Below are 109,613 nucleotides of genomic sequence, written 5' to 3'. Positions count from 1 at the left end.
CTAAATCTTTGCAGTGCAAGTATTTGGCTTAGCCAGACACTTACACCTATCGGTTATTTGGTCTGTTAAAGAGCGGTGCTGACTGGCTTGTTTCGTTTGCGTCGTCAGCTGAGAAGGCGAACTATACCCAGACAGCCAAAACCCGTCAACACTTACCCCGCAATAAACTGCAAGTATTTGCTTAAGGTGTTGATTTGCAACGGCACCAAAAAGCAAAAAAGTTGGCCGCAGGCGGCCAACTTGCTGAGGTGTAATGTGCCAGCCGATGGATCAGGGCAGCGGAATAAACTCGCTTTCGCCATTTACCATGGCAAAAGGGCCATTGGCCCAGTCGTCACGCGCCTGCTGCAGGCGGCTACGGTCGCTGGCCACGAAGTTCCAGTCCAGATAACGCGGTCCGTCCAGCGGGGCGCCACCAAACAGTACACCGCTGGCGCCTGCTGATGTGCTGATCTGGCTGGCTGTGTCACCGAGCACCACCAGCTCGCCCGCCTGGATGGTTTCGTCCCCGATCTGCACGCTGCCATCAAACAGGTACAGGCCACGCTCTGCTACATGAGTCGGCAGGGTGAGGCTGGCACCGGCGGCCAGCTGCCAGGAGAGATAGAGTGTGGGGGCAAAGGTGCGTACCGGCGACTGATGGTTGGCCGCATGGCCTATCAGCAGCTGTAGCTGGGCACCGCCTTCTTGCCAGACGGGCAGTGCGCTGGCGGCGTAGTGATGAAAGGCGGGCTCGCAGACCTCGTCGGCTTGCGGCAGCGCCAGCCACATTTGCAGGCCTTCAATGGCCTGGCCAGCTTGGCGCACATCGGCTGGCACCCGCTCGGAGTGCACGATGCCGCGCCCGGCCACCATCAGGTTTATGTCACCCGGCGTGATACGCTGCGCGGTACCCAGGCTATCGCGGTGCATCATGGTGCCCTGGCGCAGAAAGGTGACGGTGGCCAAGCCGATGTGCGGGTGCTGGCGGACATCGCCGGCCGTGCCTTCTGCGGCAAAGTGTGCCGGGCCCATATGGTCGAGAAACACAAAAGGCCCGATGCTGCGGGTACCGATGGCCGGCAGCAGGCGGCGTACGATGAAGCCGATGTCTTTGCTGGCGGGCTGTATACGGCGGACGATGTCGTTCATGGTGGATTCCTCAGGCCAAGCGGCCTTGCTGGTAATCGTCAAACGCTTGCTCTAGCTCGGCGCGGGTGTTCATGACAAAGGGGCCGTACTGGGCAATGCTTTCATTGAGCGGCTGGCCGGATAGCACCAGTACGCGGGCCCCCTCGGCTGTGGCGAGCGACACGCCCTCCCCTTGCGCCGACAGGATGGCCATATGGCCGGCGCTCACCGCACGGCCTACCACCTCCAGGCTGCCTTGATACACATAGATGAAGGCATTGTGGCCCGGCTCGATGGCAACATCCAGCTGCTGCCCCGCCGGCAGGCTGATGTCCAGATACAGCGGCTGGGTATCGGGCTGCTGGATGCTGCCTGCCTGCTCACCGTAGTGGCCAGCGATGACCTTGACGCTGATGCCATGCTCCAGCTGCAGCAGCGGAATGTTGGCCGCAGGGATGTCCTGGTAGGCAGCAGGAATCATCTTGCGGGCGCCGGGCAGGTTGATCCACAGCTGAAAGCCGTGCATCAGGCCTTCTTCCTGTTCGGGCATTTCGGAGTGGATGACCCCGCGCCCGGCGGTCATCCATTGCACGCCACCCGGGCCGAGCAGGCCTTCGTTACCGCCGCTGTCGCGATGGCGCATACGGCCGGCCAGCATATAGGTAACGGTTTCGAATCCACGATGCGGGTGCGGCGGGAAGCCGGCGATATAGTCGCCCGGGTTGTCGGAGCGAAACTCGTCCAGCATCAGGAAGGGATCGAGCCGGCGCTGCAGGTCTTGCGTGAGCACGCGCTTGAGTTTGACACCTGCGCCGTCGGCGGTGTCCATGCCGCGCACCAGACGCTCTACCTGACGGGATGCGAAAACGCTGCTCATCACTGACTCCTTGCTTGATTGCTGATAGCGACAATATACAAACATGGCCGTGCTGATAAAAGATTAAAAAACTGCCAAGGCCTTTCAAATATTCCGAGCAAGCCAGCGGCATGGCGGCCAACATGAAAAACACCGCACAAGGCGGTGTTTGGCGTAGCGGGCGGGGCGGGGCAGACTCAGTCTGCGTTTTGCCCCAGGATTTCCTGCGCCCACACCATGGCGTCCAGGTGGATGCGGTTTACGTCTTCCGCGTCCAGCTTCAGCATGCGGGCCAGGGTGGTCATGCGCTCGTGGTTGTCTTGCTCGGCCGAGATGGCCAGCGCCAGGTAAGGCGCAAACAGGCCATGCTGGTTCAGCAGCGCATCAATCACCGTGGGTGGCAGCTCAAGCGGCGACAGCGCATCGGTGAGCTCGACCTGCATCAGCGAATCCAGCAGCGAGAACATGCCGGTGAGGAACAGGTGCTCGCACTCCAGCTTGTGATTACCGCCCTGCTGCCCCAGCGCCTCCATGAAGCGGGCGCGGAACAGCGAGCGCTCCAGCAGCGCCAGCGAGCGACCATCTTCGCTCTTGCGGGAAGTAAACAGCAGCATGGTCAGCCATTTGAACAGCGACTCGCGCCCCAGCAGCATCAGCGACTCTTCAATGGTCATGACTTTGCGCGACAGGCCGTTCATCGGCGAGTTGATAAAGCGCAGCAGTTTGAACAGCAGGACCGAGTCCAGCTTGAACTGCGCGTCGATCTCGCGGCTTTCGGCACCGGCGCGCAAGAGGCGCATGATTTCCAGCACGCGCATCTGGCTGGCATCGGCCTTGGCATTGGGCACCGGGTGGAAGTTGGTGAGGAAGCTACCCTGGTACAGCGCAAAGCGCTTGGCCGCCCCCGGTGTTTTCACACACACGTCAAACTCTTCCGCCGAGCCGATATTGCGTGCGTACCAGCGCGCCGCCGGGTACTTGCCTGGCAGCTGGTCCATAAAGGGTGCCAGTACTTCGTCTGCCGGGGCGGCAAAGTCCATGATCAGCATGTCCATGCGCGACAGCAGCTCGTCCTGCAGCGGCGGGGGCAACACGCTATGGCCAAACAGCGCCGGCTCGATGGCAAAACGGCGGCCGGCGGCGCGATGCGCGTCGATTTTGCTGATGGTGTCGGCGGTCACCGGCTCGTCCATGGCCGGGTTCAGCACAAAAATCACGCGCTCGGCCGGAAAGCCTTCCAGCGCCGGGTCGCCCAGCGAAATGGTAGAGATATGCACCAGCGCACGGCGGAAGGCCAGCAGGCGGAACACATCCATATTGATGAGCGTGCTGATCATCAGGCGGTCGAACTGCGACCACTGGCTGGCGCTGGATTCACGGCGCTTGACCGCATCGCGCACCATGAACTCGTAGGCCACCACACGCAGCTGCATATCGTGCAGCGGCTGGTGCGTGACAAAACCCAGCGTGTGCGGCAGCACCGGCGCCGGGCTAGCCGCAGCCTGGCTGGCGGGCTGTGCCTTGCCTGCCCCCGGCGCGGTGCCGGGCTCGTTGGCCGCCTGCGGCGTGTCGTCTTTGCGGGACAGCTTGTCGAACAGGTTCTTGAACATGGTCAGGCATCCATCAGGGTGCGATAGGTTAATGTCAATTTAGCCGATGCTGCCGGGGATGCGCGGGGTGTCTACACGCACGTCGCCGCACTGCGCGCGGTGGCGTAGCGCATGGTCGATCAGCACCAGGGCCAGCATCGCCTCGGCGATGGGGGTAGCGCGAATGCCCACGCACGGGTCGTGGCGGCCGTGGGTTTCTACCAGGATGGCTTCACCGGCCTTGTTGATACTGCGGCGCGGCTGGGCGATGGACGAGGTCGGCTTGATGGCCATGGATACTTCGATCTGCTGGCCGGTAGAGATACCGCCCAGAATGCCGCCGGCGTGGTTGCTGGCAAAGCCTTCGGGCGTGAGCTCGTCGCCGTGCTCGCTGCCACGCTGGGTAACGCAGCCAAAGCCGGCGCCAATTTCCACGCCTTTCACCGCATTGATATTCATCATGGCGTAGGCGATGTCGGCGTCCAGGCGGTCGTAAACCGGCTCGCCCCAGCCTACCGGCACATTATCGGCTACCACGCGCAAGCGGGCGCCCACCGAGTCCAGGCTCTTGCGGATACTGTCCATATAGCTTTCCAGCTGCGGCACCACGCAGTCGTCGGCGGCGAAGAAGGGGTTGGTGTCTACGTGATCCCAGCTCTTGAACGGGATGGCCACGTCGCCGATCTGCGTCATGTGGCCGCGAATCACAATGCCGAACTGCTCGCTCAGCCACTTCTTGGCAATAGCACCGGCCGCCACGCGCACGGCGGTTTCACGGGCCGAGGAGCGGCCGCCGCCACGCGGGTCGCGGATGCCGTACTTGTGCCAGTAGGTATAGTCGGCGTGGCCGGGGCGGAAGGTGTCGGCGATATTGCCGTAGTCTTTGCTGCGCTGGTCGGTGTTGCGGATCAGCAAGGCGATGGGCGTGCCGGTGGTTTTGCCCTCGTACACGCCGGACAGGATCTCGACAGCGTCCGGCTCGCGGCGCTGGGTAACGTGGCGGCTGGTGCCGGGTTTGCGGCGGTCCAGTTCCAGCTGGATATCGGCTTCGGTCAGCGCCAGCCCCGGGGGGCAGCCATCCACAATGCAGCCGATTCCCGGGCCGTGGCTCTCGCCAAAAGAGGTAACAGTAAACAGCAAACCCATGCTATTGCCAGACATCGCTTTATCCCTGAATTCTTGTGTGATCTCACCCGATTCTAGCATGGCTGGCTAGCGTTCGAGCGCCCGCCCTGCCGCTGGCCGGCAGAAGGTTGGCCGCAGCATGCTGATAAAACAAAACCCGGCCGTAGCCGGGTTCGATAAGCCATGCACGAGGTTTCGTGCCCGTGCTTACTGCCAGTCCAGAATCACCTTGCCGCTCTGGCCAGACAGCATGGCGGCAAAGCCGGCTTCGAAGTCGTCCACCTTGAAGTGGTGGGTCACAATCGGGGTGATATCCAGACCAGACTGGATCAGCGCCACCATCTTGTACCAGGTTTCGAACATCTCGCGGCCGTAGATACCCTTGATCTCCAGGCCCTTGAAGATGACCTGGTTCCAGTCGATGGAGGTGTTGGCCGGCGGGATACCCAGCAGCGCTACCTTGCCGCCGTGGTTCATCACGTCCAGCATCTGGCGGAAGGCGTGCGGGTTGCCGGACATTTCCAGGCCCACGTCGAAGCCTTCGGTCATGTGCAGTTCCTGCATCACGGTTTTCAGGTCTTCGCGGCCAACGTTCACGGCGCGGGTGGCGCCCATCTGGCGTGCCAGCTCCAGGCGGTAATCGTTCACGTCGGTAATCACCACGTGGCGTGCACCCACGTGCTTGGCGATGGCTACCGCCATGATGCCGATGGGGCCGGCACCGGTAATCAGCACGTCTTCGCCTACCAGGTTGAAGCTGAGCGCAGTGTGCACGGCGTTGCCGAACGGGTCGAAGATAGACGCCAGGTCGTCGGAAATGTCGTCCGGAATCGGGAAGGCATTGAACGCCGGGATCACCAGGTATTCGGCAAACGCGCCTTCGCGGTTCACGCCCACGCCGGTGGTATTGCGGCACAGGTGGCGGCGGCCGGCGCGGCAGTTACGGCAGTAGCCGCAGGTGATGTGGCCTTCGCCGGAAACGCGCTGGCCAATGGTGAAGCCCTGTACTTCCGAGCCCATGCCGGCCACCACGCCCACGTACTCGTGGCCCACGTGCATGGGTACCGGAATGGTTTTTTGCGCCCAGTCGTCCCAGTTCCAGATATGGATATCGGTACCGCAGATGGCGGTTTTGGTGATCTTGATCAGCAGGTCGTTATGGCCCACTGCCGGCATTGGTACATCGGTCATGCTCAGGCCGGGGGCGGCCTGCAGTTTGGCGAGTGCTTTCATGTCAGTATCTCTTCAGGTCGCCACAAGCTCCGGCAAACCCCTGGCCACGAACCCCACGAAAAACACGAACTGCCGCTTTGTCATGCGCTTTGCGCAGAATGGCAGGCTTTGTCTGTGTTTGTAGCGGGGGCGGTAGCTAGGCGTTCGTGTCCTTTCGTGGAACTCGTGGCCAATCAATAATCAAATCACGCCCAGTTTGCGGCCAACCTTGATGAAGGCGGCAACCGTGTGCTGCACCTGGTCCAGCGTGTGGCCGGCAGACATCTGCGTGCGGATGCGCGCCTTGCCCTTGGGTACCACCGGGTAGGAAAAGCCGGTGACAAATACGCCTTCGTCCAGCAGGGCGGCGGCCATATCGCCGGCCAGTTTGGCATCGCCCAGCATCACCGGAATGATGGGGTGCTGGCCCGGCACCAGCGTAAAGCCGGCCTCGCTCATGGCGCTGCGGAAGTAATCGGCATTGCGCTTGAGCTGGGCGCGCAGCGTGTCGCCTTCTGCGGTTTGCAGGATCTGCAGCACTTTCAGGCTGGCGGCGGTAATGGCCGGGGCCAAGGTGTTGGAAAACAGATAGGGGCGCGAACGCTGGCGCAGCAGATCCACGATAGGCTGACGCGCCGACACATAACCGCCGGATGCGCCGCCCAGCGCCTTGCCCAGCGTGCCGGTGTAGATATCCACCCGGTCGGCCACGCCGCACAGCTCGGGGGTGCCGGCGCCGCTGTCACCGATAAAACCTACCGCGTGCGAATCGTCCACCATCACGATGGCACCGTAGCGCTCGGCCACGTCGCACAGGGTTTTCAGGTCGGCGATGATGCCGTCCATGGAAAACACGCCGTCGGTGACCACCAGCTTGAAGCGCGCGCCAGCGGCGTCGGCGGCTTGCAGCTGGGTTTCCAGGTCGGCCATATCGTTATTCTTGTAGCGGAAGCGCTTGGCCTTGCACAGGCGCACGCCGTCGATGATGGAGGCGTGGTTCAGCTCGTCCGAGATCACCGCGTCTTCTTCGGAAAGCAGGGTTTCGAATACGCCGCCGTTGGCGTCAAAGCAGCTGGAATACAAGATGGTGTCGTCGGTGCCCAGAAAGCCGGAAATCGCCGCTTCCAGGTCTTTGTGTACCTGCTGGGTACCGCAGATAAAGCGTACCGAGGCACAGCCGTAGCCGTAGTCGTCCAGGCCTTGCTTGGCCGCTGCAATCAGGCGGGCGTCGTCGGCCAGGCCCAGGTAGTTGTTGGCGCAGAAGTTCAGCACGTCACGGCCACCACTCAGGGTGATACCGGCGCGCTGCGGGGTAGCAATCACACGCTCGGGCTTTTCAAAACCGTCGGCACGGATTTGCGCCAGCGTGGTTTGCAGATGGGCGAGGTAGGTCGGGTTCATGGGCGATTCCTGGTGTGTGGCCGCTGCGCTGGAAGCACATGTCAGCAATGTTTCTGTCACCATTCTAGACCCCTGCCCGCCATATTATCAGGGACAGTTTCGCGCGATTTTCCGGGGGTGAGTGTTACCGTGCCGTGCGACAATAGCCGGCTGTTGATCGCCCTGCCCGTTCTACCGTGAGCCAGCCCGCCCCTACCCCGCAGTGCCGCCACTGCCAGCACTACTACATTACGCACGATGTGCGCTTTCCCTACGGCTGCCGTGCCATGCAGATCAAAAGCAAGCGCACGCCGACGCTGGATGTACTGGAAGCTACCGGCCGCCAGTGCGTGATGTTTGCCGCCAAAGCGGCGCGCCAGCCATAAAAAATGCGGCCAGGGTTGGCCGCATTGCATGTCAGGGCGTGCGATAGCTTAAGCGCGGCGAATCACCCGCGCGGCGTCCAGTGCGTAATAGGTAAGAATGCCGTCGGCACCGGCGCGCTTGAACGCCAGCAGGCTTTCCATCATGCATTTTTCTTCATTGAGCCAGCCGTTTTGCACGGCGGCTTTCAGCATGGCGTACTCGCCGGACACCTGATAGGCGTAGGTGGGCACCTTGAAGGTGTCCTTGATGCGGCGAATCACGTCCAGGTAGGGCATGCCGGGCTTGATCATCACCATGTCGGCGCCTTCTTCCAGATCCATCGCCACTTCGTACAGCGCTTCGTCCAGGTTGGCCGGGTCCATCTGGTAGGTGTATTTGTCAGCACTGCCCAGGTTGGCCGCCGAGCCGACTGCGTCGCGGAACGGGCCATAAAAGGCAGACGCGTATTTGGCGCTGTACGCCAGAATCTTGGTGTGGATAAAGCCTTCGTCTTCCAGCGCGCTGCGGATGGCACCGATGCGGCCGTCCATCATGTCGGACGGGCCCAGCACGTCGGCACCGGCGGCGGCGTGGCACAGCGCCTGCTGCACCAGAATTTCGGTGGTTTCATCGTTCAGCACGTAGCCGCTATCGTCCAGCAGACCATCCTGGCCGTGTACGGTATACGGGTCCAGCGCCAGGTCGGTCATGATGCCCAGCTGCGGGAAGCGCGCTTTCAGTGCACGCACCACGGTGGGAACCAGGCCGTCGGGGTTGTAGGCTTCTTCGCCGGAGTTATCTTTGCCGGTTTCGATGACCGGAAACAGCGACAGCATGGGAATGCCCAGCGCCACGGCTTCGGCGGCGGTGTCCAGCAGTTTGTCCAGGCTCTGGCGCTTGACGCCGGGCATGGAGGCTACCTCTTCCTCGCGGCCCTCGCCTTCCAGTACAAATACCGGGTAGATCAGGTCGTTGGTGGTCAGCACGTTTTCACGCATCAGGCGGCGGGAAAAGTCATCACGGCGCATGCGACGCAGGCGGGTAGCGGGAAAGTAGCGATTGGCAAACATGAAGGTCTTTCAGCAAGAGGTGTCAGGACGGGCATGAAGATAGCAAAGCTAAGACCAGGCTGACAGCACTAGTTCAATACGATTTGCGGCAGCACAAGTTGGCCGCACTGCGGCCAACCCTGCACCTAGCGCTGTTCGGGCGGCGTGTCTTCTGCGGCGGGGGCCGCTTCGCCGGGGCGGCGATACAGGCTGCCATCCTTGCTGGACGGCGCATAGGTACCGGGCAGCACGCCGGGCGGCAGCTTGCCATCGCCGGTCTTGCGCGACATGCGCGCCAGCGTGGCAATCACGGTGCCCACCGGGGCAACAATCATCAATACCCAGAACCAGGTGGAATGCAGCAGATCCATACAGGCCTCAAATAAAAAAACGCCGGGTTTCCCCGGCGTGATGGTGTAGCGGATTGCGGCAAGGATATCAAACCTTGTCGTATACCGGTTGGCCGCCATGCTTGCGCTCGGCTGCCAGATTGTCTTCTGCCTGGTTGCCGGTCCAGTAGTCGGCATTCTTGATACCCAGTTTTTCCGGGTGGAACACCGGGTCCAGGCCCTGTGCTTTTTGTGCTTCGTAGTCGCGCAGCGCAATAAAGGCCGGCTTTTGCAGCATCAGGATGGCGGCAATGTTCATCCATGCCATGATGCCCACACCGATATCGCCCAGGCCCCAGGCCAGGTCGGCGGTTTTCACGGTGCCGTATACCACGGTAGCCATGATGCCCACTTTCAGCACCAGGGTCAGCCAAGGGCGGTTTACCTTGCGGTTCAGGTAGGCAATATTGGTTTCGGCGATGTAGTAGTAGGCAATGATGGTGGTGAAGGCAAAAAAGAACAGTGCCACAGCCACAAACACGCTACCAAAACCCGGCATGATGTTTTCCATGGCGGTTTGCACGTAGCCCGGGCCCGCAGCCACACCGGCAATACCGGTAAACATGGCCTGGCCATCCGGGCCTTGTACGTTGTACTGGCCGGTAATCAGCAGCATGAAAGCGGTAGCCGAGCACACGAACAGGGTATCCACATACACCGAGAATGCCTGCACCAGACCTTGCTTGGCCGGGTGCGATACCGCAGCGGCAGACGAGGCGTGCGGGCCAGTACCCTGGCCGGCTTCGTTAGAGTACACGCCACGCTTCACGCCCCACTGGATCGCCAGACCCAGGATGGCGCCAAAGCCGGCGTCCATACCGAAGGCACTCTTGATGATCAATGCCAGTACGCTTGGCAGCTGGTCGATATGCAGGGCAACAACCACGCAGGCCACAATGATGTAAGCCAGCGCCATGAACGGCACCACGATCTCGGCAAACTTGGCAATGCGTTTTACACCGCCAAAGATAATGAAGCCCAGCATCAGCGCCAGAATCGCAGCGGTGACATTCGGGTCAATACCCAGTGCTTTTTCCAGGCCGGCACCAATGGAGTTGGATTGCGTACCCGGCAGCAGCACGCCGCAAGCAAAGATGGTGGCAATGGCAAAGACGATAGCGAAGGGCTTCATGCCCAGGCCTTTTTCAATGTAGAAAGCCGGGCCACCACGGTACTCGCCATTGATCTTTTCTTTGTAGATCTGGCCCAGGGTCGATTCGACAAAGGCCGAGCTGGCACCCAGGAAGGCTACCATCCACATCCAGAAAATGGCACCAGGGCCGCCGAAGGTGATAGCCGTAGCCACACCGGCAATGTTACCGGTACCCACACGGCCAGCCAGCGTCATGGCCAGAGCCTGGAATGGCGAGATACCACTACTATCGCTCTTGCCGTCAAACATCAGGCGGATCATCTCGCCAAAGTGGCGTACCTGTGCAAAGCGGCTACGGATAGAAAAGTACAGGCCCACACCCAGGCAAAGGAAAATCAGCCCTTTGCTCCAGATCCAGCCGTTCAGAAAATCTACGAGTTCCTGCATGTTTGCTCCTTTGATGTCAGGTATTTGCTTTCCCACAAAGCCGGCAGCCTGGTCAGTGGCTACCGCATCGCGCAGGTCGTAACCGCCTGCTTTGCGAAGCCGCAACCATACTGAAACAAAACCTGTAGAGCTAGATGCCTGGATACATTAACCATTATTTGTCAGACAATCGCCGCTGCACGCACGATGATTGCCCAAAAAGAAAAAAACGCACCGCGGGGAAACCCTCACGGTGCGTCTTGGCCACAACAATATATCGATAAGCTTAGCCGAAGAAATCCTTCAGCTTGTCCACAAACGACTTGGCTCGCGGGGTGTGGGTAGCCACATCGCCCTGGCTGATGGCCTCGAATTCACGCAGCAGCTCGCGCTGGCGCTCGGTCAGGTTCACCGGTGTTTCCACCACCACATGGCACATCAGGTCGCCAACATCGCTGCCACGCACCGATTTCACGCCCTTGCCACGCACGCGATAAACACGGCCGCTTTGCGTTTCGGCAGCAATTTTCACCTTCACCATGCCGTCCAGCGTAGGGATTTCCACCTCGCCACCCAGCGCGGCAATGGTAAAGCTGATCGGCATTTCGCAGTGCAGGTCTTTGCCGTCGCGCTCGAACACGCTGTGCTTCTTGACATGAATCACCACGAACAAGTCGCCCGACGGGCCACCGTTCTGGCCTGGCTCGCCCTCGCCGGACAGGCGGATGCGGTCGCCCTCGTCCACACCAGCCGGAATCTTCACATTCAGCGTTTTGTGGGTCTTTACCTGCCCAGCGCCGTGGCATTTATGACACGGGTCGGTAATCTGCTTGCCGCTGCCATGGCAGGTGGGGCAGGTTTGCTGGATGGAAAAGAAGCCCTGGCTCATGCGTACCTGGCCGTGGCCGCCGCACGTGGTGCAGGTCTTGGGCTGGGTGCCCGGCTTGGCGCCACTGCCGTGGCAGACGTCGCAGTTTTCGTGCGAAGGAATGCGGATCTGCTTTTCGCAGCCGCGCGCCGCTTCTTCCAGCGACACTTCCATGTTGTAGCGCAGGTCGGAGCCACGGTACACATTGCTGCGCCCGCCACGGCCACCCCCGCCGCCGCCAAAGATATCGCTGAAAATATCGCCAAAATCAAAGCCGCCAAAGCCCTGGCCACCGCCGCCCATACCGGCTTGCGGGTCCACGCCGGCATGGCCGTACTGGTCGTAGGCGGCGCGCTTTTGCGGGTCGGACAAGATCTCGTAGGCTTCCTTGCCTTCCTTGAACTTGTCTTCTGCTTCCTTGCTGTCCGGGTTACGGTCCGGGTGGTACTTCATCGCCAGCTTGCGATAGGCCTTCTTGATGTCGTCGTCCGACGCATCACGATTGACGCCCAGTACCTCGTAGAAATCCTTTTTCGCCATGCTGTATCACCCTAGCGCCAACCGGCAGGTTGGCCGCATTGCTGGCAAACCCCTGCCCACATGCAGGAGCCTGCTTCTGAAAAGAAGGGCTACACACCGTGCCGGGCCGTGTACTTGCGCGCACCGCCGGGCCGTTTGCTGCAGCCTGCGGCCAACCTTTGGCTTGGCCGCCCATCAAGGAAAAGGCACAGCGCCCCCGAAAGGGCCTGTGCCTTGCCGTTATCGCAGAAGCTTACTTCTTCACTTCTTCGAATTCGGCGTCTACGACGTTGCCGTCATCTTTCTTGCCATCAGCCTGTGGCTGGGCAGTGGCGCCTTCGGCACCTTTGTCGGCGTACATGTGCTCGGCCAGTTTGTGCGAGGCCGTCATCAGCGCTTCAACCTTGGCATCGATGGCTTCCTTGTCGTCGCCGCCGATCACTTCTTCGGCTTCTTTCAGCGCGGCTTCGATAGCGGATTTTTCGTCAGCCGAGATCTTGTCGCCGTATTCGGTCAGCGATTTTTTCACGCTGTGAATCAGGCCTTCACCCTGGTTGCGGGCCTGGACCAGTTCGGACAATTTCTTGTCTTCTTCGGCGTTCAGCTCGGCATCGCGCACCATTTGCTGGATTTCGTCTTCGGACAGGCCGGACGAAGCCTGGATGGTGATGTTGGCTTGCTTACCAGTAGCCTTGTCTTTGGCAGACACGTGCAGGATACCGTTGGCGTCGATGTTGAACTCCACTTCGATCTGCGGTACGCCACGCGGTGCCGGCGGGATATCACCCAGGTTGAACTGGCCCAGCGACTTGTTGGCCGCGGCTTTTTCACGCTCGCCTTGCAGCACGTGGATGGTCACCGCGGTCTGGTTGTCGGCGGCGGTGGAGAACACTTGCGACGCTTTGGTCGGGATGGTGGTGTTCTTCTGGATCAGCTTGGTCAGGATGCCGCCCATGGTTTCGATACCCAGCGACAGCGGGGTCACGTCCAGCAGCAGCACGTCTTTACGGTCGCCCGACAGCACGGAACCCTGGATGGCAGCGCCAACGGCTACGGCTTCGTCCGGGTTCACGTCACGGCGTGGCTCTTTGCCGAAGAAGGCTTTTACCGCTTCCTGTACTTTCGGCATACGGGTCTGACCACCCACCAGAATCACGTCGGTGATGTCGGCCAGCGATACGCCTGCGTCTTTCAGTGCCACTTTGCACGGCTCGATGGAGCGCTGTACCAGCTCGTCCACCAGGCTTTCGAACTTGGCGCGGGTAATCTTCATAGCCAAGTGTTTCGGGCCGGTGGCGTCCATGGTGATGTACGGCAGGTTCACCTCGGTCTGGGTGGCGGACGACAGCTCGATCTTGGCTTTTTCAGCGGCTTCTTTCAGGCGCTGCAGGGCCATCACGTCGTTTTTCAGATCGATACCTTGTTCTTTCTTGAACTCGGTCACGATGTAGTCGATCACGCGCTGGTCGAAGTCTTCGCCGCCCAGGAAGGTGTCACCGTTGGTGGCCAGCACTTCAAACTGGTGCTCGCCGTCTACGTCGGCGATCTCGATGATGGAGATATCGAAGGTACCACCGCCCAGATCGTATACGGCGATCTTGCGGTCACCTTCCTGCTTGGCCAGGCCAAAGGCCAGCGCAGCAGCGGTCGGTTCGTTGATGATGCGCTTTACGTCCAGGCCGGCAATACGGCCGGCGTCTTTGGTGGCCTGACGCTGGCTGTCGTTGAAGTAAGCCGGTACGGTAATCACGGCTTCGGTCACTTCTTCGCCCAGGTAGTCTTCGGCGGCTTTTTTCATCTTGCGCAGCACTTCTGCAGAGATCTGCGGCGGGGCCAGTTCCTGGTCGCGTACTTTTACCCAGGCATCGCCGTTTTTGGCGCGCATGATCTCGAAAGGCATCATGTCGATGTCTTTCTGCACTTCTTTGTCTTCAAAACGATGGCCAATCAGGCGCTTCACCGCGTACAGGGTGTTTTTCGGGTTGGTTACCGCCTGACGCTTGGCCGGTGCACCTACCAGGATCTCGCCGTCTTCCATATAAGCAATGATGGAAGGGGTGGTACGTGCGCCTTCGGCGTTCTCGATTACTTTCGGGTTGCCGCCTTCGATTACGGCCACGCACGAGTTGGTTGTACCCAGGTCAATACCGATAATTTTGCCCATGACTGGCTATTCCTTTCGTCAAACTTTGTCTCTTAAACCGCCGCGGGGTTGGCCGCAGCGGCCTGTTGTTCTGTCAGATATTGGCTATCGCCACAATTTCAAGAGGGACTCACACCACGCTGGCCTTCAGGCTTTGGGCTTGGCCACCACCACCATGGCCGGGCGCAGTACGCGGTCGGCAATCAGGTAGCCTTTTTGCATCACGCGCACCACGGTATTGGCTTCGGCTTCCGATTCCTCGGTGCTGATGGCCTGGTGTTTGTGCGGGTCCAGCTTTTCACCTAGCGGGCTGATCTCGGTGATCTGGCCTTTCTCGAAAGCGGCGCTCAGCTGCTTCAGGGTCAGGTCTACGCCAAACTTGAGTGTTTCAAACTGGCCGGACTGATCCAAAAGTGCCATTTCCAGGCTGTCTTTTACCGCCAGCAGTTCGGAGGCGAACTTCTGGGCGGCAAATTTCTGGGCGTTCACCACATCATCGGCAGCACGGCGGCGTACGTTTTCGGTTTCGGCCCGTGCACGCAGATACTGCTCTTTCAGTTCTGCAACTTCGGCTTCCAGTGCAGCGACGCGGGTTTCTGCGGTATCTGCCGCGTTGTCATTCGGGGTCTGGCCCTGATCAAGCACTTCTTCTGCTTGGATATTCTGATTTTCCTGCATGACGCTTCCATTTGGCTGAAGTCAAAAAGACCTTTTGCAGATAGGGGCATCGTGGTGGATTTCAAGCCCCCTGCTGCTGGCTTTTCCATGCGCGCTTCTTTGCCATTCTTTTCGCAAGCGCACCAAAACAAGCGTTCGAATCGGTTCGTTTGCGTGCATGATTGTTACCAATTGAAAACAAAGGATTTTTTTTTGCTGCACTGCACACTTCCGGTTTTTTTTATGCTTAAATGTTTCCACAACAGCGCTACTGCACGGCCCGCCAGCCCCTTACCCGGGGCGGTTTCCGGCAGCCAGAGCCACCCCCAAATCCGGTGGCGGTAAGACGCAGAAAGGCCGGAACACCGGCCCGCATCAAGAGAAACTGGGAGTGCCGGCTTACCGGCAAAACGAAACTATCAAAGTGAAGGGTTTACCATGACTACTCGCGAACAACGCATCGCCGCCATTCAACACGACTGGGATACCAATCCGCGCTGGAAAGGCATCAAACGCGGTTACTCCGCTGCTGATGTAGAGCGTCTGCGCGGCTCGCTGCAAGTGGAGCACACCATTGCCCGTGCTGGCGCCGAGAAGCTGTGGAATCTGGTGAACAACGAGCCGTACATCAACTGCTTGGGCGCGCTCACCGGCGGCCAGGCCATGCAGCAAGTCAAAGCTGGCATCAAGGCCATCTACCTGTCCGGCTGGCAAGTTGCCGCCGACAACAACGAATACGCCGCCATGTACCCGGACCAGTCGCTGTACCCAGTTGACTCGGTGCCGAAAGTGGTAGAGCGCATCAACAACGCTTTCACCCGCGCTGACGAAATCCAGCACTCCAAAGGCCTGGAAAAAGGTGCGGCCGGTTTCGTAGACTACTACGCCCCGATCGTAGCCGATGCCGAAGCCGGTTTCGGTGGTGTACTGAACGCCTACGAACTGATGAAAGCCATGATCCGCGCTGGTGCTGCCGGCGTGCACTTTGAAGATCAGCTGGCTTCCGTGAAAAAATGTGGCCACATGGGCGGCAAAGTACTGGTACCGACCCAGGAAGCCGTGCAGAAACTGATCGCTGCCCGTATGGCTGCCGACGTATACGGCGTGCCTACCCTGGTGATCGCCCGTACCGATGCCGAAGCTGCCGACCTGCTGACCAGCGACTACGACGAAAACGACAAGCCGTTCCTGACTGGCGAGCGTACTGCCGAAGGCTTCTACAAGACCAAAAAAGGTCTGGAACAAGCCATCAGCCGCGCCGTAGCCTACGCCGAATACGCTGACCTGGTATGGTGCGAAACCGGTACCCCGGATCTGGAATTCGCCCGCCGCTTCGCCGAAGCCGTGCACGCCAAACACCCGGGCAAAATGCTGGCCTACAACTGCTCGCCTTCCTTCAACTGGAAGAAAAACCTGGACGATGCCACCATCGCCAAGTTCCAGCGCGAGCTGGGCGCCATGGGCTACAAGTACCAGTTCATCACCCTGGCTGGTATCCACAACATGTGGTACAACATGTTCGATCTGGCACAAGACTACGTGGCACGCGGCATGTCCGCCTACGTGGAAAAGGTACAGGAGCCAGAGTTCGCTGCACGCGACCGTGGCTACACCTTCGTATCGCACCAGCAGGAAGTGGGCACCGGCTACTTCGACGACATCACCACCGTAATTCAGGGTGGCAAGTCTTCGGTTACTGCACTGACCGGCTCTACCGAAGAAGAGCAGTTCCACTAAGCTTTACGACATCAAACGGCGACTCGACCCCGCCGTCTGCGTCAAAAACCCCCGTCATCCGACGGGGGTTTTTCTTTTCTGCGCTGCGGCCAACTATCGCCATCGGCAATAGCAAGCCGGCCCCAGCCCAAGACAAACAAAACCCCCGTACGTGGACGGGGGGTTTGTTTGGGTCAGCTTACTGTCTTGCCGTCAGCATCAGGCTTTGTGCAGCAGCGAACGCTGGCGCGAGTAGCCAAAGTACACCACCAAACCAATCAGCAGCCACACCACAAAGCATACCCAGGTCAGCCAGGACAGCTGGCTCATCAGGAATACGCAAAACACGATGGCCAGTGCCGGTACGTAGGGCACGCCCGGGCAGTGGAACTTGCGTGGCAGGTTCGGTTCGCGCTTGCGCAGCACGATGATGGCGGCAGCAATCAGCGAGAACGCCGCCAGGGTGCCGATATTCACCAGTTCGGCCAGCGTGCCCAGTGGTACGAAACCGGCGATCAGCGCAATGATGGTGCCAATCAGCCAGGTTGCCTTGTACGGGGTGCCGTATTTCGGGTGCACGTCGCTGAAAATCTTCGGCAGCAGGCCATCACGCGACATGGCAAACAGGATGCGGGTCTGGCCGTAGGTCATCACCAGAATCACGGTCAGCATGCCCAGAATCGCGCCCAGGTCGACAAAGCCGGCAAACCAGTCCAGCTTGGCCACTTGCAGGGCCAGCGATACCGGGTGATCGATACCCTTGAACTGCATGTACGGCACAATGCCGGTCATGATGGCCGATACCACCACGTACAGCAGCGAGCAGATACCCAGCGACCACAACACGCCACGCGGAATGTCCTTGTCCGGGTTTTTTACCTCTTCGGCGGCACACGTTACCGCGTCAAAGCCCAGAAAGCTGAAAAACACGATGGCCGCACCATGGAATACGCCATCCATACCGTAAGGCAGCGCCGGGCTCCAGTTGGCCGGTTTCACGTGCCATACCGCCACGCCGATAAACACCAGCACCACCGCCACCTTGATCAGCACCACCACGTTGTTCACGCGTTTGGATTCTTTAATACCGAACGCCAGCAGCGCGGTCACCAGCATGGCAATCACAAAGGCCGGCAGGTTGAATACGGTGTCCACACCTGGGCGCGCACCTGCAGCAGCGGTCAGCGCATCAGGCAGATGCACACCAAAGCCGGCCAGCAGGCTCTGGAAGTAGCCAGACCAGCCTACCGATACCGCCGAGGACGCCAGCAGGTACTCCAGCATCAGATCCCAGCCGATGATCCACGCCACCAGCTCGCCCAGCGTGGCGTAAGCGTAGGTGTAGGTAGAGCCGGACACCGGCAGCATGGCGGCAAACTCGGCGTAGCACAGGGCGGCAAAGCCGCAGGCAATGGCGCCGATAATAAAAGACAGTACCAGGCCGGGGCCGGCTACCGTGGCACCGGTGCCGGTCAGCACAAAAATGCCGGTGCCGATAATGGCGCCAATACCCAGCATGGTCAGGTCAAATGCCGACAGCTCCTTGCGCAGCCCCCCGGCGCTTTGCGATGCGGCCATCATCTGATGGACGTCTTTTTTGCGTAACAAACTCATTCTCTTGTCCCTGCCCGGCCTAATGAAAACGCGCTCTCGTGGAGCGCGTAAGCAGCCAGATTTGTCAGTGTTGTTGTGGTCCACGTGGCGCCCACCTGTGTCAGGCTGGCGCGCAAGGGCGCGACTATGCCGCAGGGCCATGCGCGTTTTCAAGCCGCAGCGTGGCTGCGCCACATTGGATACAGACTCCAATACACAGCAAGGCGCCAGGTCTATGCCAAAGCATCGCCAAGCCGTGCAGCATTCCACCCTGATGCTGTGCAAATCAGGCACAACACTGTCCGATAGGGCAGTCACTGCTATTTTGTTTCAATAAGTAGGCCAAAATAGCGCCAAGTGCCATTGCATGCCGGAACAATGCACAAAATGTGGCCGCAGCGTAGCCAAACCGCCGCCGCTTTTATTGCCATAAAAGTAAAAAATGTTATCGATTTTTACGCCTGTTTCATTACCGGCCTTACAAGTACACTGGCAAAAACTGGTGCCGGGTTCGCACGCCACGCGGCCATGACACCGTCAAAAACGGAGAGAGACATGGCGTTGCAGCTGCCGCAAGGCGTGGAAATACTGGCCCCGGTAAAACCGGCTCATGAAGCGCTGTTCAGTCATGACGCGCTTAACTTCATTGCCAGCCTGCACCGGCAGTTCGATACCCGGCGGCGTAGCCTGTTGCTACAGCGCCAGCAGCGCCAGGCCCAGCTGGACGCCGGCTACCTGCCCGACTTTCTGCCCGACACACGAGCCATCCGCGATGGCGACTGGCAAATTGCGCCGCTGCCCGCCGACCTGCAGGACCGCCGGGTAGAAATCACCGGCCCGGTAGAGCGCCGCGCCATGATCAATGCCATGAATGCCGGCGCCAGCTGCTTCATGGCAGATTTCGAAGACGCCACCAGCCCCGGCTGGGACAATATCGTGAGTGGCCACCAGAACGTGAGCGATGCCTGGCGCGGCACGCTGAGCTACCACAGCCCGGAAGGCAAGCACTACCAGCTGAACCCGGCCCCTGCCACGCTCATGGTGCGCCCACGCGGCTGGCACCTGGCCGAAAAGCACCTGCGCGTTGATGGCCAGCCCGTCAGCGCCGCCCTGTTCGACTTTGGCCTGAGCTTTTTTCACCACGCCAGCGCCCTGCATGCCGCCGGCAAAGGCATCTACTACTACCTGCCCAAGCTGGAAAACCACCACGAAGCCGCCTTGTGGAACGACGTGTTTGTGGCCGCACAGGCCGCACTGGGCCTGCCCACCGGCACCATTCGCGCTACCGTGATGATCGAACACATTCTGGCGGCGTTCGAGATGCATGAAATCCTGTACGCCCTGCGCGAACACAGCGCCGGGCTGAATGCCGGGCGCTGGGACTACCTGTTCAGCTGCATCCGGGCGTTTTGCCAGGCGCGGCACTTCTGCCTGGCAGACCGCGAGCGCATCAGCATGACCGTGCCATTCATGCGTTCCTACGCCCTGCTCTTGCTCAAGACCTGCCACCAGCGCGGCGCACCAGCCATTGGCGGCATGTCGTCACTGGCCCCCAACAAACACGATCCGGCGGCCAACGACCAGGCTATGGCGGCGATCTACCAAGAAAAACAGCGCGAAGCGCGCGACGGCTACGATGGCAGCTGGGTAGCCCACCCCGCGCTGGTACCGCTGGCGCTGGATGCCTACCGCAGCGTACTGGGCGATGCGGCCAACCAGCTGGGGCGCCAGCGCGACGACGTGCACATCAGCGCGGCAGACCTGCTGAACTTCCAGCCCGAAGCCCCCATTACCGAGCAAGGCATCCGCAACAATATCAGCGTGGGCATACAGTACCTGGGCGCCTGGATGAGCGGGCGCGGCTGCGTGCTGATTCACCAGCAGCTGGAAGAAGCCTCCACCGCCGAGATTGCCCGCGCGCAGCTATGGCAGTGGGTGCACAGCCCCAAGGGCTACCTGGAAGATGGCCGCAAAATCAGCCTGAGCCTGGTGCGCAGCCTGGCCGCCGACGAAATAAACCGGCTACACGCCGAATACGGCAGCCGCTGGAGCCGCCATTTTGACGATGCCGCCCTGCTATTTGACCTGCTGGTGAGCAGCGAGGAATTTATCGATTTCTTTACGCTGCCCGGGGCCGAGTATCTGGACTAAGCGGCGGATGAAATAAAGCCACTACATAATTCGCCAGCATTCACCCCCTGCGGCCAACCTTGTTGGCCGCATTCTTTTTGTGCACGCACCAAGTTGGCACATTCTACTTTTTGAATACAATATTTGGAATATTATTGCTTTGCACAATCTGAAAGCCCCGGCGCTTTGCCATATCATTGCGCAAATACCGCATTACACAACACCCTGTCACGCCCCGGAGCTAGCAAGATGAGCATGATTGCCCGCCGTACCCTTCTGGCTGCAGCACTGGCTGCCAGCCTGCCGCTGTTTGCCCACGCCGCCGAGCAAAAATCGGTAGCCGTTACCGCCATCGTGGACCACCCGGCACTGGATGCCGCGCGCAAGGGCATTGAAGACGAGCTGAAAGCTGCCGGTTTCGAGCCGGGCAAACAGATCAAATACCAATACCAGAGCGCACAAGGCAACCCGGCTACCGCCGCGCAGATTGCCAAGAAATTCGTCGGTGATGCCCCGGACGTGATCGTGGCCATCGCCACCCCTAGCGCCCAGGCCGCCGTGGCCGCCACCCGCAGCATTCCTGTGGTGTTTACCGCCGTAACCGACCCAGTAGCCGCCAAGCTGGTACCGAGCTGGAAGCCTTCCAAAACCAACGTTACCGGCGTGTCCGACAAGCTGGCACTGGCCCCGCAGCTGGACCTGATCGCCAAGATCAAGCCGGGTGCCAAGCGCGTGGGCATGGTGTATAGCCCGGGCGAAGTGAACTCGGTGGTGGTGGCCAAAGAGCTGAAAGCCGAGCTGGCCAAGCGCGGCATGAGCCTGGTAGAAGCCCCCGCCCCGCGTACCGTGGACGTGGCCCCGGCCGCCAAGAACCTGATCGGCAAGGTAGACGTGCTGTACACCAGCACCGACAACAATGTGGTGTCTACCTATGAGTCGCTGGTAGCCGTGGCGCAACAGGGCAAGCTGCCACTGGTAGCGTCGGATACCGACTCGGTAAAACGCGGCGCGATTGCCGCCCTAGGCCAGAACTACTACGACATCGGCCGCCAGACCGGCAAGCTGGTGGTGCGCATCCTGAAAGGTGAAAAAGCCGGTGCCATTGCACCGCAAGTGGGCGAGAAACTGTCGCTGAGCCTGAACCCGGCTGCCGCACAGAAACAGGGCGTTACCCTGAGCCCGGCACTGCTGAAAGAAGCCACCGACACCGTGAAGTAAGCCCGTCAGGTTGGCCGCACACCCTGCGGCCAACCTGCCACCCTATCGCGCAGCCACGAGCTGCGCGTTGCCATTGAAAGACCCGCATCATGACCCTGATCGCCCTGATGGGTGCCCTGGAAATCGGCCTGATCTTCGCCCTGGTGGCGCTGGGGGTGCTGATTTCCTTCCGCATTCTCGACTTTCCCGACCTGACCGCCGACGGCAGCTTCCCGCTGGGCGGTGCCGTGGCGGCCACACTAATTGCCGGTGGGCACGACCCGTGGCTGGCCTGCGGCGTGGCCGCGCTGGCTGGCGCCGCCTCTGGCTGGCTGACGGCCTGGCTGAATGTACGCCTGGGCATCTTGCAGCTGCTGGCGTCCATTCTGGTGATGATTGCGCTGTATTCGATCAACCTGCGCATCATGGGTGCGCCCAATATGCCGCTGATCGGCAGCCCCACCATTTTCAGCCCGTTTATCGGTGACAATTTCGACATTGCCTGGCAGGTACAGCCGGCCATGTTGGCCGCACTGATCGTGGTCGCCAAGCTGGGGCTGGATGTGTTCTTTGCCTCGCAAGCCGGCCTGGCCATGCGCGCCACCGGCGCCAACGCCCGCATGGCGCGTGCCCAGGGCATTGCCACCGAACGCATGGTGCTGGCCGGCATGGCGCTGTCCAACGCGCTGATTGCCGTGGCGGGTGCCCTGTATGTGCAAACCCAGGGCGGGGCAGATGTCTCGATGGGCGTGGGTACCATTGTGGTCGGCCTGGCCGCCGTGATTATTGGCGAAACCCTGTTGCCGTCGCGCACGCTGTGGGTCATTACCCTGGCCACCGTGCTGGGTGCCCTGCTGTACCGCCTGCTGATTGCGCTGGCACTGAACGCCGACTTTATCGGCCTGCAGGCGCAAGACCTCAACCTGATTACCGCACTGCTGGTGGGCTTTGCCCTGGTACTGCCCAAGCTGAAGGCCAAGCTGGCCCGTAAACCCGGAGGAGCCCGCTGATGCTGCGCGCCGATACGCTGTTCAAAACCTTCAACCCCGGCACGCCGATCGAAAACCCGGTGCTGCGTGGCCTGTCGCTGCAGATCGACAGTGGCCAGTTTGTCACCGTCATCGGCAGTAACGGTGCCGGTAAATCCACCTTCCTGAACGCGCTGGCCGGCGACGTGATCGTGGATAGCGGCAGCCTGCACATTGATGGCAAAGACGTGACCCGTACCCCGGGCTGGCAGCGCGCCGGGCTGGTAGCCCGCGTGTTCCAGGACCCGATGGCCGGCACCTGCGAAAACCTCAGCATCGAAGAAAACATGGCACTGGCCTACTACCGTGGCCGCAAGCGCGGCTTTGGCCCGGCGCTGAACCGCAGCCTGCGCGAGCTGTTCCGCGACAAGCTGGCCACGCTGAAGCTGGGGCTGGAAAACCGCCTGCCAGACCGCATGGGCCTGCTGTCCGGCGGCCAGCGCCAGGCGGTAAGCCTGCTGATGGCCAGCCTGCAGCCGTCGCGCATCCTGCTGCTGGATGAGCACACCGCCGCGCTGGACCCGAAAACCGCCGCCTTCGTGCTGGAGCTGACCGACCGCATCGTGCACGAGAACCAGCTTACCGCGCTGATGGTGACACACTCCATGCGCCAGGCGCTGGACCACGGCCACCGCACGGTGATGCTGCACCAGGGCCGCGTGGTACTGGACGTAGCGGGGGAAGACCGCAGCCGCATGCAGGTCACCGACCTGCTGGCGATGTTCGAAAAAACCCGTGGTGAAGCCATCGACGACGACGCGCTGCTGCTAGGCTGATCGCCGCCTGGCACCCGACAAACCCGGCACCGGTGGCCGGGTTTGTCTTATCTGGCCGCCCGCGCATGAAATCACGCTATCCGCGCCATTTCATGCCCGCCACACAGCAGAATGCGCTAGGGTAGAGAACCGGCAGCCTGCCGCACAGTCTGATTGTTTTTTGACAAGGAAACCCGCCATGCGCCTGACGCTCCCCGCCCTGACCCTGTTGTGCACCCTGCCCGCGGCCGCCATGGCTGCCGACGCTGGCGTCACGGTACTGAACCTGTCCGCCAACGCCAGCCAAGAGCTGGCCAACGACGAAATCAACGCCAGCCTGTACGTACAAGACCGCCAGCCGCAGGCCGGCCAGCTGGCCGACCGCATCAACAAGGCGCTGAACCGCGCCCGCCAGGACGCCGAAGCCTACCGCAAGGTAACGTTCAGCAGTGGCAGCTACAACACCTGGCCGGACTACGACAAGAACGGCAAGATCATCGGCTGGCAAGCCCGTGCCGAAGTAAAACTGCGCAGCAGCGAGTTTGCCGACACCGCCGAGCTGATCGCCCGGCTGCAAAAATACATGGCACTGGAAGGCGTACAGTTTGGCGTATCCGACCGCAGCCGCAGCCAGGCCGAAGCGCAGCTGATTCCGCAAGCCATTGCTGCGCTGCAGGCCCAGGCCACCGCCGCGGGCAAGGCGCTGGGCAAACACCAGCAGCAGGTGACCGAGCTGAGTATCGGCAGCGCCCAGCCGCACTACCCGATGATGATGCGTGCCAAAGCCGAGATGGCCGCCGCGCCGGCAGCCGATGTGGCGCCGGTAAACTTTCAGCCCGGCCAGAGCGTGATTCAGCTGAACATTAACGGCAAAGTAGAAATTCGATAACACTTTACACAGTATGCATAAATATTGTGCTATGTTGCTGCCTAGGCTATGCGCTATAACGCACTCATTCCACTCACTCTTTTGATGGCTACCCATGAAACTGATCGCCTCGCTAACCAGCCCCTACGCCCGTAAGGTGCGCATCGTCCTGGCAGAGAAAAAGATCGACTGTCCACTACAGCTGGATATTCCGTGGGAAAGCACGTCCACCGTGGCCGACTTCAACCCGCTGGGCAAAGTGCCGGTGCTGCTGATGGACGACGGCAGCAGCTTGTACGATTCGCGCGTGATTGTGGAATACCTGGACACCATCTCGCCGGTATCGCGCCTGCTGCCGCAAGACAAGCGCCAGCTCATCGAAACACGGCGCTTCGAGGCGCTGGCCGACGGCATATGCGATGCCGCCGCCAATATCGTGGTGGAAGGCCGCCGCCCGCCAGCGCAGCAAAGCCAGGAATGGATAGACCGCCAGCAGGGCAAAGTCACCCGTGGCCTGGCCGCGCTGTCTGCCATGCTGGGCGAGCGCAACTGGTGCAACGGCGAAGGCTACAGCCTGGCCGATATCGCTACCGGCTGCATGCTGGGCTATCTGGACTTCCGCTTCCCGCAGCTGGCGTGGCGCGATAGCTACACCAACCTGGCGCGGCTGGCCGACAAGCTGGCCGCCCAGCCCAGCTTTGCCGACACCCTGCCGCCAGCGGGCTAAGCAGGTACGCCCCCGCTCAACGCCGCGCCTGTCGCGGCGTTTTGTTTATCGATGCTGCCCCGCAACACGGCAACACAACGGCGCTTGACGCCGGCCTGACTACCGTGCTTTTATAAAGCCCATGAATACCAAACACGCATCCGCATTTTTCTTTTTTTCCTGGTGGCGCCTCTAACGGCGGCACCGCGGTTGCGTACGTAAAGCAAACCCGGGAGCAGCTGACAAGGCGCCCGGGTTTTTCACACCAAGCAGCACCCTCCCCAGCGCCTACTCAGCCTCCCCGATATCACGGAGATCGGCATGAGCTTACTGGACACAGTTTCCCCCCAAGACATCATTCTTACCGGTGACCGCACCACCGGCCCGCTGCACCTGGGCCACTACGTGGGCTCGCTGCGCAACCGCGTCATCCTGCAGGATCGCTGCCCGCAGTTCCTGCTGCTGGCCGACGCCCAGGCGCTCACCGACAATATGGGCAACTACCTGAAAGTGCGCGAAAACGTGCTGGAAGTGGCGCTGGACTACCTGGCCGTGGGCATCGACCCGGCCAAGAGCACCATTTTCATCCAGAGCCTGGTACCGGAGCTGACCGAGCTGGCGTCCTACTACCTCAACCTGGTGACCGTGTCGCGGCTGGAACGCAACCCCACCATCAAGGACGAGATCAAGCTGCGCGGCTACGAGCGCGATATCCCGGCTGGCTTCCTGACCTACCCTGCCGCCCAGGCCGCCGACATCACCGCCTTCAAGGCCACCATCGTGCCGGTAGGCGCCGACCAGATCCCCATGATCGAGCAGACCAACGAAATCGTACGCCGCTTCAATGGCAGCGTGGCCGAGCCGGTGCTAGTAGAAGCCCGCGCCGTGGTGCCCGACGCCGGCGCCCGCCTGCCGGGCGTGGATGGCAAGGCCAAGATGTCCAAATCGCTGGGCAATGCGCTCACGCTGGGCGCCAGCGCCGACGACATCAGCCAGGCAGTAAAAATGATGTACACCGACCCCAATCACCTGCGCGTGGCCGACCCAGGCCAGGTAGACGGCAATGTGGTGTTTACCTACCTGGACGTATTCCACCCCGACGCCCACCGTGTGGCCGAACTGAAAGCCCACTACCAGCGCGGCGGCCTGGGCGACGCGGTGATCAAGCGCGAGCTGGAAGACATCCTGCAAGCGCTGCTGGCGCCGATTCGCGCCCGCCGCCAGCACTACGCACAAGACCCCGGTGCCGTGCTGGCCATGCTGAAGGAAGGCACGCAAAAAGCCCGCGCCGTGGCCGCGCAAACGCTGGCCGAGGTCAAGGCCGCCATGGGCCTGAACTACTACTGAACCGCCCATGCGGCCAACGTCAAGGTTGGCCGCAGCCGCCACCACACCACCGTATCAAGGAGCAGAAAATGGAATGGGTTTACCAATGCCGCAACCTGGACGAAGTCCGCACCCAGATCGATAGCCTGGATCGCGCCATCGTCAGCATGATCGCCCACCGCGGCCTGTACGTGCAGCAAGCCGCCGCCTTCAAACACAGCGATGCCGAAGTAGAAGACGGCAAGCGCGTAGACCAGGTAATGCGCCGCGTCACCCGCCTGGCCGGCGAGCTGGGCGCCGACGCCGCCCTCACCGCCAAGATCTACCGCACCATGATCGCCCACTTCATTGAAAGCGAACGCGAAGAACGGCTGCGCCTGGTCGACACCCAGGAGGCCCGCGCATGAACGACGACGGCTCTGGCTTTTCCACGGTGCGGTGGCACGCCACCGCACCACGACAAAAAAGGCGACACCCGCACGGTGCCGCCTTTTTTCATGCCTGCCGTGCGCATCAGGACAAGGCCAGCGCCCCGGCCAGCGTCCACATCACCGTGCCCACCACGCCGTCCAGCACCCGCCACGACAGCGGCCGCGCAAACAGCGGTGCCAGCAGCCGCGCACCATAGCCCAGCGCGGTAAACCACAGCACCGACGCCGTACACGCGCCCAGCACAAACCACAGCTTGCCCTCGCCCGCCTCCTGCCCGCCAATGCTGCCCAGCAGCACCACGGTATCCAGATACACATGCGGGTTCAGCAGCGTCAGCGCCAGCACGGTTAGCAACGCCGCCTGCAGCGGCATGGCTTGCGCGCCTTCCGCAACCTGCAAGCTGTCATTGGCCAGCACTGCCCGCCAGGCACGCAGGCCGTACCAGAACAAAAACGCCGCGCCGCCCCAGCGCGCCATATCCAGCAGCAGCGGGCTGTGCTGGATCAGGCTGCCCATACCGGCCACGCCTGCGGCAATCAGCACCGCGTCGCTCAGCATGCACACCAGCACCGTCGGCCCCACATGCTGGCGCAGCAAGCCCATTTTCAGTACGTGCGCGTTTTGCGAGCCAATGGCCATGATCAGGCTGGCGCCCAGGCCCAGGCCTTTGAAATAGCTGGCAGTCAGCATGGTGATCTCCGTCGGGTAAGGTTGGCCGCCAGTATCGCGGCGCCGCGCGTGCAACAACAGCAAGATTAAATTATCTTGGCTATCATTAATATGGCTTCACTTACCCCGGCACGCCCAGCATGAAACTCGACCCCAAGCACAGCGAAGCCTTTCTGGCCGCGCTGGACAGCGGCAGCTTCGAACAAGCCGCCCAAGACCTGCACCTCACGCCATCGGCCATCTCGCAACGCATCCGCGCGCTGGAAGAAGTGCTGGGCAAGCCGCTGCTGGTACGCAGCCGCCCCTGCCGCGCCACCCGCGAAGGCCAGCTGCTGCGCCAGCACCTGCAACGCGCCGCGCTGCTGGAAGCCGACCTGGCCGCCACCTTTGCCGGCGACGACAGCGCCATGCTCAGCGTGTCGCTGGCGGTGAACGCCGACAGCGTGGCCAGCTGGTTCCTGCCGGCGCTGACGCCGTTCCTGATCCGCGAGCGCGTGTTGCTGGACGTGATCGTGGACGACCAGGACCACACCTACACCCTGCTGCAAGCCGGCATGGCGCTGGGCTGCATCTCCACCGAGCCGCAAGCCATGCGTGGCTGCAGCGCCAGCCCGCTGGGCGTGATGCGCTACCAGGCGCTGGCCAGCGCAAGCTACCACGCACGCTGGTTTGCTGGCGGCGTCAGCCGCAACGCGCTGCGCCGTGCGCCGGTAATGATCTACAACCACAAAGACCGGCTGCAGGCTGACTGGCTGCTGCAGCACTTCGGCCTGCCAGACGACAGCTACCCCTGCCACTTCCTGCCCGCCTCCGACCCCTATCTGCAGGCGGTACGGCTGGGGTTGGGCTGGGGCATGCTGCCCGACGTGCAGCTGGCCGCCAGCGGCCTGGCCGACACCCTGCTGCCACTACAGCCCGACAAACCGGTGGACGTGGCGCTGTACTGGCACCACTGGCAGGTGCAATCGCCCCGCCTGGCACGGCTGAGCGAGGTACTGGTAGAAGCGGCGCGGGCGGTGTTGCGGCCAACCTTGGCGTAAATACAGTCACGCCGCCCCCATTCAAATACACTACGGCTACCCTCCAGCCACCCAAACAGAAAGGAAGTTGCCATGCCCCAGCTACGTTACCTCGCCCTCGCCGCCGCACTGGCAGCCATCACCCTGCCCGCACACGCCGTGCTGCCGCCGAAGTATCTGTCGGTGCCCGATTTCAAACGATGCCTGGCCGAGCAGAACGAAGGCAGCTACCGCAGCTGGTGCCAGCCAGCCAAAAAACCGAAAGCCTGCCCGCGTGTCAGCTGGCGGCAGCTGCGCGCGCTGCAAGGCGATGATGCGGTACCGGCTTGCCGGGCAAAGTAGGTGCCCGCCACAACCGATCCGGCCGAAAGACAATAAAAAAGCCGCCCGTTTTCACGGGCGGCTTTTTACTGCTTGAACGCGCAGGGACAGCTTACTGCTGCACCGGGCCTGCCTGCGCCGGGGCGCTGGCCTGGTCGGCCGGTTTGGGCAGCAGGCGTTCCATCAGCTGGCCGGTGTTGTGTTGTGGCATGGGCAGCAGGTGCAGGCTGGCCCAGCCCAGGCCCAGCATCAGCGCGGTCATGGCGCCGCCTTTGACGATAAAGCCGTAAGCCCAGCCCACCAGCTGGCGGTGTTTCAGCGCAAATAGCAGCGACAGCGGCGGAATGAAAAAGCTGAGGCTGCCCCATACGATGCGGCCATTGTTGAGCGCGGCCATGGTCACGCCCAGGCAGCCCAGGTAGAACACGGCCACGCTGCCGGCAAACAACAGGCCAACAAAGGCGACAAAGAGGGTAATCAGGGTTTCCATGCTTGCTTTCGGTTCGGGTTAAGGTTGGCCGCCGTGGCGGCGGTGGTACTAGCCGGCTAGCTGCAGGCCGTCCCAGGCCACGCTGACGCCGGGCGGGCACTGCGCTTGCAGCGCATGGTATTCCAGCTGGTGCGTCATGTGGATAAGCCAGGTCTGTTTTGCGGCCAACCTTTGCGCCCAGTCAAGCGCGGCGGCCACGTGCAGGTGTGACGGGTAGGGTTCCGGCCGCAGGCAGTCCAGAAACAGCGTGTCCAGGCCAGCCAGCAGCGGCAGGCTGCTGTCGGGGATAGTGGACAGGTCGGTCAGCCACGCGGTATTGCCGATGCGCCAGCCCAGGCAGGGCCAGCTGGGGCCGTGCTGCAGCGGGATCGGCGTAATGGTAACGCCGGCCAGCTCGAATGGCGCGTTGACGCGCTCGGTGCGCAGCACGGGTTTGTCCCACACCGGCGACGGTGGTGCCAGCGCGTAGCCAAAACGGCTGCTGATGTTGTCCAGCGTGAAGTCGTTGCCGTACAGCGCAATCGGCCCCTTTTTCACGTAGCAGAAGGCGCGCAGGTCGTCGATGCCGTTGAGGTGGTCGGCGTGCGGGTGGGTGTACAGCACCGCATCCACGCGGGTAATGCCCTCCCGCAGCGCCTGCTGGCGCAGGTCCGGCCCGGTGTCGATCAGCACACCGGTGTCGCCGATGCGCACGTAGGCGCTGCAGCGGGTGCGGGTGTTGCGCGGGTCGGTGGATGTACACGTGGCGCAGCGGCAGCCGATGGCGGGTGCGCCGCCGCTGGAGCCGCAGCCCAGCACTGTCCATGTCAGCTGCGTCATGCGGCCCCCTTATGCGCCGGTGCGCTGCGCCTTGGCAAACAGGCGGAAGTAGTTGTCGGTGGTGGCCTCGGCCACCTGCTCGAAGCGCAGGCCGCGCAGCTCGGCAATGTGCTCGGCCACGTGCTTCACGTAAGCCGGCTCGTTGGTCTTGCCGCGGTACGGCACCGGCGCCAGGTAGGGCGAGTCGGTTTCCACCAGCAGGCGGTCCAGCGGCACTTTCTGCGCCACTTCTTTGACGATGGCGGCGTTCTTGAAGGTAACAATGCCGGACAGCGAGATGTAAAAGCCCAGGTCAAGCGCAGCGCGGGCGATGTCCCAGGTTTCGGTAAAGCAGTGCATCACGCCGCCCACGGCGTCGGCGCCGTGTTCGCGCATCATGCGTACGGTGTCGTCGGCCGAGCTGCGGGTGTGCACCACCAGCGGCAGGTTCACGCGGCGCGAGGCGCGGATGTGCACGGCAAAGCGCTCGTGCTGCCAGGCAAGATCGCCCTCGCACCAGTGGTAGTCCAGCCCGGTTTCGCCAATGCCCACTACCTTGGGGTGGGCGGCGTGCGCCACCAGCTCGTCTTCGCTGAATTCCTCGGCGTCCGGGTCGTCCGGGTGGATGCCGACGGTGGCAAACAGGTTGGCGTGCGCTTCGGCCAGGCCGATGACCTCGGGGTATTTGGGCCGGCTCACGCCGATGACCATGGCGTGGCCCACGCCGTGGGCGGCCATATTGGCCAGCACCTCGGGCATGCGCGCCGCCAGGTCAGGAAAATTGATGTGACAGTGTGAATCAACCAGCATGGTGTTCCAATCATCAGGCTGCCCACGTTGGCCGCACGGCGCGGGCGGGCAGCGCCGTATTACATGGTGTGGGTGGGGCGGGTGGAGTTCAGCGCGCCGCCGAGCAGGGTTTCGATGCGGTCGCGCGCCTGCTTGCCGGCGTCGCCGGTGGCAAACTCGATGCCTACGCCCTGGTTGCGGTTGTTGTTGGCACCGGCCGGGGTAATCCACGCTACCTTGCCCTGCACCGCCACTTTTTGCGGGTCGTCCAGCAGGGTCAGCAGCAGGAATACCTCGTCACCCAGGTTGTAGTCGCGGGCGGTGGGCACAAAAATGCCGCCGTTGCGCAAAAACGGCATATAGGCGGCGTACAGGGCGCTACGCTCCTTGATGGACAGCGAGAGCACGCCGGGGCGGCCGGCGTCGTGCTTTTCTGGCTTGTTGGCTGCGTTATCCATATGCAGGGTACCGGTTGGGTTGGGTCAGGCGGCCTTGTTGCTAAAGGCCTTGATATAGTGCATCAGCAGGGCTTCCAGCTGCAGACGCGTTACCAGCGTGTGCTGGCCGAACGGCACCAGGGCATTGAGCTCGCGCTGGCAGGCCATCAGCTTGTGTATGTCCAGCCGCGGCAGCAGGCGCTGCTGCGCGTCCTGCATGGCGGGATAATAGCGAAGGCTGCCGGCCAGCTTCAAACTGGCCAGGTCGTGCAGCCATTTGCCCAGCCATTGCAGCGGCAGCGCCAGTGGCAGCTTGTGGCGGTCCAGCTTTTCTACTGCCGCCAGCAGGCTGGCCAGCGCGGGCTGGGTAAGCGCTTGCACAAAGTCGCGGCGCAGGGTGGCCAGCTCGGCGTCGTGTTCGAATATCGGCATGCCACCGTGAAACGCCAGCTCGGCCTCGGCGCTGTCTACGCCCTGCTGCTGCAACCAGGCCAGCGCCACGGCAGGCTGCGGCGCGGTAAGCGGAAACTGGCGGCAGCGGCTCTTGATGGTGGGCAGCAGGCGCTGCGGGGCGCCGCTTACCAGCAGGAACACCACGTCGGCCGGCGGCTCTTCCAGCACTTTCAGCAGGGCGTTGGCCGCAGCCGGGTTCAGGCTTTCGGCGGGCTCCACCACCACCACGCGGCGGCCGCCACGGTGCGAGCTAAGGTGGGCAAACTCGATGACGGCGCGCACGCCGTCGATCTTGATCACCGGCAGCTTGCGCTTGGTGGCTTTGCCTTCTTTGCCGTCGTCGTCTTCGTCGTCTTGCGCCGGGGCCAGGTGACGGTAGTCCGGGTGGTTGCCGGCGGCAAACCAGTGGCAGGCCTGGCACTGGCCGCAGGCGTGGTAGCCGGCGGCGGGTGCTTCGCATAGCAGTGCCTGGGCGACCTGATGGGCAAACTCGCTCTTGCCGATACCGGCCGGGCCGGTAAACAGCCAGGCGTTGGGCAGGCGGGCAAACTCTGCGGCCAACCTTTGCCAGTCATCGTGCTGCCACGGGTAGTGCATCAGGCCTCCTGCAGGCGCGCCAGCGCAGCGGCAATGTGTTGCTGGATGGTGTCGATATCGCCGCGGGCGTCGATCACCACAAAGCGGCCCGGGTTGGCCTGGGCGCGGGCCAGGTACATCTGGCGCACACGCTGGTGGAAGTCTTCGCGCTCGCGCTCGAAACGGTCTGGCAGGCGGCTTTGCGACAGGCGGGCCTGCGAGACTTCCAGCGGCACGTCCAGCAGAAGGGTGAGGTCAGGCTGCAGGCCTTGCTGTACCCAGTGCTCCAGGATGGCAATACGCTCGGCCGGCACGCCACGGCCACCGCCCTGATAGGCGAAGGTGGCGTCGGTGAAACGGTCGCTCACTACCCAGCGGCCGGCGGCCAGGCTGGGGCGGATCAGCGACGACACCAGCTCCTGGCGGCTGGCGAACATCAGCAGGGTTTCGGTATCCAGCGTGGCTTCGGTATCGATATCCAGCAGGATCTCGCGCAGCTTTTCGCCCAGCGGGGTGCCGCCGGGCTCGCGGGTGAACACGGTGTCGATACCGGCTTGTTCCAGGTAGCGGCGGATAAAGGCCAGATGGGTGCTCTTGCCGGCACCATCCAGGCCTTCCAGCGTAATGAAGCGCGCCTTGGACATTACTTGCCTTTCTTCAGGATGTAGTCGCGGACGGCGGCATTGTGCTCGTCCAGCGTCTCGGAAAACTGTGAGGTGCCGCTGCGGTCGCCTTTGGCCACAAAATACAGCGCGCGGCTCTGGGCAGGGTTGGCCGCAGCGTCCAGCGCGGCGCGGCCTGGCAGGGCGATGGGCGTGGGCGTGAGGCCGGCACGGGTATAGGTGTTGTACGGCGTGTCGCGGCGCAGGTCGGCCTTGGTGATATTGCCGTTGTAGCGTGCGCCCATGCCGTAGATGACGGACGGGTCGGTTTGCAGGCGCATGCCGATCTTGAGGCGGTTCACAAACACGCTGGCCACCATGGCGCGGTCGGCCTCGTGCGCGGTTTCTTTCTCGATCAGGCTGGCCACGATCAGCAGCTCGTACGGGGTGGTGTACGGCAGGTCTGCGATACGGGCTTCCCACACGGTTTGCAGCTGCTGCTGCATGCTCTCGTAGGCGCGGCGGTACACGTCTAGGTCGCTACTGCCGGGGGTGTAAAAATAAGTGCTGGGGAAGAACAGCCCTTCGGCATTGTCACCCGGTACGCCCAGCTCGGCCAGCAGGCGGCTATCGCTCCAGCCGGCGGTGTCCTGGCGCAGGTCGTCTTCCTTGCGCAGTGCGTTGCGGAACTGGGCAAAGCGCCAGCCTTCGATGATGGTGACGCTGGACTGGTCCGGGTGGCCATCGGCAAAGCGGTTCAGGTACTGCCACATGGCGGTGGCACCGCCAAACTGATACAGGCCGGGCTTGAGCTTGCGGTCTACGCCCATCACCCGCGACAGGGCTACCATCACGTAGCGGTTACGCACCGCGCCGTCGTCTTCCAGCGTGCGGGCCAGCTGGCTCATGGTGCGGTTCAGGCCCACGGTCACGGTGTAGGGTTGGCGATCGGGGGTGACGGGCACCACGATTACCCATGCCAGCCACAGCGCGCACAGCGCGGCCAACAGGGAAAACAGCCGGAGGACAGGTCGTATCATCGGTAAGAAAAAAGCTATCAGCTGGCATCTGCCAAAACCGCCAGATCATACCATGCAGGGCCACACCCTGCAGGGCTCAGGCCTGTGGCACACGCACCAGGTGGTAGGCGGCTTCCAGCTCGGCAAACGCACTGCGCCGCAAGGGGACGCTGCCTTCTGGCAGCATCAGCTGCAGCGGCTGGGCGCCCTGCTCCCAGGCTTGCCAGTCGGCGTCGGCCGGCTGGCGGCCGTCGGGGCGGCAGATCAGCTCGCACAGCGCCAGCAAGTCACGGTCGTCCACAATGGCCAGCTCGCCACCCAGCTCCACAAACAGCCGGCCTTCTTCGTCCAGCCAGGCCAGGCGGGCGCGGTCGGCCGCCATGTCCGGCATCAGCGCCCAGGCATCGCCGTGGCGGCAGGCCACATAGGGCGCCGCCTCGTGCGCTACATACACTTTTTGCGGGCCGTTCTGCACGTAGTAGCGGCCCTCGCCGTCGCGCGCGTAGTTGCGGCGAAAGAAATCCACCATCGCCGGCTGTTTCAGCAGGCTGTCGCGCAGCCACCACTGCCCGCGGGCGTCCAGGCGCAGCCAGCCGTACACGGCGGGCACATTCGGCCATTTATCCATGGCCGCCAGTACCAGTGCATCCATATCGTTTTCCTAGTTTGCGCGCAGCACTTCACTGGGCGGGGTGTGCGTAACGCGGCGCAGTAGCGGCCACGCCGCCAGCGCCACCACCGTCCCCCCGGCCAGCATGCCCAGTGGCAGCAGCCACAGGTTCAGTGCCAGCGGCAGGTTGAACAGCTGTACCGCCACCAGCGCGCCCAGCGCCATGGCGCCGCCACCGGCCATCAGCCCGGCCACGCCGCCCAACCAGGCCAGCTCGGCCAGCAGCACACTGCGCACCTGGCGACGCGAGGCACCCAGCGCACGCAGCAGCGCCACGTCGTACAGGCGCTCGTCACGGGTGGCGGCCATGGCCGCCCACAGCACCAGCACGCCTGCGGCCAACGTTAACGCGAACATGGCTTCGATGGCCAGCGCCAGGCGATCGATCACCGCGCGCACCTCGCGCACGATGGTGCTGATGTCTACCACGGTCACATTGGGCAGCGCAGCCACCAGCCGGTTATTGAAGCCGGCGTCCGGCGCACGGTAGCTGGCAATGTAGCTGGCGGCCTGGCCGCCCATCCAGCCGGATGGCGCTACCACGAAAAAGTTGGGCTGAAAGCTGTCCCACGCTACCTTGCGCAGGCTGGTGACCGGTGCCTGCCAGGTCGTGCCGGCAATATCAAAGGTCAGCGTATCCCCCTGCTTCAGGCGCAGGGTGTTGGCCAGGCCCTCCTCCAGCGAAAACTGCGGCGTGCTGCTGCCCGGCTGCCACCACTGGCCGGCCACGATCTGGTTGCGGGGGTTGGCCGCATCGCGCCACGACAGGTTGAACTCGCGCTCCACCAGCCGCTGCGCGCGCTCGTCCTCGTAATCGGCGGCTTTTACCGGCTTGCCGTTGATGGCCAGCAGGCGGGCGCGGGTCATGGGCAGTGCTTCGGGCGCGCTGCGGCCAACCTTGGCAAAAGCCTGTGTCAGATCGCTACGCTGCGGTGCCTGCAGGTTGATCAGAAAGGTATCCGGTGCATCCGGTGGCAGCGAGCGCTGCCAGGCGCCGATCAGGTCGTCGCGCACTACGGTCAGCGTCAGCAGCGCCAGCAGGCTGACCGACAAGGCGGCGATCTGGATCACCGCCAGCCACGGCCGCCGCGCCAGGTTGGCCGCACCGTGGCGCCAGCCCACCGCGCCAGCCAGCGGCACACGGCGCAGCAGTACCACAATGCCCCAGGCCAGCAAACCCACAGCAGCCAGAAAGCCGCCCAGGCCAGACAGCAGCCACAGCGCCAGCGGGCCGTCGCCAATCTGCCAGGCGGTGAGGCCCAGCAAGGCCACCAGTGCCAGCAGCGGCGCCAACAGCGAGCGACTACCGGCCGGCACATCGGCACGCAAGACCGCCATGGCCGGTACGCGGCGCAGCGCCAGCAACGGCGGCAAGGCAAAGCCGGCCAGCAGGATCAAGGCCGACAGCGGCCCGGTGAGCCACGCCAGCCAGCCCGGCGGCGGCAGGCCATCACCCAGCCATTGCCGCGCCAGATAAATCAGCAGCGCCTGCACGCCAAAGCCGGCCAGCGTGCCCAATACACCGGCCAGCAAACCCAGCCACAGGAACAGGCTGCCCCATACCGTGGCCACCTCGGGCGCGGTTTGCCCCAGCGCGCGCAGCACCGCCACACTCTGCCAGTGGCGCGACAGGTAGCGCCGCACGGCCAGCGCCACAGCAGCGGCCGACAGCGTGACCGACAGGATGGCCGTCAGCCCGAGAAAGCGCCGCGCCCGCTCCAGCGCGCTGCGTACTTCCGGTCGCGCCTCTTCGATGTCTTCCAGCCGCGTGCCGGGCTTGAGCTGCGGCGCCAGCCAGTCGCGGTAGGTTTTGACCTGTGCCGCATCGCCAGCCACTAGCAGGCGGTAGCGAATGCGGCTGCCGTCCTGCACCAGGCCGGTGGCGGCCAGGTCGGCGTGGTTCAGCAACACGCGGGGGATAAAGTTGAACACGTCTACCGCGCCATCCGGCTCGCGCAGCACTTCGGCCGCCAGCACAAAGCTGCGGCTGCCCAGCCGCACGCTATCGCCCAGCTGCAGGCCCATCTTTTGCAGCAGGCGTGCATCGGCCCACACCTCGCCCGGCGCCGGGCTGTAGACGCCCTGTTTCACACCCTGGCGGGTGCGGATCTGCACCTCGCCGCGCAGCGGGTAGCCGCTGGCCACGGCTTTCAGGTTGGCCAACACGGCTTGCTCGCGGGCAAACACCATGGACGGGAAGATGGCGGTGGGCACCTGCTGTAGCCCCTGCGCCTGCGCGCGCTGCTGCCAGGCGGGCTCGGCCGGTGCGCGGCTGTTTACCACCAGGTCGGCGGCCAGCAGCTGGCTGGCCTGGCGCGTGAGCGCGCTATCGATACGGTCGGCAAAAAAGGCCACGCTGCTCATGGCCGCTACGGCCACCAGCAGCGCCAGCGCCAGCACGGTGAGCTCGCCGGATTTCAGCTCACGCCGCAGCAGGCGCCAGCCCATCAGCCACGATAGCCGCTTCATGCCTCACCCCGTGCCAGCACGCCGGCGCTCAGGCGGTACACGGCGGCGCAGCGTGCGGCCAACGTGGTGTCGTGCGTTACCAGCACCAGCGCGGTGCCGGCTTCGGCGTTCAGCTCGAACAGCAGCTCGATGATCTGCTGGCCGGTGGCCGGGTCCAGGTTGCCGGTGGGTTCGTCGGCAAACAGCAGCGCCGGGCGCAGCACAAAGGCGCGCGCCAGCGCCACGCGCTGCTGCTCACCGCCAGAGAGGTGGCGCGGGTAGTGGTCCAGCCGGTGGCCCAGGCCCACGCGCTGCAACATTGCGGCGGCAGCATTACGCGCATCGGCACGGCCAGCCAGCTCTAGCGGCAGCATCACGTTTTCCAGCGCGGTGAACTGCGGCATCAGCTGAAAGTTCTGGAACACAAAGCCCACCTGCTCTCGGCGCAGCAGGGCGCGGCCGTCTTCGTCCAGCGCAGAGAGCGGCTGGCCGGCCAGCCAGACTTCGCCGGAACTTGCCGCGTCCAGCCCTGCCAGAATCGCCAGTAAGGTGGATTTGCCACTGCCGCTGGCGCCCACAATGGCCACACTCTCGCCAGCGGCCACCGCCAGGCTGGCATCGTGCAGGATGGCCAGCTGCTGGCCGTGGTAGCTTACTTGCCGGGTCACTGCCTGGGCGCGCAGAATCGCGCTGTTTACCGAAGAGGATGTCATGTTGATGATCAAGCGCTATGTGTTGTTGGCCTGCCTGTTGGCCGCACCGCTGGCTCAGGCCGGCAAAATTGTGGTGTTCGGCGACAGTATTTCCGCCGCCTACGGGCTGAACCCGGCGCAGGGCTGGGTGAGCTTGCTACAAAAGAAACTGGGGCCACAGCACCAGGTTGTCAATGCCAGCCTGAGCGGTGAAACCACCGCTGGCGGGCTATCGCGCCTGCCGGGTGTGCTGCAGCAACACAAACCGGACGTACTGGTACTGGAGCTGGGCGGTAACGACGGCCTGCGCGGCCTGCCGCTAGGCGAGATGCAGACTAATCTGAACCAGATGGTACGCCTGGCGCAAGCGCAAAAAACCCGCGTGCTGCTGGTGGGCATGGCGCTGCCACCGAACTATGGCCCCGAGTACGGCAACAAGTTCCAGACCGTATTCCGCGACGTAGCCAGCGCGCGCAAGGCCCCACTGGTGCCCCTGCTGGTGAAGGGCTTCGAGCGCGACCTGGGCAAGTTCCAGCCGGACGGCATTCACCCTGCTGCCAGCGCCCAGGGGCAGATGCTGGGTAATGTGTTACCTGTCTTGCTGCCTTTGCTGCCGAAATCCTGACCCTGCCGCTGTTTTCTGCCAGGAACGCAGCGTTTCTGGCCAGGCTTTGCCATTTTCATGACGATGCGGTTACGCTGGGGTGGGCGCTATTGCCTGCCCGGCCTTGCTGCCGGCCCACCTCCCCTCCCACAAGGAACCGTCATGTTGGCCGCACTCGCCCCCACCCTGGGGAGCAAACTGCTTTCCCCTTTTCGCGGCTTGCCCGCATCTGTCTACATCCAGATCGCCGCCACCCTGATCAACACCATGGGCGGCATTGCCAAGCTGTTCCTGCCGTTGTTTTTCCTGGAACGCTACCAGCTGCCCTACACCCAGATCGGCCTGCTGATGAGCTGCTACGGCCTGGGCATGTTTGCCGGCTCCTACCTGGGCGGCGCGCTGACCGACCGCTACGACAGCCGCCACCTGGCTACCGCGCTGCTGCTGGCCAGCGGCGTGCTCACCCTGAGCCTGGCGCTATCGCTGCCGGTATGGGTGTACGTACCGCTGCTGGTGGCTAGCGGCCTGGCCGACGGCAGCTTCCGCCCCTGCAATATGCGCCTGGTGCTGGAGCCGTGCTCGCCAGCGCAGCGCCCCACGGCGCAGGGGCTGTACCGCATGTCGTTTAACCTGGGTACCTCGCTGGCCGGCATTACCGGCGGCCTGCTGGCGGCCTACGGCTACCATTGGGTATTCGTGGCGCAGGGCTGTGCCAGCCTGCTGGCCGCACTGTGGGTGTGGGCCGCCTACCGCCGCCTGGGCGGCGCGGCGCCGCTGCATATCGCCAGCCAGCAGGCCGACGAAGGCCAGGCCTCGCCGTGGCGCGATGCGGACTTTCTGCGCTTCATGCTGGGTTTATTGCTGATCGTGGCGGTATTCGACCAGATGTACGGCACCATGGGCCTGTACCTGCGCGAGCACTACCAGCTGGGGCCGCAGTGGATCGGCTACCTGTTTACCCTCAACGGGCTGATGGTGGTGGGCCTGCAGGTGTGGGTGGCGCGGCGCATCCACCGCTGGGGCATTGTGCGTTGTTCGCATGGGGCGGTGCTGTTGCTGGGCGGCAGCTACCTGCTGCTGAACCTGGGCACCCACATTGTGTGGCCGATTCTGGCCATGGTGGTACTGACGCTGGGCGAGGTGTTGCTGTCGCCCACGTGGTCCACCGTGGCGATGCAGTGCTCGGAAGGCCGCCAGCGCGGGCGCTACCTGGGCATCTACAGCGCCGGCTGGGGTGGCCGCACGCTGTATGCACCCGCAGCCGGTACCTGGTTTTACGGCCAGTACGGCGGCGCCATGCTGTGGTGGGCTTGTGCAGCCCTGGCCCTTATCACGGTGCTGATCCAGCACCGCCCGCTGCAGCGCCTGCTGGCACGCTGACACGGCACGCCGCCATGCAAAAAGCCCCGCTTGCGCGGGGCTTTTGACATCCTGCAGCCAACCTGGCGGCTGGCGGGGCAGGATTACAGGTCTTTGGCGTTCTCGGCCAGGTAGGACGCTACGCCTTCGGCGCTAGCGGTCATGCCTTTTTTGCCTTTGTTCCAGCCAGCCGGGCACACTTCGCCGTGCTCTTCGGTGAACTGCAGGGCATCAACCATACGCAGCATTTCGTCCACGTTGCGGCCCAGCGGCAGGTTGTTTACCACCTGGTGCTGTACCACACCGGCTTTGTCGATCAGGAAGGAACCACGGAAGGCCACGCCACCGTCAGCTTCTACATCGTAAGCCTTGCACAGTTCGTGCTGGATGTCGGCAACCAGGGTGTAACCCACTTGGCCGATACCGCCTTTTTCTACCGGGGTATTGCGCCATGCAGCGTGGCTGAACTGGCTGTCGATGGACACGCCGATCACTTCCACGTTGCGGGCTTTGAACTCGGCCAGACGGTGATCAAAAGCGATCAGCTCGGACGGGCACACGAAAGTGAAGTCCAGCGGGTAGAAGAACACCACGGCGTATTTGCCGGCGGTAGCTTCCTGGAAAGCGTAGTTGTCTACGATCTGACCATCGCCCAGTACGGCGGAGAAGGTTTTTTCACCAGCAAAAAACGGGGCTTGTTTGCCTACGAGTACGGCCATGAAGATCTCCTTGGGAAAACATTTATCGTAATAAGGCCGGTTTGCCCGGCTGCTGCGGCGGTTATAAAGCAGGCCTTTGCCAGGCTCAAATTGAAATTGCCAATTCCAGCCATAGCAGATGGCAATGACCGCTACGCTACAGCGCTTAAATGACGCCAGCGTGACCTTTTATCAAGTAGGCACCACATAAAAAACGGGCCCCGTCGAGGGGCCCGTTGTTGCGTACATACCGCGAGCGGCCAACCTTAGGCGGCTGGCTCGGCTTTCTGGCGCAGGCGCAGGTTCAGTTCGCGCAGCTGCTTCTCGTCTACCGCATTCGGTGCATTGGTCAGCAGACACTGTGCACGCTGGGTTTTCGGGAAGGCAATCACGTCGCGGATGGATTCGGCGCCGGCCATCAGGGTCACCAGACGGTCCAGACCAAAGGCCAGGCCGCCGTGTGGCGGGGCACCGAACTTCAGGTTGTCCAGCAGGAAGCCGAACTTGTTCTGCTGCTCTTCCGGGCTGATCTTCAGCGCGGCGAACACTTTTTCCTGTACCGCAGCCTGGTGGATACGCACCGAGCCACCGCCGATTTCCCAGCCGTTCAGCACCATGTCGTAGGCACGGGCCAGGCACGCGGCCGGGTCGGTGTCCATCAGGTCTTCGTGGCCTGGTTTCGGGCTGGTGAACGGGTGGTGGCAGGCGGTCCAGCGGTCGGCGTCTTCGTCGTGCTCGAACATCGGGAAGTCCACAACCCACAGCGGGCGCCATTCGCGCACGAAGTAGCCGTCTTTCTCGCCACGCTCGTGGCCGATCTTGATACGCAGCGCGCCGATGGCTTCGTTCACCACTTTGGCCTTGTCTGCGCCAAAGAAGATGATGTCGCCGTTCTGGGCACCGGTACGCTCGATGATGGCTTGCAGGCCGGCGGCGGACAGGAACTTGACGATAGGCGACTGCAGGCCTTCTTCGTTCAGGCGGGTTACGTCGTTAACCTTGATGTAGGCCAGACCCTTGGCGCCGTAGATGCCGACGAACTGGGTGTAGTCGTCGATCTCTTTACGCGACAGGGTGGCGCCGTTCGGTACGCGCAGGGCCACTACACGGCCATTGGCCATGTCGGCGGCGCCGCGGAATACCTTGAACTCTTCCGACTTCATGACGTCGGTCAGCTCGGTAAATTTCAGGCTTACGCGCAGGTCCGGCTTGTCGGAGCCGTAGTAGAACATGGCGTCGCCGTAGGTCATGCGCGGGAACTTGCCCAGCTCCACGTTCATCACGTCGCGGAAGATTTCCTGCGCCATGTTTTCGGTGATGTCCATGATCTGGTCTTCGTTCAGGAACGAAGTCTCGATATCGATCTGGGTGAATTCCGGCTGGCGGTCGGCACGCAGGTCTTCGTCACGGAAGCATTTGGTGATCTGGTAGTAGCGGTCGAAGCCGGCCACCATCAGCAGCTGTTTGAACAGCTGTGGCGATTGCGGCAGGGCAAAGAATTCGCCCGGGTGCACGCGGGACGGTACCAGGTAGTCGCGGGCGCCTTCCGGGGTGGAGCGGGTCAGCATCGGGGTTTCGATGTCGATGAAGCCCTGCTTGTCCAGGTGGTTACGCACACCCATGGCCACGCGGTAGCGCAGGCGCAGGTTTTTCTGCATGGCCGGGCGGCGCAGGTCGATCACGCGGTTGGTGAGGCGCACGTTTTCGGACAGGTTTTCGTCGTCGATCTGGAACGGCGGGGTAGCCGCGGTGTTCAGGATCTCGATGTCCTTGGCCAGGATTTCGATCTCGCCGGAGATCATTTTGCTGTTGGCGGTGCCTGCCGGGCGCTCGCGCACGATACCGGTAATGGACAGCACAAATTCGTTACGGGCGCTATCGGCAGTCTTGAACGCTTCCGGGGTATCCGGGTCGATCACCACCTGCACCAGACCTTCACGGTCGCGCAGGTCGATAAAGATCACACCGCCGTGGTCACGGCGACGATGGGCCCAGCCTTTTACGGTAACGGTCTGGCCGAGAAATTTCTTGTCGATAAGTCCGCAATAATCGGTACGCATTGCAATGCCTTTGTGTTGAATTCGTTGATGGATTTCCAGACAGGGAGCGAAGCCGGGTTGGCCGCATGCGGCCAACCCTGTCAATTTCGTTCGTCGCTTTCCTGTTTGCGCACGTCGGCGGGCGCAGGCGGGGCAACCACGCCCATGGAAATCACGTATTTCAGGGCTTCGTCCACGCTCATCTCAAGCTCGCGCGTGTCGCGCTTGTGCACGATGATGAAGTAGCCCGAGGTAGGGTTCGGGGTTGTCGGCACGTACACGCTGACAAAATCCTCTTCGCCCAGCTGTTGTTTGACCTGGCCGGCCGGGGTGCCGGTCTGGAACGCTACCGTCCAGGCATCCTGATGCGGAAAGCGTACCAGCAGCGCCTTGCGAAACGCCTGGCCAGAGTCGGACAGCAGCGTGTCTGACACTTGTTTTACGCTGTTGTAGATGGTGCTGACCACCGGGGTACGGGTAAGGATCAGGTTCCACAGGTCCAGCAGTTTCTGGCCCAGCACGTTGGCCGCCATGAAGCCGGTACCCAGCAAAATGGCAAAAGCCAGCACCACGCCCAGCCCCGGGATATCAAAGCCGAACAGGCTTTCCGGGCGCCACATGCGTGGCAGCAGGTTGATGGTCTGGTCCAGCGTACCGATGATCAGGTTCAGTACCCATAGCGTTACCGCGATGGGCAGCCAGATCAGCAAACCGGCAGCCAGGTAGCCACGCAGGGTCATCTTGATATGTTTCATAGGGCCTCAGGCGCTACCGCCATTGCCGCAGCCACCACCGCCACAGGCGGGGCCACTGCCATTTTTGAAATCGGTGACATACCAGCCATTGCCTTTGAGCTGGAAACCCGCCGCAGACAGCTGCTTGCTGTACTGGTTGCTGCCACAGGCCGGGCACTGGGCAATCGGGTCATCGCTCATTTTTTGCAGATGTTCCTTCTGTGCACCACAGGCTTCACAACGGTATTCATAAATCGGCATGTTTTACCACTCCAACCACAACTACGATGACATAATCAGGTAAATATTGCAGTGCATCAAATCGCATCGCAATAAACAGGCTCATGATAATGGGGCCAGATGCACACAACGGCAAGCCTGGACCCGCACAAACGGGTGATTATATCCGACTGATACGCCAATACAAAAATCGGATTCATGGCAGCGCAACATACGCGCTGCAGCATGGGGCGCGCCACCTTCCATCGTTATCCGAACCGGAGTTTGCAATGACCACATCCCACCTGCCGCTCGCCGGCAAACGCGGCCTGATTGTTGGCGTAGCCAACGAGCACAGCATTGCCTACGGCTGCGCCAAAGTCATGCGCGAGCTGGGCGCCGAGATTGCCATTACCTACCTGAACGACAAGGCCGAGCGCTTTGTGCGCCCGCTGGCCGAGGGGCTGGATGCACGCCTGATCCTGCCGCTGGACGTACAGCAAGACGGCCAGCTGGACACCGTATTTGATGCCATCCGCGATAGCTGGGGCAGCCTGGACTTCGTGGTGCACTCCATTGCCTTCTGCCCGATGGACGACCTGCACGGCCGCGTGACCGACTGCAGCCAGGACGGCTTCCTGCAAGCCATGCGCGTATCGTGCTACTCGTTTATTGAAATGGCCCGCCTGGCCGAGCCACTGATGGTAAACGGTGGCGCCCTGCTGACCATGAGCTACTACGGTGCCGACAAGGTCGTAGAAAACTACAACATCATGGGGCCGGTCAAAGCGGCGCTGGAAAGCACCACCCGCTACATGGCGCACGAGCTGGGCAGCAAGGGCATTCGCGTGCACACCATCTCGCCCGGCCCGCTGAAAACCCGTGCGGCCAGCGGTATTGCCCACTTCGACAAGCTGATCGACGACGCCATCGAGCGCGCACCGCAAAACCGCCTGGTCAGCATTGAGGACATCGGCCAGACCGCCGCCTTCCTGGCCTCCGACGCCGCCCGCGCCCTGACCGGCGAGGTCACCTACGTGGATGGCGGCTTCAACATCATGGCGTAAGCCTGCTACCCGGCGTGGCAGGCCGCCTGCTGCGCCGGGTGTTGGCAATGGCGGCACCTACCCCCAGCCCAAGGAACCCAGCCATGACCCGTGACGACCACGCCTTTAGCGACATTATCGAACAAGCCCAGAGCAACGGCCCCCGCCCCATGGCCGTGGCCCACCCGTGCAGCCCGGAAGCCCTGCTGGGCGCGGTGGAAGCCGCCGAGCACGGCATTGCCACCCCCATCCTGATTGCGCCGCGCGCCAAGCTGGCCAAGCTGGCCAGCAGCATGGATATCGACCTGGGCCGCTTTGAAACCATCGACGCAGAACACAGCCACGCCGCCGCCGAGCGCGCGGTAGAGCTGGTACGCGAAGGGTTTGCCGACAGCCTGATGAAGGGCAGCCTGCACACCGACGAATTCATGAGCGCGGTGCTGGACCGCGTCAAGGGTATCCGTACCGACCGCCGTATCAGCCATGTGTTTGTAATGAAGGTAGAAAGCTACCCGCGCTACCTGTTCATTACCGATGCCGCCGTCAACATCGAGCCCGACCTCACCACCAAGCGCGATATCTGCCAGAACGCCATCGACCTGTGCCACGCCCTGGGCATTGCACGCCCCAAGGTGGCGATTTTGTCGGCCGTGGAAACCATCAACCCCAAGATCCGCTCTACGCTGGACGCCGCCGCACTGTGCAAAATGGCCGACCGCGGCCAGATAAAAGGCGCTGTACTGGACGGCCCGCTGGCATTTGATAATGCGATTTCGCACGCGGCAGCAGATACTAAGGGTATCGAGTCGGATGTGGCGGGCGAGCCGGATATCCTGCTGGTGCCGGACCTGGAGTCCGGCAATATGCTGGCCAAGCAGCTAACCTACCTGGCGGCCGCCGCCAGTGCCGGTATCGTAATGGGCGCACGCGTACCTATCGTGCTGACCAGCCGCGCCGACGACGCTGCCGGGCGCTTGGCATCGGCTGCAGTGGCCAACCTGTACGCCGCCCACAAGCGCGCAGCCAGCCAGAAAAACACGCCATGACACAAGGGGAAAGCATGGGCAAAGCACTGATCGCCATTAACGCGGGCTCGGCCACGCTGAAATTCCGTGCCTACAGCAGCGACGGCAAAACCCTGCTGGCGCGCGGGATGGTAGACCACTTTGGCCGCGACCATGCCTGCCTGGAGCTGGAAAAAAGCGGCAAGCGCTACACACAGCCGCTGGGTAGCGGCAACCGCGACGAAAACGTGGCGGCGGTACTGAACACGCTAGCCGATCACGACCTGATGCCGCTGGCCGTGGCCCACCGCGTGGTACACGGCGGCCTGCACTACCGCAGCCCGGTAGTGATGACGCCCGAGGTGGTGGACGACCTGTCGGCGCTGATCCCGCTGGCGCCGCTGCACCAGCCGGTGAGCCTGTCGGTGATGCATGCCTTTGCCAAGCTGGACCCGCACCTGACCCAGATCGCCTGTTTCGACACCGCCTTCCACTGCGGCCAACCTGTGGTGGCCACGCGCTTTGGCATTGCCCGCCATTGGCACGAGCAGGGTCTGCGCCGTTACGGCTTTCACGGCCTGTCCTACGCAGCCATTACACGGCGCCTGCCCGAGCTGGGCCTGGGCGCGAGCAAAGTGGTGGTACTGCACCTGGGCAGCGGCGCCAGCGCCTGCGCCATTCATGCCGGGCAGAGCGTGGCCTCCAGCATGGGGTTTTCCGCGCTGGACGGGCTGATGATGTCCACCCGCCCCGGCACGCTAGACCCGGAGGTGGTGCTGTACTGGATGGAACACGAAGGTATGGATGTGGCTGCCGTACGGCAGGAGCTGTACAAGCAATGCGGGCTGTACGGCGTGTCTGGCGGCCTGTCCAGCGATATGCGCGAGCTGCTGCAGGCCAAGACCGATGAAGCACGCGAGGCGGTAGAGCTGTTCTGCTACCGCGCCGCGCGCGAGGTCGCCTCGCTGGCCACCGCCATGAAGGGGCTGGACGCCATCGTGTTTACCGCCGGTATTGGCGAGCGCTCGCCAGAGATCCGCAGCCGCATCCTGAAACAGCTGGCGTGGCTGGGGTTCGAGGCCGACCTGGCGGCCAACCTGGCGCAGTCCTACCGCATTACCAGCCCGGCCAGCCCCCTGCACGCCTACGTGATGGCCACCGACGAAGAAGGCGAAATGGCACGCGAAGCCGCAGCGCTATTGTGCGGAGATGTCGAACTGTAAGCCCTGCAGGCCAGCCCGCCAGGGTTGGCCGCATGGCCTAGTTGCTTAGCCAGTCGGTCATCATCAGGCCAAAGCCGACGCCACGCGAATGGTGGTTGTAATCCAGCAGTGACTCGCCGTAGCCGTCATACGCCTGCACATAAGCACGCAAACGGCCGGCTACCGGGAAGGTCCAGTCCAGCTGCAGCGCGCCCTTGCCACTACGCGGGTTATAGCGTGCGGTAGCACCCAGGGTGTGGCGGTTCCAGCGGTACACCGCCTGCACATCACCATGCCCCATATAGCGCACCAGGTCGGGGTTATCGTCATCCTGCTTGTTTTCCGGCAAGCGGTACCACCAGCGCCCGGTCAGCGACAAGTTGCCATTTTCGGCCCCGGCCATGGCATACAGGCGGTTCCAGCTGCGCGATAGCGGGTCGGTCTGGCCATTGGACTGGTGCAACACCCCTACCCCGGCCATGCGTAGCTGCCAGTCACCCAGGCGCAGGTTTTTGGGCAGCGGCGTCGTCAGCATCAGCTCCGGCTCGTAGTCGGTTTCGCGAAACGGCGACGACTGTTTCTTGTTGTACATCTGCCAGTGCGACTGCTGGGTATAGCCAAACCACAGGTCCGCCGGCGTACCCAGCACGTTTTCCCACATCTTGCTCTTGAACGATATCTGGTACTTCACCTCGATATTGCTCATTTTCTGGCCAAACAGGGTTACCGGCTCCTGCGTGGGCGAGCCAGGCCGCACATTGGGCGACGCCTGGTACCACGCCGGCAGCATGTAAGTCGGCTTGTGTGCCCGCAGCACAAAGGTGCCCAGCTTGTTGTCTTCGTCCAGGTCCCACTGATTGGACAAGGTACTGTGCTGGCTACTGGTGATCAGCGGCGGATGGGCGCTGCTAGCGGGAGCGGCCACGTCGGGCAGTGGCAATGTCGCCACCTGCGGGGCCAGCACCGGGGCGGCAGGCGGCACAGGGTTGGCCGCAGCGGCCAGCTGGTCGTAACAGGCCAGGCGGGCAGCAGGCTCGGCCAGGGCAGCACACTGTTGCAGGCTGGCCGGGCTACCGTTGTCTGCCCAGGCTAGCGGCGACAGCAGCAGGGGAAGCAGTTTTCGCATCATGTGATTGGCACGCTTTTAAAGAGGTGACAGACCGCTAGGCCGTGGCAAAGTGCCAGCCCAGAAACACAAAAGGCCCCGCGAATGCGGGGCCCTTGCGTATTCTTTGCCATTACAGCAGATTAGGCAGCCATTGCCTTGATCTGTGCGGACAGACGGCTCTTGTGACGAGCTGCCTTGTTCTTGTGGAACACGCCTTTGTCAGCCAGACGGTCGATTACCTTGGTCGAAGCCTGGTATACAACCTGAGCAGCGGCTTTATCGCCAGCTTCTACGGCTTTGATAACTTTCTTAACTGCAGTGCGAAATGCAGTACGCAGGCTGGCGTTGTGCGCGCGCTGCTTGAGAGCCTGGCGTGCACGCTTGCGAGCTTGTGCGCTGTTAGCCATGTGTTTCTCCTGATGAGCGGAATCTGAAACCGGCGATTCTAAGCCTTAACATCTGGTTTTGCAACAACAATCCCCCCCGCGTAAACTGTGGGCCTGAATACTCCAATTTACTGTCTGATTTTACCCAAGAATGAACCTACTTAACGCGCTGGCAAAAGTCAGCAGCATGACCATGGTTTCGCGTGTTCTGGGCTTTGTACGCGACGCCATCATTGCCCGCGTATTTGGTGCGGGGCTCGCTACCGACGCCTTCTTCGTGGCCTTCAAATTGCCCAACCTGCTGCGCCGCATCTTTGCCGAGGGCGCGTTCTCGCAGGCCTTCGTGCCGGTGCTGGCCGAGTTCAAAGAGCAACGCGGCGAGGCCGAAACGCGGGTGTTCCTGTCGCACATCACCGGCACGCTTACCGTGGTGCTGATGGCCGTTACCGCGCTGGGCATGTTGGCCGCACCGTGGATTATCTGGCTCACCGCCCCCGGTTTTGCCAGCAACCCGGACAAGGTCGCGCTCACCAGCGACCTGCTGCGTATCACCTTCCCTTATATATTGTTCATTTCGCTGTCGTCGCTGGCCAGTAGCGTGCTCAATACCTGGAACCGTTTTTCGGTACCGGCGTTTACCCCCACGCTGCTGAACGTGTCGTTCATCCTGTTTTCCTTGCTGCTAGTCGACTATTTCAACCCGCCGGTGCTCACCCTGGCGTGGGCGGTATTCTTTGGCGGCATCGCGCAGCTGGCCTACCAGCTGCCGCACCTGAAAAAACTGGACATGCTGCCCATGCCGCGGCTAAGGCTGCGCGATGCAGCGGTATGGCGCGTGATCCGCCAGATGGGCCCGGCCATTTTCGGCGTGTCCATTGCGCAGATCTCGCTGGTGATCAACACCATCTTCGCGTCCTTCCTGGTATCCGGCAGCGTGTCGTGGATGTATTACGCCGACCGCCTGATGGAGTTCCCCACCGGCGTGCTGGGTGTGGCGCTGGGCACCATCCTGCTGCCATCGCTATCCAGGCACGCTGCGCGGGGTGCGGCCAGCGCCGGCGAGTTCAGCCAGCTGCTGGACTGGGGCATGCGCCTGTCGCTGCTGCTGGCTATTCCGTCCAGCGTGGGGCTGGCGGTGCTGTCGCAGCCGCTGATCGCCACCCTGTTCATGTACGGCAAGTTCAGCGCCCACGATGCCGCCATGACGCAGCAGGCGCTGATTGCCTATTCGGTAGGCCTGCTGGGGCTGATTCTGGTGAAGGTGCTGGCACCGGGCTTTTACGCGCGCCAGAATATCAAGACACCGGTAAAAATTGCCCTGGTTACCCTGGCCGCTACCCAACTGATGAACCTGGCCTTTATCGGCACGCTCAAACACGCCGGGCTGTCGCTCTCCATTGGCCTGGGTGCCTGCCTGAACGCCGGCCTGCTGTACTACCAGCTGCGCAAGCACGCCATTTATCAGCCCGCCGCGGGTTGGCCGGCCTTCCTGCTCAAGCTGCTGCTAGCAGTAGCCGTCATGGCAGCTACCCTGCTGGCACTGCAGCACGTATTGCCCATCAACTGGCATGGCCATAGTTGGCAGCGCGTGATGTGGCTGACCCTGCTGGTAACCGCAGGCGCGGTAGCCTATTTTGCCGCCCTGCTGGCCATGGGCATACGCCCGCGCCAGTTCATGCGCCGTACCACCTGATGCCCCGGCAAGCCTAGCCGGCTTGCCTACAATAAAGCTGGCGGCGGCCCCACCGGGTACGCCGCAGCACGAGGACCCATCATGACCCCGACTTACACCCCGGAATTTTCGCCACTCGGCAAAAAAGTAGACTACCAGGACCAGTACGACAACAGCCTGCTGTTCCCCATTGCCCGCCAGCAAAAGCGTGACGAAATCGGCGTGGCCGCCGACGCCCTGCCCTTTGCCGGCGTGGATCTGTGGACCGGCTTCGAGCTATCGTGGCTGAACGCGCGCGGCAAGCCACAGGTGGCCATTGCCACTTTCCGCATCCCGGCCGACAGCCCCAACCTGGTGGAGTCCAAATCGTTCAAGCTGTACCTGAACAGCTATAACCAGACGCGCATCGCCAGCTGGGAGCAGGTACAAGCGCAGCTGGCAATGGACCTGTCCAACGCCGCGGGCGGCAAGGTTGAGGTAAGCCTGCTGGCCCCGGCCGACTTTGGCCGCGAGCAGATGGCCGAGCTGGCGGGCGAAAGCATCGACGAGCTGGATATCGAGATCGACAGCTACGCCCCCTGCCCGCAGGCGCTGCACGCCGATGCGGCCAACGTGGTCAGCGAAACCCTGTGCTCGCAGCTGCTCAAATCCAACTGTCTGGTTACCGGCCAGCCAGACTGGGGCAGCGTGCAGATCAGCTACACCGGCCCGCGCATCGACCGCGAAGCCCTGCTGCGCTACCTGATCGGCTTTCGCCAGCACAACGAATTCCACGAACAGTGCGTGGAGCGCATCTTTACCGACGTACTGAAAGCCTGCGCCCCGCAGCGCCTTACCGTATACGCGCGCTATACCCGCCGCGGCGGCCTGGATATCAACCCGTGGCGCACCAACGATGCCACGGCCGTACCGCCGGCCAATACCCGCACCGCGCGCCAGTAACAAGGTTGGCCGCAAGCGGATTTTGTTAGAATCAACCCGTTGGTTTTGGCCACGCCCCCACGCGTCTGACCAGGCAGCTTTTCTGCCCTGTTCGTGCTTGTCGTGGGGTTCGTGGCACATGTCTCTTCCCCTATAGAACTTTAGGTAAACCATGGCTCAATACGTGATGTCCATGCTCCGCGTGAGCAAGATCGTCCCCCCCAAGCGCCAGATCATCAAGGACATTTCCCTGTCCTTCTTCCCCGGCGCCAAAATCGGCCTGCTGGGCCTGAACGGCGCCGGTAAATCCACCGTGCTGCGCATCATGGCCAATGTGGATAAAGAATACGACGGCGAAGTACAGCACCTGGCCGGCGTAAAAATCGGCTACCTGCCGCAAGAGCCGCAGCTGGACGCCGACAAAACCGTGCGCGAAGAAGTAGAAAGCGGCATGGGCGACGTGATGGGCGCGCAAAAGCGCCTGGAAGAAGTCTACGCAGCGTATGCCGAGCCGGACGCCGACTTTGACGCCCTGGCCGAAGAACAAGCCCGCCTGGAAGCCATCATTTCCGCCGGTGCCGGCGACAACATCGCCCTGCAGCTGGAGCTGGCCGCCGACGCGCTGCGCCTGCCGCCGTGGGACGCCAAGATCGGCCCGCTGTCCGGTGGTGAAAAACGCCGCGTCGCCCTGTGCAAGCTGCTGCTGTCGCAGCCGGACATGCTGCTGCTGGACGAACCCACCAACCACCTGGACGCCGAATCGGTAGAGTGGCTGGAACAGTTCCTGGTGCGCTTCCCCGGCACCGTGGTGGCCGTCACCCACGACCGCTACTTCCTGGACAACGCCGCCGAATGGATTCTGGAGCTGGACCGCGGCGAAGGCATCCCGTGGAAAGGCAACTACTCCAGCTGGCTGGAGCAGAAGGAAGCCCGCCTGCAGCTGGAAAGCAAGCAGGAAGGCGCGCGCATGAAGGCCATGAAACAGGAGCTGGAGTGGGTACGCCAGAACCCGAAAGGCCGCCAGGCCAAATCCAAGGCCCGTCTGGCCAAGTTCGAAGAGCTGTCCAGCCACGAATACCAGAAGCGCAACGAAACCCAGGAAATCTTCATCCCGGTAGCCGAGCGCCTGGGTAATGAAGTGATCGAGTTTGAAAACGTGAGCAAGGGCTTTGGCGACCGCCTGCTCATCGACAACCTCAGCTTCAAGGCCCCTGCCGGTGCCATCGTAGGCATCATCGGCCCCAACGGCGCGGGTAAATCCACGCTGTTCAAGATGATTGCCGGCAAAGAGCAGCCGGACACCGGTACCGTGAAAATCGGCCAGACCGTGCAAATGGCCTTTGTCGAGCAGCACCGCGACAGCCTGGAAGCCGACAAGACCGTGTTCGACGACGTGTCCGGCGGCCTGGACATGATCAACGTTGGCCGCTTCGAGATGTCCAGCCGTGCCTACCTGGGCCGCTTCAACTTCAAGGGCGCCGACCAGCAGAAAAAAGTGGGCATGCTGTCCGGTGGCGAACGCGGCCGCCTGCATCTGGCCAAGACGCTGCTGAAAGGCGGCAACGTGCTGCTGCTGGATGAACCGTCCAACGATCTGGACGTGGAAACCCTGCGCGCCCTGGAAGACGCCCTGCTGGAATTTGCCGGCACCGTGTTCGTGATCAGCCACGACCGCTGGTTCCTGGACCGTATCGCCACCCACATCCTGGCGGCGGAAGGCGAATCGCAATGGACGTTCTTTGACGGTAACTACCAGGAATACGAAGCCGACAAGAAACGCCGCCTGGGCGAAGAAGGTGCCAAGCCCAAGCGTATCCGTTACAAGCCGGTGATTCGCTAAGCCTGATGCGGCCAACGTTGGCCGCAAAAGCAAAAAAGCCCGCGATTGCGGGCTTTTTTTGTGCTGCCGAAGTGGCTTAGGCGATGTAGGCAGCGTCGCCGGATTCGCGCTTGGCGATGTAAGCAGGGTCAGCCGATTCGCGTTTGGCGATGTAAGCAGCGTCGCCCGATTCGCGCTTGGCGATGTAAGCAGCGTCACCGGATTCACGTTTGGCGATGTAGGCAGGGTCAGCCGATTCACGCTTGGCGATGTAAGCAGCGTCGCCGGATTCACGCTTGGCGATGTAGGCAGGGTCAGCCGATTCACGCTTGGCGATGTAAGCAGCGTCGCCGGATTCGCGTTTGGCGATGTAAGCCGGGTCAGCCGATTCGCGTTTGGCGATGTAGGCAGCGTCACCGGATTCACGCTTGGCGATGTAGGCCGGGTCAGCCGATTCACGCTTGGCGATGTAGGCAGCGTCGCCGGATTCGCGTTTGGCGATGTAAGCAGCGTCACCGGATTCACGTTTGGCGATGTAAGCCGGGTCAGCCGATTCACGCTTGGCGATGTAAGCAGCGTCACCGGATTCGCGTTTGGCGATGTAGGCAGCGTCGCCGGATTCGCGTTTGGCGATGTAGGCAGCGTCGCCGGACTCGCGCTGGGCAACATCCTGGGCTTGGGCAACGCCAGCAAACAGGGCGAAGGCGGTAGCGATAATAGTCAGTTTTTTCATGGTCATATTCCTTTATGTGTGCGGTTGGCGGCCTATAGCGTCACAGCAGAACCACCGGTTCGGGACAAGGACTCAAACCAACCTCACTGCTGACGCTTTGCGTCTTGTTTGTACGTCCTTGCGATGTGGTCACTATAGTGATTATCTTCATTAGTAGATAGAAGAAGCTTTCGAACAAAGCATTTTAATTTTTCGAACGACTGATTCTGCATGAATTTCATTGACTTACAGCACAAAAGAAAAGTTCAGCTACTTAACAATTGTTAACACCACGACAGTACAGCAGTAATTTTGATTGACAAATTTCACGAAAATAGCAAAAAGCCACCCAAAAACACCAAAATCAACACTAATTAAAATGTCAATATCATCAAAATGGCAGTGTATTCATTGGTACAAAACAAAGCCGGCCAGAACAACTGTCCTGGCCGGCTTTTTGGGTTTTACTGCTTTACAGCTGGGCGGGCTGGTCGAATACCCAGGCATCCATGGTGACCGCGGCATACTCGATGCCGCGATACAGGCTGCGGCCACGCTGGCCACCGGCTGCGCCCAGGGCAAAGAACAAGGGCAGCAGGTGTTCGTCGGTGGGGTGGTTTTCCCGGGCAAATGGCGCCTGCGCCTGCCAGCCCAGCAGGGCTTCAATGTCGCCCTGTTCTAGTTTGGCGGCGACCCAGTCGGCAAAGGCCTGCGCCCAGGGCTGGGCCGGGGCGTCCGGCGCGCCCAGGGCATACAGATTATGCGTGACGCTGCCCGAGCCAATGATCAGCACCCCGTCTGCCGCCAGGCCCGCCAGCGCCTGCCCTAGCAGATAGTGCGCACGGGCCCCCTGGCGCGGTAGCGTTGCCAGGGTAATGACCGGGATATCGCCCTGCGGGTACATCATCAGCAAGGGTACCCAGGCGCCGTGGTCCAGGCCGTTTGCCTGCTGCAGGTGTGCTGCCACGCCAGCTGCGGCCAACCTGGCTTGCACTTGCGTGGCCAGCTGCTCGTCCGATACCGCAGGGTAGTTCAGCGCATACAGCTCACGCGGGAAGCCGCCAAAATCGTGCACGGCCTGCCAGCGTGGCGACCAGCCGACTACCGGCTCCCGCGCCAGATGGTGTGCCGACATGATGAGTATGGCGCGCGGGCGCGGCTGGGTGGCGGCGTACTGCTGCCAGATATGGCGCGCCGGCGAGGCATTGATCAGTACATCCGGGCCACCGTGCGAGATGAAAAGCGGTGCAAAGGGGGTCATGGCAAGCTCCTTTATTCGGTGATGACTGCATTACAATTCATCTCAATGGATTGATAAAGATACAATCCGGAAGTTGATTCATTACCAAAAAGAAACAATCAATGGACAGACTCACCGCACTGCAGGTGTTTCAGGCGATTGTGGATGCCGGTAGCTTTGTCGGGGCCGCGCAGCGGCTGGGCATGTCCAGCGCCATGGTCAGCAAGCAGCTGGCGGCGCTGGAACAACACCTGGGCTGCCGCTTGATACAGCGCACCACGCGCCGCATGACGCTAACCGAAGCGGGCCAGGACTACAGCCGCCGCATCGGGCCTATCCTGGCGCAGCTGGAAGAAGCCGATGCGCTGGCCCAGCAGCAGAGCGTGAGCGTACACGGCAAGCTGCGCATGTCGGCGCCGTTATCTTTTGGCATGCGCTTTCTGGGCAGCTGGATGGCACAATTGCACACCAGCCACCCGCAGCTGGAAATAGAGCTGGTACTGTCCGACGAACAGGTAGACCTGGTGGAGGCCGGCTTCGACCTGGCGCTGCGCATCAGCACGCAGCCGCTGCCCGGGCAGCTGGTAGCACGGCCGCTGGGCGAGATCGCCATGGTGCTGTGCGCGGCCCCTGCTTACCTGGCCCGCCACGGTACGCCACGCACGCTGGCCGAGCTGGCGGGCCACGCCTGCCTGCGCTACAGCCTGCAGCAGACACAACAGTTCTGGCAGTTTGGCAGCGGCCAGACCCTGCACCAGCAGGCGGTACACGGGCCGCTGCTGGCCAATAACGGTGATGTGCTGGTGAATGCAGCCATTGCCGGCATGGGCATTGCTTATCAACCGGATTTTCTGCTGGCCGATGCGCTGGCCGATGGCCGCTTGCAGCGCATCACGCTGGATGTCAGCACCTTGGCCGCACAGGTCTACGCGGTCTACCCTGCGCGGCGCTATCTGCCCCAAAAAGTGCAGCTTACCCTGGCGCTGCTGCAGACCATGCTGACATCAGCCGCCATGACCTAAGCTGGGGCCAAGCGGCCTAACCTAAAGGCCAGTGCCAATAGATATTTCATCAGGCTGCGCCGTGGTTTACTCTGCTGCCATCGATAAAAGGCTGGTATCGGCTGCCCGGCAAGCGGCAGCACCAGGACAACAAGGAGAAACAATGATGAAGAAACGCATGCTCGTGGCGGCTATCACCGCCCTCTTCACCATGGCCGCCCAGGCGGCAGACATGAACAAGGTGCTGCGCGTGGCCTTTAACGTACCGGAAACCGGCTTCGACCCGGCCAAGGTATCGGACACGTACTCCGGCGCCATCATCGAAAACGTGTTCGACCCGCTGGTAAGCTATGACTACCTGGCGCGCCCGGCCAAGGTGATTCCCAATACCACCGTTGCCCTGCCTGCCGTGTCGGCAGATGGCCGCGTGTACACCTTCAAGCTCAAGCCGGGTATCTATTTTGCGGCAGACCCTGTTTTCAAAGGCCAGAAGCGCGAGCTGACCGCTGCCGACTACGCCTATGCCATCAAGCGCCACCTGGACCCCACCATCAATTCGCCGTGGAGCTTTCTGGTGGATGGCCGCTTTGTCGGCGCAGACACGCTGGTCAAGGCAGCCGGCAAAGGCGCACTGAACTACGACAGCCCGGTAGAGGGCATCAAGGCGCTGGACAAATACACGCTGCAGCTCACGCTGACCGAGGGCAACTACAACTTTCTGCAGATTCTGGCCATGCCGGCTTTCGGCGCCGTAGCGCGTGAAGCCATCGAAGCCTACGCCAGCAACACCAATGCCAAGCCGGTGGGCACCGGGCCTTACACGCTGAAAGAGTGGAAACCCGGCAGCAAGATCGTGCTGGAAGCCAACCCGAATTTTCGCAAGCTGGTGCTCAATGGCCAGACCTTGCCCAAGGTTGGCCGCGTAGAGGTGTCCATCATCGAAGAAGAGCAGCCACTGTGGCTGGCCTTCATCAACAAGCAGCTGGATATCTCCGGCATTCCGCAGGCTGCACTGCAAGAAGCGCTGGTGATCGACCCTAAAAACCCGCTAAACGTGAAGCTGCAGCCCAAATACGCCAAGCAGGGCATACAGCTGGAGCGCAAGAAAGACCTGGAAGTGACCTACCAGTTCTTCAATATGCAAGACCCGGTAGTGGGGGGCAGCGCCAAGGAAAAAATCGCCTTGCGCCGCGCCATCGCCATGGCGTTTCCGCGCAGCGAAACCATCGCTGCCATCCGCCGGGGCCAGGCGGTGCCGATGAACTATGTCATTCCGGAAGGCGTAGCCGGCCACAACCCGGCGTTCAAGGGTGCGGTAAAGTACGACCCGGCAGCGGCCAACGCCCTGCTGGACCGCTTTGGCTACAAGGTCGGCGCCAACGGCCTGCGCACCCTGCCAGACGGCAAGCCGCTGTCCATTGAAATGGCCACCGGCACCAGCGGCATCGAAAAACAGTGGAACGAATACTGGCAACAGGCTTTCGATAGCCTGAAAATCCAGCTCACCTTCAAATACGGCAAGTGGAACGAGCTGAACAAGGCCAACCGCCAGAACAAGCTGCAAATGTGGAACCTGGCCTGGGGCGCCGACTACCCGGATGGCGAGAACTTCATGCAGCTGCTGTACAGCAAGAACGCGGGCGACGCCAACAGCGCCAGCTTCAGGCATGCCGAATACGACCGCCTGTTCGAAGCCTCGCTGAAGCTGCAAGACGGTGCCGAGCGCAACAGGCTGTACGATGCCATGAACAAGATCGTGGTCGCCCAGCAGCCGTGGATTTTTGGCGATACCCGCATCCGTAGCTCGCTAGCGCACAGCTATGTAAAAAACTTCAAGCTGCACCCGCTGCTGAATACCACCTGGCGTTATATCGACATCCAGAAATAAACCCTGCGATGGTTACCCGCAGCCGGCCCCGCTGGGGCTGGCTGCCTGTGTTTTTCTGGAGCCTGAACCATGTTTGCTTATATCTTGCGCCGCCTGTGGCAGATGGTCCCTACCCTGTTCGGGGTCATGCTGCTGCTATTCGTGCTGTTCAACTGGGTGGGCGGCGACCCGTCGTATATCCTGGCCGGCAAAAGCTTTTCTGCCGACACGCTGGCCAATATCCGCCACCAGCTGGGGCTGGACCAATCCCTGCCCCAGCAGTTTCTGATCTTTGTCCGGCAGGTACTCACGCTGGACTTTGGCATTTCGTGGTCTACCCAGCAGCCGGTGGCCGAGATCCTGGCCAGCCGCATCGGCCCCTCGCTGACGCTGGCGCTGCCCATGCTGCTGGTCAGCTTGCTGCTATCGGTCATCATTGCTGCCATCGTGGCCTATGTGCGCGGCAGCCTGACCGACCGCATCGTCACCCTGATCTGCACCCTGGCCATGTCGGTTAGCGCCCTGGTGTACATCATTGCCGGCCAGTACTGGCTGGCGCACAAGCTGGGCTGGTTTCCCATCCTGGGCTGGAGCGATAGCCTGGCCACCAACCTGTGGTACTACATCCCCCTGCCGCTGCTGCTGGGGCTGGTGGTGAGCCTGGCGCCGGATATCCGCTTTTACCGCAGCTGCTTTATCGAGGAAATGGGCCACGACTACGTGCGCACCGCCCGCGCCAAGGGGCTGTCGGAGCGCACCATCATGCTGAAACACGTGATGCGCAATGCGCTGATCCCGGTGGTCACCTCGCTGATGATGTCGCTGCCCTACCTGTTTCTGGGCGCGCTGCTGCTGGAGCGTTTCTTCGGCATACCCGGCATGGGTAACGAGGTACTGAATGCGGTAGACCGCAGTGACTTCCCGGTGATCAAAGCCATCACCATTTATGTGGCGCTGGCCACCATGCTGTTCAACCTGCTGGCCGATATCGTTTACAAACTGATCGACCCGCGCGTACAGCTGAAATAAGGCCTATCCATGACGAATCACACTCCCCTGTTGGCCGCAGACGCAGCCTGCCCGGCCTCCCGCAGCCTGTGGCAGCTGGGCTGGCAGCGCCTGCGCCGCGACCGCATAGGCCTGGCCGCCCTGTGGGTTGTCGCCGCCTTTGTCCTGCTGGCCCTGGCCGGCTGGCTAGGCCTGGCCGGCAGCCACTGGCGCCATGAAGTGGCCAAACCCAATACACCGCCGGCGCTGTTCAAGCACTACGGCCCGGCCACGGTAGAGCTGACCGCCGCCGATATCGATGCCGCACAGCAGCACCACACCAGCACTGCCGATGCCAGCGCCGCCACCGGCATGAGTGCCGAAGACGACCCGCTGGCAGCCGACATGGCCGCCGCCCAGGCCGCCGCCGCCAAAACCGCCCCGGCCAGCACCGCCGTGCCCCCGCACGACGGCAGCCTGGTCTGCGGTAGCGATAGCCGCGGCCGCGACGTGCTGCAAAAAGTGATACAAGGCACCGCCACCTCGCTGCTGGTGGGCTTGTCCGGCGCCCTGCTGGCCATGCTGATCGGCACCGTGCTGGGGGCGCTGTCCGGCTATTTCGGCCGCCGCGTGGACGACCTGCTGATGTGGTTTTACAGCGTGTTTACCTCGGTACCCGACATGCTGCTACTGCTGGCGTTTTCGGCGGTGATGAGCCGCGGTATCGATACCGTGATCATGGTGATGGCACTCACCAGCTGGACCGGCACCTACCGCCTGATGCGCGCCGAATTCATGAAACACAAATGCCGCGAATACGTACAGGCAGCCGATGCTATCGGTGCCAGCCACCGCAGCCGCATGTTCCGCCACATTCTGCCCAATGTTACCCACCTGCTGCTGGTGCAGTTTTCCCTTCTGACCGTGGCGCTGATCAAGTACGAAGCCATCCTGTCTTTCCTGGGTTTCGGCGTAGGCGTGACCCAGACCAGCTGGGGCGCCATGCTGGCCGAGGCCCCTGCCGAGCTGCTACAAGGCTACTGGTGGCAAATGGCTGCCGTTACCCTGTGCATGTCGCTGCTGGTCACGGCCTTCAGCATGCTCACCGACAGCCTGCGCGATGCGCTGGACCCGAAAGTGCAATAAGGACACGCCATGACTCCATTATCCCCGCTACTAAGCGTGCGCAACCTGGGCGTGAGTTTCCGTATGGAAAGCGGCGAACACTTCCAGGCGCTGAAAGGCATCAGCTTCGATATCGCGGCCAACCGTACCGTAGCGCTGGTGGGCGAATCGGGCTCGGGTAAATCCGTTACCGCCATGGCCATCATGCGCCTGCTGCCCGATCACCACACCACCATCGCAGCCGGCAGCGAGATCCTGTTCGAAGGCCGTAAGCTGCTGCAAGCCGACCGCCACACCCTGCGGGCGCTGCGCGGCCGCGACATTGCCATGATCTTTCAGGACCCGATGAGCTCGCTGAACCCGGTCTTCACCGTGGGCGACCAGATCATCGAAACCCTGATGCTACACACCGGCATGCGGCGCAAAGCGGCGCGCCAGCGCGCGATAGCGCTGCTGCAAGAGGTAGGCCTGCCCGAGCCGGGCCGCAAGGTAGACGCCTACCCGCACCAGCTATCGGGTGGCCAGCAGCAGCGCGTGATGATCGCCATGGCCATTGCCTGCGAACCCAAGCTGCTGATTGCTGATGAGCCCACTACCGCGCTGGATGTCACCATCCAGCAGCAAATCCTGCAGCTGCTGGCCCAGCTACAGAAAAAACACGGCATGGCCGTGCTGTTCATTACCCACGACCTGGGCCTGGTCGGCGAGTTTGCCGATGAGGTGATCGTGATGCGCCACGGTGAAATCCGCGAGCACGGCCCGCTGCAGCAGGTATTCAGCCAGCCGCAAGACGCCTACACCAAGGCACTGCTGAACTGCCGCCCGCAGCTGGACAGCCGGCCGGCACGGCTGGCGGTGATCGACGACTTTCTGCAAGACCAGCCCTACCAGCCACCGCCACAGCGCGCGCGCGGCTACGTGCCGGGGGACGACATCGTGCTGGACGTACAGGGGCTGTGCAAAAGCTTTGAAAGCCGCGAAGGGCTGTTTGGCAAACGTGTCTTTCACGCAGTAAAAGACGTGTCGTTCCAGCTGGCACGCGGCAAGACCCTGGGCATTGTGGGCGAGTCCGGCTCTGGCAAGACCACGGTGGGGCTCACGCTGATGCGCTTGCATCAGGCCAGCGCCGGGCGTGCCCTGTTTAACGGCCAGGATATCCTGGCCATGTCGCCACGCGAATTCCACGCCTGCAAGCGCCGCATCCAGATCATCTTCCAGAACCCCTATGCCTCGCTGAACCCGCGCTTTACCGTAGAAGAAATCCTGCTGGAGCCCATGGTGCTGCACGGCATCGGCCACAGCCATGCCGAGCGCAAACAGCTCGCCATGGCGCTGCTGGAGCGCGTAGGTCTACCGAGCCGTGCCCTGCAAAAATACCCGCACGAGTTTTCCGGCGGCCAGCGCCAGCGCATTGCCATTGCACGCTGCCTGACCATGAAGCCGGACGTGCTGATCTGCGACGAGTCGGTATCGGCGCTGGACGTGTCGGTACAGGCGCAGGTGCTGAACCTGCTGCAAGACCTGCAGGATGAATGCGGGCTGTCTTATCTGTTCATTTCGCACGACCTGTCGGTGGTGAAGCATATTTCCGACCAGGTAATGGTGATGCAACAGGGCCAGGTAGTAGAGCAAGCCAACGCCGACACCCTGTACGCCCACCCGCAGCACCCCTACACGCGCCAGCTGCTGGCGGCCATACCGCAAGGTTGGCCGCATCCGGGCGGTGTAGCGCTAGCTTAGCCCTGCCCGCCTGGCTGGCCTGCGGCAGCAGGCTGCAGAAACTGCTGCAGCATCCACGCTGCGGCAGGCCCCAGCGGCTGCGCCCGCTGCCACACGGCGTGCAGGCTGCGCTGCTGCGGCCAACCTGGCAGCGCCAGCGGTACCAGCTCGGGGGCGTAGCGGGCTACCAGCCAGTCCGGCAGCTCGGCCCAGCCAAAACCCAGCTGCGTCATTTCCAGCAGTAGCAGATAGCTGGGCGCATACCAGCAACGGCCGGTGATGCCATCTGCCGGTAGCGTATTACTGAACGTTTGCAGCCGCAGCTGCCGATGCGCCTGCAAGGCCCAGGCACCGGCCGGGGGCTGCTGCGCCAGCGGGTGATCGGGGGCCACGTACAGCGAGGTGCGGGCTTGTTGCGGTAATTCGCGCACGGCAAACTCGCTGCCGCCTGGCACCTCGCCCGGCATCAGGCCCAACTGGGCGCGCCCGCTGCGCACCAGCGCCAGCAAGTCGTCCTGCTCGCCCACCAGGCACTCCAGCTCGGTATACGGGTACAGGCTGGCAAACGCTTTCAACGCCGGCTCCACGCTACCGGTATGAAAGGTGTCGGATAGCACCAGCGTCAGCCTGGCTTCCACCCCGCTGGCCAAGGCAGCCGCTTGCAGCTGCAAGCTATCGTGTGCGGCCAGTGCCTGGCGCGCCAGCGGCAGCAAGCGCTGGCCGGCCACGGTGAGCGACAGCTGCCGGCTGCCGCGCTCGAATAGCGTGAGTGCCAGATCGATCTCCAGGTTGGCAATGCTTTCGCTCAGCGTAGACTGGCGCTTGCCCAGCTGCCGTGCTGCTGCCGAAATCGAGCCATTGTCTACCGCTGCCACAAAGGCTAGCAGCGCATCCTGACTAAACGACATATCGGTTTCTCCGATGGTTACTAGCTTTTATATAGCGGGAAAACCTATCACACTGCCACCATTCATATCGATATCAGGTCTTTTTTATGATTCAGCCTGCAAAATCCACACGCGAACGCCTGTTGCACGCCGTACTGTATGAAGCGTGTGCCATGCTGATACTGGTGCCATTGGGCAGCTGGCTGCTAGGCCATGGCCCGGCGCAGATGGGGGTGCTGGCCATCATGCTGTCGACCATTGCCATGAGCTGGAACATGCTGTTCGGCGCCCTGTTCGAGCACCTGGAACGCCGCTTCGGCTGGCAACGCACGGTGCGGGTTCGCACTCTGCACGCGGTACTGTTCGAAGGTGGTTTGGTGGTTATCTGCGTACCACTGGTGGCGTGGTGGATGGGGGTGAGCTATTGGCAAGCACTGCTGCTGGATATCGGCATTCTGCTGTTTTTTCTGCCCTATACCTATCTGTTCAATTGGGTATACGACCATGCCAGATTGCGCCTGAAAACGGCCTGAGCCGCTGCGTTGCAGGGGATGCGCAACACCACTGCCGCCATGGGTTTATAGAGATATTGCCGCAGTGGCACGCCATGGCAACAATGGTCCGGTTCGCAGCCTGCTGCCTCTCTGCCCGGAATACTCATGCCCCAAACATACTGGCTGCTATTGATTGTGCAGTTTTACCTGTATGGCGTGGGTTGGCTGCTGGCCATTCTGCTACTGAAAAGCATGCGCCGCCTGCTATGGCAGCACAGCTTGTCTGCCCTGCTACTGGCCACCGGCATGCTGCTGTCGGCCAGCCTGCCGGCAGACATGCTGCGCCAGCCCTGGCCTTACACACTGGTCTCTGCCCTGTTGATAGCCGGCTTTCTGTATGCGGCCAACGCCAGCTTGCTGTTTTTGCGCCTGCACGGCTACCGCCATCGCGACATACTACTGGGCACGCTGGTGGCAGCTGCGCCCATTTTGCTGCTGGGCCTGACAGGCAAGCACGAGCTACGGCTGGCGCTGCTCTCGGTACAGACTGGCTGCATCCTGTTGATGGTGACCTGGCAGATGCACCAGCGCTCGCTCAAGGAGTTTCCTGGCATTGGTACCTGGCTGCTGCACGCCTCATCGGCACTGTTTGGCTGTTTCTTTTTGCTGCGTGCCGTGCTGCGGCTGATGTTTGGCGAGGCCATGGTGCCAGAGCTGTACAGCAGCAGTGTCATGAATACCCTGCAAGCGGTAGCCTTTATGGTGATGGCCGCCATTTTCAACCTGACGGCCAGTGTACGCATCGGGGCGCGCATGGCCAGGCAGCTGCACAAGCTGTCGCTGCACGACCAGCTCACCACCCTGCAAAACCGCCGCGCCCTACACACCAAGCTCACTGAAGCCTATTTGCAGCAGTTTTCCTGCTTTAGTGTCATCGTGCTGGATATCGACCATTTCAAACTCATCAACGACCGCTACGGGCACAGCATGGGCGATGTGGTGCTATCGCGCATAGGCCGCCTGCTCAAGCAGCACCATACCGAGCTGAGCCAGGCTTTCCGCCTGGGCGGCGAAGAATTTGCCATCGTCTTGCCTGGCGGTAGCCAGGCCGATGCCCTGCAGCTGGCAGAGGTGCTGCGCCAGGCGATTGAGAGCAAACCGCTGATGCGGCAAGGCCAGATACTCACCATCACCGCCAGTTTCGGCATTGCCAGCAGTAGTGCAACAGAACAGAAGCTGGTGCAGGTACTGGATACTGCCGACCGAGCCATGTATAGCGCCAAGCAGAGCGGGCGTAACCGTATCTGCCATGAACACACCTATAGCCTGGAAAACTAGTAGCCGCGTTCGCGCAGTACCCGCCCTTCAGCAGCCAGGCCGGCCTGCAAGCGCTGCAGGTTGGCCGCAATCTGGCTCACCGCCTGCTGGCGCAGGGTAATCGCTGCAATATGCGGCGTCAGGGTAACCGATGGGTGCTGCCATAAGCGGCTATTTGCCGGCAGCGGCTCCATGGCAAACACATCCAGCTGGGCTGCGCGCAAATGGCCACTATCCAGCAGCGCCAGCAGGGCGTTTTCGTCCAGCAAATCTCCCCGCCCCGCATTGATCACCATCGCCCCCGCAGGCAGGCAGGCCAGGCGCTCTGCATCCAGCAGCCCTTGCGTTTGCGGTGTGGAAGGCAAGACACAGGCCAATACATCGCTATTGGCCAGCATCTCACCCAGGCCCGCTTCGCCATGATAGCTAGCCACACCGGCTAGCTGGCGCGGGGTGCGGCTCCACCCGCTCACCTGGTAGCCATCGGCCACCAAAGCCTGCGCTACCGCACTGCCGATTTCCCCCATGCCCAGCACGCCGACACGTACCTCTGCAGGCAAACGCGGTGGCAGCATTTTCCACACCCCTGCAGCCTGCTGGCGTCGATAGATATCCATATGCCGCTGGTAGGACAGCACCCCCAGCCGCACGTACTCGGCCATCTGCTGCGCCATGCCGCCGTCCAGCAAGCGGTATATGGGCACGGTCGCGGGCAGATCAGGACGCAGCAGCAGTTTGTCTACCCCGGCACCCAAGGCAAACACCGCCTGCAAGGCGGGCAAGCCGGCAAACAGGCCTGGCGGCGGGCCCCAGGTAATGACATAGCGTATCTGTTCCGGCTGCTGCAGTGTATCCAGGGTAAGCACCGGCATAGCAGGCAGCGCGGCACGCAAGAGGGGCAAATAGGCGGCAACTTCTTTTGCACTTGGGGTATGGAGCAGGATCATGGCAGCACAGACAAAAAGGAGACACCCACTTATAAACCAGCAACGCAGCGCCGCCAAGGCATGGCTTGGCCTTACGCTGTTATCTTTCAATAATTATGAAAAGAGTATGTTCGCAAAGTTGAAAGTTAAAGATATCTCTAGTAAAACCATAGATATAGATAAGCCATATACCAAGGAAGCTTATGCAATACCATGCACACTGGCTGCTACTGGTGACACAGCTCTATCTCTACGCCATTGCCTGGCTACTCTCGGGTACACAGTTAAGCGGGATGGGCAGCCAGCTTCGCAAGCACACGATAGCGTCGTTCTGCATGGCCACCGGTCTGCTGCTGCTTGCGATGCTGCCCTCGTCTGTCATGCTGACTGCCTTTCCTTACGCTGTGATGGCGGTATTGATCGTGGCCGGCTTTCTGTACGGGCAGAGCGCCTATATTGAATTCTTTGGCCTACCCAACTTTTCGCACCGGCACATCTGGCTTGCATCCTGTTTTTTTGGTTGTGGCATGCTGCTGCTGGGGCTGTCGGATGACTACCAGCCTCACCGCATCAGCCTGCTTTACACCACGCTCGGCATGATTACCCTCAGAGGGTTGTACATCCTTCACCGCCCCTCACTGCTCGAATTTCCGGGCATGTCTACCTGGCTGCTTCACATACCCATGGCATTATTTGCCATCTACCTGATTTTGCGGGCACTCGGGCGCCTGTTTCTTGGCGAAGCGGCTTTACCGGAACTCACGGTTAACAGCGACCTGAATGTTAACCAAGCCATCTTTTATATGGTTAGTGCTGCATTTTTCAACATGATGGCTATTGTGCGCATTGGTACCCGCCTGACCCGACAGCTGCATATGCTGTCGCACCGCGACCCGCTCACCGGCCTGCGCAATCGCCGCTCGCTCACTCGGTCTTATATCGATAAACCACGGCGCCACCCGCTACGCGTGTCTGTACTTTTTGTGGATATCGACCACTTCAAAACCATTAATGACACCTTTGGCCATCATATCGGTGATGAAGTGTTGCAACATGTGGGCCATCAGATGATGTCACGCAGTACCGAGCGCTTTCGGGCGTTCCGCCTGGGGGGCGAAGAGTTTGCCATGGTGCTGCGCGACAGCTCACTGCCGGAGGGGCTGGAGTTGGCCGAAAACCTGCGCCAGACGCTGGCCAGCCAGACCCTGGATTTCGATGGCAGGCCAATACACATCACGGCCAGTTTCGGGGTGGCCAGTGGCACGCTACCGGATATCGATATGGACAGCCTGCTGGCTGCCGCAGACGAAGCGCTATACCGCGCCAAGCACAATGGCCGCAACCGTATCGAGGCGGCCACCCTGGCCGTGAGTTTGGTGTAGCCCAAGTACGGCATAAATAGCAGCCTGCAAGAGAGAGCCTGTCATCGGCCAGTACCAGGCCACCTATCTGTTCGCAGCACTAGCATGCTGCTTACTTGCCCTTAACACGATGATGGGCTTCGTGCGCCTCGCACAGTAAAACGGGGTGGCGCTATCTTGCGGACAGTAGCGACTTGATGTGCACTGTGGCGGTGGCACGTAGCGCAAACAAAAAAGAGACACACAGCAAGACGCCAGTGACACAACGACGCCAAGGCACGACGTGGCCTTACGCCCATATCTTTCAATAATTATGAAAAGAGTATGTTCATAAAATTGAAAAATGGAAATATCTCTAGTAAAACCATAGATATAGATAAACCACCCGCCAAGGAAGTTTATGCAATACCACGCACATTGGCTGCTACTGGTCACCCAGCTTTATCTTTATGCCCTTGCCTGGCTACTTTCCGGCACGCAGCTAAGCGGCCTCGGAAAACAGCTGGTGCAACACACCATGGCGGCTACCTGCATGGCTTCCGGCCTGCTGCTGGTGGCCATCCTGCCGCAAGACCTGATGCTGTTGGCCGTACCCTATGCCATCATGTCCGCCCTGCTGGTAGCCGGGTTCCTGTATGGCAGTAATGCCTATCTGGTTTTCTTTGAACTGGGTGCCTTGCCCCATAGCCATATCTGGCTACTGACCCTGTTGGCCGGCTGGCTGTCCTTTCTGCTGGGGCTGCCAGACGCCACCGCACCCTATCGTATTACCCTGCTCAATATCATGCTGGGCAGTATCGTACTATGGGGCGTATCCCGCATACACCGCCCCTCGCTCTACGAGTTTCCCGGCATGTCGACGTGGATTCTGCACGTGCCACTGGTACTGTTTGCCACCTATCTGATCGTGCGCGCCATTGCCCGCCTGCTGCTAGGCGAAAGTGGCTTGCCTGAGCTCACGGTCAGCAGCGACATCAACGTCAATCAGGCCATGTTCTACATGGTGATGGCGGCCTTCTTCAACATGATGTCCATCGTGCGTATTGGTACCCGGCTGACTCGCCAGCTGCATATGCTGTCGCACCGCGACCCGCTCACCGGCCTGCGCAACCGCCGCTCGCTGACCCGGACATATATCGAAAGGCCACGGCGCTACCCGTTACGCGTGTGTGTGATTTTTGTGGATATCGACCACTTCAAAGCCATTAACGATACCTTTGGTCATCATATCGGCGATGAAGTGTTGCAGCATGTTGGCCGCCAGATGATGTCGCGCAGTACCGACCGCTTCCGTGCATTCCGGCTGGGGGGAGAAGAGTTTGCCATGGTGCTGCGCGACAGCTCCCTGCCCGAGGGGCTGGAGCTGGCCGAAAACCTGCGCCAGACGCTGGCCAGCCAGACACTGGATTTCGACGGCAGGCCACTCAAGCTTACGGCCAGCTTCGGGGTAGCCAGCGGCACGCTACCCGACATCGACATGGACAGCCTGCTGAGTGCCGCTGACGAAGCGCTCTATCGCGCCAAGCACAATGGCCGCAACCGCATCGAGGCGGCTACCCTGGCCGTGAGCCTGGTGTAGTTCAGGTACCGCAGAAGGTGCGGTAACCCAGCGCCAGCTCGGCACTGGCCGGCTGGGTATAGCGCGCCAGCCCCGGGCGCTCGGTAAAGGGCTGCGCCAGCACGGCCAGCAGCTGCTGCGCCAGGGCCGTGTCGCCATACTCGCTGGCAGCGGCCAGCGCCTCTTCTACCAGATGGTTGCGGGCAATGTACAAAGGGTTGGCCGCACGCATGCTGGCAGCCACCAGCGCTGCGGGCCGGCCACTTACCGCCAGCCGCGCTTGCCAGCGCGCCAGCCAGGCGTGCAGCACGGCCGGCTGCGCAAACAGCCCGGCCAGACGCGGCGCCTCGCCCTCCAGCGTATCGGCCAGATAACGCCAGGCCAGCGTGAAATCTACCCGCTGCCGATGCATCATCAGCAGCCAATCCTCTGCCAAGGCCAGGTCGTCTTCCTGCGCATCCACCAGCCCCAGCTTGACCCGCGCCTGCGCCAGCCAGGCTTGCTGGTAATGCGCCTGAAAACCCTGGATTACCGCCGTAGCCTGCGCCACAGCATCGTCCATCGACGCCGCATCCAACAGCGGCAGCAGCGCCTCGGCCAGCCGCGCCAGGTTCCACTGCGCGATGGCTGGCTGGTTGCCGTAGGCGTAGCGGCCACGCTCGTCGATGGAGCTAAACACCGTGGCCGGGTCGTAAGTGTCCATGAAGGCGCAGGGGCCGTAATCGATGGTTTCGCCGGACAGGGTCATATTGTCGGTATTCATCACACCATGGATGAAACCGGCGTGCATCCACTGCGCCAGCAGGCTGGCCTGGCGCTGGCACACCGCCTCCAGCATGGCCAGATAAGGGTTGGCCGCATGCTGCAGCTGCGGGTAGTGGCGCTGCAGCGTATACGCCGCCAGCTGGCGCAGCATCGCTTCATCGCCACGGTTGGCAAAGTATTCGTAGGTACCCACGCGAATATGGCTGGCCGCCACCCGCGTCAGCACGGCACCGGGCAGCGGGCGGTCGCGGTAGACCGTATCACCGGTGGCCACTACCGCCAGCGCCCGCGTGGTGGGGATGCCCAGCGCGTGCATGGCCTCGCCGATAATCAGCTCGCGCAGCATGGGCCCCACCGCTGCCTTGCCATCGCCGCGGCGCGAAAACGGCGTGCGGCCACTGCCCTTGAAGGCGATGTCGCGGCGCTGCCCTGCCGTATCTACCACCTCGCCCAGCAGCAAGGCGCGGCCGTCGCCCAGCTGCGGCGAATAGCCGCCAAACTGGTGGCCGGCGTACACCTGCGCCACCGGCTGCGCAGCGGCAGGCAGCTGCGCGCCGGAAAACAGCGCGGCCAACGTGGCGTCATCCACACCGCTGGTGTCCATACCCAGCTCGCCGGCCAGGCCAGCCTGCCAGAACAGCAGCCGCGGCGCAGCAGGCGTATCAGGGTTGGCCGCAGCGCAGGCCTGCGGCAGCTGCGTGGCGTAACTGTGTTCAAACGGGATGCGTATCATGCTGGCCACCTGGGCAATATGCGTACAGTACTAGGTAGCCCGCAGGCGGCAGAAGTGCCGCTGCGGGCGAGAAAAAGCCGCCCATGCAGGCGGCCAGGGTCATGCCATAGTGCGCAGCTTAGCGGCCGCGGCCAACCTTGCCGGCGGGCTTGCTGCCGGCACCGCCACGCCCGGCTGCCGGCTTGCCGGCGGCGGGCTTGCTGGCAGCCGGTTTGGCCGCTACCGGCTTGGCTGTTGCCGGTTTGCCTGGGTGCGCCTTGGCGGCAGCGGGCTTGCCGTTGCCACGCGGGGCACCAGCGTAGCTGCGCGGCTGGCCCTGCTGCGCCTTGGCGCGCGCGGCCAGGCTCTGGCCGGCAAAGCGATGGCGCGCGGCGGCGGCCTTGTCGCCCGGTGGCGTCGGCGGAATCAGGCAGTGCTTGGCGTGGCCGATCAGGTCGCTGCGGCCCATCTGTACCAGCGCGTCGTAAATGATCTGCCAGTTATCCGGGTGGTGGTAGCGCAGCAGCGCCTTGTGCAGCTTGCGGCGGTAGCCATCACGCACTACGTCTACTTTTTCCGAGCTGCGCGACAGGCGCTTCAGCGGGTTACGCTTGGTGTGCCACATGGTGGTGGCCAGCGCCATCGGCGTAGGCGTGAAGGTTTGTACCTGGTCGAGGCGGAAGTTGTTTTTCTTCAGCCACAGCGCCAGGTTCACCATGTCTTCGTCGCTGGTGCCCGGGTGGGCGGCGATAAAGTACGGAATCAGGTACTGCTCTTTACCGGCCTGACGGCTGAAGCGCTCGAACAGCTCCTTGAACTTGTCGTAAGCGCCCATGCCCGGCTTCATCATCTTGGACAGCGGGCCGTCTTCGGTGTGTTCCGGGGCAATCTTCAGGTAGCCGCCCACGTGGTGCTGTACCAGCTCCTTGATGTACTCCGGCGACTTCACCGCCAGGTCGTAGCGCAGGCCGGACTGGATATTGATCTTCTTCACGCCCGGCAGCGCGCGCGCCTTGCGGTACAGCTGGATCAACGGCCCGTGGTCGGTACCCAGGTTTTCGCAAATATCAGGGAACACACACGACAGCTTGCGACAGGAGCGCTCGATGGCCGGGTCTTTACAGGACAGCCGGTACATATTGGCCGTAGGGCCGCCCAGGTCGGAAATGTGGCCGGTAAAGCCTGGCGTCTTGTCGCGGATTTCCTCGATTTCCTTGAGGATGGATTCTTCCGAACGGCTCTGGATGATGCGGCCCTCGTGCTCGGTAATCGAGCAGAAGGTACAGCCGCCAAAACAGCCGCGCATGATGTTCACCGAGTACTTGATCATCTCCCACGCCGGGATATGCGCCTCGCCATACACCGGGTGCGGGTTACGGGCGTACGGCAGGCCGAACACGAAGTCCATTTCTTCCGTGGTCAGCGGAATCGGCGGCGCGTTCAGCCACACGTCGCGCGTGCCGTGCAGCTGGACCAGCGCACGGGCGTTACCGGGGTTGGACTCCAGGTGCAGGGTACGGCTGGCGTGCGCGTACAGTACCGGGTCGTGCGCTACTGCCTCGTAAGACGGGATGCGGATCACGGTTTTGGCACGCTCGGCGCGGCGCTTGGCCAGGCGCTCTTCGCGCGATTCGATGCGAATCACCTGCGGCTTGCTCGGATCGTTGGCCGCAGTGGCTTCGGCAGCTTGCTCGGGGATCTCCTGGTACGGGTTCAGGATCACGTCCACCTTGCCCGGTACATCCACCACGCTGGAGTCCATCTCCTGCCACTCGTCGTCCGGCTTCCAGCCGTGCGGCACCATGAAGGCGGTACCACGGATGTCGCGCATCTCGGACAGCTTTTCGCCACGGGCAGCACGGTGGGCGATTTCTACCAGCGCACGCTCGGCGTTGCCGTACAGCAGGATGTCGGCTTTGGAGGTGGCCAGCACCGACTGGCGCACTTTGTCGCTCCAGTAGTCGAAGTGGGCAATGCGGCGCAGCGATGCTTCGATGGAACCGATCATCACGCCCACGCCGGGGTAGGCTTCGCGGCAGCGCTGCGCGTATACGGTCACGGCACGGTCCGGGCGCTTGTTCGGCTCGCCGTGCGGGGTGTAGGCGTCGTCCGAGCGCGGGCGGCGGTCGGCCGTGTAGCGGTTGATCATGGAATCCATATTGCCGGCGGTCACGCCGTAAAACAGATTGGGCTTGCCCAGCGCGCGGAAAGCGTCGGCGCTGTTCCAGTCCGGCTGCGCAATGATGCCCACGCGGAAACCCTGCGCTTCCAGCAAGCGGCCCACCAGTGCCATCCCGAAGCTGGGGTGGTCGATATAACAGTCACCACTGATGATGATGATGTCGCAGCTATCCCAGCCCAGCTCGTCCATTTCGGCACGGCTCATAGGCAGGAAAGGGGCGGTACCAAAGCGTTGCGCCCAGTACTTGCGGTAGCTGTTAATGGCTTGGGGTGCGGCAGGAAGCGTCATTGTGTACAGGTGTTTCTTGAAAGAGCGCGCATTGTGCCAGAAAGCGTCGGCGCTTTCACCTGAAAAAATGCTTTTCTTTCATCAACATAGCGAGAAAATAACCCTGCCACCAGGCTGGATTTCGCGTTGCACCACACTAGAATCACAAAATACCCTGAAGTAATTTGCTCACTATTCTTTAGTATTCGATAATGATTGAACACTATTCCAGAGTACATCAGCATGCCTACTCACTCGTGGCTGGCCCGTTTGTCCATCAGGGCGCAATTTCTGCTGGTTCTATCTATCGTCGGCATCGGCCTGATGTTCACTGGCGGCATGTCCTGGCGCCAGCTGGAAGAGCTACGCATTAACGGCCCGGCTTACAGCCGCATTGTGCAGGGCAAAGACCTGATTGCCGATATTCTGCCGCCGCCGCGCTATATCATCGAATCCTATCTGGTGGTGATGCAGGCCCAGCATAGCCAAAGCCTGTCTGCCGTGCGTACCTATCAGGACCGGGTGCTGGAGCTGGAAAAAGAGTTCCAGGTACGCCACGAATACTGGCAGCGCATGCCGCTGAACGACGAAAGCCAGCGCTTGCTGCTGCAAGCCTCTGACAAGCCGGCTCGCGAGTTTTTCAAGCTGGCACGCGAGCAGTACTTCCCGCAGCGCCTGGCCGAGCAAGATACACGCAGCGTGCTGACCCAGCTGGCCAACCAGTACCAGCAACACCGCTACGAAATCGATAAACTGGTAAAACGCGAAAACACCCTGCTGGCCGAGGAAGAAAAGCGCGCCGAGCAGCTGGTGCAGCAAGGCCGGCTGTTTCTGGCTGGCACCATTGTGGTGGTGCTGTTGTTGTCTATTGCCCTGGTGCACCAGATCAGCCGCCAGCAACGCCGCAGCGTAGACCAGCTGCGCAAAGCCATGGCCGGTCTGGCCAAAGGGCAGCTCAACCTGACACTGCCGCCGCAGCCGGATAACGAGCTGGGCCAGATAGGCCAAAGCACCGAAGACATGCGCCACAGCCTGCAGCAGCTTATCGTGCAGATGCAAAACGCCGCAGGCGAGCTGCAGGGCAACGAGCACGATATCCAGCACGAGGCCGCACAAGTGCAGCAGCTGGCCAGCCGCCAGCGCGAGCGCATCGGCCAGATGAGCGAACAGGTGCAATCGCTCACCGACACCCTGGCGCGCCTGGCAAACGACAGCGAACACTCGGCGTCCACCTCGGTTGCCGCCATCGAGTCGGCCGGCAACAGTGGCCGCGATCTGCAGCAAAGCAGTGAAGTACTGGCCAACGTGGTAGAAACCGTGCGCGAAACCACGGTACTGCTGGACGAACTCACCCAGAAAGCAGGCCAGATCGTGGGCGTGGCCAACACCATTCACGAGATCGCCGAGCAAACCAACCTGCTGGCGCTGAATGCGGCCATCGAGGCGGCACGTGCCGGGGAAAGCGGCCGCGGCTTTGCCGTGGTAGCCGACGAAGTACGCAAGCTGGCCGAACGCACGGCACAATCCACCGGCAGCATCAACGAGATTCTGGGCACCGTGCAGCGCTCTACCACCGAAGCAGCTACGAGCATTCGCCAAGGCCTGGCCCAATCCGAGCAGGGGCTGGATAAAGTACAGCAAGCCAGCCACAGCGTGAGCGCCCTGCAAGAAAGCATCAATTCGCTAGGCCAGGCCTTGCAGCATGTGGTGGAACAAATACAGGGGAGCCAGCAGCTGCGGCAGGAAGTGCAGCAGGAGCTGGGTGAGGTGCTGCAGGATACGCATACCCAGCAAGAAGCGGTTGACCGGCTGTACGGCCTGATTCGCGTCGCCGACCAGACCACGCAAAAGCTGGAACAAGCCAGCCACCGATTCACCCTTTAAGCAGAACACACTATGGCTGTTTCACCGTATTGGCTGGCGGCAGTATTGCTGCCCCTGGTTTGCCAGGCTACCTTGGCCAGCCCGCGCCACACTACCATCGCCGTGGCTTTTGGCGAATCGCTGGAACCGTATGTAATACCGCAGCTGGAAGCGGGCATCGAGCTGGATATCATCCGGGCGGCGCTGAAAAGCCGGCAATACGAGATGAAGCCGGTTTTCCTGTCGCAAAAGCGCCTGCCACAGGCCCTGAGCGACCGCAAGATAGACGCGGTAGCCACCATCGTGCCGGAGTCGGGCGCCAAAGGCGCGTATTCGGATGTGTATATCAGCTACGAAGACAAGGCCATTACCCTCACCCAGCGGCGGCTGGCTATTCACCGCATTGCCGACCTGACCAGCTACAGCATCTCGGCCTTTCCACTGGCAGGGCAATATCTGGGCAGCGAATTTGCCGCCCTGGCGGCCAAGCATCCCGATTACCACGAAACCGGTAACCAGATAGACCAGAACCGCCTGCTCTACCGCGGTAGCGTCGATGTGGTGATAGCAGACCACCGCATCTTCAACTACATGAATAAACGCATGCAGACCGACTTTGGCGAAACGCCCTTGCCGGTGAGCTACCACGACATTTTCATCAAGCTGCCCTACCGCGTCCTGTTTCGCCAGCCTGCCCTGCGAGACGCCTTTAATCATGGCCTGAAGCAGATACAGCAAAACGGCGAATACCAGCGCATCCTCAAGCGCTACAGCTAACAGCCGCCAGCAAAGCACGCAGCACCCCCGAGCCAAGACTGACACAGGGTTTTGTTAGCGGCGCGAAAGCGCACTGGGCTAGAATGCCGCATTGCATTCTGGCCCCGTACCATGAAAAAACTCCTCTGCCTGCTAGGCAGCAGCGGCATGTTGGCCGCCTGCGCCACACCGGTAAGCCCGCTGGCCAGCCAGCCGGTACCCGCACCGATTATTCAGCAAAATGCCCCCAGCAGCGCGCTGCCCGCACCCGCCAGCGAGCCGGCCGGCACCGTGCCGGTGCTACCTGCCATACCGCCCGTGCCACCCACACCGCCTGTTATCGTCACGCCCCCACCCAAACCCGTTGCGGCCAACCCTAAAGCGCTGCTGGACAAGCTGCTACCGGACTACGTGAAACCCCGCAGTGGCTGGCGCGACGACCTGGTATCGGCATTCGGCAGCCTGCAGATACCGCATACCGCCGAAAACTACTGTGCGGTGATTGCCGTTATCGAGCAGGAGTCCACCTTTCAGGCCGACCCGGTCGTGCCGGGCCTGCCCAAAATTGTCTGGGGCAAGATCAATGACAAGGTCGACAACTACTACATCCCGCTTGCCCTGGTAAAAACCGCTTTCCTGAAAAAATCGCCGAACGGCCAAAGCTATAAGGAACGCATCGATAACCTGCGGACCGAAAAAGAAATGAACGACCTGTTTGAAGACATGTCGTCCGAGGCGCAAAAGCTGGGCCTGCCAGTCGGCATGAAAAACCCCATCCGCACCGGCGGCCCCATGCAGGTCAGCGTAGAGTTTGCCGAAGCACACGTGCGTGCCTGGCCCTACCCCTACGCCCGCAACGGCAGCATCCGCGACGAAGTATTCAGCCGCAAAGGGGGCATCTATTTCGGCAGCGCCATCTTGCTGCAATACCCGGCCCCGTATACCGACATGCGCTACCGCTTTGCCGACTTCAACGCCGGGCGCTACGCCAGCCGCAATGCCGCCTTCCAGCAAGCCGTTGCCAAGCTAAGCGGCAGCAAGCTGGCGCTGGATGGCGACCTGCTGCGCTACCAGAACGGCCAACCCGGCCGCGATACCAGCAGCACCCAGCAAGCGCTGGCCAAGCTGCGCAGCCGCCTGGGCTTGAGCGACGCCGACATGCTGCGCGACCTGAAACAGGAAAAAAGCGCCGGCTTCGCCCAAACACCGCTTTATAGCCGCATCATGCAGCTAGCCGACCAGCAGCAAGGCCGCAAAGCCCCGCGCGAGCTGATGCCGGACATCCGCCTGCACAGCCCCAAGATCACCCGCAAGCTCACCACCGCGTGGTTTGCCGACCGTGTCGATGGCCGCTACCAGCGCTGCCTGGCCCGGCGCTGATCGCCAGCCGCAACAAAAAGCCCTTTCGCGTGCGAAAGGGCTTTTTTCATTCATATCGGGCCACAGAACCGTAAACAGCGCCAGGGGCCACCTTCACAGCGCGCCTGCCTACCGCGAAAAGCAAACGCAAAAAAGCCACCCGAAGGTGGCTTTTTTACTGAAACTGGCGTCCCCACGGGGATTCGAACCCCGGTTACCGCCGTGAAAGGGCGATGTCCTAGGCCTCTAGACGATGGGGACCTAGTGGCGCACCCGGAGCGATTCGAACGCCCGACCCTTTGGTTCGTAGCCAAATACTCTATCCAACTGAGCTACGGGTGCGCTGTGTGGCGGAGAAAGAGGGATTCGAACCCTCGATACAGGTTTAAGCCCGTATGCTTCCTTAGCAGGGAAGTGCCTTCGACCTCTCGGCCATTTCTCCGTCAACAGAACGCCATATTAATTAACACTTAGCCTTCTGTCAACCACTACTTGCAATAATTTTGCCTATGCAGGCTGATCCAGGCCAAATACCTTGTGCAGCACGCGTACAGCCAGCTCCAGGTATTTCTCGTCGATCAGTACCGACACCTTGATTTCAGAGGTAGAGATCATCTGGATATTGATGCCCTCTTCCGCCAGCGTGCGGAACATGGTGGAAGCCACGCCGCAGTGCGAGCGCATGCCCACGCCCACGATGGACACTTTGGCCACCTTGTCGTCGGAGTCGATCTTGCCGGCACCGATATGGGTCTGCACATCACGCAGGATAGCCAGCGCCTGCTGGTATTCGCCACGCGGTACGGTGAAAGAGAAATCGGTGGTGCCGTTCTCGCCCACGTTCTGGATGATCATGTCCACTTCGATATTGGCATCGGCAATCGGGCCCAGAATCTGGTAAGCGATGCCTGGCTTGTCCGGCACGCCTTTCACGTTGATGCGTGCTTCGTTACGGTCAAACGCAATACCTGCCACTACGGCCTTTTCCATGTTCTCATCTTCCTCAAACGTAATCAGTGTGCCTTCGCCCTCGTCTTCAAAGCTGGAGAGCACGCGCAGGCGTACTTTGTATTTGCCGGCAAACTCTACAGAACGTATCTGCAGAATCTTGGAGCCCAGGCTGGCCATTTCGATCATCTCTTCAAAGGTGATGGTCTTCAGGCGGCGGGCTTCCGGCACCACACGCGGGTCGGTGGTGTACACACCGTCCACGTCGGTATAGATCTGGCATTCGTCGGCTTTCAGCGCGGCGGCCATGGCCACGGCCGAGGTATCGGAACCGCCACGGCCCAGCGTGGTGATGTTGCCGTCTTCGTCCAGGCCCTGGAAACCGGCCACCACAACCACGCGGCCGGCGTTCAGGTCGGCGCGCATGGCTGCCTCGTCGATGGACTGGATGCGGGCTTTGGTGTGGGCGCTATCTGTTACCACCCGCACTTGCCAGCCGCAGTAGCTCTTGGCATTCACACCGATTTCTTTCAGCGCCATGGCCAAAAGACCAATGGTGACTTGCTCGCCGGTAGAAATCACCACGTCGAGCTCGCGTGGGTCCGGGTACTCTTGCAGCTCTTTAGCCAGGGCGATCAGGCGGTTGGTTTCACCACTCATGGCCGAAACCACCACCACTACCTCATGTCCCTGGGCTTTCCATTTGGCGACACGGCGGGCCACGTTCTTGATGCGCTCAGGGGAGCCCATCGAGGTACCGCCGTACTTTTGTACGATAAGTGCCATTTTATTTTCTTGAATAGGGTTGGGATGTCGGACAATGATTCTGTCCCGATACACCCCCTTATGGCAAGGCACTTGTAGTGCATTTGGCCTGCTTTTTTGCTGCCATGCGGCACGAGGGGGGCGGCTGTTGAATGGATACAAAATACCATTGAAAACCTACGGCAACTGTACGCATCATTTGACAGGCTGGTGCGGCCAACTAGCATGGTAAGAGAAGCAGGTCACAGACAACCGCGCCGGGCCGGGCAGACAGGGCGAACAATGAAACACATTATCCTGGTGGTAGACGACTCTCCGGTACTCAGACAAATCTCTTGCGAAGCCCTGAGCGACGCCGGCTACAAGGTACTGCAGGCAGAAAACGGCAAAGCAGGCTTGCTGCAGCTGGACAAACACACCCCCGCGCTCATCATTAGCGATCTGAATATGCCCGAGATGAACGGCCTGGAGTTTATCCGCACACTACGCCAGCGCCCGGCATTGGCGCAGGTACCGGTGATCATGGTTACCACCGAGCTGAGCGACAGCATGAAGGCGGCCGGGCGCGCTGCCGGGGCTACGGCATGGCTGACCAAGCCGCTACAGCCCCCGCTATTGCTGAAGGCAGTGAATGCGCTATTGCGGCAGTAAGCCCGGCGACAAAACCGGCATCAGGCCGGCATAGACCACAACGGCGGCTGCTGCATGGCTTCCAGCTGTTGTTCCAGCTCGTTGATGCGCTCCAGCCAGTAGTGCTCGCTGCCAAACCACGGGAAGGCGGCGGGGAAAGCCGGGTCGGCCCAGCGGGCCGATAGCCAGGCGCAGTAGTGCAGCAGGCGCAGGCTGCGCAGCGGCTCGATCAGCCGCAGCTCGCGGTAATCCAGATCGCAAAACTCCTCATACCCCGCCAGAATGGCGGCCAACTGCGCCGACTGCTGCTCGCGCTCGCCGCTTAGCAGCATCCAGATATCCTGGATAGCCGGTGCCATGCGGCTGTCGTCCAGGTCGACAAAATGCGGGCCGTCCGGCGTCCACATCACATTACCGGCGTGGCAATCGCCGTGCGTACGCAGCATGGTCAGCGCGGGCAAGGTGGCAAAGGCTGCCTCGGCCATGCCGATCACCGCCTGCGCTACCTGGCTAAAGCGCGCCGCCAGGTGCGCGGGCAGGTGGCCGCCGCTTTCGATGATACGCAGTGCGTCGTGGCCAAAGGTTTGCACCGTCAGCGCCGGGCGTGTCTGGTAAGCCTGGCTACGGCCAATGGCGTGGATGCGCCCCAGAAACCGCCCCAGCCATTCCAGCGTGGCTTCGTCTTCCAGCTCCGGCGCGCGCCCGCCACGGCGCGGAAACAGGGCAAAGCGAAAGCCCTGCCATTGCAACAGCGTCTGGCCGGCAAACGCCAGCGGTGCCACCACGGGGATTTCGGCGTCTTGCAGCTGGCAGGCAAAGGCGTGTTCTTCCAGAATCTGCGCGTCCTGCCAGCGGCCAGGGCGGTAAAACTTGGCAATCAGCGGCGGGCCATCTTCCATGCCTACCTGGTAAACACGGTTTTCATAGCTGTTCAGCGCCAGCATGCGGCCATCGCAGCGCAAGCCGCTGCTTTCCACCGCATCCAGCATCAGGTCGGGGGTCAGCGCGGTATAGGGGTGTAAGGTATCCATGCCCGGCATTATGCGCGCTGCACACTGGCTGCGGCCAACCTTTGCAGTGGCAGCCGCTAGGGCTTACCATCGTGGCATGAGCCTATCCTTTACCTATTTCGAAGCCGAAGACCGCCTGCTGGTGCTGATCCAGCCCGGTGGCCACCAGCTATGGCTGACACGCTACCTGACCCAGTCCATCCTGCGGGATATCGCCGCGCTGTTTGCCCGCGCCGTACCGGGCGAAGGGGTACAGGGGGCCGGTAGCAGCGAGCAGCGCATTGCGCTGGAACACCGCATGGCCATGAACGAGGAAGACCTGGCGGACCAGCCCGGCATGGGCGGCGGCATGAAGTTCGCGCATAACTCCCCTGCGCTGCCCGCCAGCGGCAGCATACCGGTGTGCACGGGGCTGGATGCCCAAGCCGGTAGCGACTACGCCAGCATCAGCTTTACCGTGGGGCCACAGAACATCAATATGCGCCAGAGCCGCGCCGGCTTTCACCGCTTCTTGCGCACGCTGGCGCTGTGCGCAAACAAAGCCGGCTGGCAGATACAAGACGTGCCAGGCTGGCTGACACAAAGCCTGCTCACCGACCTGCTGGGTACGCTGCCGCCACTGGACGAGCCCGACAGCAGCGACGACAACGGGCTGGCACCTTAAGCTTGCCATCAGCCCCCTACGGCATACTGCCGCTTTTGCGAAGACACCATGACCAGCCCAGCGACCAGCCCGCAACACCAAGCCGCCCAACGCAGCCTGTGGGTCAGTGTGGTTGTCAATATCGTCCTGACCAACGCGCAGCTGCTGGCAGGCGTATTTGCCGGCTCGCAAGCGCTGATCGCCGATGCGCTGCACTCGCTGTCCGACCTGCTGGCCGATTTTGTCGCCCTGCTGGCGCGCAAGCACAGCAGCAAGGCACCCGACCACGACCACCAGTACGGCCACTACCGTTACGAAACCGCCGCATCACTGGTACTGGGTGCCCTGCTGTTGGCCGCAGGCTGCAGCATGCTGTGGGGCGCGGGCAACAAGATCCTCAGCCACAGCACGCTGGCGCCCGTGCACCCACTGGCGCTGTACGTGGCGCTGTTTACCCTGCTGTCCAAAGAAGGCCTGTTCCGCTACATGCTGGCGGTGGCCACCCGCGTGAAATCCAGCATGCTGGTGGCCAATGCCTGGCATGCGCGTGCCGACGCCGCCTCCTCGCTGGTGGTGGCCGTTGGTATCGGCGGCAACCTGCTGGGCTACACCTGGCTGGACCCGTTGGCCGCAGCACTGGTGGGCTTCATGGTTGGCCGCGCTGGCTGGCAGTTTGCCTGGGATGCGCTGCACGACCTGATGGACCGCGCCGCCGACGACGACACCGTAGCCGCCATCCGCCAGGCGCTGCTTGCCACGCCCGGCGTACAGGGCATACACGACCTGCGCACCCGCCGCCTGGGCGACCATATCCAGGTAGATGTGCACCTGGAAATAGACGGCAGCCTGACCGTACGCCAGGGCCACGACATTGCCGCCCAGGCCCGCGACCGCGTGGTAGCGAACCACCCGGTACTGGACGTGATGACCCACATCGACCCGGTATAGGCCACCGCGCAAGGGTAAATCCGCATTGGCATCCGGCGCGGGGGCGGCTTTAATCAGGACAAGCCCTAGTGGGCATTGCGCCGGAGAACTGCACACCGCCATGAAAGTCGCCCTTTTCATCCCCTGTTTCGTCAACGAACTGTACCCGCACGTGGCCATGGCCACCGCCGAGCTGCTGGAAAGCTATGGCGTGGACGTGCACTACCCGCTGGCACAGTCCTGTTGCGGCCAACCTTTAAGCAATAACGGCGACAGCCAGGGCGCCTGTGATGCGGCGCGCCGGTTTACCGGCATTTTCAAAGATTACGATTACATCGTGTCGCCATCCGGCAGCTGTACCTCGCACGTCAAACACCACTATGGCTGGTACCTGTCTGGTGATAGCGATTACCAGGCCATGCAGCCACGCGTCTACGAGATCGTGGAATTCCTGCAGGACGTGCTGAAGATAGAAAAGCTGCCCAAGCCGGTGTACTTCCCGCACACCGTGTCCATCCACCAAAGCTGCCACGGCCTGCGCGAGCTGCACCATGCCGCACCGTCCGAGCTGATGATCCCCTACCACTCGCGGCTGGAGCGCATCCTGCAGCTGGTGGATGGCATCGAGGTCAAGCAGCCGGAACGCCGTGACGAATGCTGCGGCTTTGGCGGCACCTTCAGCGTGGACGAGCCGGAAGTATCGGTGGCCATGGGCGAAGACCGCGTGGCACAGCACGAGGCCACCGGCGCGCAGTACATCGTCGGCGCCGACCCCTCGTGCCTGATGCACATGGGTGGCATCATCCGCCACCGCTGCCGCCCCATCCGCCCACTGCATATCGTGGAAATCCTGACCGGTCGCGGGGGTGCAGCATGAAGAACGACAACATCCACCACGCCGAAGCCGCCGCCGCCTTCCTGCAAGACCGCGAACAAGCGCGCTGGCACGATAGCGCCATCTGGTGGGTACGCCAGAAGCGCGACATGCAGGCCAAGCAGCTGCCGGAATGGGAACAGCTGCGCGAGCTGGCACAGCAGATCAAGGCGCATACGCTGTCGCGGCTGGACGACTACCTGCTGCAGTTCCAGGCCAATGCCGAAAAGAACGGCGTCACCGTGCACTGGGCAGCCGACGCCGACGAGCATAACCGCATCGTGCACGGCATCCTGGCCGCAGGGGGCGTCAAGAAGCTGGTGAAGTCGAAGTCCATGCTCACCGAAGAGTGCGGGCTGAACCCCTACCTGGAACAGCACGGCATCGAAGTGATCGATACCGACCTGGGCGAGCGCATCGTACAGCTGCGCCAGGAGCCACCCAGCCACATCGTGATGCCGGCCATCCACCTGAAAAAAGAACAGATCTCCGAGCTGTTCCACCGCGAGCTGGGCACCGAGGCGGGCAATAACGACCCCACCTACCTGACCCATGCCGCACGCGCGAACCTGCGCGAGCACTTTCTGACCGCCGACGCCGGCCTGACCGGCGTGAACTTCGCCATCGCCGAAACCGGTGGCGTGGTGGTGTGCACCAACGAAGGCAACGCCGACCTGGGCACCGCCCTGCCGCCCATCCATATCGCCAGCATGGGCCTGGAAAAAATCATTCCGCGGCTGGAACACCTGGGCGTGTTTACCCGCCTGCTGGCGCGCTCGGCCATCGGCTCGCCCATCACCACCTACACCTCGCACTTTCACCGTGCGCGCCCCGGTGGCCAGATGCACATCGTGATCGTGGACAACGGCCGTAGCGACATCCTGGGCAACGACGACTTCTACCAAAGCCTGCGCTGCATCCGCTGCGGCGCCTGCATGAACACCTGCCCGGTGTACCGCCGCAGTACCGGCCACAGCTATAGCTACATCATCCCCGGCCCCATCGGCTCTACCCTGGGCCCCAGCCGCGACATCAAAAAGCACGGCAGCATGGCCTTTGCCTGCACCACCTGTGGTTCGTGCAGCAATGTATGCCCGGTCAAGATCAACCTGCACGAACAGCTGGTACTGCAGCGCAAACGCGCCTTCGACGCCGGCACGCTGAAACCGGCCAAGAAAATGGGCCTGCTGGCCATGCGCTTCCTCACCCAGCACCCGTCGTTGATGGATGGCGGCGGCAAGGTCATGCGCAAGGTAGTACCCATCGTGCCGGAAAGCCTGACCCGCCACAGTGCGTGGTCGCGCCCCGGCCGCGCCCTGCCGGAGATGCCGGAGCAGAGCTTCAAGGAAATGTGGCAAGCCCGCCAGAAGGACAAAAAAGCATGAGCAGCCAAGCAAAAATCCTGGCGCGGCTGCGCCAGAACCGCCCGCAAGGCCCGGCGCTACCGGATATCGACGCGGTGCCGTTTATCACCTTTGACGACAAGTTCGACGCCTTCCGCACCCTGGTGCGCAACCTGGGCGGCGACGCCGTGCAGCTGGCCGACGGCGACAGCGTATTGAGCGTGGTACAGCAACGTTGGCCGCAACACGGCCGCCTGGTAGACCTGACGGTAGCCGGCCACGAGGAAAGCCCCAGCCCGCACGCCTGGCACGACGTAGACGTGGCCATCGTACCTGGCGAGCTGGCTGTAGCCGAAAGCGCTGCCGTATGGGTAAGCCACGCCGACAACCAGTGGCGCTCGATCTACTTCCTGACCCAGAAGCTGGTGCTGGTGGTGCCGCGCGATGCCATCGTGGACACCATGCGCGACGCCTACCGCCGCATCGCCATCCGCGAACAGGGTTTTGGCGGCTTCATCAGCGGCAGCTCGCGCACCGCCGATATCGAACAAAGCCTGGTAATGGGCGCACACGGCGCCATGGCCGCGCTGGTGATCTTTGTCTGATTGCAGTAAGTTGTTGCTTCCTTTAGCGGCCCGCGTGGCCGCTTTTTTTGCGGCCAACGTTGGCCGCAGACGCAAAAAAGCCACCTTGCGGTGGCTTTTCATGATTGCGCCAACGGCTCAGCGCTCTACCTTGTAACGCGGTGGCAGCAGCAGCGCCGGCACTTCGCGCTGGCGTTGCGGCAGAATGCGCCCGCCAATGCCCAGCTTCACCGTTTTGCGGCCTTCGCCTTCGTCGTGCGTGTCGCGTGGCTCACGGCTATCCGCTGCATGGCGGCTCTCGCGGCGTGGCTTGTCGCCAAACAGCGACGGGCTACGCTCGCCACGCTCGGTACGCTCACTGCGGCGCGGGGCGTCCGGACGGTCGGTGCGCTCGGTACGGTCTGCGCGATCGGTACGCTCCGGGCGCTCTGCGCGGTCGGTACGCTCCGGGCGTTCGCTACGCTCGCGGCGCGGTGCGCTGTCGGCCTCGTCACGCGGCGGGCGGCCACCAAAGCCCTCTGGCAATGGCAGCGGCGTCAGGGTTTGCTTGGTGAGCTTTTCGATCGACTCGTGCTGGCGGGTTTCGTCCGGGCTCATCAGCGAGATCGCTACGCCAGACGCACCAGCACGGCCGGTACGGCCAATACGGTGCACGTAGTCTTCCGGCGAGTTGGGCATTTCGTAGTTCACCACGAAAGGCAGCTCGGAAATATCCAGGCCACGGGCCGCCACGTCGGTGGCCACCAGTACCTTCACATCACCGCTCTTGAAACGCTCCAGTGTTTCCAGGCGGGCACTTTGCGCCTTGTCGCCGTGGATGGCTTCGGCTGCGTGGCCATCGCGCTTGAGGTCACGCGACAGCTGGTCGGCCGAGATTTTGGTCTTGCAGAATACGATGACCTGGCTCATTTCGCGCTGGCGAATCAGGTAGGACAGCAAAGCGCGCTTGCGGAAGCCGTCTACGGCAAAGACCAGCTGCTCGACCTGGGCGTTGGTCGAGTTCTGGCGCGCCACTTCTACCGTTTGCGGGTCGCGCATGAAGTCTGCGGCCAACCTTTTGATCTCGGGCGCAAAGGTGGCCGAGAACAGCAGGGTCTGGCGCTCTTTGGGCAGCAGCGACATGATCTTGCGGATGTCCTGGATAAAGCCCATGTCCAGCATGCGGTCGGCTTCGTCCAGCACCAGCACGTCTACCTTGTTCAGCTGGATGGTTTTCTGCTGGATGTGGTCCAGCAGGCGGCCCGGGGTGGCGATAACGATTTCGATACCACGGCGCAGCTCGGCGACCTGCGGGTCCATATTCATGCCACCGTACACGGTAGTCGTGCGCAGGGGCAGGTATTTGGTATACGCCTTGGCATTCACGCCGATCTGGTCGGCCAGCTCGCGCGTGGGCGACAGGATCAGCGCACGCACCGGGTGCATGGCCGGCGAGACGCTGGGATTGGCAAACTTTTTCAAACGCTCCAGGATAGGCAGCAGAAAAGCGGCAGTCTTGCCGGTACCGGTTTGCGCGGCAGCCAGCAGATCACGGCCGGACAGTACCAGCGGAATGGCCTTGGTCTGGATGGGGGTAGCTTCCGAGTACCCCATTTCGTCGATGGCACGCAGGATTTCAGGTGCCAGGCCTAGCTCGGCAAACGACATGTCAGGAACTCCATCAGCCTTGCCCGCTTCATTGGGCAAAGCCGTTTATGAACGATTAAAAAGCGAAGCGCCGCCAGTGCCTGGCGGCGCATCATGCGTCCGGCACTAGCCGAACAGGCTGACCACACTGATCAGCAGAATCACGAACAGCCACAGCAGCACCGTGCGCCATACCAGACCCACGGCACTCTTCAGGTATTGCGGGTCGGCTTCATCACCCACACCCAGTTCGGGGCGGAAATTGATGGTGTAGTTCTGGCGCAGCGGGTCACCCAGCTTGACACCCAGCGCACCGGCAGCCGATGCCAGCAGGATGCCGGTAGCGTAGTTACCCCAGGTACGGGCCTGCGAGCGCCAGCAGTAAACGGCGTCCTCGAAGTCACCCATCACGGCAAAGCTGGCCGCGGTCAGGCGTACCGGCAGCCAGTCCAGCCATTCACCGGCACGGCTGGCAAAGCGGCCAAACAGGTCGTCGGCAGCACGGTCACCCCATTTCTGGGCCAGCAGCTGGGTAAAACGGTACAGCACAGCCCCTGTGGGGCCGGGCAACAACACAAACCAGAACATGGTACCAAACACGTGGCGGTAGCTATCGACCACGCCCTGCTCTATCGCCAGGCGAGACACCTCGCCGATACTCAGCTCGGCAGTGGGCTGATTAGTCCAGCTAGCCAGCGCCTGCTTGGCTTCCAGCTCCTGGCCATCATTCAGCGCCAGGGAAATCTCCGAGAAATAGCTGGAAAAATGGCGAAAGCCCATGGTCAGGTACAGCACCAGCACATTCCAGACAAAACCCAGCACCGGGCTAATGGCACACAGCAGGTAGAACCCCCCGCCTGCCAGCAGCAGTACGGGCACCATGGCTGCCAGCCAGGCCAACACACCATGGCGGTTGTAGCCTGCATTCAAGGTACGCTCCAGATGGTTGGCGTAACGAATGAACAGCAACAGTACCCGGTTGCGGTTGCCCAAGGGGCGGAATTGCTCCAGAACCAGCGCGGCGATAAGTGAAATCAGGGTCATGGGTCTGCGGAAAGGAATTGGTTGTGGCCCGCGGTGGAAGATACCACAAAACCGTCATCAGGCGGGCGGCGGCGCTCAGGCAGAACCCAGGCGGCGGGAGCCACCTACACCGGAGGACAGGGTACCGTGGCGGCCATAGCCATCCACGCCTTGCATGGCACCACGCAAGGTATCGATAACAGCAGTAGCAAAACGCATGCGTTCGTCAGCCATGCCGGCATTCAGATCGTTTAGCGCTTTCAGGCGTAACAGTGCCAGCTCCAGCGACTGCCAGCATTGCTGCACGTCATCCGGGGCCTGCTGCAACCATGGCAGCCAGTCGTCCTGCTGTGCGATACCCGCAGCCTGCTGCAGCGCCAGGCGCTGTGCACGCAGCGCAGACAGCTGTGTGAGCTGCTGCATTTTTTGCTGCGCCAGCTCTTCTATCTGAAAAGCATCCATACGCAAAATGGCCTGCTGTTCCTGCTGCAGGGTTAGCTGCAGCGTTTCCAGCAAGGCCATTTCAGACTGGCACGAGGCCAAGAATACTGCTACATCCATTTGCATCTATCCGGTTATCAGCCTTGACAGGCAGTTTACCGCGCCAGCAGCTCCTGTGCAGAAGCAATCAGGCTGTCGGCGATGGCACCCGGGTTGATCTTGAACTCGCCGGCGGCAATGGCAGCCTTGATCGAGGCCACTTTGTCTGCATCGAAAGCAGGCGCTGCAGCTGCAGCTTGCTCCATGCCCTGCAGGCGGCTGGCAAACGGGTTGATCGCAACGCTTTCACCGCCATCGGCACGCGAAGATGCCTTGGCACTTGCATCGCTTTCTTTCGGGCTGGTACGGCTTGGTGCGGTGTAGCTGGCTGCGACCTTGCCTGAGTTGTCGATTTTCATGATTTACCTGCACTGCTTTTTATCGGTTATTTCTATTATCGCCCGAAAAATCCGAAACTTGACGCTTTTTTTAGGGTACCAGTACGGAAACACTGCCATCCTGTTCTACCACCCCTGACACGACCTTGCCGTTTCCTGCGCGTACATTCACGCGCTCACCCACGCCAGCATTACCCAGTGCGGTGCCATCGCTGCCAATCACAAAACCATCGCCCTTTGCCAGCAAGCGCACAGGCTGATTCATTTTGACAACATAAGGCACCCGTAGCTGCCCGCCCTGCAGTACGGTGCCGGCCGGCACCGTGGCCGTTACCATACGGCCTAGTACTTGCTGCGGGTCACGCAGCCCTTGCGCCACCTGGTTGCGGTTGATGGCAGCCAGGCGCACATCCGCAGCTTGCAATACCTCGCCACTGCGCACCAGGCGTGTCGTGACCAGCGCCATGGGCAGCTCGCTGGCTTGCACGGGCAGGCGCAAGGTCCAGCCGGATGCGGCGCAGCTCACTTCCAGATAGCCGCGCGGGCCAGTGCTGCCGGCAGGCCAGCCCACTTGCAGATCTTGCGGGCAATTGGGCATGGGCGCCTTCTGCCGCGGCAAGGCCAGACGGTATGCGTAGCCGTCTTCACCTTTATGCGCTTGCAAAAATGTGGCTGCTGCTTTTTCTGGCAGCCGCACTTCGGCGGCCAGTACGCTGGCCGCCAGTAACAGCCAAGCGGGCAAAAGAAGAAGTGTGTGTCGATTCATGTCCGGATTGTAACGCCAGTACAACAGCAGATAGACAAACACGGCCCTATCGAACAATTGTTTCAATCAGCCGCAACAAAGGAGCTTATGCTCTAAACAGTATAAAAACACACGCTGGCCACACGCCAGACACAACACGAGGAGCTTCACCATGCGCATGACACTCCGCGCCGCCGTTATGGCCGCGCTGCTCTCCCCTGCCGCCTTTGCTGGCGCCAGCTACAGCAATATCTATTTCTTTGGTGACAGCCTTACCGACACCGGTGCCTTTGGTGGCCAGGCGATCCCGAATGGTTCCGGTGGTTTCGTCATCCTGCCATCCGATGCGCGCTGGACCACCAATAATGCGGCCAACCACGCCAATATTCTGGCAGGCAAGCTGGGATTCGCAGTCTCAGTAAATAATGCAGACCCAGCTATACAAAAGACAGGCAACAACTTTGCCCAGGGCGGTGCCCAGTCGGTAAGCTACGCCACGGGTGCCACGCTACCTAACAGCAGCAGCACCCAAACGGCCGGTCCCGGGCTACTGGATATACGTGACTTGCCAGACCAGATACAAGACTATCTGTCCGCCAACGGCGGCAAAGCCAACCCGAATGCAGTGTACTTTGTCTGGAGCGGCGGTAACGACATTCCTACCGCAGCAGGCGCAGGCAGCAGCAATGCCGCTACTGTGGCCACGGCGGCAGCCAACAGCCTGGCCACCCAGGTAGGTGTGCTGAACAATGCCGGTGCCAAGCTGATTATCGCCCCCAACCTGCCTGCTTTCGGCAATACCCCCGCGGCCATGTATGCGGTTATCGACACCATAGCGGCCCAACAAAGCCTGAATGCCACACAAACCAACGCACTGAAAACCGCCGTGGCCAACGTACTGCGCAGCATTGCCACACCGAGTGCCACAGAGCAGGACACGCTGAAAAATACAGCCCTGGCCACACTGGCGGCAGCCCTCAGTAGCGGCGCCACCAGTGGCCCGGTGTTTACTGCCACCCTGCAGCAGGTGACCAACGGCTACAACACCAGCAAAACCGGCCTGAACAGCCTCTCCTCGCTGTACAACACCACCGCTGATGGCGCCATAGCCGCCAGCGGGGCCAATGTGGTGCGCGCCAACGTGAACGCGCTGTTTGCCGAAGCGCTGGCCAACCCGGCGCTCTACGGCATTGATAACGTCACCGGCCCGGCCTGCGGTACCACCTCGTCGCTGGTCTGCACCAGCGCCAACGTGTCCAGTACCCTGAACTACCTGTTTGCCGACGACCGCCACCCCACGCCTACCGTACACGTCCTGCTGGGCAACTATTTTGCCAGCCTGCTACAAGCCCCCTACTTTGCCGAGGCGCTGGCTAATGTCCCGGCAGCGGCCAGCAGCCGGCTGGGCAGCACGCTGGATGCCCGAGCACGGGCACTGGACCACGAACAACGCGGCGTGGGTACCGTCGGTGCCTTCAGCAGCGTGACCGGTGGCAAGCAGGACGTTGGCCGCAACGGTGAACAAGCCAAGGGCGAGCTGCTGACCGTGGGCGTGGATTACCAGTTCACCCCATCGCTGAGCGTAGGGGTGGCCTTCACCCAGGGCAAGCTGGACACCAGCGTAGGCAGCCTGGGCAGCTACGACAGCCAGCACAGCCTGATGAGCGCCAGCGCCAACTACCGCAGCGGCGCCCTGTGGCTGGATGGCGACGCCACACTGGGGGTGGCCGATATCGATACGCGCCGCGTGGCCGACCTAGGCAGCGTCAAACGCCAGGAAACCGGCAGCAGCCGCGCCAACCACAACAGCCTGCGCCTGACTGCCGGCTACCGCATGCAGCAGGGCATGCTGCGCACCGGCCCGTTTGCCGGTATCGCCATGCAGCGCGGCCAGGTGGCCGCCTTTAGCGAGCAAGGCAACCAGAGCACCAGCATGCGCTTTGGCAAACAGGTACTGGACTCCACCATCCTGCAGGCCGGCTGGGAGCTACAAGCCACGCTGGGCCAGGTCACCCCCTACCTGATGCTGAGCCTGAAACAAGAGCAGAACGACGAAGCACGCACCTTGCATAGCGGCGTATATGGCACCCAGGGCGAGTTCACCGTGAGCGGAAGCCAGCCAGATAGCAGCTGGGCAGAATGGCAAACCGGCGCCACCGTTTCGCTAGGCAAAGGCATGCATGGCTTTATCCAGGCCAATGGCAGCAGTGGCCACAAAGGCGGCAATGGCACCCGCTACAACCTGGGGCTGGCTGCCAGCTTCTGATGCGGCCAACCTTTACCCCGCCCGCCGCTGTCTGGCGGGCTTTTTCTTTGCTGCCTGGCCATAAAGAAAAACCCCTTCCTGCGGGAAGGGGTTGCGGGGTCGGCTAGCGGCGGTTTAGCCCAGCGCCTGCCGTACGTAGGCCTTCACCGCGCTGGCGTCGGCGTCAAACACCGTTACCCGTTGCGGCAGGTCTTCCAGGCCCTCGAAACCGGCCGGGCGCGGTGCATCGCGGTTCAGCGCCTCGCGGATGGTGTCGGCAAACTTGGCCGGCAGCGCGGTTTCCAGGCAGACGATGGTTTCGCCCGGCAGGCGCACTTCGCGCGCTACCTTGATACCGTCGGCGGTATGGGTGTCTACCACCACGCTGTCCTCGGCGTCCACGGTGCGGATGGTGGCCAGGCGGTCGGCGTGGCTGCTCTTGCCGGATACAAAACCGAACTGCTCGCGCAGCTGCGTCAGCCTGTCGCCCAGGTCGAAGCCGCGGCCAGCGTCTACCTCGGCCCACAGGGCCGCTACGGCGGCGCCGTCACGGCCTAGCAGGTCGAACACGAAGCGCTCGAAGTTGGACGCCTTGGAGATGTCCATCGACGGGCTGGAGGTCACCCAGGTATTGGCGGTGCCACGCGGCTGGTAACGGCCGGTCTTGAAGAACTCGTCCAGCACGTCGTTTTCGTTGGTGGCCACGATCAGGCGCTGCACCGGCAGGCCCATCTGGCGGGCGATGTGGCCAGCGCAGACGTTGCCGAAGTTGCCGGACGGCACGCAGAAGCTGACTTGTTCGTCGTTGCTGCTGGTGGCGTTGAAGTAGCCCTTGAAGTAGTACACCACCTGCGCCACCACACGTGCCCAGTTGATGGAGTTCACGGTGCCGATCTTGTACTGGCGCTTGAAGTCGTGGTCGTTCTGTACCGCCTTCACGATGTCCTGGCAGTCATCGAACATGCCTTTGATGGCGATGTTGTGGATGTTGGCATCCTGCAGGCTGTACATCTGCGCGCGCTGGAACGGGCTCATCAGGCCGTCCGGGCTCAGCATGAACACATTGATGCCCTGCTTGCCGCGCATGGCGTACTCGGCGGCAGAGCCGGTGTCGCCGGAGGTGGCACCCACAATGTTCAGCTGCTCGCCCTTTTTGGCCAGCACGTACTCGAACAGGTTGCCCAGAAACTGCATGGCCATGTCCTTGAACGCCAGCGTGGGGCCGTTGGACAGCTCCAGAATCACCAGGCCGTCGTGCAGGCGCTTCACCGGCGTGATGGCCTCGCTGCCGTACACCTCGGCGGTGTAGGTGCGTGCCAGCATGGCTTTCAGGTCGTCTTGCGGGATATCGGTGGCAAACAGGCTGATGATCTCGAACGCCAGCTCGGCGTAGGACAGATCGCGCCAGGCGTCCAGCTGGGTGCGGCCAACCTGCGGGTAGCTTTCCGGCAGCGCCAGGCCGCCGTCCGGCGCCAGGCCCATCAGGATGGTGTCGGAAAAGGACAGCGGCGCCATGCCGCCACGGGTGCTGATGTATTTCATGTTATCGAACCAGTGTGTTCAGGCATTGCAGGCCCACATTGAGCAAACGGCCCTGCCAGGCAGGCTCGGCCAGAATGTCTTTGCCTTTGGCCGACACTTCCAGCAGCTCGCTGTTGCTCAGGCCGGACACCAGCTTGTCGCTGGCACAGCTGCAATAACCGTTGATCTTGCTTTGCGAGCTCAGCAAAGGCAGCAGCGGCGTGCTGGCAATTTTGCTGCGGCACGCATCATTCATGCGGTCCTGCGCCAGCTGGCGCGGGGCCAGCGTGGCGCAGCCCGCCAGCAGGCTGCTGGCGGCCAACAGGATAAGCAGGCACTTAGCCATTGAGCTCTTCCATGCGCAGGCGCACGACCTTGCCCGCTACGCTGTCCAGTGCCTCGATGGCGGCAATGGCGGCGTTGGCCGCTTTTTCCAGCACGCGGTGCGTGAGGATCACGATCTCGGCCGAACCGTCAGCAACAGCGCCTTTCTGGATCAGTGCTTCGATGGAAATGCCGTTTTCGGCCAGCAGGCGGGTAATGTCCGCCATCACGCCAGCGCGGTCGATGGCCTGGATGCGCAGGTAGTAGCTGCTGACCACCTCGCCCATCGGCAGGATAGGCAGGTCTTTGAGCTGGTCTGGCTGGAAAGCCAGGTGCGGTACGCGGTGTTCCGGGTCGGAGGTCAGCAAGCGGGCCACATCGACAATATCGGCTACCACGGCCGACGCGGTCGGCAGCGCACCGGCGCCCGGGCCGTTGAACAGTGCCTGGCCGATGGCATCGCCACGCACCAGCACCGCGTTCATCACGCCGTTTACATTGGCAATCAGCTGCTGCTCGGGGATCAGCGTGGGGTGTACGCGCAGCTCTACGCCTTGCTCGGTGCGGCGGGTCAGGCCCAGCAGCTTCACGCGGTAGCCCAGCTCTTCGGCGTACTGGATGTCCTTGCCGGCCAGCTGGCTGATGCCTTCCAGATAGCACTGGTCGAAGTGCATCGGGATACCAAAGGCAATGGCGGCCATGATGGTGAGCTTGTGGCCGGCGTCGTGGCCTTCCACGTCAAAGGTCGGGTCGGCTTCGGCGTAGCCCAGTGCCTGCGCTTCTTTCAGCACGTCGGCAAAGTCGGCACCCTTCTCGCGCATTTCGCTGAGGATGAAGTTGGACGTGCCGTTGATGATGCCGGCCAGCCATTCGATACGGTTGGCCGACAGGCCTTCGCGCAGCGCCTTGATGATGGGGATGCCGCCGGCGACAGCCGCTTCGAACGCCACCATCACGCCTTTTTCCTGCGCGCGGGCAAAAATTTCGTTGCCATGTACCGCCAGCAGCTTTTTGTTGGCGGTGACCACGTGCTTGCCGTTGGCAATAGCCTGCAGTACCAGCTCTTTGGCCACGGTGTCGCCACCGATCAGCTCGACCACGATATCCACATCGGGGTGATTGACCACGGCAAACGCATCGGCCACCACGGTGACGTCGGCGCCGACCAGTTCACGGGCTTGCTCTACATTGCGGCGGGAAGCAATAGTCAGGCGGATGTCGCGGCCGGCACGGCGGCTGATTTCTTCCGCGTTACGCTTCAATACGGTGGCGACACCGCCACCGACTGTTCCCACCCCCATCAGGCCAATATTGATCGGCTTCATTGTTGAATACTCCTGCTGTTTCGGTTTTCAAATTTCCCTGGCACGTCGGCCTGCTGCCGGTGGCAGCTGCTGGTTTGTTTCCCAGCTTTTTATCTCTGCGCTGCGGCCAACTTATAGGTTGGCCGCAGACAGCACAAAGGGGCGCGCACGCCCCTTTGCTTCATTCATGACCTACCCGCGCCTGTCGCTTGGGCAGGCGGTGCTGCTGTGCGGCGCGGGCCAGTGTGTTCATGCGGTACCGTGGCGTTTGCGGTAGTTTTCCAGGAAGCGGGCGATGCGGCCGATGGCTTCGGTCAGATCGTCGCTATTGGGTAGGAATACCACGCGGAAGTGATCCGGCGCAATCCAGTTGAACCCGCTACCCTGCACCAGCAGCACGCGCTCTTGCTGCAGCAGCTCCAGAATGAACTGCTGGTCGTCTTCGATAGGGTAAACCGCCGGGTCCAGCCGCGGGAATAGGTACAGCGCGCCCTGCGGCTTGACGCAGCTCACGCCAGGAATATCGGTGAGCAGCTTATAGGCCAGTTCGCGCTGGCGCGCCAGGCGCCCGCCTGGTGCCACCAGGTCGTCGATGCTCTGGTAGCCGCCCAGCGCGGTCTGGATGGCGTACTGCGCCGGCACGTTGGCGCACAGGCGCATCGAGGCCAGCATGTTCAGGCCTTCGATGTAGTCTTTGGCGCGGCGTTTGTCGCCGGACAAAATCATCCAGCCGGCGCGGTAGCCGCAGGCACGGTAGTTTTTGGACAGGCCGTTGAAGGTGCACACCATCAGGTCCGGCGCCAGCGAGGCGATGGAGGTGTGGGTGGCACCGTCGTACAGCACCTTGTCGTAGATTTCATCGGCGTACAGCAGCAGGCCGAATTCACGCGCCACGTCTACCAGCTGCTGCAGCACGTGGTCGGGGTACAGGGCGCCGGTGGGGTTGTTCGGGTTGATGATGACCAGCGCCTTGGTACGCGGCGTGATCTTGGCGCGGATGTCGGCAATGGACGGCATCCAGCCGTCGTTCTCGTCGCACAGGTAGTGCACCGGCTGGCCGCCGGCCAGGCTGACGGCGGCGGTCCACAGCGGGTAGTCCGGCGCCGGCACCAGCACTTCGTCGCCGTTATCCAGCAGCGCTTGCATGGCCATCACGATCAGCTCGGACACGCCGTTGCCAATGTAGATGTCTTCCATACCCACCTGCGGCAGGTGCTTTTGCTGCGCGTAATGCATGATGGCCTTGCGCGCGGCAAACAGGCCCTTGGAATCACAGTAGCCGGAGGCGTTTTGCAGGTTGACGATAACGTCTTCGATGATCTCGTCCGGGGCAAAGAAACCGAAAGGCGCCGGGTTGCCGATATTCAGCTTGATGATGCGGTGGCCTTCTTCTTCCATGCGCTTGGCGTGTTCGAGCACCGGGCCGCGAATGTCGTAGCAGACGTTGGCAAGTTTCTGTGATTTCTGGATGGGCTGCATGGGGGGTGATACCGTCTGTTTGGCGTGCTGCCCGGCGTGGCGGGCGGCGACTATGTCCTGTTCTGTGCCGCAAGCGGCGGGCGTATCCGGCCCTGGCATTCTGGCCAGGCGGGGTATAATCCTATCCCAAACCGTGGTGCACTGCACTACACCAGCCAACAGGATTTCATCATGAAGCTGCACGAAGCCAAAACTGCAGGTGCCAACCTGTTTACCGCGCACGGCGCGGGCTATGTCGAGATCAACCGTGAACGCCACGAAGGCAGCCTGATCGTGAGTGCCGACAGCATTACGCCGTGGGCGCCGGCCAACTTTGCGGCGCTGGAAGAAGCGCACTTTGCCCAGCTGCTGGCCCTGCAGCCAGAGCTGGTGATTTTTGGCAGCGGCCCCACGCTGCGTTTCCCGCACCCGCGCCTGAGTGCGGCGCTAACCAATGCCGGTATTGGCGTGGAAGTGATGGACACCAGCGCCGCCTGCCGTACCTACAACATTTTGCTGGCAGAAGACCGCAAAGTCGTGGCCGCCTTGCTGGGCAGCTGATGGATATCGCCCTGCTGGGCAAGTGCCTGCTGGGGGCGCTGGCGGTGCTGCTGATACAGTGGCTGTCTGGCAGCCGCTATTTCTTTGTGGCCGGGCTGGTACCGCTGTTTCCCACCTTTGCCCTGATTGCGCACTACATAGTTGGCCGCAGCCGCAGTGCGGCCAACTTGCAGCAAACCGCCTTGTTCGGGCTATGCGCCCTGCTGCCCTACGCCCTCTACCTGCTGGCCGTGTACCTGCTGAGTGTGCGCCTGCCGCTCGCTGCTACCCTGTTGCTGGCCACCCTGTGCTGGCTGCTCGCTGCCGCCATCCTGTTATGGGGCTGGCAGCACTGGCACGGCTAGCCAGGCTGGCAGCGCCGCAGGCTAGGCCGCGGCCTGTTCCCCGCCAAATGTCTCGTAGGCCAACAGCGCCTCGGCGGCAGTCATCAGCGATGGCCCGCCGCCCATATACACCGCCACTTGCAGCATCTCCATGAATTCGGCGCGGCTACAGCCCAGTTCCACCAGCGCCTTGGCGTGAAAACCCAGGCAGCCCTGGCAGCGGGCGGCAATGCCGATACCCATAGCGATCAGCTCTTTGTGCTTGGTGCTTAGCGCACTGTCGGCCAGCGCGGCACGGCTCATCTGGCCGAAGCCTTTCATGGTGTCGGGTATCTCGCGGCGCAGGTCGGCCAGCTTGGTAGACAAAGTGGCGGTAAGGTCTTGATAGTCGTGCTGCATGCTGGCTCCTGATGATTAAGTGGCTTACGTTTTATATTTTTATATATCGTATGCCAAATAGCAAGCCTGCGGCCAACCCTGCCACACACAAAAACCAGCTTGCGGATGACATTGCTTAGCCAATACGGCCCGGCTTTGCCGGGCTCGGCGCCAGTTAGACCCGCGCTTTGCCCCAAGCATGAAGGCCGCCCCGTGGGCGGCCTTGCCTACTGCCTAGCTCAATGCAGCTTCAGCGCCGGCTTCGCCACCCTGCGCAGGCGATCCCCCACCCACAGCAGGCCGGCCAGCCACCAGCCGTGCACCGCCGCCTGGTGCATGCGGTACAAGGAGGCATAGATCAGCTTGGCACCGCGCCCTTCCACGTAGTAATCACGCTTGGGGCCGACAATGGCCGCCAGGCTGCCCACCGCCGTGTGCTTGCCTAGCGACACCATCATGCCCTGCGGCTTGAAGGCAAAATCGGGTACCGCCTGCTGTTGCAGCCAGGCCTGCACCGCGCCTGCCAGCCACTGCGCTTGCTGATGCGCCACCTGGGCGGTGGCGGGCAGCGGGCGGCCGTCCGGCCCGGCGCAGGCAGCACAATCGCCCATTGCCAGAATGTTTTCGCCCGCCACGCAGCGCAGCTGGGCGTCCACCTGCAGCTGGTTAAGGCTGTTGACTGCCAGGCCATCCAGCTGCGCCAGCCAGGCCGGTGCTTTTACCCCAGCGGCCCACACCGTCATGTCGGCCGCTACCGTGCTGCCGTCCTGCAGCTGCACGCCCGCAGCCGTCACCGCCGCCACGCGGCTGCGGGTCAGCACCCGCACGTGGCGTGCGGCCAACTGTTCCTCGGCGTAGGCCGACAACGACGGCGGAGCCGCCGCCAGAATGCGCTCGGCGCCCTCGATAACGCTGATATGCACCTGCGCCGGCTGCAGGCGCGCACCGTAAACATGCATCTCGCGCACAGTGTGGTTCAGCTCGGCCGCCAGCTCCACGCCGGTGGCGCCGCCACCGACAATGGCAATGTCCAGCCCCGCCTGCTGGCCGATGCTGCACTTGAACGCCAGCTCCAGCAGGCGGTGGCGCAGGCGCTCGGCGTCCTCTGGCGTATTCAGCTGCAGCGCGTGCTCTGCCACCCCCGGCGTACCAAAATCATTGCTTTGCGCCCCTACCGCCAGCACCAGCCAGTCGTAGCCGATATCGCGCGGCGGGCTCAGCTGCTGGCCGTCGGCGCCATGAATGGCCGCCAGGCTAATGACGCGCTGCTGGCGGTCCAGCCCCTGCATGTAGCCGAATTCGAAGTCGTAACCGTTGTGGTAGCCGTGGGCGAAGTAATTCACCTCATCCTCGCCGCTATTGAGCACGCCGGTGGCGACCTCGTGCAGTAGCGGCTTCCAGATATGGGTGGGCGACCCGTCCACCAGCACGATACGGGCGCGGTGGCGCAGCCCCAGCTGGCGGCCCAGGCGGGTGGCCAGCTCCAGGCCCCCCGCACCACCGCCGACGATGACAATGCGCGGTAAATCAGCAGAACGGCTCAGCATGACAACTCCTTTGGATCAGAATGCGTTACCGCAGCCCCCTGCCATAAAACAAAACGGCTGGGGTAACGCATCGCGCGCCAGCCCAGCCGTGTTGCCCCGCAGCGTACCTGTCAGCCAGGCAGACCGCGCATCAGCAGTATCACCAGCAGTGCCAGCAACAACAGCGCGATCAGCTTGAGCAGGAAGTTCTGCGTTTTTTGTTCGCGCATCAATTGGATATAGCCTTGCAACACAAGTTCGGTGGTCTGGCCAGATAAGGCCTCGCCCAGCTTGCGCGGAATGGTGGGCAGCGTGGTGGCCCATTGCGGCACCTCGTGCTTGAGCGTGCGCAGCAGGCCGCGCCAGCCGATCTGCTCGTTCATCCACTTGGTCAGGAAAGGCTTGGCGGTATCCCACAGGTCCAGCTCCGGGTCCAGCTGGCGGCCCAGGCCTTCGATGTTCAGCAGCGTTTTCTGCAGCAGCACCAGCTGCGGCTGGATTTCCACATTAAAGCGGCGGCTGGTTTCAAACAGGCGCAGCAGCACCATGCCAAAGCTGATCTGCGACAGTGGCTTGTTGAAGATGGGCTCGCACACGGTGCGGATGGCCGCTTCCAGCTCTTCGGCGCGGGTATCGCGCGGCACCCAGCCGGATTCAATGTGCGCAGTGGCCACGCGGTGGTAGTCGCGGTTGAAGAAGGCCAGGAAGTTCACCGCCAGATAGTGTTTGTCGGTGTCGGTAAGGCTGCCGACAATGCCGAAATCCAGCGCGATGTAACGGCCATCAGCCGCCACCAGGATATTGCCCGGGTGCATGTCAGCGTGAAAGAAGCCGTGGCGGAACACCTGGGTAAAGAAGATTTCCACGCCAAAGCGGCTGAGCTGCTTCAGGTCCACCCCGGCGGCGCGCAGGCGGTCGATCTGCCCCACCGGGATGCCGTCCATCCACTGCATGGTCATCACGTCGCGCCGGGTGTAGTCGTAGTACACCTCCGGCACCAGCAGCATGTCGCTACCGATAAAATTGCGGTGCAGCTGGCTGGCGTTGCCGGCCTCGTGCATCAGGTCCAGCTCGTCGTGCAGGTGGCGGTCGAACTCGGCCACCACTTCGCGCGGTTTCAGGCGTTTGCCGTCGGGCAAAAAGCGCTCCACCAGCCCGGCCAGCACTGCCATCAGCGCCAGGTCCTGCTCGATCACCGGCAAGATGCCGGGGCGCAATACTTTTACCGCCACGTCTTTGCCCGGCTGGCCGTGGCTGCCATGCAGGCGCGCACGGTGTACCTGCGCAACCGAAGCGCTGGCTACCGGTATGTTGTCGAATTCGGCGTAGATGTGGGCCAGCGGCTGGCCAAAGCTGCGCTCGATCACCTCGCGCGCAATGGCGCTGTCAAACGGCGGCACGCGGTCTTGCAGGTACGCCAGCTCGTCGGCGTAATCGGGCGGCAGCAGGTCGCGGCGAGTAGACAGCACCTGGCCAAACTTGATGAAGATCGGCCCCAGGTGCTCCAGCGCCAGGCGCACACGCTGCGGTAGCGGCGCAGCGGTATCGCGCGGCACAGGCAGCAAGCGGAACAGCTTGGCAAGCAGCCCTACTTTGGGACGGCCGGCCAGAAAGTCGTCCAGGCCAAAGCGGTAAAACACGGAAACAATCTTGAACAGACGCGTAATACGCATGATGGGCTTTATTGTTATGGTTGGCGAAGGTTGGCCGCACGCGCTTCCAGCAGCGCCAGGCGTTTTTGCAGGCGGTCGGCGTCTTCGCGCAGGGTATCTACCGCGCTGACAAAATCGGCTACGTCGGTTTTCTTGGCCAGCAGCGGCGCTTCTTCGCGCAGGTGCTCTACCCAGGTTTCCAGCAGGCGGCCGCCGATTTCACCCTTGATGCCAAACAGCCCGCGCACCCAGCCCTGTACACGGTGGGCGGCCACGTCGCCCACCACGCGCGACAGGTCTTCGGTGGCGTCCCACTGCAGCTGGCGTACGATGCGGCCAACGCTGGCGGCCAGCTCGGTATCGCCTTCCAGCACGATGTCGCCCATGGCAGGCTCCTGGCCGGATAGCTGTGCCAGCGCCACGCTGTGCTTCAGGCGCAGGCGCGCTTCCGGCTCGCCCTCGCAGGCGGCCAGCCAGCCATCGCTGGTGACTACCCCTGCCAGGTCGAACGGTGGCAGGCTGATGCCGATACGCCGCCCGGCGTGCTGCGCCAGCTCGGCGCGTACCGCCGGGTGCTGGTTCAGCACATGATTAAACGCTGCAATACGCAAACCCATGTCAGTGCCCCTTGCTGGCCAGACTCAATAAAATGGTGCCAATGATGATGGCCACGATGCCGGCCAGCTTCAGCGGCGGCATGCCTTCGCCGTAGTAAAACACGCCCACGGCGGCAACGACCGCCATGCCCACGCCGCACCAGATGGCGTACACCACGCCCAAGTCCAGCCGCTGCACCACTTGCGACAGCAGCCAGAACGCCAGCACGTAGCCCGCTACCACCACCAGCGAGGGCAGCGGGCGGGTAAAGCCTGCGGCCAACTTCAGCGAGGAGGTGGCCACCACCTCGGCGGCGATGGCCCCGGCCAGCATCAGCCAGGCGTTCATGCCTTACTGCACAACCGGTACGATCTGGATTTCCACACGGCGGTTCAGCTGCTTGCCGGCTTCGGTCTTGTTGTCACCGCGCGGGCGGCTGGCGCCGTAGCCGGTAGCGCTCATGCGCTCTGGCTGTACGCCCAGGCTGGCCAGCTGGCTTTCTACGGCGGCAGCGCGCTGTTCGGACAGCGGCTGGTTGATCTTGTCATTACCGCTGGCGTCGGTGTGGCCTTCGATATCCAGTGTGGTCTTGCCGTAGCGTTTCACGATGCTACCGATGGTGGACAGCGTCGGCAGGAAGGCCTGTTTCAGGCTGGCGGAGTTGGTATCAAACGCGGTGGCCGAAGTCATGGTCACGGTCAGGCTATGGTCGGCGTTTTTTCTCAGCTCGATCGCACCAGACTGGATCTGGGGTGCCAGCTGTTTTTCAAAATCCTGCGCTTGTTTGTCCATGTAAACGCCCACGCCGGCACCGGCCAGGCCGCCACCGATAGCGCCGATCACCGCGCCCTTGTTACGGTTGCCCTTGCCTGCCACGGCAGCCCCCAGTACGGCGCCACCGATGGTGCCCAGTACGGCACCCTTCTGGGTATTGGTGTATTGGTCCAGGTCTACCGAGGCGCAGCCGCTGGCCAGCAGGGCGGCAGAAACCATAGTCACGATGCCGAATTTGGAAAGGTTTTTCATGCGGTGGGTCCTTTTAATGGAGGTGCGGCACACTGCCAGCACCAGTGCCAGGGCTCATACAGATAGCCACTGGCGTTATCACGGCCAAAGCTCATGACAAAGCCGAAGCCGGCTGCGTGTTGCTGCAGCCAGGCAAAAGCGGGGGTGGTTTCAAAGTCTTCTTCCAGCACCGGCGAGCCGGGGGTGCCGATATCGATGGCACAGCCGGTATGGTGCTCGCTATAACCGGGCGCGGCGCTGACAGCCAGGATGGTATCCAGACACTGGCCGCGTGCCAGTTTGGCGGCCACGATCTCGTGCTGCCGCGCCACGCTGCGAAACGCCGATACCAGAAACAGCGTCACGCCGTCCGCGACAGCGGCGTCGCGCATGGCCTGCCAGGCGGCGGCGGCGCCGGCTAGCAGGTGGAACTCGCGCCCGGCGTCGTTCACCTCAGCCAGCACCAGGCTGGCGGCGTCGGCCTCGGCATAGGGCTGCAGGCCGCGTGCGGCCAACCTGTCCGGCGCAATGCCCAACTCGGCCAGACGCTGTGCCAGCGCGTCCTGCATCAGAACTTGATGCCTTTATGCAGTGCCACCACGCCGCCGGTCATATTGTGGTAGTCCACACGGCCAAAACCGGCGTCCAGCATCATCTGTTTCAGGGTTTCCTGATCGGGGTGCATGCGAATGGATTCGGCCAGGTACTGGTAGCTGTCGGCATCGTTGGCCACCAGCTTGCCCATCACCGGCAGCGCCTTGAACGAGTAAAAATCGTACAGCGGCGACAGCGGCTTCCAGACCTTGGAAAACTCCAGTACGAACAGCTTGCCGCCCGGTTTCAGCACGCGGAACATTTCTTTCAGCGCGGCGTCTTTGTGCGTCATGTTGCGCAGGCCAAAGGCTACCGAGACGGCGTTGAAATAGTTGTCGGGGAACGGCAGCTTTTCGGCGTCGGCCAGCGACACCGGCAGGATCATGCCCTCGTCCAGCAGGCGGTCGCGGCCAACGGTCAGCATGGAGCTATTGATGTCGGTGAGCCACACTTCGCCGCTCTTGCCCACGCGCTTGGCCCAGCCACGTGCCAGGTCGCCGGTACCGCCGGCGATGTCCAGCACCTTCTCGCCGGCACGCACGCCGGACGTGGTCAGGGTGAAGTGCTTCCATACACGGTGCAGGCCGCCCGACATCAGGTCGTTCATCACGTCGTACTTTTGCGCTACCGAGTGGAATACCTCGGCTACCTTGCCCGCCTTTTCGCTTTCGTCGACGGTTTTAAAACCAAAATGCGTCTGGTTGTCCATGCTTACTCCCTGCTCGCGCCTGCGGCGGCGAGGCGATTCAGATAATCCTGCCAGTACTGGTCGTGCTTCACGCCCAGCTCGTATAGGTAGGCCCAGCTATACAGGCCGCTGTCGTGGCCATCGTCAAACACAATCTTCAGCGCATAGTGCCCTACCGGCTCCAGGCCGGTAATGGCCACGTGCAGCTTGCCGGTTTGCAGCACCTCGTTGCCCACGCCGTGCCCGCGCACCTCGGCTGATGGCGAATGTACGCGCAGGTATTCGGCCGGCAGCCGGAAACGCGCGCCGTCATCAAAGCTGATCTCCAGCTGGCGCGATACGGCGTGCAGGATAACGTCCTGCGGGCTGGCGCTATCGTGAGTCAAACCGCTCATGAGCTTAGTCCTTGCGGGTCAGCAGCATGGCATCGCCATAGCTGAAGAAACGGTATTGCTGCGCCACCGCGTGTGCATAGGCAGCACGCATTTCGGTGTAGCCGGCAAAGGCCGACACCAGCATCAGCAGGGTGGATTTGGGCAGGTGGAAGTTGGTCAGCAGCTTGTCCACCACGTTAAAACGGTAGCCCGGCGTAATAAAGATATCAGTCTCGCCACGGCCTGCTTTCAGCACGCCATCGCCACGAGCGGCGGATTCCAGCGCGCGCATGCTGGTGGTGCCCACGGCCAGCACCTGGCGGCCGGCCGCATGCGCGGCGTGGATGGCATCCACGGTAGCTTGCGGGATATCGTAGATCTCGCTGTGCATTTTGTGGTCGGCAATATTATCCACCCGCACCGGCTGGAAAGTGCCTGCACCAACATGCAGCGTCACATTGCACAGTTTTACGCCCTTTGCGGCCAACTGCTGCAGCATGTCGTCGGTAAAGTGCAGGCCCGCGGTCGGGGCGGCCACCGCGCCTTTTTCGCGCGCATACACCGTCTGGTAGCGCTCGTCGTCGTCACCGTCGGTGTCGCGCTCGATATAGGGTGGCAGCGGCAGCTTGCCGGAGGCGTCCAGAATATCGAATACGTTGGCCGCATCCAGAAAGCGCAGGCGGAACAGCTCGCCCACGCGCTCTACCATCTCGGCCTGCCAGCGGCCGGCAAAAATCAGCTGCGTGCCCGGCTTGGGCGACTTGCTGGCGCGCACATGGGCCAGCACGTGGTGTTCGTCCAGCACGCGCTCTACCAGCGCCTCGATCTTGCCGCCGCTGGCTTTTTCACCAAACAGGCGCGCCTTGATCACGCGGGTATCGTTAAACACCATCACGTCGCCGGCCTGCAGGGCATCGGCAAAGGCAGCAAACTGCGCATCGGCCAGCGTACTGCCGTTGACCAGCAATAAGCGGCTGGCGCCGCGCACGGCGGGCGGGTGCTGCGCGATCAGGTTGTCGGGAAGGTGGTAGTCAAAGTCGGAAACGTGCATGGCGGGTATCTTTTAGAAAACGTGGCGATTATACCTTTCGAGCGCCATCCCGTGGCAGCGTTCCCGGCACACCTTCTGCTTGTGCCAGATCAACAAGCGTTTTATTGCACCTCGCTAAAGTTTACCGGCTGCTTACAATGTGCCGATTTGTTAGTGCTTTCACTCGAAAGCGCAACATTTTTCCAACACGGTCGCAACTTAAACACACGTTTGAAATGCGGCAATTGCTGGACATCTTGCTGACAATTGCGGCAAACTCGCGCCCATATCAAAACAGGGACTGACACCTTGACCCGAAAAATCCTCGTGCTGCACGGCCCCAATCTGAACCTACTCGGACTGCGCGAGCCACAGCACTACGGCCGGGACACCCTGGACGACATCAACCAGCGCCTGCGTGCGCAAGCCAGCGATGCAGGCTTTGAGCTGGATGTTCTGCAAAGCAACGCCGAACACGTGCTGATCGACCGCGTCCACGCTTGCCTGAGCGACGGCACGGCTTTTGTCATCATCAATCCGGCAGCTTTCACCCATACCAGCGTCGCCCTGCGCGATGCACTGGCGGGCGTCAAGGTGCCATTCATTGAAGTCCACTTATCCAACGTCCACGCTCGCGAGCCTTTCCGCCACCATTCGTATTTTTCGGATCTGGCGGTAGGTGTGATTTGCGGCCTGGGCGCTGATGGCTACGCACTGGCACTGGCTCACGCGATGAAGCGTCTGGGCCTGCCGGCATAACACCCGAATACTATCCGAAGGAAGACCATGGACCTGCGCAAACTGAAAAAGCTGATCGATCTCGTCGAGGAATCCGGCATTGCTGAACTCGAAGTGACCGAAGGCGAAGAAAAAGTCCGCATCACCCGCGTATCCGCCAATGCGGCGGTCAACTTCGCACAACCCATGCAAGTACACCTGCCGCAGCATGCCGTCCCGGCAGCAGCGCCGGTAGCGGCAGCCCCTGCGGCGCCAGCCCCGGTAGCAGCAGCCGACAACGCCAATGCGGTGAAATCGCCGATGGTCGGCACCTTTTACCGCCGCCCAAGCCCGGGCTCCAAGCCGTTTGTAGAAGTCGGCCAGCAAGTGAACGTAGGCGACACCCTGTGCATCATCGAAGCGATGAAGCTGATGAACGAAATCGAAGCCGAGCGTAGCGGTGTGGTGAAAGCTGTGCTGATCGAAGAAGGCCAGCCGGTAGAGTTCGGCGAGCCGCTGTTCATCATCGAATAAGCAGCGATCTGCCGTGAATTTCAAATGACAGGGCACGCCAGCGTGCCCTGTCGTTTTCGCGTGAATTGAAGGGCTGCCAACAGCCCGAGCCCGATGCCAGCACGACGGTATCCGGGCTGCGGAGAAACCGACATGTTTGAAAAGATCCTGATCGCTAACCGCGGGGAAATTGCCCTGCGTATCCAGCGCGCTTGCCGCGAAATGGGTATCAAGACCGTGGTTGTGCATTCCGAAGCCGACCGCGAGGCCAAGTACGTGAAGCTGGCCGACGAATCGGTCTGCATTGGCCCGGCATCCTCCACGCTGAGCTACCTGAATGTGCCGGCGCTAATTGCCGCTGCCGAAGTCACCGACGCCCAGGCTATTCACCCTGGCTACGGTTTCCTGTCGGAAAACGCCGATTTTGCCGAACGCGTAGAACAATCCGGCTTTGTGTTCATCGGCCCGCGCCCGGAAACCATTCGCCAGATGGGCGACAAGGTTTCCGCCAAGCAGGCGATGATCGACGCTGGCGTGCCGACCGTCCCTGGCGTAGCCGGTGCGCTGCCGGATGACCCGGCAGAAATCACCAAGATTGCCCGCAAGATCGGCTTCCCGGTGATCATCAAAGCTGCAGGCGGTGGCGGTGGCCGCGGCATGCGCGTGGTGCATACCGAAGCGGCGCTGATCAACTCGGTGAATATGACCCGTACCGAAGCCGGTGCCGCTTTTGGCAACCCCACCGTGTACATGGAAAAATTCCTGGAACAGCCGCGCCATATCGAAATTCAGGTACTGGCCGACCAGCACGGTAACGCCGTGTACCTGGGCGAGCGCGACTGCTCCATGCAGCGCCGCCACCAGAAAATCATCGAAGAAGCGCCGGCACCCGGCATTACTGCCGAACAGCGCAAGCGTATTGGCGAAGCCTGCGCCGACGCCTGCCGCCGTATTGGCTACCGTGGCGCCGGTACGTTCGAGTTCCTGTATGAAAACGGCGAGTTCTACTTTATCGAGATGAACACCCGCGTACAGGTAGAACACCCGGTATCCGAGCTGATTACCGGCATCGATATCGTGCAAGAGCAGATCCGCATTGCCTTTGGCGAGAAGCTGCGCTTCAAGCAAAAAGACATCGTGTTCAAAGGCCACGCGATGGAATGCCGTATCAACGCGGAAGACCCGTTCACCTTTATTCCGTCGCCAGGCAAGATCGAAAGCTACCACCCGGCCGGTGGCCCGGGCATCCGTATCGACTCGCACATCTACCAGGGTTACACGGTTCCGTCCCATTACGACTCGATGATTGGTAAACTGATCTCTTACGGTGATACCCGCGAACAAGCCATGGCGCGCATGCGCGTGGCCCTGTCCGAAATGGCCATCACCGGCATCAAAACCAATATCCCGCTGCATCAGGAACTCTTCATGGACACTGCCTTCCGTCAGGGCGGCACCAGCATCCATTATCTGGAAGAGCGCTTGGCGCAGATGAAGAAAGGCAGTTAATTCCATGGCATGGCTGCAAGCCACCATTCACGCTGACTCGGCCATTGCCGAGAAACTGGCCGACGTCCTGATGGACGTTGGCGCCCTGTCCGCCACCATCGAAGATGCGCTGGCGGGTACCGATGAAGAGCAGCCGATCTTTGGCGAACCCGGCGAGCCGGTAGACCAGCTGTGGAGCCACAGCCTGATCAACAGCCTGTTTGCCGAAGACGCCGATGTGGCCCTGCTGGTGACCGCTGCGGCCAACCAGTGCCATATCGCTGTGCCCAGCTACACCGTATCGCGGGTAGAAGAGCAGGACTGGGTACGCCTGACGCAAAGTCAGTTCGACCCGATCCGCATCTCCGACCGCCTGTGGATTACCCCCACCTGGCACACCTCGCCAGACCCGGCTGCCATCAACCTGCAGCTGGACCCGGGCCTGGCCTTTGGTACAGGTAGCCACCCTACTACCCGCCTCTGCCTGCAGTGGCTGGACCAGCAGATCCAGGGCGGCGAAACGGTACTGGACTACGGTTGCGGCTCCGGCATTCTGGCCATTGCGGCACTGAAACTGGGCGCCGGCGCGACGCGTGGTATCGATATCGATGCACAGGCCGTGCGCTCCAGTATCGATAATGCCCAGCAAAACAGCGTGAGTGCCGACTTTGGCTTGCCCAATACCCTGCAGCCTGGCGAGTACGACGTAGTGGTGGCCAACATTCTGGCCAACCCGCTGCGCATGCTGGGCGAATTGCTGGCTAGCCACGTGAAAACCGGTGGTAAAATCGTGCTTTCCGGCATTCTTGCCGAGCAGGCCGAAGAACTGTCTGCCATTTACGCCAAATGGTTCGACATGGACGCCGCCGTGTTCGACGAGGGCTGGACCCGACTATCCGGAACCAAACGCCCGTAAAACATGAGCCAAACCACACAGTGCCCCAGCTGCCAGACCAAGTTCAAAGTCTCTGACGCCCATCTCGCCCTCGCCGGCGGCATGGTACGCTGCGGGCGCTGCAGCCATGTTTTCCACGCACCCAGCCATCTGGAAGCCGCCGTACCGGAGGTGCCCCAGGCGCCCCCGGTACCCCCCGCCCCACCCGTGATGTCGCAACCGGCCAGCGCAGCAGACATGCCGCTGCCAGGTAGCCTGGACGACGATTTCGAGCTGGAGCTGCCAGACTTTCAGCCGGCCCCTGCCCGGCCTGCGCCAGCCCCGACTAGCCGCACACCGGTACAAGCGCTACCGGACACCCCGATTGATGACGCCGATTTCGACCTGCCGGATTTCGACCTGCTAGACAAACAACGCGTCGCCGCAGCGCCCATCAAGCCAGAACCACCAGCACCGATAGCGGCACCAGCTACAGATATCGCACCCGATTTCCGCGCTGCAGCGGCCGAAGCCGAAGCCAGCCGCCAGGAAATAGCCGCCTTTCAGCAGGCGCTGGCAGAGGCACTGCGTAGCCCGACCAGCAATAAAAAGCTGTCGGCCTACCAAAGCGAACCCGAGCCAGAACCTGCAGAGCCGGACGAGCCGCCAGCACCCAGCCCTGCGCCGGCCATGGCAACGCGCACAGAACCGGTGTTCCGCGCCCCGGCTGCAGCAGCCTTGCCCGAGCAGGACGAACCCGCGCCAGAAGAGCCGCCTGCGGCCAACGCTGGCGCGCTGAAAACCACCCTGCAAAGCCTGGTTGCCATTTTGCTGGGCTTGGCCCTGCTCGGCCAGATTGCCTTCTTTAACCGCACCCGCATTAGCGCCGAAGCGCCAGAGCTGCGCCCGGCGTTCGAAGCACTGTGCGCCAGCCTGGGCTGCAGCGTACCGCTGCCGACCGACCGCCAGCTTATCCGCACCGAATGGTCCGAGCTGTCTTTTGTGCCGCAAAACGACCACCTGATCCAGCTGAACGCCACGCTAAAAAACCTGGCCAACTACCCGCAAGCCTTCCCGGTGATGGAGCTGACACTGAAGGATGCCGAAGACAAGGTCGTGGCACGCAAAGCCTTCCGCCCGGAAGACTATGTACCGGCCAACGAGCTGAAGCTGGGCCAGTTCAATGGCAATAGCGAGCTCAAGCTGCAGCTGCGCATGGAAATGACCCAGGGCAAAGCACTGGGCTACAGCCTGCACTTTTACTATCCCTGAGTGTTACCCCTGCGTGCCGGGCGCCCTGCCCGCTGCACGCGCCGCAATACCTGCTTGAAATTCCTCCCGGATAAGCCACGATAGTAAAAAACCGGGAGGATTCGATGGCACTACACCCCTTTATCTATAAAGAAGAAACGCTGGAAGTGGGCGGCAGCTTCCCCGAAGCCGGGCAGACCCTGCCCAGCTTCATGCTGGTAGACGAGCAGCTGCGCGATGTCTCGCTGGAGCGCTACCTGGGCCGCGTGAAGCTGGTCATCACCCTGTTATCGATCGATGCGGAATCGGCCGGCCTGGCCCTGCTGCAAGACCTGCGCCGGGCACTGGAAGCCTGGCCGCTGCTGCAGTTCATTGTGGTCACCGTGGATTCGCCCTTCAGCCTGCAGCGCGCACGGCGCGAGCACGGCTTGCCACAGGTGGTGTTGCTGTCCACCCTGCGCGGGCGGGACTTTCACAAACACTATGGCGTGCTGCTGCAGGATATTCCCCTGGCAGGCGTGACGTGCCCGGCGCTATGGCTGGCCGATGAGCAGGACAGCATCCATTTTGCCCAGCGGCTGGATGCCGACGAGCACGAGTTTGATCTGGCCAGCCTGCGCGAAAAACTGGCCACCGTGTTTGCCCCGCCCCCGGCGCAGGCGGCAGGCGAAGACGGCTAAGCCCAGCAGCCCGCCGCGCCGCGCCAAGCCGCTGCGGCATGACAGCGCAGTTTCATTGTGCACCCCATAAAAAACAAACCCCTTTCAGCAAGAAAGGGGTTCTAGGGGCAGGCTGCGGCCAACCTTGTTCAGGGTGTGCCGAACTCCGGCTTGGGCGTGCGGCCCAGCAGGCGCTCTACCACGCTCTGCGGCTTGGCCTGGTGATACAGCAGCTCGCACACGGCGGCGGTAATCGGCATATCCACTTCCAGCCGCTCGGCCATGCGCAGCACCTCGCGCGCGGTGGGCACGCCTTCGGCCACATGGCCCAGCTCGGCCAGAATGGTGTCCAGCGACTTGCCTTCGGCCAGCTTCAGGCCCACCTGGCGGTTACGCGACAGCGCACCGGTGCAGGTCAGCAGCAGGTCACCCACGCCAGACAAGCCCAGCATGCTTTGCTGGCTACCGCCCAGCGCCACGGCCAGGCGGGTGATTTCGGCCAGGCCACGGGTAATCAGCGCGGCGCGGGCGTTCATGCCAAAGCCCAGGCCATCGGCTACGCCGGTGGCAATGGCCATCACGTTTTTCACGGCGCCACCTACTTCTACCCCCACCAGATCATCGTTGGCATAGATGCGCAGCAAGGGGCTGTGCAGCTCGCGGGCAAAATCGCGGGCAAAGGCGTAGTTTTCCGAGGCCAGCGTCACGGCTGCCGGCAAGCCCAGCGCCACTTCTTTGGCAAAGCTGGGGCCAGACAACACGCCCACGGTTTTCAGGCGTGGAAACTCTTCGGCCACGACCTGGTGCGGCAGCAGGCTGGAGCCGGCTTCAAAGCCCTTGCACGCCCACAGGATGGGCGCATCCACTTTCAGGCGGGCCAGCTCTTTCAGGCTGGGGCGCAGGCCGGCTATCGGCGTGACCACCAGTACCAACTCTACCCCCATCACCGCTTCGGACAAATCGGCTGACAGGTGCAGGTTGTCCGGGAAAGGGCATTCGGGCAGGTAGCGGCGATTCAGGCGGTTGGCCTGCATGTCTATCATTTGCGCCGCATCGCGCCCCCACAGGGTGACATGATGCTGGCGGCTGAATGCCAGTGCCAGCGCCGTA

At 62.2% G+C, this 109,613-nt stretch carries 105 protein-coding genes and 3 tRNA genes (1 of these 108 running past the window's edge); 47 read left to right on the top strand and 61 right to left on the bottom strand.

The window, feature by feature from the left end; genetic code table 11:
• Positions 1–270 precede the first annotated feature (270 nt).
• The 6 genes from FLQ44_RS19335 to FLQ44_RS19310 form a co-directional block, all read right to left on the bottom strand.
• On the bottom strand, positions 271–1,131 hold the full coding sequence (locus FLQ44_RS19335) for a pirin family protein (protein ID WP_147695676.1): 861 nt from the start codon (positions 1,129–1,131) through the stop codon (positions 271–273).
• Between the two features lie 10 nt (positions 1,132–1,141).
• Positions 1,142–1,987 (bottom strand): pirin family protein, encoded by an 846-nt coding sequence (locus tag FLQ44_RS19330; protein ID WP_147695675.1) that lies wholly within the window; start codon positions 1,985–1,987, stop codon positions 1,142–1,144.
• A gap of 176 nt (positions 1,988–2,163) precedes the next feature.
• Positions 2,164–3,576, bottom strand: coding sequence for an EAL and HDOD domain-containing protein (locus FLQ44_RS19325; protein WP_147695674.1), 1,413 nt, complete (start codon positions 3,574–3,576; stop codon positions 2,164–2,166).
• A 39-nt stretch (positions 3,577–3,615) separates the two neighbouring features.
• Positions 3,616–4,716 carry a chorismate synthase gene (gene aroC, locus FLQ44_RS19320; RefSeq protein ID WP_147695673.1) on the bottom strand — a complete coding sequence of 367 codons (1,101 nt, stop codon included), beginning with the start codon at positions 4,714–4,716 and terminating at the stop codon, positions 3,616–3,618.
• A gap of 171 nt (positions 4,717–4,887) precedes the next feature.
• Complete coding sequence (tdh, locus tag FLQ44_RS19315) at positions 4,888–5,913, bottom strand: L-threonine 3-dehydrogenase (RefSeq protein WP_147695672.1); 1,026 nt, start codon at positions 5,911–5,913, stop codon at positions 4,888–4,890.
• Positions 5,914–6,093: 180 nt separating this feature from the next.
• On the bottom strand, positions 6,094–7,293 hold the full coding sequence (locus FLQ44_RS19310; protein ID WP_147695671.1) for a glycine C-acetyltransferase: 1,200 nt from the start codon (positions 7,291–7,293) through the stop codon (positions 6,094–6,096).
• A gap of 176 nt (positions 7,294–7,469) precedes the next feature.
• Here FLQ44_RS19310 and FLQ44_RS19305 point away from each other — a divergent pair, with 176 nt between their 5' ends.
• On the top strand, positions 7,470–7,658 hold the full coding sequence (locus FLQ44_RS19305; RefSeq protein ID WP_147695670.1) for a hypothetical protein: 189 nt from the start codon (positions 7,470–7,472) through the stop codon (positions 7,656–7,658).
• A 48-nt stretch (positions 7,659–7,706) separates the two neighbouring features.
• On the opposite strand, the gene hemB is transcribed toward FLQ44_RS19305, so the two are convergent.
• The 6 genes from hemB to grpE form a co-directional block, all read right to left on the bottom strand.
• Complete coding sequence (gene hemB / locus FLQ44_RS19300) at positions 7,707–8,708, bottom strand: porphobilinogen synthase (protein ID WP_147695669.1); 1,002 nt, start codon at positions 8,706–8,708, stop codon at positions 7,707–7,709.
• Between the two features lie 125 nt (positions 8,709–8,833).
• Positions 8,834–9,058, bottom strand: coding sequence for a hypothetical protein (locus FLQ44_RS19295; protein WP_147695668.1), 225 nt, complete (start codon positions 9,056–9,058; stop codon positions 8,834–8,836).
• A 67-nt stretch (positions 9,059–9,125) separates the two neighbouring features.
• Positions 9,126–10,616, bottom strand: a complete 1,491-nt coding sequence (locus FLQ44_RS19290) for an alanine/glycine:cation symporter family protein (protein ID WP_147695667.1) — start codon at positions 10,614–10,616, stop codon at positions 9,126–9,128.
• A 265-nt stretch (positions 10,617–10,881) separates the two neighbouring features.
• Positions 10,882–12,003 (bottom strand): molecular chaperone DnaJ, encoded by a 1,122-nt coding sequence (dnaJ, locus tag FLQ44_RS19285; RefSeq protein ID WP_147682824.1) that lies wholly within the window; start codon positions 12,001–12,003, stop codon positions 10,882–10,884.
• Positions 12,004–12,235: 232 nt separating this feature from the next.
• Positions 12,236–14,146 (bottom strand): molecular chaperone DnaK, encoded by a 1,911-nt coding sequence (gene dnaK, locus FLQ44_RS19280; protein ID WP_147695666.1) that lies wholly within the window; start codon positions 14,144–14,146, stop codon positions 12,236–12,238.
• Positions 14,147–14,272: 126 nt separating this feature from the next.
• Entirely contained in the window at positions 14,273–14,803 is a 531-nt protein-coding gene (gene grpE, locus FLQ44_RS19275; protein ID WP_147695665.1) for a nucleotide exchange factor GrpE, read from the bottom strand.
• A gap of 417 nt (positions 14,804–15,220) precedes the next feature.
• On the opposite strand from grpE, the gene aceA reads away from it, so the two are divergent.
• Positions 15,221–16,519, top strand: a complete 1,299-nt coding sequence (gene aceA / locus FLQ44_RS19270; protein ID WP_147695664.1) for an isocitrate lyase — start codon at positions 15,221–15,223, stop codon at positions 16,517–16,519.
• Between the two features lie 198 nt (positions 16,520–16,717).
• Here aceA and bcaP read toward each other — a convergent pair whose 3' ends face one another.
• Positions 16,718–18,112, bottom strand: a complete 1,395-nt coding sequence (gene bcaP, locus FLQ44_RS19265; protein WP_147695663.1) for a branched-chain amino acid transporter BcaP — start codon at positions 18,110–18,112, stop codon at positions 16,718–16,720.
• A gap of 534 nt (positions 18,113–18,646) precedes the next feature.
• Here bcaP and aceB point away from each other — a divergent pair.
• The 8 genes from aceB (at position 18,647) to FLQ44_RS19225 (ending at position 26,508) form a co-directional block, all read left to right on the top strand.
• Positions 18,647–20,242, top strand: a complete 1,596-nt coding sequence (gene aceB, locus FLQ44_RS19260; protein WP_147695662.1) for a malate synthase A — start codon at positions 18,647–18,649, stop codon at positions 20,240–20,242.
• Positions 20,243–20,470: 228 nt separating this feature from the next.
• Positions 20,471–21,439: an ABC transporter substrate-binding protein gene (locus tag FLQ44_RS19255; RefSeq protein WP_147695661.1), complete on the top strand. Its 969-nt coding sequence runs from the start codon at positions 20,471–20,473 to the stop codon at positions 21,437–21,439.
• A gap of 89 nt (positions 21,440–21,528) precedes the next feature.
• The gene (locus tag FLQ44_RS19250; RefSeq protein ID WP_147682808.1) at positions 21,529–22,428 is read left to right on the top strand and encodes an ABC transporter permease; all 900 of its coding nucleotides are present in this window, start codon (positions 21,529–21,531) and stop codon (positions 22,426–22,428) included.
• A complete protein-coding gene (locus tag FLQ44_RS19245; RefSeq protein ID WP_147695660.1) occupies positions 22,428–23,222 on the top strand; it encodes an ABC transporter ATP-binding protein in 795 nt (264 codons plus the stop codon). The genes FLQ44_RS19250 and FLQ44_RS19245 overlap by 1 nt, the downstream gene beginning before the upstream one ends.
• Positions 23,223–23,400: 178 nt before the next feature.
• Positions 23,401–24,090, top strand: a complete 690-nt coding sequence (locus FLQ44_RS19240; RefSeq protein WP_147695659.1) for an SIMPL domain-containing protein — start codon at positions 23,401–23,403, stop codon at positions 24,088–24,090.
• Between the two features lie 94 nt (positions 24,091–24,184).
• The gene (locus tag FLQ44_RS19235) at positions 24,185–24,796 is read left to right on the top strand and encodes a glutathione S-transferase (protein ID WP_147695658.1); all 612 of its coding nucleotides are present in this window, start codon (positions 24,185–24,187) and stop codon (positions 24,794–24,796) included.
• A 300-nt stretch (positions 24,797–25,096) separates the two neighbouring features.
• Positions 25,097–26,122: a tryptophan--tRNA ligase gene (trpS, locus tag FLQ44_RS19230; protein WP_147695657.1), complete on the top strand. Its 1,026-nt coding sequence runs from the start codon at positions 25,097–25,099 to the stop codon at positions 26,120–26,122.
• 68 nt (positions 26,123–26,190) lie between these two features.
• On the top strand, positions 26,191–26,508 hold the full coding sequence (locus FLQ44_RS19225; RefSeq protein WP_147695656.1) for a chorismate mutase: 318 nt from the start codon (positions 26,191–26,193) through the stop codon (positions 26,506–26,508).
• Between the two features lie 106 nt (positions 26,509–26,614).
• Here the strand turns inward: FLQ44_RS19225 and FLQ44_RS19220 are convergent, their stop codons facing one another.
• Positions 26,615–27,223: a LysE/ArgO family amino acid transporter gene (locus FLQ44_RS19220; protein ID WP_170253040.1), complete on the bottom strand. Its 609-nt coding sequence runs from the start codon at positions 27,221–27,223 to the stop codon at positions 26,615–26,617.
• Between the two features lie 119 nt (positions 27,224–27,342).
• On the opposite strand from FLQ44_RS19220, the gene argP reads away from it, so the two are divergent.
• The gene (argP, locus tag FLQ44_RS19215; RefSeq protein ID WP_147695654.1) at positions 27,343–28,242 is read left to right on the top strand and encodes an HTH-type transcriptional regulator ArgP; all 900 of its coding nucleotides are present in this window, start codon (positions 27,343–27,345) and stop codon (positions 28,240–28,242) included.
• A 72-nt stretch (positions 28,243–28,314) separates the two neighbouring features.
• Positions 28,315–28,563 carry a hypothetical protein gene (locus tag FLQ44_RS19210; RefSeq protein ID WP_147695653.1) on the top strand — a complete coding sequence of 83 codons (249 nt, stop codon included), beginning with the start codon at positions 28,315–28,317 and terminating at the stop codon, positions 28,561–28,563.
• Positions 28,564–28,654: 91 nt separating this feature from the next.
• On the opposite strand, the gene FLQ44_RS19205 is transcribed toward FLQ44_RS19210, so the two are convergent.
• The 10 genes from FLQ44_RS19205 to FLQ44_RS19160 all read right to left on the bottom strand — a co-directional run bounded on the left by FLQ44_RS19205 (position 28,655) and on the right by FLQ44_RS19160 (position 37,537).
• Entirely contained in the window at positions 28,655–29,032 is a 378-nt protein-coding gene (locus FLQ44_RS19205) for a hypothetical protein (protein ID WP_147695652.1), read from the bottom strand.
• Between the two features lie 48 nt (positions 29,033–29,080).
• Positions 29,081–29,851, bottom strand: a complete 771-nt coding sequence (locus tag FLQ44_RS19200; protein ID WP_147695651.1) for an MBL fold metallo-hydrolase — start codon at positions 29,849–29,851, stop codon at positions 29,081–29,083.
• 9 nt (positions 29,852–29,860) lie between these two features.
• The gene (locus tag FLQ44_RS19195) at positions 29,861–30,640 is read right to left on the bottom strand and encodes a TatD family hydrolase (RefSeq protein ID WP_147695650.1); all 780 of its coding nucleotides are present in this window, start codon (positions 30,638–30,640) and stop codon (positions 29,861–29,863) included.
• Between the two features lie 59 nt (positions 30,641–30,699).
• Positions 30,700–31,077, bottom strand: a complete 378-nt coding sequence (locus FLQ44_RS19190; RefSeq protein ID WP_147682782.1) for a PilZ domain-containing protein — start codon at positions 31,075–31,077, stop codon at positions 30,700–30,702.
• Between the two features lie 24 nt (positions 31,078–31,101).
• Positions 31,102–32,106 carry a DNA polymerase III subunit delta' gene (gene holB / locus FLQ44_RS19185; protein ID WP_147695649.1) on the bottom strand — a complete coding sequence of 335 codons (1,005 nt, stop codon included), beginning with the start codon at positions 32,104–32,106 and terminating at the stop codon, positions 31,102–31,104.
• Entirely contained in the window at positions 32,106–32,729 is a 624-nt protein-coding gene (gene tmk, locus FLQ44_RS19180; RefSeq protein WP_147695648.1) for a dTMP kinase, read from the bottom strand. The genes holB and tmk overlap by 1 nt, the downstream gene beginning before the upstream one ends.
• Entirely contained in the window at positions 32,729–33,727 is a 999-nt protein-coding gene (mltG, locus tag FLQ44_RS19175; RefSeq protein ID WP_147695647.1) for an endolytic transglycosylase MltG, read from the bottom strand. The genes tmk and mltG overlap by 1 nt, the downstream gene beginning before the upstream one ends.
• 76 nt (positions 33,728–33,803) lie before the next feature.
• Positions 33,804–34,358, bottom strand: a complete 555-nt coding sequence (locus tag FLQ44_RS19170) for a DUF2946 family protein (RefSeq protein ID WP_147695646.1) — start codon at positions 34,356–34,358, stop codon at positions 33,804–33,806.
• Between the two features lie 9 nt (positions 34,359–34,367).
• The gene (locus tag FLQ44_RS19165) at positions 34,368–36,845 is read right to left on the bottom strand and encodes an ABC transporter permease (RefSeq protein ID WP_170253038.1); all 2,478 of its coding nucleotides are present in this window, start codon (positions 36,843–36,845) and stop codon (positions 34,368–34,370) included.
• Complete coding sequence (locus FLQ44_RS19160; protein WP_147695645.1) at positions 36,842–37,537, bottom strand: ABC transporter ATP-binding protein; 696 nt, start codon at positions 37,535–37,537, stop codon at positions 36,842–36,844. Before FLQ44_RS19160 ends, FLQ44_RS19165 begins: the two co-directional genes overlap by 4 nt.
• Between FLQ44_RS19160 and FLQ44_RS19155 the strand changes: the two genes are divergently transcribed.
• A complete protein-coding gene (locus FLQ44_RS19155; RefSeq protein ID WP_147695644.1) occupies positions 37,536–38,141 on the top strand; it encodes an arylesterase in 606 nt (201 codons plus the stop codon). The genes FLQ44_RS19160 and FLQ44_RS19155 overlap by 2 nt on opposite strands.
• A gap of 141 nt (positions 38,142–38,282) precedes the next feature.
• Positions 38,283–39,500: an MFS transporter gene (locus FLQ44_RS19150; RefSeq protein ID WP_147695643.1), complete on the top strand. Its 1,218-nt coding sequence runs from the start codon at positions 38,283–38,285 to the stop codon at positions 39,498–39,500.
• Between the two features lie 83 nt (positions 39,501–39,583).
• Here FLQ44_RS19150 and FLQ44_RS19145 read toward each other — a convergent pair whose 3' ends face one another.
• From FLQ44_RS19145 to FLQ44_RS19130, 4 genes are all read right to left on the bottom strand, one after another.
• A complete protein-coding gene (locus FLQ44_RS19145; RefSeq protein WP_147695642.1) occupies positions 39,584–40,198 on the bottom strand; it encodes a peroxiredoxin in 615 nt (204 codons plus the stop codon).
• Between the two features lie 245 nt (positions 40,199–40,443).
• Complete coding sequence (aspS, locus tag FLQ44_RS19140; RefSeq protein ID WP_147695641.1) at positions 40,444–42,237, bottom strand: aspartate--tRNA ligase; 1,794 nt, start codon at positions 42,235–42,237, stop codon at positions 40,444–40,446.
• Positions 42,238–42,317: 80 nt separating this feature from the next.
• Entirely contained in the window at positions 42,318–42,971 is a 654-nt protein-coding gene (locus tag FLQ44_RS19135; protein WP_147695640.1) for a DUF502 domain-containing protein, read from the bottom strand.
• Between the two features lie 6 nt (positions 42,972–42,977).
• Positions 42,978–43,211, bottom strand: a complete 234-nt coding sequence (locus FLQ44_RS19130) for an FmdB family zinc ribbon protein (RefSeq protein WP_147695639.1) — start codon at positions 43,209–43,211, stop codon at positions 42,978–42,980.
• Between the two features lie 248 nt (positions 43,212–43,459).
• On the opposite strand from FLQ44_RS19130, the gene fabI reads away from it, so the two are divergent.
• From fabI to FLQ44_RS19115, 3 genes are all read left to right on the top strand, one after another.
• A complete protein-coding gene (fabI, locus tag FLQ44_RS19125) occupies positions 43,460–44,236 on the top strand; it encodes an enoyl-ACP reductase FabI (RefSeq protein WP_147695638.1) in 777 nt (258 codons plus the stop codon).
• Between the two features lie 83 nt (positions 44,237–44,319).
• Positions 44,320–45,261 carry a phosphate acetyltransferase gene (locus tag FLQ44_RS19120; protein ID WP_147695637.1) on the top strand — a complete coding sequence of 314 codons (942 nt, stop codon included), beginning with the start codon at positions 44,320–44,322 and terminating at the stop codon, positions 45,259–45,261.
• Positions 45,258–46,442 (top strand): acetate/propionate family kinase, encoded by a 1,185-nt coding sequence (locus FLQ44_RS19115; protein WP_240801344.1) that lies wholly within the window; start codon positions 45,258–45,260, stop codon positions 46,440–46,442. Before FLQ44_RS19120 ends, FLQ44_RS19115 begins: the two co-directional genes overlap by 4 nt.
• 37 nt (positions 46,443–46,479) lie before the next feature.
• On the opposite strand, the gene FLQ44_RS19110 is transcribed toward FLQ44_RS19115, so the two are convergent.
• Both FLQ44_RS19110 and rpsT read right to left on the bottom strand, forming a co-directional pair.
• Complete coding sequence (locus FLQ44_RS19110; protein ID WP_147695636.1) at positions 46,480–47,550, bottom strand: phospholipase A; 1,071 nt, start codon at positions 47,548–47,550, stop codon at positions 46,480–46,482.
• A gap of 119 nt (positions 47,551–47,669) precedes the next feature.
• On the bottom strand, positions 47,670–47,936 hold the full coding sequence (gene rpsT, locus FLQ44_RS19105) for a 30S ribosomal protein S20 (RefSeq protein WP_017508131.1): 267 nt from the start codon (positions 47,934–47,936) through the stop codon (positions 47,670–47,672).
• Between the two features lie 130 nt (positions 47,937–48,066).
• Here rpsT and murJ point away from each other — a divergent pair, with 130 nt between their 5' ends.
• The 3 genes from murJ to ettA all read left to right on the top strand — a co-directional run bounded on the left by murJ (position 48,067) and on the right by ettA (position 52,348).
• Complete coding sequence (gene murJ, locus FLQ44_RS19100; protein WP_147695635.1) at positions 48,067–49,608, top strand: murein biosynthesis integral membrane protein MurJ; 1,542 nt, start codon at positions 48,067–48,069, stop codon at positions 49,606–49,608.
• A gap of 81 nt (positions 49,609–49,689) precedes the next feature.
• Positions 49,690–50,529, top strand: a complete 840-nt coding sequence (gene queF, locus FLQ44_RS19095) for an NADPH-dependent 7-cyano-7-deazaguanine reductase QueF (protein ID WP_206208983.1) — start codon at positions 49,690–49,692, stop codon at positions 50,527–50,529.
• Positions 50,530–50,680: 151 nt separating this feature from the next.
• On the top strand, positions 50,681–52,348 hold the full coding sequence (ettA, locus tag FLQ44_RS19090; protein WP_147695633.1) for an energy-dependent translational throttle protein EttA: 1,668 nt from the start codon (positions 50,681–50,683) through the stop codon (positions 52,346–52,348).
• 76 nt (positions 52,349–52,424) lie between these two features.
• Here ettA and FLQ44_RS19085 read toward each other — a convergent pair whose 3' ends face one another.
• Both FLQ44_RS19085 and FLQ44_RS19080 read right to left on the bottom strand, forming a co-directional pair.
• On the bottom strand, positions 52,425–53,060 hold the full coding sequence (locus tag FLQ44_RS19085) for a hypothetical protein (RefSeq protein WP_147695632.1): 636 nt from the start codon (positions 53,058–53,060) through the stop codon (positions 52,425–52,427).
• Between the two features lie 451 nt (positions 53,061–53,511).
• Positions 53,512–54,300: a DODA-type extradiol aromatic ring-opening family dioxygenase gene (locus tag FLQ44_RS19080; RefSeq protein WP_147695631.1), complete on the bottom strand. Its 789-nt coding sequence runs from the start codon at positions 54,298–54,300 to the stop codon at positions 53,512–53,514.
• Positions 54,301–54,401: 101 nt separating this feature from the next.
• On the opposite strand from FLQ44_RS19080, the gene FLQ44_RS19075 reads away from it, so the two are divergent.
• From FLQ44_RS19075 to FLQ44_RS19055, 5 genes are all read left to right on the top strand, one after another.
• Entirely contained in the window at positions 54,402–55,301 is a 900-nt protein-coding gene (locus tag FLQ44_RS19075; RefSeq protein ID WP_147695630.1) for a LysR family transcriptional regulator, read from the top strand.
• Positions 55,302–55,443: 142 nt separating this feature from the next.
• The gene (locus FLQ44_RS19070; protein ID WP_147695629.1) at positions 55,444–57,168 is read left to right on the top strand and encodes an ABC transporter substrate-binding protein; all 1,725 of its coding nucleotides are present in this window, start codon (positions 55,444–55,446) and stop codon (positions 57,166–57,168) included.
• Between the two features lie 69 nt (positions 57,169–57,237).
• On the top strand, positions 57,238–58,176 hold the full coding sequence (locus tag FLQ44_RS19065) for an ABC transporter permease (RefSeq protein WP_147695628.1): 939 nt from the start codon (positions 57,238–57,240) through the stop codon (positions 58,174–58,176).
• A gap of 9 nt (positions 58,177–58,185) precedes the next feature.
• Positions 58,186–59,280, top strand: coding sequence for an ABC transporter permease (locus FLQ44_RS19060; protein ID WP_147695627.1), 1,095 nt, complete (start codon positions 58,186–58,188; stop codon positions 59,278–59,280).
• A 9-nt stretch (positions 59,281–59,289) separates the two neighbouring features.
• Entirely contained in the window at positions 59,290–60,999 is a 1,710-nt protein-coding gene (locus FLQ44_RS19055; RefSeq protein ID WP_147695626.1) for an ABC transporter ATP-binding protein, read from the top strand.
• Here FLQ44_RS19055 and FLQ44_RS19050 read toward each other — a convergent pair.
• Entirely contained in the window at positions 60,996–61,886 is an 891-nt protein-coding gene (locus FLQ44_RS19050) for a LysR family transcriptional regulator (protein WP_147695625.1), read from the bottom strand. The two genes, FLQ44_RS19055 and FLQ44_RS19050, sit on opposite strands and share 4 nt — an antisense overlap.
• A gap of 86 nt (positions 61,887–61,972) precedes the next feature.
• Between FLQ44_RS19050 and FLQ44_RS19045 the strand changes: the two genes are divergently transcribed.
• Both FLQ44_RS19045 and FLQ44_RS19040 read left to right on the top strand, forming a co-directional pair.
• Complete coding sequence (locus tag FLQ44_RS19045; protein ID WP_147695624.1) at positions 61,973–62,398, top strand: multidrug/biocide efflux PACE transporter; 426 nt, start codon at positions 61,973–61,975, stop codon at positions 62,396–62,398.
• 126 nt (positions 62,399–62,524) lie between these two features.
• Positions 62,525–63,697, top strand: coding sequence for a GGDEF domain-containing protein (locus tag FLQ44_RS19040; protein ID WP_147695623.1), 1,173 nt, complete (start codon positions 62,525–62,527; stop codon positions 63,695–63,697).
• Here the strand turns inward: FLQ44_RS19040 and FLQ44_RS19035 are convergent.
• On the bottom strand, positions 63,694–64,578 hold the full coding sequence (locus FLQ44_RS19035) for a 2-hydroxyacid dehydrogenase (RefSeq protein WP_240801343.1): 885 nt from the start codon (positions 64,576–64,578) through the stop codon (positions 63,694–63,696). The two genes, FLQ44_RS19040 and FLQ44_RS19035, sit on opposite strands and share 4 nt — an antisense overlap.
• Before the next feature lie 227 nt (positions 64,579–64,805).
• Here FLQ44_RS19035 and FLQ44_RS19030 point away from each other — a divergent pair, with 227 nt between their 5' ends.
• Together FLQ44_RS19030 and FLQ44_RS19025 are read left to right on the top strand one after the other, a co-directional pair.
• The gene (locus FLQ44_RS19030) at positions 64,806–65,984 is read left to right on the top strand and encodes a GGDEF domain-containing protein (protein WP_147695621.1); all 1,179 of its coding nucleotides are present in this window, start codon (positions 64,806–64,808) and stop codon (positions 65,982–65,984) included.
• A gap of 379 nt (positions 65,985–66,363) precedes the next feature.
• A complete protein-coding gene (locus FLQ44_RS19025; protein WP_147695620.1) occupies positions 66,364–67,542 on the top strand; it encodes a GGDEF domain-containing protein in 1,179 nt (392 codons plus the stop codon).
• Position 67,543: 1 nt separating this feature from the next.
• Here the strand turns inward: FLQ44_RS19025 and FLQ44_RS19020 are convergent, their stop codons facing one another.
• Both FLQ44_RS19020 and FLQ44_RS19015 read right to left on the bottom strand, forming a co-directional pair.
• The gene (locus FLQ44_RS19020; RefSeq protein ID WP_147695619.1) at positions 67,544–69,019 is read right to left on the bottom strand and encodes a protein adenylyltransferase SelO; all 1,476 of its coding nucleotides are present in this window, start codon (positions 69,017–69,019) and stop codon (positions 67,544–67,546) included.
• A gap of 118 nt (positions 69,020–69,137) precedes the next feature.
• Complete coding sequence (locus FLQ44_RS19015) at positions 69,138–71,468, bottom strand: YgiQ family radical SAM protein (protein WP_147695618.1); 2,331 nt, start codon at positions 71,466–71,468, stop codon at positions 69,138–69,140.
• A 222-nt stretch (positions 71,469–71,690) separates the two neighbouring features.
• Between FLQ44_RS19015 and FLQ44_RS19010 the strand changes: the two genes are divergently transcribed.
• The 3 genes from FLQ44_RS19010 (at position 71,691) to FLQ44_RS19000 (ending at position 75,446) form a co-directional block, all read left to right on the top strand.
• The gene (locus FLQ44_RS19010; RefSeq protein ID WP_147695617.1) at positions 71,691–73,331 is read left to right on the top strand and encodes a methyl-accepting chemotaxis protein; all 1,641 of its coding nucleotides are present in this window, start codon (positions 71,691–71,693) and stop codon (positions 73,329–73,331) included.
• Between the two features lie 45 nt (positions 73,332–73,376).
• Entirely contained in the window at positions 73,377–74,087 is a 711-nt protein-coding gene (locus tag FLQ44_RS19005) for a substrate-binding periplasmic protein (RefSeq protein WP_170253037.1), read from the top strand.
• A gap of 111 nt (positions 74,088–74,198) precedes the next feature.
• On the top strand, positions 74,199–75,446 hold the full coding sequence (locus FLQ44_RS19000) for a DUF1615 domain-containing protein (protein ID WP_147695615.1): 1,248 nt from the start codon (positions 74,199–74,201) through the stop codon (positions 75,444–75,446).
• A gap of 164 nt (positions 75,447–75,610) precedes the next feature.
• Here FLQ44_RS19000 and FLQ44_RS18995 read toward each other — a convergent pair.
• The 4 genes from FLQ44_RS18995 to FLQ44_RS18980 all read right to left on the bottom strand — a co-directional run bounded on the left by FLQ44_RS18995 (position 75,611) and on the right by FLQ44_RS18980 (position 77,159).
• Positions 75,611–75,686, bottom strand: a tRNA-Glu gene (locus FLQ44_RS18995).
• Positions 75,687–75,690: 4 nt separating this feature from the next.
• Positions 75,691–75,767: transfer RNA gene (locus FLQ44_RS18990), tRNA-Arg, on the bottom strand.
• 6 nt (positions 75,768–75,773) lie between these two features.
• A tRNA-Ser gene (locus FLQ44_RS18985) sits at positions 75,774–75,867 on the bottom strand.
• 65 nt (positions 75,868–75,932) lie between these two features.
• On the bottom strand, positions 75,933–77,159 hold the full coding sequence (locus FLQ44_RS18980; RefSeq protein WP_147695614.1) for an aspartate kinase: 1,227 nt from the start codon (positions 77,157–77,159) through the stop codon (positions 75,933–75,935).
• A gap of 261 nt (positions 77,160–77,420) precedes the next feature.
• Between FLQ44_RS18980 and FLQ44_RS18975 the strand changes: the two genes are divergently transcribed.
• Positions 77,421–77,789, top strand: coding sequence for a response regulator (locus tag FLQ44_RS18975; RefSeq protein ID WP_147695613.1), 369 nt, complete (start codon positions 77,421–77,423; stop codon positions 77,787–77,789).
• Positions 77,790–77,809: 20 nt separating this feature from the next.
• Here FLQ44_RS18975 and FLQ44_RS18970 read toward each other — a convergent pair whose 3' ends face one another.
• Positions 77,810–78,799: a serine/threonine protein kinase gene (locus FLQ44_RS18970; RefSeq protein WP_147695612.1), complete on the bottom strand. Its 990-nt coding sequence runs from the start codon at positions 78,797–78,799 to the stop codon at positions 77,810–77,812.
• A gap of 76 nt (positions 78,800–78,875) precedes the next feature.
• Here FLQ44_RS18970 and FLQ44_RS18965 point away from each other — a divergent pair, with 76 nt between their 5' ends.
• The 5 genes from FLQ44_RS18965 (at position 78,876) to FLQ44_RS18945 (ending at position 83,170) form a co-directional block, all read left to right on the top strand.
• Positions 78,876–79,442, top strand: coding sequence for a hypothetical protein (locus FLQ44_RS18965; protein WP_147695611.1), 567 nt, complete (start codon positions 78,876–78,878; stop codon positions 79,440–79,442).
• A gap of 48 nt (positions 79,443–79,490) precedes the next feature.
• Entirely contained in the window at positions 79,491–80,369 is an 879-nt protein-coding gene (locus tag FLQ44_RS18960; protein WP_147695610.1) for a cation diffusion facilitator family transporter, read from the top strand.
• A 100-nt stretch (positions 80,370–80,469) separates the two neighbouring features.
• Positions 80,470–81,225: a (Fe-S)-binding protein gene (locus FLQ44_RS18955; RefSeq protein ID WP_147695609.1), complete on the top strand. Its 756-nt coding sequence runs from the start codon at positions 80,470–80,472 to the stop codon at positions 81,223–81,225.
• On the top strand, positions 81,222–82,607 hold the full coding sequence (locus tag FLQ44_RS18950; protein ID WP_147695608.1) for a lactate utilization protein B: 1,386 nt from the start codon (positions 81,222–81,224) through the stop codon (positions 82,605–82,607). Before FLQ44_RS18955 ends, FLQ44_RS18950 begins: the two co-directional genes overlap by 4 nt.
• Complete coding sequence (locus FLQ44_RS18945; RefSeq protein ID WP_147695607.1) at positions 82,604–83,170, top strand: LutC/YkgG family protein; 567 nt, start codon at positions 82,604–82,606, stop codon at positions 83,168–83,170. The genes FLQ44_RS18950 and FLQ44_RS18945 overlap by 4 nt, the downstream gene beginning before the upstream one ends.
• A gap of 117 nt (positions 83,171–83,287) precedes the next feature.
• On the opposite strand, the gene FLQ44_RS18940 is transcribed toward FLQ44_RS18945, so the two are convergent.
• The 5 genes from FLQ44_RS18940 to flgA all read right to left on the bottom strand — a co-directional run bounded on the left by FLQ44_RS18940 (position 83,288) and on the right by flgA (position 87,442).
• Positions 83,288–84,796, bottom strand: a complete 1,509-nt coding sequence (locus FLQ44_RS18940; protein WP_147695606.1) for a DEAD/DEAH box helicase — start codon at positions 84,794–84,796, stop codon at positions 83,288–83,290.
• A 105-nt stretch (positions 84,797–84,901) separates the two neighbouring features.
• Positions 84,902–85,819, bottom strand: coding sequence for a CobD/CbiB family protein (locus FLQ44_RS18935; RefSeq protein ID WP_147695605.1), 918 nt, complete (start codon positions 85,817–85,819; stop codon positions 84,902–84,904).
• 75 nt (positions 85,820–85,894) lie between these two features.
• Positions 85,895–86,359, bottom strand: coding sequence for a flagellar protein FlgN (flgN, locus tag FLQ44_RS18930; RefSeq protein ID WP_170253036.1), 465 nt, complete (start codon positions 86,357–86,359; stop codon positions 85,895–85,897).
• A 35-nt stretch (positions 86,360–86,394) separates the two neighbouring features.
• The gene (flgM, locus tag FLQ44_RS18925; protein WP_147682697.1) at positions 86,395–86,697 is read right to left on the bottom strand and encodes a flagellar biosynthesis anti-sigma factor FlgM; all 303 of its coding nucleotides are present in this window, start codon (positions 86,695–86,697) and stop codon (positions 86,395–86,397) included.
• 70 nt (positions 86,698–86,767) lie between these two features.
• The gene (flgA, locus tag FLQ44_RS18920) at positions 86,768–87,442 is read right to left on the bottom strand and encodes a flagellar basal body P-ring formation chaperone FlgA (protein WP_147695603.1); all 675 of its coding nucleotides are present in this window, start codon (positions 87,440–87,442) and stop codon (positions 86,768–86,770) included.
• A 151-nt stretch (positions 87,443–87,593) separates the two neighbouring features.
• On the opposite strand from flgA, the gene FLQ44_RS18915 reads away from it, so the two are divergent.
• Positions 87,594–89,687: an autotransporter outer membrane beta-barrel domain-containing protein gene (locus FLQ44_RS18915; protein WP_147695602.1), complete on the top strand. Its 2,094-nt coding sequence runs from the start codon at positions 87,594–87,596 to the stop codon at positions 89,685–89,687.
• A 114-nt stretch (positions 89,688–89,801) separates the two neighbouring features.
• Here FLQ44_RS18915 and thrC read toward each other — a convergent pair whose 3' ends face one another.
• The 4 genes from thrC to FLQ44_RS18895 form a co-directional block, all read right to left on the bottom strand.
• A complete protein-coding gene (gene thrC, locus FLQ44_RS18910; protein ID WP_147695601.1) occupies positions 89,802–91,208 on the bottom strand; it encodes a threonine synthase in 1,407 nt (468 codons plus the stop codon).
• Position 91,209: 1 nt separating this feature from the next.
• Positions 91,210–91,533 (bottom strand): hypothetical protein, encoded by a 324-nt coding sequence (locus tag FLQ44_RS18905; RefSeq protein WP_147695600.1) that lies wholly within the window; start codon positions 91,531–91,533, stop codon positions 91,210–91,212.
• Positions 91,526–92,836: a homoserine dehydrogenase gene (locus FLQ44_RS18900; protein WP_147695599.1), complete on the bottom strand. Its 1,311-nt coding sequence runs from the start codon at positions 92,834–92,836 to the stop codon at positions 91,526–91,528. The genes FLQ44_RS18905 and FLQ44_RS18900 overlap by 8 nt, the downstream gene beginning before the upstream one ends.
• Before the next feature lie 228 nt (positions 92,837–93,064).
• The gene (locus FLQ44_RS18895) at positions 93,065–94,294 is read right to left on the bottom strand and encodes a pyridoxal phosphate-dependent aminotransferase (RefSeq protein WP_147695598.1); all 1,230 of its coding nucleotides are present in this window, start codon (positions 94,292–94,294) and stop codon (positions 93,065–93,067) included.
• Positions 94,295–94,465: 171 nt separating this feature from the next.
• Between FLQ44_RS18895 and FLQ44_RS18890 the strand changes: the two genes are divergently transcribed.
• Positions 94,466–94,834 (top strand): Mth938-like domain-containing protein, encoded by a 369-nt coding sequence (locus FLQ44_RS18890; protein WP_026107822.1) that lies wholly within the window; start codon positions 94,466–94,468, stop codon positions 94,832–94,834.
• Positions 94,834–95,178, top strand: coding sequence for a GlpM family protein (locus FLQ44_RS18885; RefSeq protein WP_147695597.1), 345 nt, complete (start codon positions 94,834–94,836; stop codon positions 95,176–95,178). The genes FLQ44_RS18890 and FLQ44_RS18885 overlap by 1 nt, the downstream gene beginning before the upstream one ends.
• 21 nt (positions 95,179–95,199) lie before the next feature.
• Here FLQ44_RS18885 and FLQ44_RS18880 read toward each other — a convergent pair whose 3' ends face one another.
• From FLQ44_RS18880 to queA, 10 genes are all read right to left on the bottom strand, one after another.
• Positions 95,200–95,556 (bottom strand): carboxymuconolactone decarboxylase family protein, encoded by a 357-nt coding sequence (locus FLQ44_RS18880; protein WP_147695596.1) that lies wholly within the window; start codon positions 95,554–95,556, stop codon positions 95,200–95,202.
• 218 nt (positions 95,557–95,774) lie between these two features.
• The gene (locus tag FLQ44_RS18875) at positions 95,775–97,082 is read right to left on the bottom strand and encodes an NAD(P)/FAD-dependent oxidoreductase (RefSeq protein ID WP_147695595.1); all 1,308 of its coding nucleotides are present in this window, start codon (positions 97,080–97,082) and stop codon (positions 95,775–95,777) included.
• Positions 97,083–97,192: 110 nt separating this feature from the next.
• Positions 97,193–98,734 carry a ubiquinone biosynthesis regulatory protein kinase UbiB gene (ubiB, locus tag FLQ44_RS18870; protein WP_147695594.1) on the bottom strand — a complete coding sequence of 514 codons (1,542 nt, stop codon included), beginning with the start codon at positions 98,732–98,734 and terminating at the stop codon, positions 97,193–97,195.
• A 14-nt stretch (positions 98,735–98,748) separates the two neighbouring features.
• On the bottom strand, positions 98,749–99,330 hold the full coding sequence (locus FLQ44_RS18865) for a ubiquinone biosynthesis accessory factor UbiJ (protein ID WP_147695593.1): 582 nt from the start codon (positions 99,328–99,330) through the stop codon (positions 98,749–98,751).
• Position 99,331: 1 nt separating this feature from the next.
• Positions 99,332–99,658, bottom strand: a complete 327-nt coding sequence (locus FLQ44_RS18860) for a DMT family transporter (protein WP_147695592.1) — start codon at positions 99,656–99,658, stop codon at positions 99,332–99,334.
• A gap of 3 nt (positions 99,659–99,661) precedes the next feature.
• Entirely contained in the window at positions 99,662–100,336 is a 675-nt protein-coding gene (locus FLQ44_RS18855; RefSeq protein WP_147695591.1) for a YiaD family glycine zipper/OmpA-like lipoprotein, read from the bottom strand.
• Complete coding sequence (locus FLQ44_RS18850; protein ID WP_147695590.1) at positions 100,333–100,884, bottom strand: M15 family metallopeptidase; 552 nt, start codon at positions 100,882–100,884, stop codon at positions 100,333–100,335. The genes FLQ44_RS18855 and FLQ44_RS18850 overlap by 4 nt, the downstream gene beginning before the upstream one ends.
• Positions 100,884–101,618 (bottom strand): bifunctional demethylmenaquinone methyltransferase/2-methoxy-6-polyprenyl-1,4-benzoquinol methylase UbiE, encoded by a 735-nt coding sequence (gene ubiE / locus FLQ44_RS18845; RefSeq protein ID WP_147695589.1) that lies wholly within the window; start codon positions 101,616–101,618, stop codon positions 100,884–100,886. The genes FLQ44_RS18850 and ubiE overlap by 1 nt, the downstream gene beginning before the upstream one ends.
• A 2-nt stretch (positions 101,619–101,620) precedes the next feature.
• Positions 101,621–101,992, bottom strand: a complete 372-nt coding sequence (locus tag FLQ44_RS18840) for a gamma-butyrobetaine hydroxylase family protein (protein ID WP_017508178.1) — start codon at positions 101,990–101,992, stop codon at positions 101,621–101,623.
• A 4-nt stretch (positions 101,993–101,996) separates the two neighbouring features.
• Positions 101,997–103,022, bottom strand: coding sequence for a tRNA preQ1(34) S-adenosylmethionine ribosyltransferase-isomerase QueA (gene queA, locus FLQ44_RS18835; protein ID WP_147695588.1), 1,026 nt, complete (start codon positions 103,020–103,022; stop codon positions 101,997–101,999).
• A 288-nt stretch (positions 103,023–103,310) separates the two neighbouring features.
• Between queA and aroQ the strand changes: the two genes are divergently transcribed.
• The 6 genes from aroQ (at position 103,311) to FLQ44_RS18805 (ending at position 108,524) form a co-directional block, all read left to right on the top strand.
• Positions 103,311–103,760, top strand: a complete 450-nt coding sequence (aroQ, locus tag FLQ44_RS18830) for a type II 3-dehydroquinate dehydratase (protein ID WP_147695587.1) — start codon at positions 103,311–103,313, stop codon at positions 103,758–103,760.
• A 27-nt stretch (positions 103,761–103,787) separates the two neighbouring features.
• Positions 103,788–104,252, top strand: coding sequence for an acetyl-CoA carboxylase biotin carboxyl carrier protein (accB, locus tag FLQ44_RS18825; RefSeq protein WP_147695586.1), 465 nt, complete (start codon positions 103,788–103,790; stop codon positions 104,250–104,252).
• 132 nt (positions 104,253–104,384) lie between these two features.
• On the top strand, positions 104,385–105,740 hold the full coding sequence (gene accC, locus FLQ44_RS18820) for an acetyl-CoA carboxylase biotin carboxylase subunit (RefSeq protein WP_147695585.1): 1,356 nt from the start codon (positions 104,385–104,387) through the stop codon (positions 105,738–105,740).
• 4 nt (positions 105,741–105,744) lie between these two features.
• A complete protein-coding gene (gene prmA, locus FLQ44_RS18815; RefSeq protein WP_147695584.1) occupies positions 105,745–106,635 on the top strand; it encodes a 50S ribosomal protein L11 methyltransferase in 891 nt (296 codons plus the stop codon).
• Positions 106,636–106,638: 3 nt separating this feature from the next.
• Entirely contained in the window at positions 106,639–107,865 is a 1,227-nt protein-coding gene (locus FLQ44_RS18810) for a DUF3426 domain-containing protein (RefSeq protein WP_147695583.1), read from the top strand.
• Positions 107,866–107,969: 104 nt separating this feature from the next.
• On the top strand, positions 107,970–108,524 hold the full coding sequence (locus tag FLQ44_RS18805; RefSeq protein WP_147695582.1) for a redoxin family protein: 555 nt from the start codon (positions 107,970–107,972) through the stop codon (positions 108,522–108,524).
• 128 nt (positions 108,525–108,652) lie between these two features.
• On the opposite strand, the gene FLQ44_RS18800 is transcribed toward FLQ44_RS18805, so the two are convergent.
• Positions 108,653–109,613 carry the 3' portion of an NAD(P)H-dependent glycerol-3-phosphate dehydrogenase gene (locus tag FLQ44_RS18800; protein ID WP_017508186.1) on the bottom strand. The gene runs 35 nt beyond the window's last position, so only the last 961 of its 996 coding nucleotides appear in the window; its start codon lies off the right edge, out of view; the stop codon is at positions 108,653–108,655.

The organism is Vogesella mureinivorans (assembly GCF_007644035.1).
Lineage (GTDB): Bacteria > Pseudomonadota > Gammaproteobacteria > Burkholderiales > Chromobacteriaceae > Vogesella > Vogesella mureinivorans.
Note: the sequence above shows the minus strand (reverse complement) of the source record. Positions and strands in the feature narration are given on the sequence as shown.

What these genes read in the sequence shown, in the direction of transcription:
- FLQ44_RS19335 (WP_147695676.1), bottom strand. Translation starts at nt 1,131, where the DNA reads ATGAACGACATCGTCCGCCGTATACAGCCCGCCAGCAAAGACATCGGC.
- FLQ44_RS19330 (WP_147695675.1), bottom strand. Translation starts at nt 1,987, where the DNA reads ATGAGCAGCGTTTTCGCATCCCGTCAGGTAGAGCGTCTGGTGCGCGGC.
- FLQ44_RS19325 (WP_147695674.1), bottom strand. Translation starts at nt 3,576, where the DNA reads ATGTTCAAGAACCTGTTCGACAAGCTGTCCCGCAAAGACGACACGCCG.
- aroC (WP_147695673.1), bottom strand. Translation starts at nt 4,716, where the DNA reads ATGTCTGGCAATAGCATGGGTTTGCTGTTTACTGTTACCTCTTTTGGC.
- tdh (WP_147695672.1), bottom strand. Translation starts at nt 5,913, where the DNA reads ATGAAAGCACTCGCCAAACTGCAGGCCGCCCCCGGCCTGAGCATGACC.
- FLQ44_RS19310 (WP_147695671.1), bottom strand. Translation starts at nt 7,293, where the DNA reads ATGAACCCGACCTACCTCGCCCATCTGCAAACCACGCTGGCGCAAATC.
- hemB (WP_147695669.1), bottom strand. Translation starts at nt 8,708, where the DNA reads ATGTTTGCCAATCGCTACTTTCCCGCTACCCGCCTGCGTCGCATGCGC.
- FLQ44_RS19295 (WP_147695668.1), bottom strand. Translation starts at nt 9,058, where the DNA reads ATGGATCTGCTGCATTCCACCTGGTTCTGGGTATTGATGATTGTTGCC.
- FLQ44_RS19290 (WP_147695667.1), bottom strand. Translation starts at nt 10,616, where the DNA reads ATGCAGGAACTCGTAGATTTTCTGAACGGCTGGATCTGGAGCAAAGGG.
- dnaJ (WP_147682824.1), bottom strand. Translation starts at nt 12,003, where the DNA reads ATGGCGAAAAAGGATTTCTACGAGGTACTGGGCGTCAATCGTGATGCG.
- dnaK (WP_147695666.1), bottom strand. Translation starts at nt 14,146, where the DNA reads ATGGGCAAAATTATCGGTATTGACCTGGGTACAACCAACTCGTGCGTG.
- grpE (WP_147695665.1), bottom strand. Translation starts at nt 14,803, where the DNA reads ATGCAGGAAAATCAGAATATCCAAGCAGAAGAAGTGCTTGATCAGGGC.
- aceA (WP_147695664.1), top strand. Translation starts at nt 15,221, where the DNA reads ATGACTACTCGCGAACAACGCATCGCCGCCATTCAACACGACTGGGAT.
- bcaP (WP_147695663.1), bottom strand. Translation starts at nt 18,112, where the DNA reads ATGAGTTTGTTACGCAAAAAAGACGTCCATCAGATGATGGCCGCATCG.
- aceB (WP_147695662.1), top strand. Translation starts at nt 18,647, where the DNA reads ATGGCGTTGCAGCTGCCGCAAGGCGTGGAAATACTGGCCCCGGTAAAA.
- FLQ44_RS19255 (WP_147695661.1), top strand. Translation starts at nt 20,471, where the DNA reads ATGAGCATGATTGCCCGCCGTACCCTTCTGGCTGCAGCACTGGCTGCC.
- FLQ44_RS19250 (WP_147682808.1), top strand. Translation starts at nt 21,529, where the DNA reads ATGACCCTGATCGCCCTGATGGGTGCCCTGGAAATCGGCCTGATCTTC.
- FLQ44_RS19245 (WP_147695660.1), top strand. Translation starts at nt 22,428, where the DNA reads ATGCTGCGCGCCGATACGCTGTTCAAAACCTTCAACCCCGGCACGCCG.
- FLQ44_RS19240 (WP_147695659.1), top strand. Translation starts at nt 23,401, where the DNA reads ATGCGCCTGACGCTCCCCGCCCTGACCCTGTTGTGCACCCTGCCCGCG.
- FLQ44_RS19235 (WP_147695658.1), top strand. Translation starts at nt 24,185, where the DNA reads ATGAAACTGATCGCCTCGCTAACCAGCCCCTACGCCCGTAAGGTGCGC.
- trpS (WP_147695657.1), top strand. Translation starts at nt 25,097, where the DNA reads ATGAGCTTACTGGACACAGTTTCCCCCCAAGACATCATTCTTACCGGT.
- FLQ44_RS19225 (WP_147695656.1), top strand. Translation starts at nt 26,191, where the DNA reads ATGGAATGGGTTTACCAATGCCGCAACCTGGACGAAGTCCGCACCCAG.
- FLQ44_RS19220 (WP_170253040.1), bottom strand. Translation starts at nt 27,223, where the DNA reads ATGCTGACTGCCAGCTATTTCAAAGGCCTGGGCCTGGGCGCCAGCCTG.
- argP (WP_147695654.1), top strand. Translation starts at nt 27,343, where the DNA reads ATGAAACTCGACCCCAAGCACAGCGAAGCCTTTCTGGCCGCGCTGGAC.
- FLQ44_RS19210 (WP_147695653.1), top strand. Translation starts at nt 28,315, where the DNA reads ATGCCCCAGCTACGTTACCTCGCCCTCGCCGCCGCACTGGCAGCCATC.
- FLQ44_RS19205 (WP_147695652.1), bottom strand. Translation starts at nt 29,032, where the DNA reads ATGGAAACCCTGATTACCCTCTTTGTCGCCTTTGTTGGCCTGTTGTTT.
- FLQ44_RS19200 (WP_147695651.1), bottom strand. Translation starts at nt 29,851, where the DNA reads ATGACGCAGCTGACATGGACAGTGCTGGGCTGCGGCTCCAGCGGCGGC.
- FLQ44_RS19195 (WP_147695650.1), bottom strand. Translation starts at nt 30,640, where the DNA reads ATGCTGGTTGATTCACACTGTCACATCAATTTTCCTGACCTGGCGGCG.
- FLQ44_RS19190 (WP_147682782.1), bottom strand. Translation starts at nt 31,077, where the DNA reads ATGGATAACGCAGCCAACAAGCCAGAAAAGCACGACGCCGGCCGCCCC.
- holB (WP_147695649.1), bottom strand. Translation starts at nt 32,106, where the DNA reads ATGCACTACCCGTGGCAGCACGATGACTGGCAAAGGTTGGCCGCAGAG.
- tmk (WP_147695648.1), bottom strand. Translation starts at nt 32,729, where the DNA reads ATGTCCAAGGCGCGCTTCATTACGCTGGAAGGCCTGGATGGTGCCGGC.
- mltG (WP_147695647.1), bottom strand. Translation starts at nt 33,727, where the DNA reads ATGATACGACCTGTCCTCCGGCTGTTTTCCCTGTTGGCCGCGCTGTGC.
- FLQ44_RS19170 (WP_147695646.1), bottom strand. Translation starts at nt 34,358, where the DNA reads ATGGATGCACTGGTACTGGCGGCCATGGATAAATGGCCGAATGTGCCC.
- FLQ44_RS19165 (WP_170253038.1), bottom strand. Translation starts at nt 36,845, where the DNA reads ATGAAGCGGCTATCGTGGCTGATGGGCTGGCGCCTGCTGCGGCGTGAG.
- FLQ44_RS19155 (WP_147695644.1), top strand. Translation starts at nt 37,536, where the DNA reads ATGTTGATGATCAAGCGCTATGTGTTGTTGGCCTGCCTGTTGGCCGCA.
- FLQ44_RS19160 (WP_147695645.1), bottom strand. Translation starts at nt 37,537, where the DNA reads ATGACATCCTCTTCGGTAAACAGCGCGATTCTGCGCGCCCAGGCAGTG.
- FLQ44_RS19150 (WP_147695643.1), top strand. Translation starts at nt 38,283, where the DNA reads ATGTTGGCCGCACTCGCCCCCACCCTGGGGAGCAAACTGCTTTCCCCT.
- FLQ44_RS19145 (WP_147695642.1), bottom strand. Translation starts at nt 40,198, where the DNA reads ATGGCCGTACTCGTAGGCAAACAAGCCCCGTTTTTTGCTGGTGAAAAA.
- aspS (WP_147695641.1), bottom strand. Translation starts at nt 42,237, where the DNA reads ATGCGTACCGATTATTGCGGACTTATCGACAAGAAATTTCTCGGCCAG.
- FLQ44_RS19135 (WP_147695640.1), bottom strand. Translation starts at nt 42,971, where the DNA reads ATGAAACATATCAAGATGACCCTGCGTGGCTACCTGGCTGCCGGTTTG.
- FLQ44_RS19130 (WP_147695639.1), bottom strand. Translation starts at nt 43,211, where the DNA reads ATGCCGATTTATGAATACCGTTGTGAAGCCTGTGGTGCACAGAAGGAA.
- fabI (WP_147695638.1), top strand. Translation starts at nt 43,460, where the DNA reads ATGACCACATCCCACCTGCCGCTCGCCGGCAAACGCGGCCTGATTGTT.
- FLQ44_RS19120 (WP_147695637.1), top strand. Translation starts at nt 44,320, where the DNA reads ATGACCCGTGACGACCACGCCTTTAGCGACATTATCGAACAAGCCCAG.
- FLQ44_RS19115 (WP_240801344.1), top strand. Translation starts at nt 45,258, where the DNA reads ATGACACAAGGGGAAAGCATGGGCAAAGCACTGATCGCCATTAACGCG.
- FLQ44_RS19110 (WP_147695636.1), bottom strand. Translation starts at nt 47,550, where the DNA reads ATGATGCGAAAACTGCTTCCCCTGCTGCTGTCGCCGCTAGCCTGGGCA.
- rpsT (WP_017508131.1), bottom strand. Translation starts at nt 47,936, where the DNA reads ATGGCTAACAGCGCACAAGCTCGCAAGCGTGCACGCCAGGCTCTCAAG.
- murJ (WP_147695635.1), top strand. Translation starts at nt 48,067, where the DNA reads ATGAACCTACTTAACGCGCTGGCAAAAGTCAGCAGCATGACCATGGTT.
- queF (WP_206208983.1), top strand. Translation starts at nt 49,690, where the DNA reads ATGACCCCGACTTACACCCCGGAATTTTCGCCACTCGGCAAAAAAGTA.
- ettA (WP_147695633.1), top strand. Translation starts at nt 50,681, where the DNA reads ATGGCTCAATACGTGATGTCCATGCTCCGCGTGAGCAAGATCGTCCCC.
- FLQ44_RS19085 (WP_147695632.1), bottom strand. Translation starts at nt 53,060, where the DNA reads ATGAAAAAACTGACTATTATCGCTACCGCCTTCGCCCTGTTTGCTGGC.
- FLQ44_RS19080 (WP_147695631.1), bottom strand. Translation starts at nt 54,300, where the DNA reads ATGACCCCCTTTGCACCGCTTTTCATCTCGCACGGTGGCCCGGATGTA.
- FLQ44_RS19075 (WP_147695630.1), top strand. Translation starts at nt 54,402, where the DNA reads ATGGACAGACTCACCGCACTGCAGGTGTTTCAGGCGATTGTGGATGCC.
- FLQ44_RS19070 (WP_147695629.1), top strand. Translation starts at nt 55,444, where the DNA reads ATGATGAAGAAACGCATGCTCGTGGCGGCTATCACCGCCCTCTTCACC.
- FLQ44_RS19065 (WP_147695628.1), top strand. Translation starts at nt 57,238, where the DNA reads ATGTTTGCTTATATCTTGCGCCGCCTGTGGCAGATGGTCCCTACCCTG.
- FLQ44_RS19060 (WP_147695627.1), top strand. Translation starts at nt 58,186, where the DNA reads ATGACGAATCACACTCCCCTGTTGGCCGCAGACGCAGCCTGCCCGGCC.
- FLQ44_RS19055 (WP_147695626.1), top strand. Translation starts at nt 59,290, where the DNA reads ATGACTCCATTATCCCCGCTACTAAGCGTGCGCAACCTGGGCGTGAGT.
- FLQ44_RS19050 (WP_147695625.1), bottom strand. Translation starts at nt 61,886, where the DNA reads ATGTCGTTTAGTCAGGATGCGCTGCTAGCCTTTGTGGCAGCGGTAGAC.
- FLQ44_RS19045 (WP_147695624.1), top strand. Translation starts at nt 61,973, where the DNA reads ATGATTCAGCCTGCAAAATCCACACGCGAACGCCTGTTGCACGCCGTA.
- FLQ44_RS19040 (WP_147695623.1), top strand. Translation starts at nt 62,525, where the DNA reads ATGCCCCAAACATACTGGCTGCTATTGATTGTGCAGTTTTACCTGTAT.
- FLQ44_RS19030 (WP_147695621.1), top strand. Translation starts at nt 64,806, where the DNA reads ATGCAATACCATGCACACTGGCTGCTACTGGTGACACAGCTCTATCTC.
- FLQ44_RS19025 (WP_147695620.1), top strand. Translation starts at nt 66,364, where the DNA reads ATGCAATACCACGCACATTGGCTGCTACTGGTCACCCAGCTTTATCTT.
- FLQ44_RS19020 (WP_147695619.1), bottom strand. Translation starts at nt 69,019, where the DNA reads ATGATACGCATCCCGTTTGAACACAGTTACGCCACGCAGCTGCCGCAG.
- FLQ44_RS19015 (WP_147695618.1), bottom strand. Translation starts at nt 71,468, where the DNA reads ATGACGCTTCCTGCCGCACCCCAAGCCATTAACAGCTACCGCAAGTAC.
- FLQ44_RS19010 (WP_147695617.1), top strand. Translation starts at nt 71,691, where the DNA reads ATGCCTACTCACTCGTGGCTGGCCCGTTTGTCCATCAGGGCGCAATTT.
- FLQ44_RS19000 (WP_147695615.1), top strand. Translation starts at nt 74,199, where the DNA reads ATGAAAAAACTCCTCTGCCTGCTAGGCAGCAGCGGCATGTTGGCCGCC.
- FLQ44_RS18980 (WP_147695614.1), bottom strand. Translation starts at nt 77,159, where the DNA reads ATGGCACTTATCGTACAAAAGTACGGCGGTACCTCGATGGGCTCCCCT.
- FLQ44_RS18975 (WP_147695613.1), top strand. Translation starts at nt 77,421, where the DNA reads ATGAAACACATTATCCTGGTGGTAGACGACTCTCCGGTACTCAGACAA.
- FLQ44_RS18970 (WP_147695612.1), bottom strand. Translation starts at nt 78,799, where the DNA reads ATGGATACCTTACACCCCTATACCGCGCTGACCCCCGACCTGATGCTG.
- FLQ44_RS18965 (WP_147695611.1), top strand. Translation starts at nt 78,876, where the DNA reads ATGAGCCTATCCTTTACCTATTTCGAAGCCGAAGACCGCCTGCTGGTG.
- FLQ44_RS18960 (WP_147695610.1), top strand. Translation starts at nt 79,491, where the DNA reads ATGACCAGCCCAGCGACCAGCCCGCAACACCAAGCCGCCCAACGCAGC.
- FLQ44_RS18955 (WP_147695609.1), top strand. Translation starts at nt 80,470, where the DNA reads ATGAAAGTCGCCCTTTTCATCCCCTGTTTCGTCAACGAACTGTACCCG.
- FLQ44_RS18950 (WP_147695608.1), top strand. Translation starts at nt 81,222, where the DNA reads ATGAAGAACGACAACATCCACCACGCCGAAGCCGCCGCCGCCTTCCTG.
- FLQ44_RS18945 (WP_147695607.1), top strand. Translation starts at nt 82,604, where the DNA reads ATGAGCAGCCAAGCAAAAATCCTGGCGCGGCTGCGCCAGAACCGCCCG.
- FLQ44_RS18940 (WP_147695606.1), bottom strand. Translation starts at nt 84,796, where the DNA reads ATGTCGTTTGCCGAGCTAGGCCTGGCACCTGAAATCCTGCGTGCCATC.
- FLQ44_RS18935 (WP_147695605.1), bottom strand. Translation starts at nt 85,819, where the DNA reads ATGACCCTGATTTCACTTATCGCCGCGCTGGTTCTGGAGCAATTCCGC.
- flgN (WP_170253036.1), bottom strand. Translation starts at nt 86,359, where the DNA reads ATGGATGTAGCAGTATTCTTGGCCTCGTGCCAGTCTGAAATGGCCTTG.
- flgM (WP_147682697.1), bottom strand. Translation starts at nt 86,697, where the DNA reads ATGAAAATCGACAACTCAGGCAAGGTCGCAGCCAGCTACACCGCACCA.
- flgA (WP_147695603.1), bottom strand. Translation starts at nt 87,442, where the DNA reads ATGAATCGACACACACTTCTTCTTTTGCCCGCTTGGCTGTTACTGGCG.
- FLQ44_RS18915 (WP_147695602.1), top strand. Translation starts at nt 87,594, where the DNA reads ATGCGCATGACACTCCGCGCCGCCGTTATGGCCGCGCTGCTCTCCCCT.
- thrC (WP_147695601.1), bottom strand. Translation starts at nt 91,208, where the DNA reads ATGAAATACATCAGCACCCGTGGCGGCATGGCGCCGCTGTCCTTTTCC.
- FLQ44_RS18905 (WP_147695600.1), bottom strand. Translation starts at nt 91,533, where the DNA reads ATGGCTAAGTGCCTGCTTATCCTGTTGGCCGCCAGCAGCCTGCTGGCG.
- FLQ44_RS18900 (WP_147695599.1), bottom strand. Translation starts at nt 92,836, where the DNA reads ATGAAGCCGATCAATATTGGCCTGATGGGGGTGGGAACAGTCGGTGGC.
- FLQ44_RS18895 (WP_147695598.1), bottom strand. Translation starts at nt 94,294, where the DNA reads ATGCAGCCCATCCAGAAATCACAGAAACTTGCCAACGTCTGCTACGAC.
- FLQ44_RS18890 (WP_026107822.1), top strand. Translation starts at nt 94,466, where the DNA reads ATGAAGCTGCACGAAGCCAAAACTGCAGGTGCCAACCTGTTTACCGCG.
- FLQ44_RS18885 (WP_147695597.1), top strand. Translation starts at nt 94,834, where the DNA reads ATGGATATCGCCCTGCTGGGCAAGTGCCTGCTGGGGGCGCTGGCGGTG.
- FLQ44_RS18880 (WP_147695596.1), bottom strand. Translation starts at nt 95,556, where the DNA reads ATGCAGCACGACTATCAAGACCTTACCGCCACTTTGTCTACCAAGCTG.
- FLQ44_RS18875 (WP_147695595.1), bottom strand. Translation starts at nt 97,082, where the DNA reads ATGCTGAGCCGTTCTGCTGATTTACCGCGCATTGTCATCGTCGGCGGT.
- ubiB (WP_147695594.1), bottom strand. Translation starts at nt 98,734, where the DNA reads ATGCGTATTACGCGTCTGTTCAAGATTGTTTCCGTGTTTTACCGCTTT.
- FLQ44_RS18865 (WP_147695593.1), bottom strand. Translation starts at nt 99,330, where the DNA reads ATGGGTTTGCGTATTGCAGCGTTTAATCATGTGCTGAACCAGCACCCG.
- FLQ44_RS18860 (WP_147695592.1), bottom strand. Translation starts at nt 99,658, where the DNA reads ATGAACGCCTGGCTGATGCTGGCCGGGGCCATCGCCGCCGAGGTGGTG.
- FLQ44_RS18855 (WP_147695591.1), bottom strand. Translation starts at nt 100,336, where the DNA reads ATGAAAAACCTTTCCAAATTCGGCATCGTGACTATGGTTTCTGCCGCC.
- FLQ44_RS18850 (WP_147695590.1), bottom strand. Translation starts at nt 100,884, where the DNA reads ATGCAGGACGCGCTGGCACAGCGTCTGGCCGAGTTGGGCATTGCGCCG.
- ubiE (WP_147695589.1), bottom strand. Translation starts at nt 101,618, where the DNA reads ATGGACAACCAGACGCATTTTGGTTTTAAAACCGTCGACGAAAGCGAA.
- FLQ44_RS18840 (WP_017508178.1), bottom strand. Translation starts at nt 101,992, where the DNA reads ATGAGCGGTTTGACTCACGATAGCGCCAGCCCGCAGGACGTTATCCTG.
- queA (WP_147695588.1), bottom strand. Translation starts at nt 103,022, where the DNA reads ATGCACGTTTCCGACTTTGACTACCACCTTCCCGACAACCTGATCGCG.
- accB (WP_147695586.1), top strand. Translation starts at nt 103,788, where the DNA reads ATGGACCTGCGCAAACTGAAAAAGCTGATCGATCTCGTCGAGGAATCC.
- accC (WP_147695585.1), top strand. Translation starts at nt 104,385, where the DNA reads ATGTTTGAAAAGATCCTGATCGCTAACCGCGGGGAAATTGCCCTGCGT.
- prmA (WP_147695584.1), top strand. Translation starts at nt 105,745, where the DNA reads ATGGCATGGCTGCAAGCCACCATTCACGCTGACTCGGCCATTGCCGAG.
- FLQ44_RS18810 (WP_147695583.1), top strand. Translation starts at nt 106,639, where the DNA reads ATGAGCCAAACCACACAGTGCCCCAGCTGCCAGACCAAGTTCAAAGTC.
- FLQ44_RS18805 (WP_147695582.1), top strand. Translation starts at nt 107,970, where the DNA reads ATGGCACTACACCCCTTTATCTATAAAGAAGAAACGCTGGAAGTGGGC.